The organism is Fibrella arboris (genome assembly GCF_041321095.1).
GTDB classification, from domain to species: domain Bacteria; phylum Bacteroidota; class Bacteroidia; order Cytophagales; family Spirosomataceae; genus Fibrella; species Fibrella arboris.
In genome coordinates this window covers 1-115343 of record NZ_JBGGWE010000012.1, presented here as the reverse complement: position 1 = coordinate 115343, position 115343 = coordinate 1, and the positions used below count along the sequence as shown (strand labels likewise).

96 protein-coding genes, 1 rRNA gene and 2 pseudogenes (1 of these 99 running past the window's edge) are annotated in these 115343 nt (G+C 53.5%); 61 read left to right on the top strand and 38 right to left on the bottom strand.

The genetic code is table 11. From position 1 onward, the window contains the following. The 5 genes from ACAW75_RS19965 to ACAW75_RS19945 form a co-directional block, all read right to left on the bottom strand. Positions 1–353: the 5' portion of a queuosine precursor transporter gene (locus tag ACAW75_RS19965; protein WP_370730510.1), read on the bottom strand. 469 nt of this gene lie to the left of the window's left edge; 353 of the gene's 822 nt are visible here — the first part of the coding sequence; it begins with the start codon at positions 351–353; the stop codon falls past the left edge of the window. 171 nt (positions 354–524) lie between these two features. Further along, on the bottom strand, positions 525–1265 hold the full coding sequence (locus ACAW75_RS19960; RefSeq protein WP_370730509.1) for an SDR family oxidoreductase: 741 nt from the start codon (positions 1263–1265) through the stop codon (positions 525–527). Positions 1266–1336: 71 nt separating this feature from the next. Beyond that, a complete protein-coding gene (locus tag ACAW75_RS19955; RefSeq protein WP_370730508.1) occupies positions 1337–2227 on the bottom strand; it encodes an AraC family transcriptional regulator in 891 nt (296 codons plus the stop codon). A gap of 112 nt (positions 2228–2339) precedes the next feature. Further along, positions 2340–4856 carry an ABC transporter permease gene (locus tag ACAW75_RS19950; RefSeq protein ID WP_370730507.1) on the bottom strand — a complete coding sequence of 839 codons (2517 nt, stop codon included), beginning with the start codon at positions 4854–4856 and terminating at the stop codon, positions 2340–2342. A 72-nt stretch (positions 4857–4928) separates the two neighbouring features. Next, the gene (locus tag ACAW75_RS19945) at positions 4929–5654 is read right to left on the bottom strand and encodes an ABC transporter ATP-binding protein (RefSeq protein WP_370730506.1); all 726 of its coding nucleotides are present in this window, start codon (positions 5652–5654) and stop codon (positions 4929–4931) included. A gap of 267 nt (positions 5655–5921) precedes the next feature. Here ACAW75_RS19945 and ACAW75_RS19940 point away from each other — a divergent pair, with 267 nt between their 5' ends. After that, positions 5922–7520 carry a Na+/H+ antiporter gene (locus ACAW75_RS19940; RefSeq protein WP_370730505.1) on the top strand — a complete coding sequence of 533 codons (1599 nt, stop codon included), beginning with the start codon at positions 5922–5924 and terminating at the stop codon, positions 7518–7520. Positions 7521–7553: 33 nt separating this feature from the next. Here ACAW75_RS19940 and ACAW75_RS19935 read toward each other — a convergent pair whose 3' ends face one another. Beyond that, positions 7554–10094, bottom strand: coding sequence for a CotH kinase family protein (locus tag ACAW75_RS19935; protein WP_370730504.1), 2541 nt, complete (start codon positions 10092–10094; stop codon positions 7554–7556). A 528-nt stretch (positions 10095–10622) separates the two neighbouring features. On the opposite strand from ACAW75_RS19935, the gene ACAW75_RS19930 reads away from it, so the two are divergent. Together ACAW75_RS19930 and ACAW75_RS19925 are read left to right on the top strand one after the other, a co-directional pair. After that, positions 10623–11315, top strand: coding sequence for an arylesterase (locus tag ACAW75_RS19930; RefSeq protein WP_370730503.1), 693 nt, complete (start codon positions 10623–10625; stop codon positions 11313–11315). A 332-nt stretch (positions 11316–11647) separates the two neighbouring features. After that, entirely contained in the window at positions 11648–16450 is a 4803-nt protein-coding gene (locus ACAW75_RS19925) for a GEVED domain-containing protein (RefSeq protein ID WP_370730502.1), read from the top strand. A 64-nt stretch (positions 16451–16514) separates the two neighbouring features. Here the strand turns inward: ACAW75_RS19925 and ACAW75_RS19920 are convergent, their stop codons facing one another. Next, positions 16515–16685 carry a hypothetical protein gene (locus ACAW75_RS19920; RefSeq protein ID WP_370730501.1) on the bottom strand — a complete coding sequence of 57 codons (171 nt, stop codon included), beginning with the start codon at positions 16683–16685 and terminating at the stop codon, positions 16515–16517. 154 nt (positions 16686–16839) lie between these two features. Continuing rightward, the gene (locus ACAW75_RS19915; RefSeq protein ID WP_370730500.1) at positions 16840–17661 is read right to left on the bottom strand and encodes a M48 family metallopeptidase; all 822 of its coding nucleotides are present in this window, start codon (positions 17659–17661) and stop codon (positions 16840–16842) included. Between the two features lie 152 nt (positions 17662–17813). Here ACAW75_RS19915 and ACAW75_RS19910 point away from each other — a divergent pair, with 152 nt between their 5' ends. The 14 genes from ACAW75_RS19910 to ACAW75_RS19845 all read left to right on the top strand — a co-directional run bounded on the left by ACAW75_RS19910 (position 17814) and on the right by ACAW75_RS19845 (position 29378). Continuing rightward, positions 17814–18425, top strand: coding sequence for a fumarylacetoacetate hydrolase family protein (locus ACAW75_RS19910; RefSeq protein WP_370730499.1), 612 nt, complete (start codon positions 17814–17816; stop codon positions 18423–18425). Positions 18426–18634: 209 nt separating this feature from the next. Beyond that, the gene (locus ACAW75_RS19905) at positions 18635–20509 is read left to right on the top strand and encodes a M23 family metallopeptidase (RefSeq protein WP_370730601.1); all 1875 of its coding nucleotides are present in this window, start codon (positions 18635–18637) and stop codon (positions 20507–20509) included. A 30-nt stretch (positions 20510–20539) separates the two neighbouring features. Then, the gene (gene bcp / locus ACAW75_RS19900) at positions 20540–20989 is read left to right on the top strand and encodes a thioredoxin-dependent thiol peroxidase (protein WP_370730498.1); all 450 of its coding nucleotides are present in this window, start codon (positions 20540–20542) and stop codon (positions 20987–20989) included. A gap of 112 nt (positions 20990–21101) precedes the next feature. Further along, positions 21102–21959 (top strand): transketolase, encoded by an 858-nt coding sequence (locus tag ACAW75_RS19895; RefSeq protein WP_370730497.1) that lies wholly within the window; start codon positions 21102–21104, stop codon positions 21957–21959. A gap of 112 nt (positions 21960–22071) precedes the next feature. Continuing rightward, complete coding sequence (locus ACAW75_RS19890; RefSeq protein WP_370730496.1) at positions 22072–23076, top strand: AAA family ATPase; 1005 nt, start codon at positions 22072–22074, stop codon at positions 23074–23076. Further along, a complete protein-coding gene (locus ACAW75_RS19885; protein WP_370730495.1) occupies positions 23070–23654 on the top strand; it encodes a DUF4276 family protein in 585 nt (194 codons plus the stop codon). The genes ACAW75_RS19890 and ACAW75_RS19885 overlap by 7 nt, the downstream gene beginning before the upstream one ends. Positions 23655–23661: 7 nt before the next feature. Then, a complete protein-coding gene (locus ACAW75_RS19880; protein ID WP_370730494.1) occupies positions 23662–24615 on the top strand; it encodes a transketolase family protein in 954 nt (317 codons plus the stop codon). Positions 24616–24734: 119 nt separating this feature from the next. Beyond that, on the top strand, positions 24735–25295 hold the full coding sequence (locus ACAW75_RS19875; RefSeq protein ID WP_207328498.1) for an RNA polymerase sigma factor: 561 nt from the start codon (positions 24735–24737) through the stop codon (positions 25293–25295). A gap of 30 nt (positions 25296–25325) precedes the next feature. After that, a complete protein-coding gene (locus ACAW75_RS19870) occupies positions 25326–25811 on the top strand; it encodes a hypothetical protein (RefSeq protein WP_370730493.1) in 486 nt (161 codons plus the stop codon). A gap of 22 nt (positions 25812–25833) precedes the next feature. Continuing rightward, entirely contained in the window at positions 25834–26268 is a 435-nt protein-coding gene (locus ACAW75_RS19865; protein ID WP_370730492.1) for a Spy/CpxP family protein refolding chaperone, read from the top strand. A gap of 185 nt (positions 26269–26453) precedes the next feature. After that, complete coding sequence (locus ACAW75_RS19860) at positions 26454–27116, top strand: cytochrome b/b6 domain-containing protein (RefSeq protein ID WP_370730491.1); 663 nt, start codon at positions 26454–26456, stop codon at positions 27114–27116. 4 nt (positions 27117–27120) lie between these two features. After that, entirely contained in the window at positions 27121–27927 is an 807-nt protein-coding gene (locus tag ACAW75_RS19855) for a molybdopterin-dependent oxidoreductase (RefSeq protein ID WP_370730490.1), read from the top strand. Positions 27928–28063: 136 nt separating this feature from the next. Continuing rightward, a complete protein-coding gene (locus ACAW75_RS19850) occupies positions 28064–28804 on the top strand; it encodes a DUF1223 domain-containing protein (RefSeq protein WP_370730489.1) in 741 nt (246 codons plus the stop codon). Positions 28805–29006: 202 nt separating this feature from the next. Further along, on the top strand, positions 29007–29378 hold the full coding sequence (locus ACAW75_RS19845; protein ID WP_370730488.1) for a helix-turn-helix domain-containing protein: 372 nt from the start codon (positions 29007–29009) through the stop codon (positions 29376–29378). 628 nt (positions 29379–30006) lie between these two features. On the opposite strand, the gene ACAW75_RS19840 is transcribed toward ACAW75_RS19845, so the two are convergent. The 3 genes from ACAW75_RS19840 to ACAW75_RS19830 all read right to left on the bottom strand — a co-directional run bounded on the left by ACAW75_RS19840 (position 30007) and on the right by ACAW75_RS19830 (position 33015). Beyond that, positions 30007–31164, bottom strand: coding sequence for a cysteine desulfurase family protein (locus ACAW75_RS19840; RefSeq protein WP_370730487.1), 1158 nt, complete (start codon positions 31162–31164; stop codon positions 30007–30009). A gap of 191 nt (positions 31165–31355) precedes the next feature. Next, the gene (locus ACAW75_RS19835) at positions 31356–32408 is read right to left on the bottom strand and encodes a toast rack family protein (RefSeq protein WP_370730486.1); all 1053 of its coding nucleotides are present in this window, start codon (positions 32406–32408) and stop codon (positions 31356–31358) included. A gap of 79 nt (positions 32409–32487) precedes the next feature. Beyond that, the gene (locus ACAW75_RS19830) at positions 32488–33015 is read right to left on the bottom strand and encodes a PspC domain-containing protein (RefSeq protein ID WP_370730485.1); all 528 of its coding nucleotides are present in this window, start codon (positions 33013–33015) and stop codon (positions 32488–32490) included. A gap of 272 nt (positions 33016–33287) precedes the next feature. On the opposite strand from ACAW75_RS19830, the gene ACAW75_RS19825 reads away from it, so the two are divergent. Then, complete coding sequence (locus ACAW75_RS19825; protein WP_370730484.1) at positions 33288–34358, top strand: serine hydrolase; 1071 nt, start codon at positions 33288–33290, stop codon at positions 34356–34358. A gap of 13 nt (positions 34359–34371) precedes the next feature. Here the strand turns inward: ACAW75_RS19825 and ACAW75_RS19820 are convergent, their stop codons facing one another. Continuing rightward, positions 34372–35100: a copper homeostasis protein CutC gene (locus ACAW75_RS19820; protein WP_370730483.1), complete on the bottom strand. Its 729-nt coding sequence runs from the start codon at positions 35098–35100 to the stop codon at positions 34372–34374. Between the two features lie 183 nt (positions 35101–35283). On the opposite strand from ACAW75_RS19820, the gene ACAW75_RS19815 reads away from it, so the two are divergent. Both ACAW75_RS19815 and ACAW75_RS19810 read left to right on the top strand, forming a co-directional pair. Continuing rightward, positions 35284–36237 (top strand): DUF6807 domain-containing protein, encoded by a 954-nt coding sequence (locus ACAW75_RS19815; RefSeq protein WP_370730482.1) that lies wholly within the window; start codon positions 35284–35286, stop codon positions 36235–36237. 226 nt (positions 36238–36463) lie between these two features. Beyond that, positions 36464–37123, top strand: coding sequence for an ABC transporter ATP-binding protein (locus ACAW75_RS19810; RefSeq protein ID WP_370730481.1), 660 nt, complete (start codon positions 36464–36466; stop codon positions 37121–37123). Between the two features lie 322 nt (positions 37124–37445). Here ACAW75_RS19810 and mce read toward each other — a convergent pair whose 3' ends face one another. Next, positions 37446–37865 carry a methylmalonyl-CoA epimerase gene (mce, locus tag ACAW75_RS19805; protein ID WP_370730480.1) on the bottom strand — a complete coding sequence of 140 codons (420 nt, stop codon included), beginning with the start codon at positions 37863–37865 and terminating at the stop codon, positions 37446–37448. 151 nt (positions 37866–38016) lie between these two features. Between mce and ACAW75_RS19800 the strand changes: the two genes are divergently transcribed. From ACAW75_RS19800 to ACAW75_RS19760, 9 genes and pseudogenes are all read left to right on the top strand, one after another. After that, complete coding sequence (locus ACAW75_RS19800) at positions 38017–38343, top strand: HesB/IscA family protein (protein ID WP_370730479.1); 327 nt, start codon at positions 38017–38019, stop codon at positions 38341–38343. A gap of 125 nt (positions 38344–38468) precedes the next feature. Continuing rightward, positions 38469–39278 carry a sensor histidine kinase gene (locus ACAW75_RS19795; RefSeq protein ID WP_370730478.1) on the top strand — a complete coding sequence of 270 codons (810 nt, stop codon included), beginning with the start codon at positions 38469–38471 and terminating at the stop codon, positions 39276–39278. Between the two features lie 4 nt (positions 39279–39282). Then, positions 39283–39939, top strand: a complete 657-nt coding sequence (locus tag ACAW75_RS19790; RefSeq protein WP_370730477.1) for a response regulator transcription factor — start codon at positions 39283–39285, stop codon at positions 39937–39939. Between the two features lie 82 nt (positions 39940–40021). After that, positions 40022–40714, top strand: a complete 693-nt coding sequence (locus ACAW75_RS19785) for a hypothetical protein (RefSeq protein WP_370730476.1) — start codon at positions 40022–40024, stop codon at positions 40712–40714. Next, positions 40701–42362: a S8 family serine peptidase gene (locus ACAW75_RS19780; RefSeq protein WP_370730475.1), complete on the top strand. Its 1662-nt coding sequence runs from the start codon at positions 40701–40703 to the stop codon at positions 42360–42362. The genes ACAW75_RS19785 and ACAW75_RS19780 overlap by 14 nt, the downstream gene beginning before the upstream one ends. Positions 42363–42404: 42 nt before the next feature. Further along, complete coding sequence (locus tag ACAW75_RS19775) at positions 42405–44138, top strand: hypothetical protein (protein ID WP_370730474.1); 1734 nt, start codon at positions 42405–42407, stop codon at positions 44136–44138. Continuing rightward, positions 44138–44562: pseudogene (locus ACAW75_RS19770) on the top strand (macro domain-containing protein). The gene ACAW75_RS19775 and the pseudogene ACAW75_RS19770 overlap by 1 nt, the downstream one beginning before the upstream one ends. After that, the gene (locus tag ACAW75_RS19765; RefSeq protein WP_370730603.1) at positions 44492–44674 is read left to right on the top strand and encodes a macro domain-containing protein; all 183 of its coding nucleotides are present in this window, start codon (positions 44492–44494) and stop codon (positions 44672–44674) included. Before ACAW75_RS19770 ends, ACAW75_RS19765 begins: the two are co-directional and overlap by 71 nt. Positions 44675–44743: 69 nt before the next feature. After that, positions 44744–45685 (top strand): cation diffusion facilitator family transporter, encoded by a 942-nt coding sequence (locus ACAW75_RS19760; protein WP_370730473.1) that lies wholly within the window; start codon positions 44744–44746, stop codon positions 45683–45685. Between the two features lie 103 nt (positions 45686–45788). Here ACAW75_RS19760 and ACAW75_RS19755 read toward each other — a convergent pair whose 3' ends face one another. From ACAW75_RS19755 to kdpB, 6 genes are all read right to left on the bottom strand, one after another. Then, complete coding sequence (locus ACAW75_RS19755) at positions 45789–46358, bottom strand: hypothetical protein (protein ID WP_370730472.1); 570 nt, start codon at positions 46356–46358, stop codon at positions 45789–45791. A 42-nt stretch (positions 46359–46400) separates the two neighbouring features. Next, positions 46401–48158 (bottom strand): sensor histidine kinase, encoded by a 1758-nt coding sequence (locus ACAW75_RS19750; protein ID WP_370730471.1) that lies wholly within the window; start codon positions 48156–48158, stop codon positions 46401–46403. A gap of 113 nt (positions 48159–48271) precedes the next feature. After that, the gene (locus ACAW75_RS19745) at positions 48272–49411 is read right to left on the bottom strand and encodes a sensor protein KdpD (RefSeq protein WP_370730470.1); all 1140 of its coding nucleotides are present in this window, start codon (positions 49409–49411) and stop codon (positions 48272–48274) included. Between the two features lie 10 nt (positions 49412–49421). Then, the gene (locus ACAW75_RS19740; protein ID WP_370730469.1) at positions 49422–50588 is read right to left on the bottom strand and encodes a porin; all 1167 of its coding nucleotides are present in this window, start codon (positions 50586–50588) and stop codon (positions 49422–49424) included. Positions 50589–50796: 208 nt separating this feature from the next. Beyond that, the gene (locus ACAW75_RS19735) at positions 50797–51360 is read right to left on the bottom strand and encodes a K(+)-transporting ATPase subunit C (RefSeq protein WP_370730468.1); all 564 of its coding nucleotides are present in this window, start codon (positions 51358–51360) and stop codon (positions 50797–50799) included. Positions 51361–51500: 140 nt separating this feature from the next. Then, positions 51501–53570: a potassium-transporting ATPase subunit KdpB gene (gene kdpB, locus ACAW75_RS19730; RefSeq protein ID WP_370730467.1), complete on the bottom strand. Its 2070-nt coding sequence runs from the start codon at positions 53568–53570 to the stop codon at positions 51501–51503. Between the two features lie 2 nt (positions 53571–53572). On the opposite strand from kdpB, the gene ACAW75_RS19725 reads away from it, so the two are divergent. Together ACAW75_RS19725 and ACAW75_RS19720 are read left to right on the top strand one after the other, a co-directional pair. Continuing rightward, the gene (locus ACAW75_RS19725) at positions 53573–53896 is read left to right on the top strand and encodes a hypothetical protein (RefSeq protein ID WP_370730466.1); all 324 of its coding nucleotides are present in this window, start codon (positions 53573–53575) and stop codon (positions 53894–53896) included. A gap of 76 nt (positions 53897–53972) precedes the next feature. Further along, positions 53973–54242 (top strand): annotated as a pseudogene (locus ACAW75_RS19720) (toxin-antitoxin system TumE family protein); the annotation flags it as partial. On the opposite strand, the gene kdpA reads toward ACAW75_RS19720, so the two are convergent. Continuing rightward, complete coding sequence (kdpA, locus tag ACAW75_RS19715; RefSeq protein WP_370730465.1) at positions 54229–55944, bottom strand: potassium-transporting ATPase subunit KdpA; 1716 nt, start codon at positions 55942–55944, stop codon at positions 54229–54231. The pseudogene ACAW75_RS19720 and the gene kdpA sit on opposite strands and share 14 nt — an antisense overlap. Positions 55945–56103: 159 nt before the next feature. After that, positions 56104–56184, bottom strand: a complete 81-nt coding sequence (locus tag ACAW75_RS19710; RefSeq protein WP_207329144.1) for a potassium-transporting ATPase subunit F — start codon at positions 56182–56184, stop codon at positions 56104–56106. Positions 56185–56668: 484 nt separating this feature from the next. Here ACAW75_RS19710 and ACAW75_RS19705 point away from each other — a divergent pair, with 484 nt between their 5' ends. Beyond that, a complete protein-coding gene (locus ACAW75_RS19705; protein WP_370730599.1) occupies positions 56669–58645 on the top strand; it encodes a KUP/HAK/KT family potassium transporter in 1977 nt (658 codons plus the stop codon). A gap of 157 nt (positions 58646–58802) precedes the next feature. On the opposite strand, the gene ACAW75_RS19700 is transcribed toward ACAW75_RS19705, so the two are convergent. The 7 genes from ACAW75_RS19700 to ACAW75_RS19670 form a co-directional block, all read right to left on the bottom strand. Beyond that, positions 58803–59702 (bottom strand): alpha/beta hydrolase family protein, encoded by a 900-nt coding sequence (locus ACAW75_RS19700; protein WP_370730464.1) that lies wholly within the window; start codon positions 59700–59702, stop codon positions 58803–58805. A gap of 148 nt (positions 59703–59850) precedes the next feature. Then, positions 59851–60513 (bottom strand): TMEM175 family protein, encoded by a 663-nt coding sequence (locus ACAW75_RS19695; protein WP_370730463.1) that lies wholly within the window; start codon positions 60511–60513, stop codon positions 59851–59853. 259 nt (positions 60514–60772) lie between these two features. Further along, positions 60773–61342, bottom strand: coding sequence for a DUF4256 domain-containing protein (locus tag ACAW75_RS19690; protein WP_370730462.1), 570 nt, complete (start codon positions 61340–61342; stop codon positions 60773–60775). An 84-nt stretch (positions 61343–61426) separates the two neighbouring features. Next, positions 61427–61792: a DUF2200 domain-containing protein gene (locus ACAW75_RS19685; RefSeq protein ID WP_370730461.1), complete on the bottom strand. Its 366-nt coding sequence runs from the start codon at positions 61790–61792 to the stop codon at positions 61427–61429. A 25-nt stretch (positions 61793–61817) separates the two neighbouring features. Next, positions 61818–62537, bottom strand: coding sequence for a DUF3667 domain-containing protein (locus tag ACAW75_RS19680; protein WP_370730460.1), 720 nt, complete (start codon positions 62535–62537; stop codon positions 61818–61820). A 109-nt stretch (positions 62538–62646) separates the two neighbouring features. Then, a complete protein-coding gene (locus ACAW75_RS19675; protein ID WP_370730459.1) occupies positions 62647–63999 on the bottom strand; it encodes a sigma-54-dependent transcriptional regulator in 1353 nt (450 codons plus the stop codon). Positions 64000–64114: 115 nt separating this feature from the next. Beyond that, the gene (locus tag ACAW75_RS19670) at positions 64115–64510 is read right to left on the bottom strand and encodes a hypothetical protein (RefSeq protein ID WP_370730458.1); all 396 of its coding nucleotides are present in this window, start codon (positions 64508–64510) and stop codon (positions 64115–64117) included. A gap of 509 nt (positions 64511–65019) precedes the next feature. Here ACAW75_RS19670 and ACAW75_RS19665 point away from each other — a divergent pair. Both ACAW75_RS19665 and ACAW75_RS19660 read left to right on the top strand, forming a co-directional pair. Further along, on the top strand, positions 65020–66696 hold the full coding sequence (locus tag ACAW75_RS19665) for a glycoside hydrolase family 43 protein (RefSeq protein WP_370730457.1): 1677 nt from the start codon (positions 65020–65022) through the stop codon (positions 66694–66696). Between the two features lie 121 nt (positions 66697–66817). Continuing rightward, on the top strand, positions 66818–67660 hold the full coding sequence (locus ACAW75_RS19660; RefSeq protein ID WP_370730456.1) for a 3-keto-disaccharide hydrolase: 843 nt from the start codon (positions 66818–66820) through the stop codon (positions 67658–67660). A 19-nt stretch (positions 67661–67679) separates the two neighbouring features. Here ACAW75_RS19660 and ACAW75_RS19655 read toward each other — a convergent pair whose 3' ends face one another. Further along, complete coding sequence (locus ACAW75_RS19655) at positions 67680–68243, bottom strand: NUDIX hydrolase (RefSeq protein WP_370730455.1); 564 nt, start codon at positions 68241–68243, stop codon at positions 67680–67682. A gap of 130 nt (positions 68244–68373) precedes the next feature. Here ACAW75_RS19655 and ACAW75_RS19650 point away from each other — a divergent pair, with 130 nt between their 5' ends. From ACAW75_RS19650 to ACAW75_RS19620, 7 genes are all read left to right on the top strand, one after another. Continuing rightward, entirely contained in the window at positions 68374–69276 is a 903-nt protein-coding gene (locus ACAW75_RS19650; RefSeq protein ID WP_370730454.1) for a DUF2911 domain-containing protein, read from the top strand. 288 nt (positions 69277–69564) lie between these two features. Next, positions 69565–70917: a magnesium transporter gene (mgtE, locus tag ACAW75_RS19645; RefSeq protein WP_370730598.1), complete on the top strand. Its 1353-nt coding sequence runs from the start codon at positions 69565–69567 to the stop codon at positions 70915–70917. Between the two features lie 493 nt (positions 70918–71410). Beyond that, entirely contained in the window at positions 71411–71893 is a 483-nt protein-coding gene (gene tnpA / locus ACAW75_RS19640) for an IS200/IS605 family transposase (RefSeq protein ID WP_370730453.1), read from the top strand. Positions 71894–72312: 419 nt separating this feature from the next. After that, positions 72313–72798: a GNAT family N-acetyltransferase gene (locus tag ACAW75_RS19635; protein ID WP_370730452.1), complete on the top strand. Its 486-nt coding sequence runs from the start codon at positions 72313–72315 to the stop codon at positions 72796–72798. Positions 72799–72827: 29 nt separating this feature from the next. After that, entirely contained in the window at positions 72828–73673 is an 846-nt protein-coding gene (locus ACAW75_RS19630) for an MBL fold metallo-hydrolase (RefSeq protein ID WP_370730451.1), read from the top strand. A 40-nt stretch (positions 73674–73713) separates the two neighbouring features. Then, positions 73714–74037, top strand: coding sequence for a heavy metal-binding domain-containing protein (locus ACAW75_RS19625; RefSeq protein ID WP_370730450.1), 324 nt, complete (start codon positions 73714–73716; stop codon positions 74035–74037). A 359-nt stretch (positions 74038–74396) separates the two neighbouring features. Next, the gene (locus ACAW75_RS19620) at positions 74397–75665 is read left to right on the top strand and encodes a hypothetical protein (protein WP_370730449.1); all 1269 of its coding nucleotides are present in this window, start codon (positions 74397–74399) and stop codon (positions 75663–75665) included. A gap of 68 nt (positions 75666–75733) precedes the next feature. Here the strand turns inward: ACAW75_RS19620 and ACAW75_RS19615 are convergent, their stop codons facing one another. Next, positions 75734–76345: an SGNH/GDSL hydrolase family protein gene (locus ACAW75_RS19615; RefSeq protein ID WP_370730448.1), complete on the bottom strand. Its 612-nt coding sequence runs from the start codon at positions 76343–76345 to the stop codon at positions 75734–75736. A 249-nt stretch (positions 76346–76594) separates the two neighbouring features. On the opposite strand from ACAW75_RS19615, the gene ACAW75_RS19610 reads away from it, so the two are divergent. From ACAW75_RS19610 to ACAW75_RS19575, 8 genes are all read left to right on the top strand, one after another. After that, positions 76595–77032 (top strand): MarR family winged helix-turn-helix transcriptional regulator, encoded by a 438-nt coding sequence (locus tag ACAW75_RS19610; RefSeq protein WP_370730447.1) that lies wholly within the window; start codon positions 76595–76597, stop codon positions 77030–77032. Further along, on the top strand, positions 77029–78348 hold the full coding sequence (locus tag ACAW75_RS19605; protein WP_370730446.1) for a TolC family protein: 1320 nt from the start codon (positions 77029–77031) through the stop codon (positions 78346–78348). Before ACAW75_RS19610 ends, ACAW75_RS19605 begins: the two co-directional genes overlap by 4 nt. A 25-nt stretch (positions 78349–78373) precedes the next feature. Continuing rightward, positions 78374–79483: an HlyD family secretion protein gene (locus ACAW75_RS19600; RefSeq protein ID WP_370730445.1), complete on the top strand. Its 1110-nt coding sequence runs from the start codon at positions 78374–78376 to the stop codon at positions 79481–79483. 35 nt (positions 79484–79518) lie between these two features. Then, complete coding sequence (locus tag ACAW75_RS19595; protein WP_370730444.1) at positions 79519–81078, top strand: DHA2 family efflux MFS transporter permease subunit; 1560 nt, start codon at positions 79519–79521, stop codon at positions 81076–81078. A gap of 297 nt (positions 81079–81375) precedes the next feature. Further along, the gene (locus ACAW75_RS19590; protein WP_370730443.1) at positions 81376–82605 is read left to right on the top strand and encodes a PQQ-dependent sugar dehydrogenase; all 1230 of its coding nucleotides are present in this window, start codon (positions 81376–81378) and stop codon (positions 82603–82605) included. A gap of 445 nt (positions 82606–83050) precedes the next feature. Continuing rightward, positions 83051–86659, top strand: coding sequence for a T9SS type A sorting domain-containing protein (locus ACAW75_RS19585; protein ID WP_370730442.1), 3609 nt, complete (start codon positions 83051–83053; stop codon positions 86657–86659). Positions 86660–86890: 231 nt separating this feature from the next. Beyond that, positions 86891–88495 (top strand): DUF1800 domain-containing protein, encoded by a 1605-nt coding sequence (locus ACAW75_RS19580; protein ID WP_370730441.1) that lies wholly within the window; start codon positions 86891–86893, stop codon positions 88493–88495. 69 nt (positions 88496–88564) lie between these two features. Beyond that, positions 88565–89854 (top strand): DUF1501 domain-containing protein, encoded by a 1290-nt coding sequence (locus tag ACAW75_RS19575; RefSeq protein WP_370730440.1) that lies wholly within the window; start codon positions 88565–88567, stop codon positions 89852–89854. Positions 89855–90008: 154 nt separating this feature from the next. On the opposite strand, the gene ACAW75_RS19570 is transcribed toward ACAW75_RS19575, so the two are convergent. From ACAW75_RS19570 to ACAW75_RS19555, 4 genes are all read right to left on the bottom strand, one after another. Next, positions 90009–92576, bottom strand: a complete 2568-nt coding sequence (locus ACAW75_RS19570; RefSeq protein WP_370730439.1) for a cellulase family glycosylhydrolase — start codon at positions 92574–92576, stop codon at positions 90009–90011. 125 nt (positions 92577–92701) lie between these two features. Next, a complete protein-coding gene (locus ACAW75_RS19565) occupies positions 92702–93718 on the bottom strand; it encodes a glycoside hydrolase family 53 protein (protein ID WP_370730597.1) in 1017 nt (338 codons plus the stop codon). A 239-nt stretch (positions 93719–93957) separates the two neighbouring features. Further along, complete coding sequence (locus ACAW75_RS19560; RefSeq protein ID WP_370730438.1) at positions 93958–94512, bottom strand: redoxin domain-containing protein; 555 nt, start codon at positions 94510–94512, stop codon at positions 93958–93960. A 67-nt stretch (positions 94513–94579) separates the two neighbouring features. Beyond that, entirely contained in the window at positions 94580–95113 is a 534-nt protein-coding gene (locus tag ACAW75_RS19555) for an RNA polymerase sigma factor (RefSeq protein ID WP_370730437.1), read from the bottom strand. A gap of 195 nt (positions 95114–95308) precedes the next feature. Between ACAW75_RS19555 and ACAW75_RS19550 the strand changes: the two genes are divergently transcribed. Together ACAW75_RS19550 and ACAW75_RS19545 are read left to right on the top strand one after the other, a co-directional pair. Then, complete coding sequence (locus ACAW75_RS19550; protein WP_370730436.1) at positions 95309–96673, top strand: M28 family peptidase; 1365 nt, start codon at positions 95309–95311, stop codon at positions 96671–96673. A gap of 120 nt (positions 96674–96793) precedes the next feature. Further along, positions 96794–98032, top strand: coding sequence for an acyltransferase family protein (locus ACAW75_RS19545; RefSeq protein ID WP_370730435.1), 1239 nt, complete (start codon positions 96794–96796; stop codon positions 98030–98032). Between the two features lie 151 nt (positions 98033–98183). On the opposite strand, the gene ACAW75_RS19540 is transcribed toward ACAW75_RS19545, so the two are convergent. Next, a complete protein-coding gene (locus ACAW75_RS19540) occupies positions 98184–99599 on the bottom strand; it encodes a Gfo/Idh/MocA family oxidoreductase (protein ID WP_370730434.1) in 1416 nt (471 codons plus the stop codon). 137 nt (positions 99600–99736) lie between these two features. Beyond that, positions 99737–101272, bottom strand: a complete 1536-nt coding sequence (locus tag ACAW75_RS19535) for a P-loop NTPase family protein (RefSeq protein WP_370730433.1) — start codon at positions 101270–101272, stop codon at positions 99737–99739. 363 nt (positions 101273–101635) lie between these two features. On the opposite strand from ACAW75_RS19535, the gene ACAW75_RS19530 reads away from it, so the two are divergent. From ACAW75_RS19530 to ACAW75_RS19515, 4 genes are all read left to right on the top strand, one after another. Then, positions 101636–103222: a hypothetical protein gene (locus ACAW75_RS19530; protein ID WP_370730432.1), complete on the top strand. Its 1587-nt coding sequence runs from the start codon at positions 101636–101638 to the stop codon at positions 103220–103222. Between the two features lie 157 nt (positions 103223–103379). Beyond that, on the top strand, positions 103380–104591 hold the full coding sequence (locus tag ACAW75_RS19525) for a transglycosylase SLT domain-containing protein (protein WP_370730431.1): 1212 nt from the start codon (positions 103380–103382) through the stop codon (positions 104589–104591). A gap of 194 nt (positions 104592–104785) precedes the next feature. Further along, positions 104786–105994 carry a lytic transglycosylase domain-containing protein gene (locus tag ACAW75_RS19520; RefSeq protein ID WP_370730430.1) on the top strand — a complete coding sequence of 403 codons (1209 nt, stop codon included), beginning with the start codon at positions 104786–104788 and terminating at the stop codon, positions 105992–105994. Positions 105995–106086: 92 nt separating this feature from the next. Further along, complete coding sequence (locus ACAW75_RS19515; protein WP_370730429.1) at positions 106087–106368, top strand: DUF427 domain-containing protein; 282 nt, start codon at positions 106087–106089, stop codon at positions 106366–106368. Between the two features lie 75 nt (positions 106369–106443). Here the strand turns inward: ACAW75_RS19515 and ACAW75_RS19510 are convergent, their stop codons facing one another. After that, a complete protein-coding gene (locus tag ACAW75_RS19510; RefSeq protein ID WP_370730428.1) occupies positions 106444–107694 on the bottom strand; it encodes an MFS transporter in 1251 nt (416 codons plus the stop codon). A gap of 283 nt (positions 107695–107977) precedes the next feature. Between ACAW75_RS19510 and ACAW75_RS19505 the strand changes: the two genes are divergently transcribed. From ACAW75_RS19505 to ACAW75_RS19480, 6 genes are all read left to right on the top strand, one after another. Beyond that, positions 107978–109117 carry a Gfo/Idh/MocA family protein gene (locus ACAW75_RS19505; protein ID WP_370730596.1) on the top strand — a complete coding sequence of 380 codons (1140 nt, stop codon included), beginning with the start codon at positions 107978–107980 and terminating at the stop codon, positions 109115–109117. Positions 109118–109345: 228 nt separating this feature from the next. After that, the gene (locus ACAW75_RS19500) at positions 109346–109540 is read left to right on the top strand and encodes a hypothetical protein (RefSeq protein ID WP_370730427.1); all 195 of its coding nucleotides are present in this window, start codon (positions 109346–109348) and stop codon (positions 109538–109540) included. A gap of 17 nt (positions 109541–109557) precedes the next feature. Further along, positions 109558–110703, top strand: a complete 1146-nt coding sequence (locus ACAW75_RS19495) for a Gfo/Idh/MocA family protein (protein ID WP_370730426.1) — start codon at positions 109558–109560, stop codon at positions 110701–110703. A 289-nt stretch (positions 110704–110992) separates the two neighbouring features. Beyond that, complete coding sequence (locus tag ACAW75_RS19490; protein ID WP_370730425.1) at positions 110993–112045, top strand: sugar phosphate isomerase/epimerase family protein; 1053 nt, start codon at positions 110993–110995, stop codon at positions 112043–112045. Between the two features lie 599 nt (positions 112046–112644). Next, entirely contained in the window at positions 112645–113325 is a 681-nt protein-coding gene (locus tag ACAW75_RS19485) for a hypothetical protein (RefSeq protein ID WP_370730424.1), read from the top strand. 292 nt (positions 113326–113617) lie between these two features. Continuing rightward, positions 113618–115036 (top strand): cellulose binding domain-containing protein, encoded by a 1419-nt coding sequence (locus ACAW75_RS19480; protein ID WP_370730423.1) that lies wholly within the window; start codon positions 113618–113620, stop codon positions 115034–115036. A 207-nt stretch (positions 115037–115243) separates the two neighbouring features. Here ACAW75_RS19480 and rrf read toward each other — a convergent pair. After that, positions 115244–115343: ribosomal RNA gene (rrf, locus tag ACAW75_RS26105) — 5S ribosomal RNA — on the bottom strand; the annotation flags it as partial.

Below are 115343 nucleotides of genomic sequence, written 5' to 3'. Positions count from 1 at the left end.
ACGGCGTAGATGATCAGGAAGCTGTAGGCGACGAAGCCGGCGGTCAGGAAGGAAATGCGCCGAACGCCCGCTTTCCCGAAATATTCGTTGATAATGTCGGACGTGATGAACACGAATGGCCAGATAACCGCCCCGGCAGTCAGGTTAAAGTCTAGAGCAGCGGCTCCCGAAATAAAATCGCCGAACAGGTGAATCTGAGCGGGTTTCAGCCCCAGGGTGGTTTCGCCCGAAAAGATCTTGACACCGATAATCTCGGCAATGATGGCATTGACCAGGAAGACCGCGCTCAGGAAAATGTAGAGGTTTGTACCGCGCCGGCGGACCGGCTTGTTGGTAAACGAGTAGGAAGGCATAGCAGACGTTGGTAGGTGGTTGTAGAGCCGCAGATAACGCGGCTCTACGCATGCGTCAGCAATATACAACTCACCCCTCCAATCCCATATAACTCAACTTCAGTATGTAGTAGGGCTACTCTGCGAACGTACATAGTGACCAACCTGCCTACAACAAGCGGTTTGCCCAACTCACCACGGACTGATGCCCGTTTCCGGCGCATTGTCATCACTGTAGAACTGCCCCGTTGGCCCGTCGGGACCCAGCACGGCGGCTTTGACTACTCTGGCGGCGGCATCGGGCACGGTTCCGGGGCCGGAATGACCATTGAAGTCAGTGGCGGTATAGCCCGGATCAACGGCGTTGACCTTGAACGGCGTGTCGCGCAGTTCATAAGCCAGCACGATGGTATAGGCGTTGAGCGACGCCTTCGACGCCACATAATAAGCGGGCTTGACGGCGTAATATTTCCAGGTCGGGTCGCTATGCAGGGTCAGCGATCCCAGTCCCGAGGTAACGTTAACGATCCTCGGCTCCGTCGACTGCCGTAGTAAATCCAGAAACGCCTGCGTAACCTCGATGACGCCGAAGAAATTGGTGTCGAATACCTGCCGTGCCACGCTGCTGGCCGTGCTAGCCGCCGGTTGTGGCGGCCCATCGCCGCTAATACCAGCGTTATTGATCAAGACATCGAGCACAGCGGTTTTCTGACCAAGCGCTTCACGGGCCGCTTTGATGGAATCAGGATTATCTACGTCAATCACGATCGGTTCAACGCTGGTAAAGCCCTCGGCCTTTAGCTGGTCGGCGGCCTGCTGCCCCTTCTGGTCATCCCGGCTACCCAGATACACAAAATAGCCTTGCTGTAGCAACTGCCGGGCGGTTTCAAATCCGATGCTTTTGTTGGCTCCGGTTATCAATACTGTTTTCATGGTTCAGCGGTTTGTTTGTGAAGGCAAAATTACCGCACCCTGGGTCGGCAGCTGAAACACATTTCGCGGTACTACTGGTACATTTCGCGGATCGAGGCCCGGTACTCTGCCGGTGTGATACCGGTTTCTCTTTTGAAGAAGCGATTGAAGTACGAAGCATCTGAAAAGCCGAGGTCGAAGGCTATTTCTTTCAGTGGCTGTTGGGTATGAAAGAGCAACCGCCGGGCTTCCAGCACCAGGCGCTCGTGGATATGTGTGATGGCCGATCGGCCGCTTTGGGCTTTCACTACCTCGCTCAAGTACCCGGCCGATACGTTGAGCAATGACGCGTACGCACTCACCTGATGCAGCTCACGGAAGTGTTCATCGATCTTCGCCTGGTAATTGGTCAGCAACAGCTTGTCGGTAGAAAATGGGACATTCTCATACTGCTCTGTGTACAGTCGGCTCAGGTACGTTAGCAACACTGTCAGGTAGGCGGTCAGCATGCGTTGCTGCCAGTCGCTGAAGGTTTTGTATTCCGCTGCTATCCTGGCAAGAATGTCCTCAACAAAGTCAATATCAGCCTGCGAAAGCTGTAATTCGTGACCACGGTGCGGGTTCTGAATGATCGGCAGTTTGCTCAATGACGCATTTTCCTGAAACGACAGAAACTCCTTCGTGAACGCAATACCCGTGCTCCACAACTGGTTAACCTCTTCTTTTACGATCAGATCACCGGGAGCCGAAAAGTAGATGGTGTTGTCTTGCAGCACATAAGGCGTCATATCGATCCACTGTCGGGTGCAGGCCTTCCTGATGAAAACAAACAGGTAATGGTCTTTCCGGTGTGGAATCAGCAACTCGGCCTGATTGGGTAGATCCCCTTCGAACTGATAAACTTTAAACTGTTTGTCCGTCGTTACCTCGTCTGGCTCTAACGAATAAACAGGCACTTGCTGGCGGTCGTTGAGTATGTTCATGATTGACGGCATTTCAAGCCTTTTTAGTTTCTGCTCCAGGTTGCTGTCGCGGAGTCGAAGGGCTATGCGACAGCAACCTGGAGCAGAAACTAAAAATTAGCTACAATTCCTCTTATTCACTCCGTAACACTTCAAGCGGCGGGCGGCTCACCACATCGCGGCTGTTGAACAAGCCGATGAGCATGGTCAGGCCGGTGACGGTGCCCACGACCGCCAACAGGGGCCATACGCTGGGCGCATAAGGCATCTCGAACACGTATCTGGCCAGCACCCACGTACCCAGTACCGACAAGATGATGCCCGACAGTGACGCCAGCAGCCCCAGCAAGCTGTATTCAACCAGGGTGATGCGCAGAATCTGGTTGCGGCTGGCGCCGAGTGTCCGCAGCAGCACGCTTTCCTGCATACGCTGGTACTTGCTGATCACGACCGAACTGCTCAGGACCAACAGGCCCGTCAGGATACTGAACAGGGCCATGAACCGGATCACAAACGAGATTTTGCTCAGAATATCGTCCAGCGTTTTCAGGATCAGGCCGAGGTCGATGGCCGACACATTGGGGAATTTGGTAACCAGTGCGCGCTGGAACGTGGCCGATGTGGCGGTGTTGGGTACGCGGGTCATCAGCACGCTGAACTGCGGTGCCTGCTCCAGTACGCCATTGGGAAACACCACCAGGAAATTGGTTTGAACCCGGTTCCAGTCTACCGTCCGGGTGCCGCCGACGGTGGTTTCGATGGGTGCGCCCTGTACGTTGAACGTCAGTTTATCGCCCACTTTCAGGTGCAGCCGTTTCATGAAATCATCTTCAAATGAAACAGCCGGAACGCCATCGACCATCACGGGCGCTTTGCCTGAACTGAGTTTTTCCGACGAAATCAGCGAGTCGCGGTAGGTGACGCGGTATTCGCGGTTCAGGGCCCATTCAGGAATATGCAGCGAGGTATCCTTCCGAATCGCTGCCATGCCCCGCCCGTTGATACTTTCGAGCCGCATGGTTACGATAGGCACCTGTTGCATTACGGGTAGTCCCGATTGCTTCACCAGATCGCGCACGCCCGCCGTTTGCTCGCGCTGAATGTCGAACAGCACCATGTTGGGCTGCTGCCCACTCGCCGAAAACTGCACCCGACCCAGCAACAGCGTTTGCGTAAGGTATAGCGTGGTGATCAGGAACGCGCCCAGGCCAATAGACACCAGCAGAATCAGCGTCTGGTTTTGGGGACGATACAGATTAGCGAGGCTCTGCCGCCACACGAAACTCCACGAACGCGGAAAGAAACGACGAACCACAGCCATGAGCGCCAGCCCCATCCCCGTCAGCACCAGAAAACTCACGGCCATACCGGCAGTAAAGCCCCCCGCCAGTTTCCAGTCGCGGGTTTGCCAGTAAGCGAAGCCAAACACAAACAGGGCAATCAGGCCGAAAACGACCCACCGCAACGGATCACGCCCCGACACGTCGGCTTCCAGTGAGGCGCGTAGGGTGCGTAAGGGCGATATTTTACGGATCAGCAACAAGGGCAACGCGGCAAATAACAGGGCAATCAGCAAGCCGGTGAGGATACCCTGCCCGATAGCCGGCCAGGAAATGGCAACGCTTACTTCAACAGGCAGGAACGAACCAAAGACAAGCGGCATCAGCCATTGCAACAAGGAGCCCAACGCAGCCCCCAGCATAGCACCACCGAGGCCCATCACGGCCGTTTGCACCAGAAAGATCAGGAACGCCTGCCAGCCGCTGGCGCCTAACGTTCGCAGGATGGCTACCGACGTAATCTTCTCTTTTACATAGAGTTGGACCGCACTGGCCACACCCACACAACCCAACAGCAAGGCTACGAACGACACCAGATTCAGGAAGCGGGTCAGGTCGGCAAAGGCACGGCCGGTCTGGCGTTTCCGATTTTCGACGGTGTCACTGTTCAGTCCGGCTTTATCCAGGGTTGGCTCGAGGCGTTTTACCAACGCCGGTACGTCGGTGTTAGTGGCGAACTTATAGTAGTATTTGTAGTTGACGCGGCTGCCTTTCTGCACCAGTCCGGTCTGGTTCAGGTACGTTGCCGGTACGAATACCGTGGGGGCTACCGCCGCCGTAGCTGCCGTAGCGCCGGGCGTTTTCAGCACGCGCCCGGCCACCCGAAACGTCACCTCACCCACCCGCACCGAATCGCCCACGTTGGCACCGAACTGCACGAGCAACGCATCATCCACCAGGGCTACCCGTTCGTTGTTCGTTCGGAACTGCGCAATGGCCGAAGCGGGCTGCACCTCCCACGTGCCGTAGTACGGGAAACGACCTTCCAGCGCCTTCACCTGCGCCAGCCGAACCCCACCCGATCGGGGGAAGAGCACCATCGAGGCAAAGGCCGTTTCGCTACTGCGCTCAGCACCAATACCCTGTAACAGGTTTTTTGTTTTCTGCGATGGAGCCGCCGACGCCGTTACGGTCAGGTCGGCCCCTAATAATTCCTGCGCCTGCTCGTCGATGCTCCGGGCCAGGTTATCGCCAAACGAGTTGATCGCCACCAGCGCAGCAATGCCCAGCACAATGGCCGACATAAACAGCAACAGCCGCTGCCGGCTCCGCCGACTATCGCGCCAGGCAGTATTTAGGATGAAGTTCATAAAAGAAGGGGAGGAAAGGGGGAATGGAGAAAAGGAGGAAGGAGAAAAGGGAGGAGGGAGGAGTTGGCTGTTTTAGCTTTTTTCCATTCTCCTTTCTCCCTTTTCTCCTTCCTCCTTCTCTCCCCTCCTCCCCCTTTCTTCCACTACATGCCCGCCGCGGATGCGGATCATGCGCTGCGTTTTGGCGGCCAGCTCCAGATCGTGGGTGACGATGACAAGCGTCGTGCCGGCCTCGCGGTTCAGGTCGAACAGCAGGTTTTCGACGGTGATACTGGTGTCTTCGTCGAGGTTTCCGGTAGGCTCATCGGCAAACAGAATGGCCGGCCGGTTCGAGAAGGCCCGCGCCAGCGACACCCGTTGCTGCTCCCCGCCCGACAGTTGCAGCGGATAATGATGACTACGATCGGCCAGACCCACCCGTCCCAGCAGGTCGCGGGCAATGCGTTCGGCCCCGCGGGTTCCCCGCAGTTCGAGCGGTACCATCACGTTTTCGAGGGCTGTCAGCGTGGGCAGTAACTGGAAGTTCTGGAAGATGAAGCCGACGTGCTGGTTGCGTACTGCCGCCCGCTGATCTTCGTTCAGGTTGTCGAGCTGTACGCCATTCAGCCACACGCTGCCCGACGAGGCCCGGTCGAGACCCGCACAGAGGCCCAGCAGTGTGGTTTTACCACTACCGCTGGGGCCAACAATGGCGAAGCTATCACCGGCTTGTAAGTCAAAAGAAACGTCGTGTAGAACGGTCAGGGTCTGGCCTGCACTCTGGTAGGTCTTCGTCAGGTGGTCAACGCGTAAACTCATAGATCAGGTTGTATCAGGTACGTTGGGCAACGGGCTACGTACCTAGCCATAACCACGCTGGCTCTATTTTCGTCACGGCAAGCCGACAGAAATGGGCGGATCGGTTTCAATACGGTATCATCGGCAAATTGTATATTCTGCGTAGCCCCCCGCCGGAAGGCCGACAAACAAATAAACAGGACTGCCTCTGCCGAACAGAATCCTGTTTATCTTGGCAGTCCTGTCAACGAAAAACTGATCTACACCTCTCTATCCCTCCTTTACACGATGCATGAATACGTTTTACTGGCCCTGGGCTTTCTGCTAACGATGGCGTTGCTGGCTACGCTGGCCCATCGGCTCCAGATTCCCACGCCCATCTTTCTGGTCGTGGGCGGCCTACTTGTCAGCCTCATTCCGGGTGTGCCCCGCATTGACCTTGAACCCGACCTGATTTTTCTGGTTTTTCTTCCGCCACTCCTTTACGAAGCAGCCTGGTTCACGTCGTGGCGCGAGCTTTGGCGCTGGCGGCGCATTGTGCTGGTGCTGGCGTTCGGACTGGTTATTCTGACCGCCACTGCCGTTGCCTACACGGCCTACTGGTTCATTCCGGGCTTCACCCTGGCGCTGGGCTTTCTGTTGGGGGGCATCATTTCGCCGCCCGATGCCGTGGCCGCTACGTCGGTGTTGCGTGGCGTAGACGTACCCAAAAGCAGTATCAATATTCTGGAAGGCGAGAGCCTGATCAATGATGCCGCCAGTTTGATCGTGCTTCAGTTTGCACTCAACAGCATTGAAACAGGCACGTTCGTTTGGCAGCAAGTGGCCGTTTCGTTTGTCCTCGTCACCCTGATTGGGGCGGGCGTCGGGCTGGGCGTAGCACTTGTTTTCTACTGTATGCACCGCTGGCTTCCCCTTCAGTTGCGCATCAGTGTATTGCTCACGCTGCTGGCGCCCTACACCATGTACCTGGCCGCCGAGCAGTTCCACGGGTCAGGTGTAATCGCTGTGGTGAGCGGCGGGCTATTCCTGTCTACCCGAAGCCACCGGCTTTTTAATCATTCCGAACGGCTTCAGAACACGTCGATGTGGGCTACCGTTATTTTTATCATCAATGGCGTTGTCTTCATGGTGATCGGCCTTGAATTGCCTGTCATTCTCGACGAGCTGAAAAGCGACTCCTTCTCACTGGCCCAATCCATCGGGTACGGATTGCTCATGTCGGCGCTGGTGATCGTGGTGCGGCTGGTCTTTTCGCTGGCAGCGTCGGTCTTCACCGATTTTGCCGGGCGGTTCATCACGGTAACCGTGCGGAACGTGGGCTGGCGCGGGCCGGTGGTACTGGGTTGGGCCGGTATGCGGGGGGTGGTATCCCTGGCGGCGGCGCTGTCTGTCCCGTTGCTCCTGGCGAACGGCACGCCGTTTCCGCACCGGCCGTTGTTGTTGTTCATCACCTTCATTGTCATTCTGGTTACGCTGGTGGTTCAGGGCCTGACACTGCCTGTGCTGGCCCGCTGGGTACGTCCCAAAGAGTTACTCGAACGGATTCCGGAGAACGAGCAGGAAGCAACCATCAAACGACAGCTTCAGGCAGCGGCCCTGCGCGAGTTAACCCAGCATTACCCAAACGACATTGCCAACAATCCGCTGTTGACCGACCTGAAACAACGACTCGAAGGCATCATATTTGCCACTCAACTATCTGATTCTGAAGAAGATCAGCAGTTATTGGCTATGTACCGCGAAGCACGGGACCGGATGCACCTGGCCAAACGTAATGAGCTGATGCGACTGGCCAGACAGGCAGAGATTGACAAGGAGATTTTGATGAAAGCCGAAGCGCAACTGGATCTGGAAGAAGAAAAAATTGACCACCCCATGCGGTAGTGCTGATTCGTCGCCGGGTGCATCGGCCACTGGCTATCGCACCCGCCAGCTTTCCGTCGCCTCATCATCTTCGCCAGTATCGGTTCCATTGCCTGGTGTTGAATCGGGGTCTGGCTGGTCGGAGGACAGGATCTGCCAACGGCTGTTCACGTACTCCGATTCAGCCACTTGCAGCGTGCAGCTTAACCGGATTGCCTGACCGGGCAGTACCGTCAGTGGTGTTGTCGAGGTCAGTTTACCAGCCGTCAGCTGCAGGTTCTCTCCACTCACGAACGTAGCACTTGGCGGCAACGTACCTGCCAGCGTCACCCCGGTAGCGGTCAGCGACCCCTGATTACTGACAATGACGGTCAGGCTTATGGGCATGTTTGGCCTGACGGCACGCTGACTGGCAACAACCTGTAAACTCAGGTCAGCGACGGTGAGCGATACCGGAGGTTCGCTACTCAGCACCGCAGGCAATGGCCATTGATTCGGATTAGCCGATGCCGCATACACGGCTGTAGCATCGCCGATTCGCAGGTCAACCTGGGCCATGTCGTTTTCCCCATCGCCCGTGCCACTCCCCGGCCGGCTGTCTGGATCGAACGTGGCTCCATCCAGAATCTGGGCGGCGTTACTAAACGCTCCTGACTGACTTGCTTTTACACGATATACAGCGGCCCACTCATCGCCGGCACGCAAACTATCGAGCGTTCCATTAACAATCCCGGCCACGCAGGTAAGGCTGGCTTCCGGGCTATCAACGTATTGCAATCCAGTTGGCAGCCGGTTTTGTATCCGAACGGCATAGGCGACATCAGGCCCTTGATTACCAATCGTCAACGTCACACTTATCGGCTGACCTATGGCCCCTGTCCGGCGATCGGAGGTTGCTCTTACTGTTAGATTAGCGTAGGTAGTGGCTGGTATTCCCTCGGTAACACTGACCGACAATGGGGTCGAGAAAGCACTGCCGCAGGTGGCCCCAGTCTGATAACAGGAAGCCGCATACGCAAATGACCGCTGGGGATGCACTACTAACCGGTTTCCGATTTCACCGGTGTTCCAAAGCACCGTGTAGGGGCATCCTGAGGCTACCAGGGTAAGCGACTCGCCCGCTGCCACTTGGGTGGCAGACGTAGTAACTGTTGGAACTGGTGGGTTGGCGCATTCATCCGGGTAACTGCTAAACAGCGCATCCAGGTAAGCCAGCCGCCGGTCAACAAAGTCAAGGGAGTAAGTTAGTTCGTCGTTAATATCAGCTAGTGGCCATCGGGTTGCTTCCCGGCGATAGGCACCGTCTTTGTCGAGCATCGTTACGTTACGGGAGAGCGCTCCTTTCAGCGCACTGGCCGAAAAGAGAGTCGGTCTCAAGCTGAAGTATCGTTTCTTTACTTTCTTCTTAAAGTCTCCGGTTCCATCATCTAACAATTGCCCGAAAAAGCCATTAATGAGCAGTACATCTTCCTGTGGTAAACGGGCTCCAGACCACAGGTAACCCCATGTACCATCCAGATCCCAGGGAATGAAAAAATACGGGTCCCCTTCTTTGTAACGGGCGGTATATGTGTTTTTACCCATGTTATCCGTAGCTCTGGCTACGTTAATGAACAATAGGTAATCGACCAGGTTATCGATCTTCATGCGCTGGGCAACCCGGCTCGTAAAGGATTGACTGGTATTGGTCGATACAAACGTGAGCAACTCCTTGAGGTTCGTCCAGAAGGTAGTATCGTTCGGATATTTCAATTCAAAGCCACCCCAGGTTTCGCGTGTTTCGGTATCAGTAGGCACTGCCACGTATACCGTACCTGCCGTGTAATCAACGGCTTTGTAGAGTTCGCCACGTACCTGCCCATTCGCGCGCGTTTTCTTGAGCTGCAACTGCTTCCGGTCCATACTTTCAGTGAGCAGATAAATGCCTTGATACACGCCGTTCAGGAATAAATCGGCATATCGGGTCGAGATACCGGACTTAGCGGTGGGTTCCTCTGCCTGGTAATAGAGTTTATGCATGGACAGCCAGAGCGCATGTGCCGTGGCATTCTGGACCCGAAGCGCTTCATTGTACATGGCCAGCAGTAACCACTCGCTATCGGTACGCATGCCCAGCAGGCTGGTGTCTTTTTTGGTCGTCAGCGTTGAATCAATGAAGAAATTGACTTTATAGGAACGCTTCGGGAAGGTTGACGAGAAGGCACCCCGCACATTGATACCAATAGCCGACTTTCCTAACCGATTCAGGGTATCAGTGAGTTGAACTGAACCGGCTATCACCGAATCGCGGCTAATAGCCCGCATCCGGGTATCGATGCTGATCAGCGGGGACTTCGTGAAAAAGAGTTGATACACAGTCGTAGCCGTACTGACTGAGTATGTCTGGTTGAGCCGCAGGGCATCGGTCGGTTCCGCTAGTGTATACAGGCTGTCTAGCTGAATACCTGTCATGACGGTTCCTGATGCCGGTAGCTGATTACAGACAATGATCCGATTGGCCCGGTCGATCTGATACCGACTGGTGTTGACTGCTATAGTCTGGGCTACTAAACTCTGGCAATACAATAGAAAGAACGCCGTAATAAACTTCTTCATCTGGTGGGTATGTGGGGTGCTTAGCCTTTTTCAAAAGCATGTCAAACCCAACATGGTCACCGCATGTGCATCGACTGAGTTACCTGGTTTACCGTCAAAACACTATGAGTATTTCAACCGACTACGCCTGAGTTGACAAACAAAGAATTTGTCAAAAATAAGACCAATTTAGACACCAGTAAAACAATACATGTTGCCCATTAGGCTATACATAAAGAAGTAAAGTTCAATTTTAAATCAGTATATACTCATTAAATAAGCTAAAAGCCAAAGCATTAACCCATAAATAGCCACATACCTGGAGCTGAAAATCTTCCTGTCGATGGCTCTATTTGTTTCCGATTTACCATATTGTCTAAGTAAAAATAAGTTATTTTCATAAGCGACTGATGCATAAGCCACCCGCTGTAAAGTAGCTTTTTGTTTAACGAAATCGGATTTGGCAAACTATCAATTACTTGCCTTGTGGCACTAAATATCATGCCAATTGGTACGTTTGATAAAGCAAAGACTACAAGTCCTCCTTCCATGACATTGATTGCTCGCTTCGCCCCCTTACTGGGGCTCATTGTTTGTCTGAGTTGCAACTCAAAACCAGATACCTCGAAAACTGAAACTGCCAGTACGGACACGATCGCTTCGGCAACGGCGACGACCAGAAAGAAGGTGATCGTTTTCTTCGGGAACAGCCTCGCCGCCGGTTACGGCCTGGAAAACACCGCCGACGCGTTTCCAAACCGGATTGGGGCACGCATTGATTCACTGGGTCTCCCCTACCGCGTGATGAATGCCGGGCTGAGCGGTGAGACTACCGCTGGTGGTCGGAGCCGCGTGGGATGGGTGCTCCGTCAGCCAGCCGATATTTTCGTGCTCGAGCTAGGCGGCAATGATGGCCTTCGGGGGATTCCGCTGACATCATCCCGCGAGAACCTACAGGCCATCATCGATACTGTCCGGCTGAAGAACCCGTCGGCGCAGGTCGTCATTGCCGGCATGCAGATTCCACCGAACCTGGGTAAAGCCTACACTACCGAATTCCGGGAGATCTTCAAGGAGCTGGCGACTAAAAACAAGGCTGTTTTGATTCCGTTTCTGCTCGAAAACGTAGGCGGTGACCCTAAGCTCAATCAGGCCGATGGCATTCACCCCAACGTGGAAGGCCACCGTATCGTCGCCGAAAACGTGTGGAAAGTCATCGGGCCGATGGTGAATAGTAAGTAAACTATTCAAACTGTTGTATTTTCGCTAAGTAAACTTTGCGGAAATAAGTATAAATATCCATGCCATTACTGCGTTGTCTGTGTATGCTGTTGACAGCGGTGTACCTCCTCTCAGGTCAGTATCTTGCTGCCCAGGTTCTATCATCTTCAACAACGAATTGTGGTACGGCAGATATACCGGTCCAAACGCTTCACCAATTACGCGAGTTCGCAAATTGGGCAGCCAAAAACAACAAGCAGGCACGCGCCGCTACCAATGGCATTACGTACGTTCCTATTCAACCCCATATTTTCCGCAGTACGGCACATACCGGCGGCGTTTCTCTAGGCGATTTGAACCGACTTCTCGCGTCGGCCAACAAAGCATTTTTGCTGAGTGGATCAGGCATTCAGTTTTACTTCGCGGCTATCAGGCCCGACTATATCGACAACGATGCCCTGTATACTCGTTTCGACCGCAGCAAAGAAGATTCACTGGGGCAAGTACGCGACCTCCCCAACGCGCTGAATCTGTATATTGTCAATGCATTTGACCAGGCCAGCATTACAGGTTATGCCTACCCTCCTACTAACGCAAGCTCATCTACCCGTATTTTCATTCAAAATCTGAGTGACAAAAAGTGGCTTGGCAACAGGATTCTTCCCCACGAACTCGGTCATGCATTTGGTTTAGCTCATACCTACCAGGGCAACGTGGGCAATAGTCCTGAATTGGTGACGCGGGGGAACGGTGCGAACTGCGCTATTACGGGTGACCTCCTTTGCGATACTCCCGCCGACCCGTATGGTTTACCTGGAGCCAGTACTACAGTTGATATTGATGGTTGCCTCCAGTATAGTGGTGTCATTACCGACGCGCAGGGGTTTCGCTACGCCCCCCTTGTCAACAATATAATGTCTTATTACGCTGCCTGTACTCATGCTTTTACAGAGGGTCAGTACGGTGTCATAATGGCGGGCCTATCACTACGGCAGACACACACAGCATACTCGCTCAATGCCCCGTCTACAGGCGCCAGTGTCCCTTTCGACCTTACAGCTATTCCTGCTCCTGACGGGAGCTACATACAGTTCTCTTGGAAAGCATATTATACCAATCGGGATATGGGCTATTTCATAGAACGCTCCACAAATCCCAATAGTGGCTTTATTCCAATTGGCGCCACCGGCCCTGAGGATGATTTGTACATCATAGACAATACGTTTGTTCCCAATACTACTTATTACTACCGGGTACGTCCCTCTAACTCTATTACAGATAAGACCAGCGCCGTCGTTACAATCAAAGCACCAGGATGTGTCCCGTACCACTCAGGCATTTGCGGACAGACAAATCACATTACTGGCGTATCGGTCAACAAAGTGGTGTTAAGTGTAGGGACAGGTTGCGGTGATACAGGTTATACTTACACCGCAACCCCCACGGCAACCATATGGCCCAGGCAGGTGATGCCCGTCTCAATTACACTCGCCAATGGTTCATACCCGATATATGCCGCTGTTTGGGTCGATATAAACCAAAACGGCGCGTTTGAAACTACCGAGCTGCTGGCCCGAACGACGGCAGCGGGCGTTGGACCAGTTGATTTTACAATCAGCCTTCCTTCTAGTCTGCCCACTGGTCAGGTCAAGATGCGGATAGTGGTTACGCTTCAACCTACCGCCACTAGCTGTGGTACATATTATGGCGGCGAAACCGAAGATTACGCGCTCACCGTCGGTACATCAACCACCTGCCCCACTCCTACTGGTCTGGTTGCTACCCAACAGGGCAATTCGGCATTCCGGCTTAACTGGAGTGGCGAGCCGAATGGCACTTACATTCTGAATTATAAACCTGATCATACCAGCAACTGGAACTCCATCAATGACTTGTCAGGACAAACCTACGCCCTTACAGGCCTGGCGGCAGGGCAAACCTACGAGTGGCAGGTACAACGTGTTTGCGGGCCAGCTAATCAGTCCCCCCCTTCGGCAGCAGCCCTGTTTCAGATGCCGTGCCTGCCAGCTTCGGACCTGCGTACGTCGCTCTTATTCGCTAACTCAGCCCAACTCAACTGGTCGTCCAACGGCGAACGGTATAACCTACAATGGCGGGCCGCTACTACATCCAACTGGACCGACGTACCCAACCAATACACAACGACCTACAACCTGACGGCCCTTTCTCCCCTGACTGCCTACGAGTGGCGGGTTGCCACGTTCTGTCCGCTTGAGGGATTCTCGGCCTATTCTGCCCCCTCCTCCTTTACAACAACCAACCGAATCTTGCCAACTTATTGTCGGCCTGTTAGCACCAACGGCTGTGCTAACGCTTATGGCCTTCAGGGTCTACGCATTGGTCAAACAGTACTTTCGTCTCAATCAGGATGTAGCAGTGGCTACCAGTCCTTTACGACCGCCACCACTACGCTCATAGCCGGCCAGCCCTACGGCTTTACAGTTACCCAGTTCTCTAGTACCCAGATGAACGTAGCCGTCTGGCTCGATATAAATCAGAATGGAACGTTTGACGCTACCGAGCGCATCCTGACCCTTGCAAGTAGCACTAACCCTATTGCTGGCACGCTGGTGGTTCCAGCCTCGACAACTGCTGGTTTATATGCAGTACGTATTCGGGCCACGCCCAACGAATTACCTGCCGATGCCTGTGCCGCTTTGTATTTTGGCGAAACAGAAGACTATGTATTAACTGTCGAAAACTCCTGCCCGCTACCAGGGCAACTTCTGGCGACTGAAACCACACCAACCACCGCACTCCTTTCGTGGGAATATGGAAACGGAGCCGTAGTAGCCACCAACCTCCGTTATCGGGTAGTCGGCGCTACCGACTGGACATTACTAAATGGACTCCCTGGCACGAATTACCTGATGATTGGTTTGCTGGAAGGACGTACCTACGAGTGTCAGATCCAGAACATATGCGGCACCAGCAGTAACTCACCATTCGGCTCAACTAATTCATTAACAACCAAATGCCCGCCGCCAACCAACCTAAACACATCGGCAATCTACGCCAATACAGTAAAGTTGCTTTGGACACCCATTGCTGGAAATCCCGTCACGCTGCAATGGAGACGCGCAGATGCGAACTGGTCTACCGTCAGCCTGCCGACCTCTACGAGTGCCTATAGCCTGACCGGATTGCAGGGGAACACAGCCTATGAATGGCGCGTAGCAACAACCTGCACCGTTGAAACATCAGCGTATACGCCCCCAGTTTCGTTTACTACTTCCACGGAATTATTTTACTGCGTCCCCCCTGTTCGGAATGGGTGTTCCGGTAACGTTGGCATTATAAGCAGCTTCGCTATTGGTGATTACGGTTTGAGTTACGAGTCTGGTTGCAGTGGGTCAACGGCCTACCAGTCATTTACAGGCTTAAATGGCGGGTTCAAGCCAGGAGGTACCTACACGTTTGAGCTAGATCGTGGTACCATTGGGTCGTCGGGAGCAGGTATCTGGCTCGACAGCGATAAAAATGGCAGTTTCGAACTCTCCGAGCGGCTCTTCATCTCATCGTATGGCGATTATTCTGGGGTTATCAGAGGGTCAATTACCCTGCCAAACGTACCCGAAGGCACTTATACGCTTCGGGTACGAACCGCCTTTTTAGGTTCGCCTACAGACCCGTGCGCCGCTGTAAACAGTTGGGGCGAAACGGAGGATTACCTCATCGAGGTATCGAATCGTCAATGTCCGTCGCCTCCCCTATCGAGTAATATTGGCGTATCAGCCACCGCTTGCCGACTTTCCTGGGACGTTGCCAACCCGGCGCAGACGTACAAGATTCGTTGGCGGGCACGGGGAACTTCCGTCTGGCAGGAAAGCCCATTGCTCACCGATACAACAGGCTGGTATAAGAATTATTACACCATCCGAGGATTAACCAACAACAAAAGCTACGATTGGCAAATTGCCAGCATATGTATGGGACAACCGGTTGGATGGTCACAAACTCAAACGTTTCAGACTTCTTGCCCATGGGCTAGTGCATTCCTCGACCAGATTACGGCTACATCATTTACCGTTTATCAGTTGAACTACCCAGAGGTAGGTTACACTATTGACTGGCGCGTGGCCGGATCACCAACCTGGACTAATTCCCTAACTACTCCTGACAACTTACCAGTTTCTCTAACGGGTTTAACACCTGCTACAACCTATCAGGTGCTAGTAACGGCCCGTTGCGCCGACGGATCGTCTGGCGAACCACGCTTTCCCAGCCCTAATCAGATCACGACCCTGTCGCTTGCCGACCTTTCAATCGCCCTAAGTGCCAGTCAGCGTACTGCTAAAGTAGGCGAGGCGCTAACATTCAAGGTTCGTATCCAGAACGAAGGACCGCAAGCCGTTTCATCGGCAAAAGTCACCTGCTTACTGCCTCCCAACCTGACCTACGTTGGCAGTGTAGACTATCCGTCTGTTCTGTACAATTCCCCAACCTATGAATCTGGACAGAATACGGTCTACATTAACGTCAGCAACCTAGCTCCCAACAGCATCCAGACTTACTCGTTCAAGGCATATCCAGCTGTATCTGGCACGTATGAGCTGGCTGCTCAACTGACCGAATGCACAGCCTCTGATCCTGATAGTTCGCCCAACACTGGTACGTCTGATGGCGATGATGACATGGCGGTCATTGACTTCCGCACAAGGGATGCCGGGGAATATACTTATCGGTCGCCTAACCCCAGACCGCGTACGCTACCCACCGTTAGCAGCAACCAACCATTACCATTACTCACAGAAGCCGACCTAAGTTTGCAATTGGCAACCAGTACGTTAGCTCCGAGCATGAATACGCCGCTGACTTTATCGGCGATTATAGCTAATCGGGGTGGCCTAGCAGCAACCAACGTTGTAGTGCAGGTCACATTACCCAGTGGATGGATAGTAGCTGACTCAACTGGCTTATCAATCAACGGACAGGTTATTACAACAACTGTTGATAAAGTATTGATAGGCCAACAGGTAGTCTTGAGCGTGCCGGTCTGGGCCATCGGTAATGGCAATCAGATGATCCAGGCGGCTATTCTAGGGGCCAGCCAACCTGACACAGATTCACCTCACAACAACGGATTTGGTCGGGGTGAAGACGACGAAGCAACCATTTATATACGGATGCGTTAGGCAGCGTATTGGTCGACAACACTATTTTCATCTTACTTTAACAAAAAGAAAACAATTCATCCGTTCATCCAGATGTCCCTTCCTGCTCGAAAACGTAGGCGGCGACCCTAAACTCAATCAGGCCGATGGCATTCACCCCAACGTGGAAGGCCACCGTATCGTCGCCGAAAACGTCTGGAAAGTCATCGGGCCGATGGTGCAGAACGAGCCCTAGCGCTAGTTGATTGACAGCCATAGAAAAAAAGGCTGTCAGCCCATCAGGTACGTTACCTGAACAAGCCGACAGCCTTTTTTCTATGGTAATACAAGACAGAAACTTCGCGAATGCGTTGCTTCGCGCCCGGGACCTGGAGCAAAAGCAACCCATCGGAAAAATTCGTTAAACGCTCTTACTTACCACGAGCGTATTTCTGCGCTTCGGGTATTTCAGCTTTTAGATCAGCAATCCGGCGCGAATCAGATGGGTGGTCCGAGAAGAATTCAGCGGGCGCTTTACCCTGGCTGTTCTGCGCCATCCGGGTCCAGAAGGTGATGGCCTCGTTGGGGTCATAGCCCGCCATGGTCATGAAGATCAGGCCGAGATGATCGGCTTCCGATTCCTGTTTGCGGCTGTGGGGGAGCGCACCAAAATACTGGTACATCAACGGGCCACCCGTACCGATTGCCTGCTGGAAAAGGGCCTGCGTCTGTGGCGTTTTGTTCGACGTGGCAATGCCCGCTGCAACCTGACCAACCTGCAACAGCCCGTTGGCCACCAGACCTTCGCTCATGCGTTCGTTGCCGTGCTGCGCAATAGCGTGCGAAATTTCGTGGCCTAATACCGTAGCCAGTCCTGCTTCGTTCTGCGTGTAGGGCAGAATACCCGAGTAGACCACAATCTTACCACCGGGCATACACCAGGCATTCACCTGCTTATCCTGCACCAGATGGTATTCCCAGTTGAACCCCTGGATACGGGCGGCATACCCATTCTGGTTCATATAGGTCTCTACCGCCTGCCGCAGGCGATTACCCACCCGGTCAACCATAGCGGCGTCGGCAGTGCTGTTTATGACCCGGCTTGTATCCAGAAACTGTTTGTACTCCGTTGAACTGAGTTGCAGCATCTGGTCATTAGGCACCAGCAAAATCTGGGTGCGATTGGTTAAGGGAACCTTGGAACAGGCCACCGCAACGGCGAGAAGCAGCGCCCCAATCAGTATTCGTTTCATGGTAGTCTATAAGTGATTTGTTAGTAGTGTTCTGCGGATACTACTCTACAGACAGGTGGTTTGTTGCCAAAAGTAGCTTACCGGCCTTTTACCCGTTAGATTTGCAGCTGGTATATTCGTTTAACAGCCTGCTAAAAGGGCGTTAGTAATCTATGAAAATCATTGCCGTTGGCCGCAATTACGTAGAGCATATTCAGGAGTTGAACAATGAACAGACCGGCGATCCGGTTATTTTTCTGAAGCCTGAAACCGCTATTTTGTACCGCAACGCGCCTTTCTTCTACCCCGATTTTTCGAGCGATGTGCACCACGAGGTAGAGGTGCTGGTGAAGATCAACCGGGTGGGGAAAAACATTGACGAGCGGTTTGCGCACAAATACTACGACGAAATTGGGCTGGGAATCGACTTCACCGCCCGCGATGTGCAAAACAAACTGAAGGCCAAAGGCTTACCCTGGGAGCTGGCCAAGGCATTCAATGGCTCGGCACCGGTGTCGGAATTTATTCCTAAAACGGAATTCGGCGACCTGCAAAATCTGAATTTCGGACTGGCCATCAACGGCGAAACCCGGCAGGAAAGCAACACAAGCCTGATGCTGTTCAGAATCGATTTTCTGATCGCGTATGTATCGCGTTATTTCCTGCTTCAGAAAGGCGACATCATTTTCACCGGCACACCCAAGGGCGTTGGCCCCGTGCAGATCGGCGACCGGCTGGTAGGTACGTTGGAAGGGCGTGAGATGTTCAATTTCGGAGTGAAGTAGATTTTTCAGACGCTTGCCGGGGCAAAAACCGTTCTTGCCTGTGACTATTATTACTGTTTGACGATTTGAAATTCCTCCGCTTTCTCCTCCTGGCCCTTCTGCCCACGCTGCTGGTTGGGCAGGCACGCAAACCATTGCCTTTGCTGGTGCAACCCGGCTACCTGCTGTTTCCAATCAATCCCGGTCAGGCGGGGTCACTCTCGGGCGGGATGGGCGACCTGCGCGGCAACCATTTCCACGCTGGTCTGGACATTCGGACGGGCGGCGTTGAAGGCTTGCCCGTACATGCCGCCGCCGATGGGTACGTATCGCGCATCGCGGTATTCACGGGCGGCTACGGGAACGTTATTTTTCTGAAACATCCGAACGGGCTCACCACCGTGTATGGCCACCTGAAAACGCTCAACGACACACTGGGTACGTACCTGCGCGACAACCAGTACGCCAAAAAGACGTTCGAGATCGATCTGCGGCCGCAACCCAATGCGTTTCCGGTGAAGAAAGGGGAGATTATTGCCCTATCGGGAAATACGGGTGGCTCGGGGGGACCACACCTGCATTTCGAGGTGCGTGACCCAAACGACAACCTGCTGAATCCGCTGCTCTACGGTTTTCCTGAACTGTCTGACGACGTGCCGCCCTATTTCGAGCGCATCGCCATCAGGACTATGACGCCCAACTCCCGCCTGAACGGTGAGTTTCAGCGGCAAACCTTCACGCCCGTCCGTCGCGCCGATGGTACCTATACCATTACACAACCAATTTCCGCGTCGGGACTATTGGGGCTGGAGTTACTGGCCTATGACAAAGCCAATGGCTCGCCCTACCGCAATGGCCTCAACTGCGTAGAGATCCGGCTAGACGGAAACGAGGTGTTCGCTTATAACATGAACACGTTTCCAAATGAGCAGACGCGGTTCATCAACGTACACATGAACTACGAGGCCGAGCAGCTAAGCGGGCAGCGATACCACCGCGGGTACATTGCTGATGGGAATAAGCTTTCGCTGTATCACTCGAATGCGTACCGGGGCAAACTCCCGCTACTCGACGGAAAACCACACGAAGTGACCATTACGCTGTTCGACAACTACGAGCACTCGGCCATTCTCCGATTTATTGTTCAGCCCGAACCACTGGCGGCCCCTATCCTTGCTCAGACCATTCAAACCGTTGCCATCGACAGCGCACGGCAGCCCCCAATGAGTAACGTACCCAGCGTGACCCTGACGCCCGACGACAACATACTCAAATTATCGGTGCGGGGCCTGCCCGGCGTGCCACCCAACGCGTTGCTGTTTACGGGCAAAAAAATGACTGAACTGCCTGTGGCCTACACCCGCGACAGTAAGGCCGTTTACCTGATCGATCTCAACAAAACGCTACCCGATTCGGTACAGATTGGCCGGGGCCGCCTACCGTTAAATTTTCGGCAGGCTGTTCTTCCGGGACGTACCCAGGTCATCGACGCCGGCAATCTCAACCTCCGCTTCAACGCCGAATCACTCTTCGATACGCTGTACTTGTCGACCCGAACCTCGGCTGGCAACATCTTGGAGATCAACCAGAACACGATTCCGCTGAATGACTATATCGATGTTCGTTTCATGCCAACGTCTCCGGTCAGTATCGACACCATGCGCACAAAGATGTATATGCTTTCGGGCGGTCGTCAGCGCTATGTTGGGGGTAAATGGACCAACAACCGTATTGAGTTTCGTACCCGTGAGCTGGGCAAGTTTGGCCTGTTAACCGACCTGACTCCCCCCGCCATTCGCGTGGTGAGCGCAACGGGCAAGGGAATCAGCGCCCGCATCAGCGACGACCTGTCGGGCATCGATCAGTTCCGGGTCTTCGTTAATGGCGAGTGGACACTGATGCAATACGACTATAAACGGGCCTTGATCTGGTCGGACAAGCTGGACCCTGAAACGCTGTTTGAACCAGACTCCGAGGTGATTATTCAGGTACGCGACCGGTCGGGTAATGTGGGCGAAGTAGTAACGACGATTGCGGCAGCACCCGCCCCAAAACCGAAGCCGGTAAAGAAAGCCCCCGCAAAAAAACGCGGACGGAAACGCTAAGCTGAATATGTTTGCACTAAATTCCTGATTATGCCCCTATCCGTTGGCGACCTGGCGCCCGATTTCACCACCAAAGACCAGCACGGTAACCCACTGACGCTATCCGACTATCGGGGTCGTAAGGTGGTGCTGTACTTTTACCCGAAAGACGATACGCCCGGCTGCACCGCGCAGGCCTGTAGCCTGCGCGACAACTATGCCGAGCTGAAAAAAGCCGGTTATGAGGTGCTGGGCGTTAGTATCGACCCTGAAAAGGCGCATCAGAAGTTTATTACCAAGTATGCCCTTCCGTTTTCATTGGTAGCTGACACCGACCAATCTGTTGTGGAGGCCTACGGCGTCTGGCAGGAGAAATCAATGTACGGCCGAACCTACATGGGTACCGTTCGCAAAACCTTCATCATCGACGAAAACGGTCTGATCACCGACATCATCGAGAAAATAGATACGAAAAATCACGCAACACAAATTTTGAAATAGTTTACTGTTTACCGTTTACTGTCTTCTGTTGCTCCGCTAAAGTACCTGATTTGGGTTCAGCAGCGCAACAGAAGACAGTAAACGGTAAACAGTAAACTTCTTTTTTGAGACTATGGAAATACAACAACTTGAGCACATTGCTTCGCAGGTCCGTCGCGATATTCTGCGAATGGTATCGGCCGTTAATTCAGGCCACCCCGGTGGTTCACTGGGCTGCACCGACCTGTTCGTCGCCCTTTATTTCGACGTGCTTCGCAAGAAGCTGGACGCCGATGGCAAGCCGGTTTTCGAGATGGACGGTAAAGACGAAGACCTGTTCTTTTTGTCGAACGGCCACATCTCGCCGGTATTCTATTCGGTACTGGCCCGGACGGGCTATTTCCCCGTGTCGGAACTGGCTACGTTCCGCAAACTGGATAGCCGGTTGCAGGGTCACCCCACCACGGCCGAGCACCTGCCAGGCGTTCGTATCGCGTCGGGTTCACTGGGACAAGGTTTGTCTGTAGCCGCTGGTGCTGCTTTTGCCAAACGCCTGAACAAAGACGACAAACACGTCTATGTGCTCATGGGCGACGGCGAACAGCAGGAAGGTCAGATCTGGGAAGCAGCTCAGTTTGCGCCGAACAAAAAGCTCGGCAACCTCACCGCCATCATCGACTACAACCTGGCGCAAATTGACGGCACCACGATGGGCGTCAACGACAACCGCGACCTGGCTGCCAAATACAAGGCCTTCGGCTGGAACGTAACCGAGATGCAGGGCAACGACATGGGCGATATCATCAAGACCCTGAAAGAAGCCAAGCACGACCCGGAAGTTCCTACGCTGATTCTAATGCACACGCTGATGGGCTACGGCGTCGATTTCATGGCGGGTAACTACAAATGGCACGGCACAGCTCTCAACCCCGAACAAATGGCCAACGCCCTCGGCCAACTGCCTGTTTACTCGGGCATGGAAGACTATTAAAAAGGAGTTTGCAGTTTACTGTCTTCCGTCTTTTGTTGCTTCGCTTAGGTACGTATCGTGACTTGGCAGCGCAACAGAAGACGGAAGACAGTAAACGGTAAACTGTTTTGCTATGCAGATCAAACGCCTCGTTATCGAAAATTTCAAGTCCATTGAACGGATCGAGCTCATTGAGCCCAACCCGTTCACGGTCTTTGTCGGCCCCAACGGCTCCGGCAAATCGAATATTTTCGAGGCGCTGGAGTTTGGGAATCGTGTATCCAAATTCAACGCATCTGAGGCTTTCAGGTTATTTGGCGGAGCTGAATTACTAGCTCGAAAAGACGATAATGCCGGTTCGGATTTTCGCGTAGGCTATGAGTATGACGAACATCCATGGCAATTAGAGCAGGCGTATAATCTGCGTCCTAGCGAGCCATCAAAAGTTGAGGAACGTACAGGTGAAGAACCCAAACGGCTGATATTCGGAGAAGTTACTTTTGACGTGATTCCAAATCAGTTTCTACACAACTTTAGCAGAATCGCTATTTACGAGAAAAAGCCTCGTATTGATTTTCAGGATGGATCTGCTCTTAATACTTCAGCTTCCAATCTTGAGCCTGTTCTAAGACGGATTTTGTCGAGTAAACTTTTGAGGGAGGAAATTTTCGAATGGTTGGCCCTCTTCGTAGCTGAATTTAAGTCAGTTGAGGTTGTTGAAAACTCGTTTGATGGAAGCGACACATTGCTTTGGTATGAGCGATTTTCTAGTAAGCCTTTTACAAAACGGCTTATCTCAGACGGAACATACAACATCCTTACTTTACTAGCTGCTGTTTACCAAAGCGACGAGCCTCAATTCCTTTGTATCGAAGAACCTGAAAATGGTCTTCATCCACAGGTGATGATGTCGCTGGCAGCGTTTTTTCGAACCGTATGCCAGGAAAAAGGGCATTACATCTGGCTTAATACACATTCGGAAGCGCTAGTGCGTTGCTTGACTACAGATGAGATCGTACTTGTTGACAAACGAAATGGCACAACGATAACTCGGCAGATTAAAGGAATGGATATTTATGACATTCCAACGGATGAAGCTTGGTTAACAGGTACGTTAGGCGGTGGACTACCATGGTAAAAGTGGGCTTTCTTGTCGAAGGAGGTTGTGAACGGATTGTTTTGCGATCACCTGCTTTTTCGAATTTTCTTCTCCAACATGATATTGAAATCGTTGGTGATGTCATTGACATGGACGGTAAGGGAAATTTGACGCAAAGCAGTAAACGAATGCAAAGCCAAGTGCAGACGCTTCGTAACCGCGGCGCCAATTGGATTATAGTATTGGGAGACTTAGATGAAGCTGAAACAGACGAAGCAGTATCACGGATCAAAGCCAAAGTTTATAAGGCTGAAAACCTATCTACATGTTTGGCTGTGCAAGAACTGGAGGCGTGGTTTGTAGCGGATTCAGATACGTTATCAACTCTCTTTAATACACCATTTTACCATGATAAACCCGAAGCCATAGTGAAGCCATCAGCTTTTCTGAAAGAGCAACGCCTGATATATACCGGGCAAGGTATTAAAGACAAGAAAGGCTTTGCTACGGCAATGATTAACAACGGCTTCTCCATTAACCGTGCGGCGGCGCACCCGAACTGTCCGTCGGCGCGGTATTTTTTAGATAAATTACAAACGATCGCTTCGGCGAATTGATGATAACATGAAAAAATTCGACTACACGGATAAGAAAGACACCCGGTCTGGCTTCGGCGCGGGGATTTACGAACTGGGCAAGACCAACCCGAATGTGGTAGCCCTCACCGCCGATCTGGCCGGCTCCCTCAAGCTCGACGCCTTCATTAAGGATTTTCCGGATCGGTTTATCCAGTGCGGTATCGCTGAGGCCAACATGATCGGCGTATCGGCGGGCCTGACCATTGGCGGGCATATTCCGTTTGCCACTACGTTTGCCAACTTCGCTACGGGTCGCGTGTATGACCAGATTCGGCAGTCGGTGGCGTATTCGCAGAAGAATGTGAAGATATGTGCCTCGCACTCAGGCCTGACCTTGGGTGAAGATGGTGCTACGCACCAGATTCTGGAAGATCTGGGCATGATGAAGATGCTGCCCAACATGACGGTCATCAACACCTGCGATTACAACCAGACCAAAGCCGCCACCATCGCCATTGCCGAACACGTTGGCCCGGTTTACCTGCGTTTTGGCCGTCCGGTACTGCCTGTGTTCACCCCAGCCGATCAGAAATTCGAGATTGGCAAAGCGTGGCACATGAACGAAGGCGATGCCTGCTCGGTGTTCGTTACGGGTAACCTGGTGTGGGAAGCCGTGCTGGCCGGTGAAATGCTGTCGGCAGAAGGCATCGAGATCGATCTGATCAACATTCATACGATTAAACCGTTAGATCAGGAAGCGATTCTGAATTCGGTGAAGAAGACAGGCTGCGCCGTGTCGGTGGAAGAGCACAACATTCTGGGCGGTCTGGGCGAAAGTATCGCCCATGTACTGGCTCAGAATTTGCCCCGTCCTCAGGAGTTTGTCGGCACAAAAGATACCTTTGGCGAAAGCGGTACCCCCGATCAGCTATTGGAAAAATATGGCCTCAAAGCCGCCAGCATCGCAGACGCTGTTAAACGGGCAATCGCAAGAAAATAAGTTTCAAGTTTCTGGTTTCAAGTTTCAAGTGGCGCTGCTAATCAACCTTTGGTGAATTTGCAGCGCCACTTGAAACTTGAAACCAGAAACTTGAAACCAGAAACTTGAAGCCTCGTTAAATGACTGACCAGGAACTACTCGAAAAATACCGCGACCCGTCGAGCCGGAACTATGCCTTTAATCTGATGGTAAAAAAATACCAGCAGAAGATCTATTGGCACATTCGGAAGATGGTGATCGACCATGACGACGCCGACGACCTGGTGCAGGATACGTTTGTGAAGGTATGGGCGAGTCTGGAACAGTTTCGGGGCGACAGTCAGTTATATACCTGGATCTACCGCATCGCCACCAACGAATGCCTTAACTTCCTGAATAAAAAGCGACGACGATTCTTTCTGCCCATCGGCGATGTGGAAGGCGAGCTGATGGAGAAACTGGAGAGCAACGCTGATTATGTTACGTCGGGCAATGACCCTAGCGGCGAGGAGGTTCAACTGGCTCTACAAAAGGCCCTGCTTAAACTACCTGACAAACAGCGCCTTGTGTTCAACATGAAATACTTCGACGATATGAAGTACGAAGAGATTTCGGAAATTACAGGTACGTCGGTAGGCGCGTTGAAGGCGTCGTACCATCTGGCAGTGAAGAAGATTGAGGATTTTTTAACCAACCGTTAAACCCCGGCGCGGGCTGAGCATCAAAGTAGTATGAACAGTAAACAACCAATACGGCTTGAGGAGATCGACGCAGGGCATCCGCTGCGCCAGCATCCGTTTGAAGCAGTAGGTGCTGGGGTTCCCGACGGCTATTTCGACACGCTGGCTTCGCGGGTGCAGGCTCGTGTTGCGCATCAGACACAACCTGCTGGCCCAATTATCAGCTGGTCGTGGGGGCGCACCGTGGCTTCGCTGGCCGGGGCCGGGCTGGTGGCTACCCTCGTTTGGCTTACCTGGCCGCAACGGCAGGATTCGATCGGCCGCGATCAGTTGAGCGGTGTGAGCGATGCCGCCATTGTCGCCTATCTGGATGAACAGGGATTGACTCCAGACGAAGTAGCCACGCTTCAGGATAACGCGAACATAGACGATCCCAACTCACCCTCGCTTCAGTATCTCGAACTGAAATCTGACGCGATCCGACAGTACCTGGATGCACAGGATATCAGCGATGAACTTACGAACACCGGCTCTTAACTACTTTTTATAGAACACACCTATGAAACACTTATTATTCGCCCTGTTGTTACTAACGACCCTGTCTGTGGGCCGCGCACTGGCACAGAGTGACATGCAGAAGATTGAGTCGCAGAAGATCGCTTATATCACTAACCGACTTAACCTCACCACGGAGCAGGCGCCCCAGTTTTGGGCAATCTATAACGAGTATAACGGTAAAAAGAAGGAGCTAAACCGTAAGGTTCGTCAACTCACCGGCGAAAATTCCCGGCAGGGTATTGCAGCCAATGATGCGGCCGTGTTATCTAACCTGAAAGAGGTGAACAATGCCAAGCAAAAACTCGGGGATCTGGACGATGAGTATATGCCCAAGTTTTTGAAAGTGATCAGTCCGACACAGCTACAGGAATTATATAAAGCTGAGCGTAGCTTCACACGCCAGCTACTGGAAAAGCTAAACAGCAATCAGGACTAGCACTTGTACACGTTTACCGAAACGACCCCGATTTCTCTGCTGAAATCGGGGTCGTTTCGGTTAGTGCGCTACTGATGCAGGAAAATAGTACCTTGTCTGGGCGAATTCGGGCAAACCACGTCAGTCAGCAAGACGAATGTTGTACCAGGACAGTATCACCCCTTTTCAAAACAGACTAAACCGCTATGAAACGTATTGTTGAAAACAAGCATCCGCTGGCTATTCGCTGGTTTCACTGGGTCAACTTCCCGGTGCTGGCCCTGATGATCTGGAGTGGTCTGCTCATCTACTGGGCCTATCATCCGTATACGATTCAGCTGGGCGGTTTCACGCTACTTATATTTTTTCCGGAATGGTTTTTTAAAGGCCTGCACCTGAAACAACGGCTGGCCGAAGGCATGGCGTGGCACTTCGCGCTGATGTGGCTGTTCACGATCAATGGTCTTCTCTACGTTGGCTATACACTTGTTTCGGGTGAGTGGCGGTATCTGTTCCCTAAACGTGGTTCCTTCAAAGAGGCCTGGCAGGTAGTGCTACATGATCTGGGTATCCGGAAAGGGCCGTTACCCGTTGAGAAATACAACGCCGCCCAACGTATTGCCTACAGCAGCATTATCGTGATGGGTATTGGTTCGCTCCTGACCGGATTAGCCATTTATAAGCCTACCCAACTGGCATGGCTGACCACCTTACTGGGGGGCTACGAAATGGCCCGTCTGCTACATTTCGCCTTGACGATTGGGTACGTTCTGTTCTTTGTCGTTCACATTGCGCAGGTAGCAAAGGCGGGCTGGAACAATTTCCGGAGCATGGTCACGGGCTTTGATGTGGTAGACGAAAAAGTATAAACCGATGGAAACGAACGACCAAGAACCAAACATGCCCGAACGCGAGGCGTTGACCACCGATCAGCAAATTCGCCGCCGTACCCTGAAATCATTTGCCTGGTTCGGGCTGGCAGGTCTAGTGCCTGTGGGCTTCTGGAACTATGTGACCTCGCAGCCCAAAGAAGGCGGCATTCCAGCGCCGTTGCGGGCTATATTGACCAGCAACGAGCAGGTAGCCAACACGTATTTCTCGAACCAGCACCTGGCCCCTACGTTTCCACTGGACGAAGCCGCCAAAAACGTTCGGATCAACGGGCGCGAGGGGCTACGCAGTAAGCTGGACCCGGCCGCCTGGCAGTTGCACATTCAGCAGCCCGGCCGCGATCACCTGACGCTCAGCCTCGACGACGTTAAGGCCTTACCCAAATTTGAACTGGTCTTCGATTTCAAATGCGTGGAAGGCTGGAGTCAGGTGCAACATTGGGGCGGCGCCCGCCTCACCGATCTCATCACGCACTATAAACTAGGCACCCGCAACGGCCAACCGGCTACAGATGAAGCCGATTATTTCAAGTATCTCGGCATGGAGACACCCGACAAAGGCTATTACGTCGGTCTGGACATGGCCAGTGCCATGCACCCGCAGGCACTGCTGGCCTATGAAATGAACGGTGAACCGCTGGCCGATCTGCACGGTGCGCCACTCCGCCTCATTATTCCGGTGAAATACGGCGTAAAGAACCTCAAACGCATCGGCACCATGACCTTTGCCGACGACCGTCCCCGCGACTTCTGGGCCGAACGGGGCTATGATTATCATGTAGGGTTATAGGTACGTTGGTTGCTTTGAGGCACGGCTTCGCGCTGTAGGCCGGTTCGCCGGCGCAATCCCCGACAGGCTCAGGGCACGTAGCGCGAAGCAACCAATTAGTGAAACCGACGCATCAACTGCCAAAACGACGATTAATATGAAAATCAACCTGGTGATAGTAAGCGTACTCGCCACTTTCGCGCTGTCGGCAACGAACGTACCCACAACGAACCCTCCTGTGGCGGTCATTGAGCTGTTCACCTCGCAGGGTTGTTCGAGTTGCCCACCCGCCGACCGGCTTTTGCTGGAAACGGCCACGAAAGCAGCCACCACCCATCAGCCAGTGTATGCCTTGTCGTTCCATGTCGATTACTGGGATCGGCTTGGCTGGCGCGACCCGTTCAGCGAGGCAACATACACAGCCCGCCAACGGCAATACGCCCGGCAGCTTGGCCTGCAAACCGTATACACACCGCAAGCCGTATTGAATGGGAAACAGGCGTTCGTTGGTTCGAACCGGGCCAGGCTAACTAGTTTATTGGCCGATGCCCTCAACGTGCCCGCTCCCGTTAGGGTAAACGTCAAGGCCAGGTATACCGGGCAGTCTGTACTGGTCGATACAAAACTGTCAGGTACGTTGGCTGGCGCAGTCCTGAACGTAGCGCTGGTCAGTAATTCGGTCAGTACGGCTGTTCATCGGGGCGAAAACGCGGGCAAAACCTTAACCCAGCATAACGTAGTTCGGGCGTTCACCACTGTTCGTGCTACTGAGGCTAGCCAGGTACGTTTACCTGTTCCAGCCAATTTCGACCCGACGAATGGAGCCGTGATAACGTACCTGCAAAACGAAAAAACGCTGGCCGTACTGGGTGCGGAACGAACCCTACTAGGCCGGTAGGTACGTTCGTGTGCCCTTATGCCTATTCCCTCGGCAAACGTCAGCAACGAGTGTCTTATTGAAGTGTGAGTAGGTTCGTAAAGATATTTTCTTTTAAGATATGGCATCTTACTCACCTGCTGACTACGAACTTCTACGACGGCGGTGTGCCGCTCTTTAAGAGCAGAACTGGCCCCAAGTCAAAATTGCCCCAGCCTTAGGAATGACCGAAGGCTGGGTGAGCCAAACCCTCAAAAATTATCGCCAAGACGGCGCTGATACCCTGATCTGGAAAAAGGCCGCTGGACCAGCCTGTCGACTCGATGAGCAGCAACTGGCTCAGTTAGTCATCGAGTTAACCAAAGGAGCGGTAGCCCACGGCTTTGAGGGGGAGGTCTGGACTCGCCCACGCGTTAACGCTGTCATTACAAAGCTGTTTGGCGTTAGTTATGACCCCTCCCAAGTAGGCCGTTTACTCAAACGAATCGGCTGGAACGGTCCGCCGCCGCGGCCGTCAGTTACCGCAACAAAAGGCGCGTCAGCAGAACCCGGCCGCTGTCCAAGAGTGGCGGCAGGAGCACTTGCCTGCGCTTAAAAAAAGCCAAGGCTGAAGGCCGTGTTATTGTCTATATTGATGAGTCTGCCTGTTACTTATTGCCCTTACTGGCTCATACCTGGGCACCTAAAGGTCAAACCCCACTTGTAGTGGAGCAAGCGGGACGTACCCACTTCGGAGCTTGATAGCTGCCATTGCGCCCAACGGACGGCTCTACCTGGGTGGCCAGGATCGGCCCTTCACTAGCCAAGACATCGTCTGATTCCTGGATCGATTATGTAGTCGCTACCGTAGACGAAACTTGTTGGTGATTTGGCCGGGCCGCCGCTGCGGACGGGGCGGCCATTCATCGCAGTCAAGTTGTTAAAGAATGGCTTAGCCGGCGAGCAGGCCGAGTCCATTTAGAACGCTTACCAGCCTATAATCCAGAGCGGTCCGCCGCCGCGGTTAAATCCGGTCGAATTACTCTGGAGCCAGCTGAAGCGAAGCCTAAAAAACCAAGCCTTTATCAACTTAGAACAGCTGGCTAAAGCGGTGATCGTTCAGTTAGCTCAGTTGCGAATCAATCCTAAACTCATTACTGCTTTCTTTCGTAAAAAAGAGGTGGCATTCTTTACAGACTAATTCACGTGTCAATAACGTGAAAAACGGATGCGCTGACCACTGCTTAACGGTCCATTCGAACAACATGGCGTAGTTGATTAACGACCCCTACAACATGACCAATAGCCTGATCGATATCCGATTCAGTAGTGAACCGGCCAAGACTGAAGCGCACCGAACTATAGGCCAGTTCGTCTGATAAGCCCATTGCTGTTAGCACGTGCGATGGATCTGTTGACGCGGCCGTGCAGGCTGAGCCATTCGACACGGCAATTTCATTGAGGCTCATCAACAGTGCTTCACCGTCTACGTTAGCAAAGGCCAGATTGGCAGTATTGGGCAGCCGGTGACGCTGATTACCGTTCACCTGCGTGTCGGGAATATGGGCCAGAATACCTGCTTCCAACCTATTACGGAGGTCAGCGATACGTATGGCTTCGTCGGCCAGTAAGGCTCCGGCCAGTTCAGCGGCTTTGCCCAACGCCACAATGCCAGGTACGTTCAACGTACCCGAGCGGCGGGCCCGTTCATGGCGTCCACCGTCCTGTTGGGCAATGAGCGGCGTTTTTTGCCGAACGAACAACGCACCAATCCCCTTGGGCGCGTATACTTTATGACCCGAAAAGCTAAGCAGGTCAACGGGTAGCTGGGCGAGGTTGATGGGTAGTTTACCCACGGCCTGCGTTGCGTCTGTATGAACCAGTATGTTGTGTTGCTTCGCCAGCGCAGCAATCTCGGCAATGGGCTGAATAACGCCCGTTTCATTATTGGCCAGCATCACCGACACCAGCAACGTACCTGGCCGAATGGCTGCTTCGACCTGTTCGGGAGAAACAAGTCCCTCTGTGTCAGGCGTCAGGTACGTTACCTCTGCGCCTAGTTGTTCCAGATGCAGGCATGTATCCAGCCCGGCTTTGTGCTCGGTGGCCACGGTAATGAGGTGATGCCCCCGGTGGCTAGTTGCCTCAAATACGCCTTTCAGCGCCAGATTGATCGACTCGGTGGCCCCACTCGTGAACACTAATTCAGTAGGCAACGCACCAAGCAGGGCGGCTACCTGCCTGCGCGCCTGGGCCACAGCTTCTTCCGCTTTCAGGCCAAACACATGGGTTCGTGAAGCCGCGTTGCCAAAGTGTGTGGTCAGGTAGGGCAACAGCACGTCGAGCACCCGCTGATCAACGGGTGTTGTGGCGTTATAGTCCAGGTAGATCGGATACTTCATGTTGACTGGGTATGCGAATGATTACGAGTACGCGGATTTAAGGAATTAAACGGATGGGCGCAGATCTGGATCTGCGCGGATGATGGCTGACGCTAGCGTAGCAACAAAATCCGGTTAAATCTAAATCCACGCCCATCCGTTTAATTCCTTACATCCGCGTACTCGTAATCATCCGCATACCCAGTCAACATTTAATAGCGGGACACGTTGAGGCTCGATAGGCCGCCGTCGTAGCGGATCGTAATCTTCTTGGTCGATGCGTTATAGTTCGGGCTCAGGTACGTGCTTCCTCCCACTTTGTCGAAATCATCATCGATCTCGGTCGAGTTGAGGCCACCATCCGTCGTGATTTTAACACCTACCGACTTTGGTACCCGGATCTTCACCGACGCCATGCCCGACGAAATTTTCACGTCTGATTGGGCCGCTTTGTCGCCCAGACGGAGGTCGAGGCTCGCGGCGCCGGCTTCTACTTTCAGCGTTTTCACCGCGTAGCGGGTCAGGTCGAAATCGGCAGCGCCGGCACCGAAGTCCATCTGCATATCCCAAACCGGTCCCTCGTTCAGCTTGACGACCACCTCGCCAAAGTCAGAATCGCCATCATTGTCGAACAGGCTTATGTTTCCATCGCTCCCCTTGGCAGGCGACAGGCGCACGGTGGGCTGCCCTGCATTCCGGTCAATACTCATGCTGTAGAGGTTGATCGCTTTGGTGCGGGCATCGATCAGCTTCGGTGTCGTCTCATCCATCCTGAACTTAGCCGCGCCCCCTTCCAATACAAACCGGGCTTCGGCGGGTGCGGGGGTGGGCATATCTTCCATGAACGTGCCGGCTTTCAGGTGCCGGTCGTTTCGGTCATGGTCGTCGTCGTTATCATCCTCATCGTCATCATCAAAATCCATGTTCATCGATGGTGGATTGGGGGCATCGGGCGGGCTGGGGGGCAACGGCGGGTCGAAACGCATAGACAGATCGCGTCCTTCCCGATACCGATGGTGACGGCCCATGTAGCTGAACAGCCAGAATGGTAAGGCAACCGCCAGGATACCCGTAGCCACCACCGACATCAAAGGCGTGGTATTTCGGAGTATGAGTGCAATACCACCCAGAATGAGCAGAACGGGCCAGAGTGTACGCACGAAGTACCAGTCGGGCATTGGAAACAGGTTCCAGTTGCGGGCCAGAAACAACACGCCAAGCGTGATGCAGGTGAGGCCCCAGAAAAGATTGCGATGTGATTTCATGAGGGGAGGGAGCTTGGGGAAGCAGGCATCGGGCGTGGAGTGTCAACCACCCCAGCCCCGAGCCCACAGCCCTACGCCATTATACCTGATTGATTGGCCGGTTTGGATCGTACGGATCGTTCGACGGTGGAGTTGGCGGGGTAACTGGCGGCGTTGGGTCGCTATCCAGATAACTAGCCGACGAATGATTGATCGTACGATCACGATCACGCAGAATCAGCCAGGCACCGCCGCCGATCAGGAGCAGTGGCCACACATCGCTGAAATCGATGTCTGTGTAGCGTTCGAGCAGGGCGAAAACGCCGATGATAATCAGAACGGCACCACCAATGAGGTTGCCATTACGTTTTTGGTCGGGTGACGACATAGAAAAAGCAGGATTTGAGAAGACGGTTGATTGCGTTTGTGGTGTTAGCCCAAAACGGCGTTCGGGCAGCACAATCCACAAGATAATATACAGAATGAGCGCAGGTGCCGATGGCACAAAAATGCCTGCTACGAAAAGTACCCGGATCAGCGTCCGATCTATGTTGAAGTAATGGGCCAGTCCGGCCGCTACGCCCCCGATCTGTGCTTCGTCGAGGTATCGTTCCAAACGTTTTTCCATGTCAGTAGGTGTCTTCTGTTGAAGTACATGTCAAACGTACCGGGTCTGTGACAAACGGCAAATGGAGTTGGTAAGAACGGATACCGGTTTTGATGAAGGGCCTTTTTCAACGTTAGTTGGCAATACATAGTAGCGGGTAATGGATGGCTGGCTGCTACCTGATCTGCTTAAAATGGGTTTATCTGGTCATCCTGTGCCAGATCCTTTGTAAAAAGCAACCCGGGTACGTTATTTATGAGGTCGACTTATGGTGGTCGCCATTTACTTGACGTATGCGCTCATTCTTTCTCAGTTCCCTGCTGCTGTTGACAACGTACCTGGGATACGCCCAGACACCCGCCGCCGATGTGGTGGTCGACTTCATACGAACCAACCCAACCCGCGCTGCGATCTACCTCATTCGGAACGACACCGTGCTAATCAGCCAGCGACCCGATCAGAAAATGCCGCTGGCGAGCGCGGTGAAAACGATCATCGCCATTGAGTTTGCCCGGCAGGCTGCCGACGGTACCATCGATCCCAATGAACGTGTTCCGCTGGCAGATCTTGATCGCTACTACCTTCCCGGCACTGATGGCGGGGCGCATCCGGGCTGGAAACAATGGCTTACGCACCACAACCTGGTTCAGCATGAAACCGTGACTCTGCTCGACGTAGCCAAAGGCATGATTCAGTTCAGCTCAAACGCCAACACCGAGTATTTACTCGACAGGCTGGGCCCTGATGCGGTGAATGCAAACCTGAAGAAGCTGAACCTACCCAACCACGACCCCATTTACCCGATCGTGTCGGCGCTCTTTCTCTACTCCGTACCGCCAGCCAAGTCGGCGGAGACAGTCAATGAGACCCGGAAGCTATCGGCAAACGCTTACGCAGTCCGTTGTCAGACCATTCATAACCGCCTGAAGCAGGATAAGGATGGTGCATTCAAACAGACGTTCCTTTTCCCCGATATGGCGTTGCAAAAGGTATGGTCAGACCGGCTGCCGGCCTCAACGGTACGTGAATATGCCTCGGTGATGCAGAAGATCAGTTCACGCACCTACTTTACGCCCGCCCTACAGACCATCCTCGACTCGATCATGGAATGGCCCTTTGCGGTTAATCCCGACAACAGGAGCGTGTACAAACACCTGGGCATGAAAGGTGGCTCAACGGCCTTTGTGCTGACGAACGCGTTTTACGCTGAAACGATAAAGGGCAATCATATTTCGGCCGCTGTCTTTTTCAATAACCTCACTCCTTCGGAATTCGATAGGCTGAGTAAGGAGTTGAACACTACCACTATTCGCTGTATCGGCAAAGCACAGTCGGCCGCACTGGCAACCGCGCTGTTGAAGTAGTGGGTGGTGCCCGCTACGAAACGCCTTCTACCACCGCACGAATGGCCATTTCACTGCTCTGAAAGCGTTCGTATTCGCCGGGTACGCTGCCGGCCATAGGTACGTTCCCCCGGCGAAACTGCATCGGGCTTTCAGTCGTTACGCTCCCGCTCAGGTGCAGAGCCGTTACGCCTGTTCTGGCCAGTTGGGCTGCATTGTGCCCATTCACACCAGAACCGGCCATAATGGTTATGCGGCCCCTGGCCTGGCTGGCAAGTGCTTCCAATAGAGGCAGCGCATCAATAGCCCGGGGCTGTTGTCCCGATGTCAAGATGGTGGCTATCCCCAGGTCGACCAGCGTTTCGAGTGCTTCCTGTGCATCATTGGTCAGGTCGAAGGCACGGTGAAAGGTGACGGGTAATGGATGGGCGTACTTCACCAGACGGCGCGTCGTTTCGCGATCTACCTGCCCATCGGGTAGTAACGTACCCAGTACCACCCCATCGGCACCGGCCAGACGGGCCACGTCAATATCAGCCTCCATCACGGCCAGCTCCGACGCAGAATAAACAAAGTCACCGCCCCGTGGCCGGATCATCACGAATATAGGCAATAGTGTAGCCGCCCGCGCCTGCCGAATTAGCCCCAGACTGGGCGTCAAGCCCCCTTCGGCACGAGCCGTACAAAGTTCAATCCGGCTAGCACCGGCTTGTTGCGCTGCCAGGCAGTCGTCAACAGAATACGCACATACTTCGATTAGCATAGGTGGCAAGTTTCAGGTGGCAGGTGTCAGGTGTCAAGTGCTTTGGTAGTAGAAGACACCCTATTTTCGGTTTCTATGGATACAAATAACCAACCTAAATCAATGCGTCTGTCAAGTCTTTGCCTCGCTTCGCTTCTGATACTTTTCGTAGCCGCCACACCGCCCAAAAAACAACGTGTTACCTTGAAAAGGGAAACCGGCCGGGTAGCCGTATTTGTAGACGGACAGCTCTTTACGGCCTACATCTACCCTGGCCCGGACGTGCTGAAAAAACCGGTCTTGTACCCGATTCTTACCGCTACCGGAAACCCCATCACGCGGGGCTGGCCCATGGACCCACGTCCGGGTGAGCGCATCGACCATCCGCATCACGTGGGGTTATGGTTCAATTATGGTGATGTCAATGGCTACGACCTCTGGAATAATTCATCGGCGGTTGACCCCAAAGGCATGTACGGTACCATTGTCAATACCAACATCGCCCGCTTGAATGAAGCCGGTGACCACGCCGAATTAACTGTTGAAGCCGACTGGCAGGATCGGAATGGCAAGCCCATGCTGCACGAAACAACCCAATTCACCTTCTCGGCCGACGGTGCCACCCGCCGCATCGACCGGCAGACTACGCTTAAGGCCGTTGCTGGCGACGTCGTGTTTAAAGATAACAAAGAGGGTATGCTGGGATTACGCGTTGCTCGCCAACTGGAACATCCATCTACCAAGCCTGATCTTTTTACCGATGCTTCAGGAAAAACCACCGCTGTACCCAAACTCGACAACGAAGGCGTAACGGGTAAGTACCACAGCGCCGTAGGCATTGAGGGCGATGCCGTCTGGGGCACCCGCGCCCCCTGGGTTACGCTTACAGGTACGTTGCCCAACAATGAACCGGTGGCCGTCACGATCATTGATCACCCAACCAACCCCGGCTACCCAACGTACTGGCATGCGCGGGGCTACGGCCTGTTTGCGGCGAACCCATTAGCCCCCAGTGTGCTGTCGAGCGGCAAGGATGCTCCGATGAACTATACCCTGAAAGCCGGGCAGTCGGTCACGTTCCGGCACCGCGTTCTGATCACCCCATCGGCAGCATCAGACCAGACGCTGAACAAGGAAGCCGCAGCCTTTGCGAAGTAAGCCAGTGGTACGCGGATTTTGGAAAGTAAACGGATTGACACGGCTCTGGATTTTAACGGATTAACGTTTACGCGTTCGTAGCCAGTAGCCTGCGCAACTCCGCTTTAATTCCAAAACCCGCGTTAGTCCGTCTACTCCCAGAATCCGAGTACCATCATCATTCGCGCAAATCGGTCAAATCCATTTAATCCGCATACTACAGACATCCTGTACTATTTTTGTAGTGATGTCGCTGTTAATCGCCTCCAACTTACGTCGTGCCTACGGGCCATTACCGGTCTTGAATGAAGTGAGCCTGTCGGTTGCGGCGGGCGAAGTAGTCTCAATCGTCGGGGCTTCCGGCGCGGGGAAAAGCACACTCCTTCATATACTGGGCACCCTCGATCGGCCCGATTCCGGTTCTGTTACGCTGGCCGATCAGGATGTTTTCTCGCTGAACGATACGCAACTGGCCAAATTTCGTAATCAGAAAATAGGGTTCATCTTTCAGTTTCATAACCTGTTGCCCGAGTTTACAGCCATCGAAAACGTTTCGATTCCGGGATTCATTGCCAACCGCGACGAGCGGGCGGTGCGGCAGCGGGCCGAGCAGTTGCTGGCTAAGTTAGGGTTGAGCAATCGGCAAAGTCATTTTCCGTCCCAGTTGTCGGGTGGTGAGCAACAGCGAGTAGCTGTAGCGCGGGCGCTTATCAACCAACCGGCCGTTGTTTTTGCCGATGAGCCCAGCGGCAACCTCGACTCACGCAACGCCGAAGAACTTCATCAACTCTTCTTTGACCTTCGTGATGAGTTCGGTCAGACGTTTATCATCGTCACGCACAACGAGCCACTGGCTGCCCTGGCCGACCGGACAATTACTTTACGCGATGGACAGGTCGTTCTATAACACTCTACTTACTCAGTAGTATTTCCACGCCTCTTTTTAAGTATACATGCCTAAGACATACCGGTTACACTAAGTGTAATCTCCTATTTAATATGCTTGCTTTTAAAATTTTAATGTGCAAGTAGTAGCCTGATAATTAATTGTTTAACTGAATCGCAGAAAATTTTTATTGACGCCTGAACTGATTTATGAGATTTCTGCTTTATACTTGTATCGAAAAGAAAAGTTTTTCATAACGTTGAGTAAATCAGAAAGCCAAGGGGGAATCTCGCTTGGCTTTTTTGTTTGCCCCTGAGTTGAGCAATTTGGCTCCTTGCAATGCCTATTCGGGCAATTCCTGACATAATTCTATCAAGACCCCATTGGTTGTTTTCGGATGTAGAAAGCACACTAACTTGTTGTCAGCACCCCGTTTTGGTGTTTCGTTCAACAGCGTGAATCCTTCTGCTTTCAGGCGTGCCATTTCTGCCTCGATGTCAGCTACTTCAAACGCCAGATGATGAATGCCTTCCCCCCGTTTTTCCAGATACGTGGCAATCGGGCTGTCGGGGCGAGTAGGCACCAACAGCTCAATTTTTGCTTGCCCGCTCTCTCCGTTAAACCTAAAAAACGAGGTTAATACGCCTTCCGAAGCTACTTCTTCTGACTTGTAAGGCTGCGTATCGAATAGGCTGGTAAACAGGGCATTGGACGCCGCCAGGTCACGAACGGCAATCCCGATATGTTCTACATTGGTAAACATCTTCAGTAGTAAGTAAAGTAAGGTTTTGGTGAATCATGGTCTCGGCAAGGCTATTATGAACTTTTCATGAAGCACAGACCGTTTTTGGTAAAAGGAACGATGCATTGTCCTTGTTCCGCAGACATCTCTACAGCTATTACGCACAGACGCCATGGTAACGGTAACAGAACAAGCCAAAGATAAGATTGTTGAACTGCGCCGGAAAGACGGACTCACCGACGACTTTGCCATTCGGGTGGCGGTACAGGGTGGCGGGTGCTCGGGGCTGATGTATGATCTTCAGTTCGACACGGCTCAACAGCCTACCGATCATATTGTGGAAGACAAAGGGATCAAAATTTACGTAGACCGCAAGAGTTTACTGTATCTGGCTGGTACGGAGCTCGATTTCTCAGACGGCCTGAACGGTAAAGGATTCCAGTTTAAAAATCCCAACGCCTCGCGTACCTGCGGTTGCGGCGAAAGTTTCGCTGTGTAGACAGGACCGTTTACATTGATTTTCATACCATTTACGTGAAGTGACCGCCCGAACAGTTGTAATACGTTGGGCGGTCATTTATTTTTAGCGGGCTACTAACGACTTTATCGGCTTTGGATCCATACATGAAGTTATACATAGCTGTTGGCTCGGCCATGTTGCTGATGATGACCATGTTCATCATTCTCTTCGTGGCATTTTATCAAAACCGGCAGGTTCGTCACCAACTGGCGTTGAACGAGTTACGCGAAGCCTATCGTAAAGAGCTAATGGAAGCGACGTTTAACGGGCAGGAAGTGGAGCGCCGCCGCCTTGCCCGTGACCTTCACGATGAAATTGGTACGATGCTCTCCGTAACCAAGTTGAGCCTCAACCAGTTAGAGCGGAAACTAAACGATACACCAGAGAGTAGCCTTCAGGTCCAAAAAACACGTTCGTTGCTCGATGAGACGATGAGCAATGTGCGTCGAATCAGCCGGGATCTAGTCCCCACAACACTCGAACGCTTTGGCTTATTGGCAGCCATTGAGGAACTCACCGAAAAGGCCAGTGGGCCCGACGTTATGGTGTTACTTGAATCGCCTAACTCCCTGGAACACATCTCTCAGGCCCAGGAACTGATGTTCTACCGCATAGCCCAGGAACTGATAAACAACGCCATCAAGCACGCTGGTGCTACGCAGGTGGAAATACAATTTGTGTATCTCGATGACTCGGTGCGGATGTCGGTACTCGACAATGGCAAGGGTTTCGACTACGATGAGGCAGTGAAAGACCGCCGAAGCGGCTTAGGGCTACGAAATATTGAAAGTCGCCTGTCGGTAGTGGATGGGCATGTTACCTTTGATGTAGCGCCGGGAAGGGGCTCCCGGATTCACGTACAAACCCGCCTTCATACGGCTACTCCCGAAGAAGCCATTCCGGCAATGGCGTAAACCAATGGCAAAGATCAAATTAGCGCTTGTAGACGATCACAACCTGTTTCGGCGTGGTATTGCCTCCATTTTAGGGCAGGTAGCCGATTTTGAACTGGTGCTGGAAGCCAGCAATGGGCAGGAATTTATTGATAAGATTCCCCGGCGGGTTCCCGACGTGGTACTGCTCGATCTACAGATGCCCATACTTGATGGTACGGCCACGGCTGATTATCTCCGCGAAAACTACCCGCTGATCAAGATCATCGTGCTGACTATGCACGATGAAGACCGGATGGTGTTGCATCTGCTCGAAAAAGGGGTCAGCGGTTATCTGCTGAAAGATTCGGACCCCGATGAGGTCGAACGGGCTATCCGGAAAGTGATCGATGAAGGGGTCTACCTCAATGAATTCGTATCGCGAGCCATGCTTCGCAAGATGACCAACAAGACCACTGTGGTGAAACAGTCGACCTTGTATAACAGTAAGATACTGCTGTCTGAACGCGAGAAAGAAGTACTGAAACTGATCTGCGAAGGCATGTCGACGGCCGAAATCAGCGATAAGATTTTCCTGAGTCCCCGAACGGTGGAAGGGCATCGTCTGCGCATCCTGGAGAAAACGGGCACCAAGAACACCGCTGGGATGGTGGCCTACGCCTTTAAAAACGGGCTGGTATAACCAACTGATGGGGCCAGGCATTGCAAATAGCGGCTGAATGGCTGACCTTTGTGAACGCTCCCCCTGCTCCGCCGTTTCATTCATGTATCGCCTGTCTTCCCTGCTGGTTTCTTTTTGCTGGTTACTGCTCCTGGCCTGCACTTCGTCAGACACGCCCCCGGCCAGTCCCGGTCTTGATTTTGCACCGCTGGCAACAGGCAGGTACGTTATTTACGACGTCACCGAGCAGCGATTTTCCCTCACTGCCGCCCCCACAACGAGCACCTATCTGTTGAAGGAGACCGTTGGGGCCAGCTATACCGACGTAACCGGCCAACCCGCTTTTCGGCTGCAGCGCTTTCGCCGGGCCAACGCGCAGGCGCCCTGGCAAACCGACTCGCTCTGGACGGCTCGTGTTGATAGCCGCATGGCCATTCGCACCGAAAATGGATCCGATTTTGTCAAATTAAGCTTTCCAATCGCTGAGCGTAGCCGGTGGAATGGCAACCAGTTCAACCAGTTTCAGGAAGACATCTACGAACTTCGGTCAGTGAACCAGCCGTATTCGGTCGGTAACCAATCGTTTGCCGAAACAGCCACGGTGATTCAACAAAACGACTCAACCCTTGTTTCACAAGATAAACGAATTGAGGTGTATGCCCGGCAGGTAGGGCTCGTGTACAAAGAAACGGTACAACTTCAGTTTTGCTCGTCGAGTCCATCCTGCGTAGGCAAGGCACAGATCGATTTTGGCGTGCGCAGGTACGTTCGGATAGCGAGTTATGGCATGGAATAATAGCGCCCAACTACGTGTTGCGGCTTTTCTGATAATGCTCGTGGTTTGCCTTGTCACGCCAGGCATAGCGCAGGCACAGCGTATTGGCCGATATTTGCTCTTGTTCCGCGACAAAGCAGGTACGGCGTTCCGCACTGATCAACCCGAGCAGTTTCTGTCGGCGCGGTCTGTGGCTCGTCGGCAACGGCAGCAAATTGCCATCACGGCTCGCGATTTACCCGTTTCGTCGGCCTATGTACAGGGAGTACGGCAAGCGGGGGCAAACGTGCTCTACACATCGCGGTGGCTCAATGCAGCCCTGGTTGAAGCAACTGCGGCACAGTTGCCTACGCTATTGGCACTGCCCTACGTACAGGGACTGGAAACGGGTCGGGTGCTGAATAATGCCCGGCTGGCCACCGCCGATCAGCAGCGTATGGGCCACCAGGCCAGTAAATTCGGGCAGTTGGCAACGACTCCGGCCTACGGACAGGCCGATTTTCAATTACGGCAACTGGGCGTCGACAAGATGCACGACCAGGGCTATCACGGCGAGAACATGCTGGTTGCCCTTCTTGATGCGGGTTTTTTGCGCGCTAACCGGGTCAGCTTTCTGAGTACGCTTTTCGCCGAAAGCCGCGTGCTGGCCACCTACGACTTTGCCGATCGGGAAACCGACGTGTATGATGATGATGAACACGGCCTGAATGTCTTGTCTTTAATGGCGGCCGAGGCGCCCAATCAGTTCTACGGCCCTGCCTACAAAGCGAGTTACGTCTTACTGCGGACTGAAGTAGCGGCAACTGAAAACCCCGTTGAAGAGGCCTACTGGTTGTTTGGCGCTGAATATGCGGATAGCACCGGCGCCGACATTATTAACTCATCACTGGGCTATACCACCTTCGACAACCCGGCTGACAACCACACGTATACAGACCTGACGGGCACCAAAACGCTGGTTAGCCGGGCCGCCACCTGGGCCGCCGACGCGGGCATGGTAGTCGTTGTTTCGGCCGGAAATGAAGGCAACAGCGCCTGGCGGTACATTGGTGCGCCCGCCGACTCGCCGGGTGTACTAAGCATCGGGGCCGTTGACCGAACTAGCACCCTGGCCCGGTTCAGTTCAGTAGGCCCAACGCCCGATGGCCGGCTAAAACCCGATCTGGTGGCGCTGGGGCAGGGCACAACGATAGGTACGTCGGCAGGCAGTATTACTACCGGCAATGGTACCTCCTTTTCAGGACCGCTGGTTGCCGCGCTGGCGACCGGTTTCTGGCAGGCCTATCCAACACTCTCGGCTGTTCAGGTACGGAACCTGCTACGTCAGTCGGGCTCGCAGGCCAACCGACCCGATAGTCAATATGGTTACGGCATTCCAAACTTCGAGCGGGCTGGTGGGCTGGCCAATGCCCAGCAGACACTGGCTGTTTTTCCAAATCCGTTTACCGGTTCAGACCAGCTGACGGTAACGCTGACCGATAACGAATTGACCCAGCCCGTTACGCTTCGCCTGACCGATCTGGCTGGCCGGGCGGTTTTTCTTCGTACCTACACAACGACTCAAAACGGGACGCTACAGCCACAAATCCCTGATTTACAGCATGGTGTCTACCTACTATCTATCGAAGCCCCAAACCATAAACGAACAGTTCGCCTGTTGAAACGGTAGAAGCGGTAAGTTTGTAGCGATTGTCAGTCATTAACCGTCGCAATGCTTTCTTCGCCCCCCTCTTCCCGTTTGTTGGTCACTACAGATTCACTGCCTTCTATTCGGTGGAGTTACCTGATCGTCGGGCTGGCCATCAGTTTCGCACTCTGGATCAGTTTCGTACACCCACCCGATGGCGGTTACTTCACTACCGACGAGCAGTTTATTGCCGATTCGGGCGTGTTCATGCTCTTTGGCGCCACACCACGCTGCCTCGACTGGCCGGGCATTCCAATGGTACTCGTGTTCTACCTGCTGGCCTTGGGGCAGTGTTTAATCAACCTGGTTGGCGCGGCCGCTTCGGGTAGCTTATCGGCGGTTGGTGTATTCGAGGTGGTCGACAAAACGGCCTATACGTACCTGCTCGACCGGGTTCCCCTCATTGTGGCGGGGCGCATCGTTCAGATTCTCTTGGTTGGCGGGCTGCTGACCTGGTGCGTTCGGATCGTTCACCGGGCGGGCACATCGCTCCTGCCACCCGTGTTGCGGTTGCCCCTCGTCCTCATTTTATGCATACAGTACGATGTACTCACCAGCACGCCGGTCATTCGGCCCGAAGGGTTAAGCTATGCCTTGTTCGCGGTAGCCAGCCTGCTCATTCTGTTTGGTGAGTTTCCGGCCCGTTCCTGGCGGCAACCGGCTACGGTTCTGCTGTTGATTGCCTTGCTGATCAGCAATCGGTTGTTGTTCGTCTTTACCTTTCCTTTCCTGCTGGGAGGCCTACTGTTCCGTATGGGCTGGAGCTGGCTACGGGTGCTCGGTGTGTTAGGTACGTTCCTCCTGTTTGTGCTGCTCACAATGCCTTTCATCTGGACCGACTCGTTCGTGTTGCTGAAAGCCTTTGCAGGCGGCATGCTTATGAAAGTAAGCGGCACCCAGACGTCCTTTTTCAACTGGGATTATATCAGCAGCATGGTTTTGCCCGCGCCTACGGTCTGGCAGTTGGCGCTGCTGCCTGTTGGTGCCGTTGCCTTCTGGCGCTGGTATCCGAATAAGGGCATGGCGGCGTTACTGGTCGGGAACCTGGCCCTGCTAACCCTTTCGATCTTCCATTCGTCGACAATCTACATTACCCACACACTCCCCTTGCGAACGATGGGCCTGTTTCTGCTGGCCTACGCAGGCTACGGACTCTTTCAGGTTACGCGCCGACGCTGGGTATTGTATGGGCTGGCGGGATTGCTGGCCCTATCGCACGTAGCTGAAAGTATCCTGCTGGAAGCTGATCTACTGCGCCCCTCGACCTTCTGGCAGGCGGCCGATTTTCTGAAAACGCTTCCCGCCAATACGCCCGTTCTGATCGAAGCAGATTTTGATAATGTAACGCCACGCAGCAAACAGGCGCTGCTCCGCGAACTGACGGCCATTCAGGATCAGACGCTGACCCAACTGAAGTACAATCGTCAGTTTGGCGGAGCCATCGCCACCACGCTGCCCGTTGCCCTCCGAACCTCCTTATCGGAAGACGAGCGGCTCGCCATTTTACAACGACAGATTCAGGCGCAGTACACACCGCCGAATCGGTACGCCGACTTGTTTTATTTTTCACCTGCTACCGGCTTCGTCAACTACTTTGTTGAGCAGAACGCCGCCTTTGCCGATTTTGTGAAGGGGCGCTATACGTACCTGATCACGCACGAGCAGCTTCCCTATCCGCGTGTTGCCTCGTTCGATCAACCATCGCATGGTGGCGCTTATTACGTTTACAAAACGCCCGCGCAATCAGCCACTCCCTAATGGAACGTACCTACGAATGCCATCACGCCAACGTATCGATGGTGCTTCTTGAAGGCGACATCACCACGGTGGCCGTTGATGCGATCGTGAAGGCCGCCAATAGCAGTTTGCTGGGGGGCGGCGGCGTAGATGGGGCCATTCATCGGGCGGCGGGCCCCGAACTGGTACATGAATGTCGTTTGTTACACGGCTGCAAAACGGGCGACGCCAAGATCACCAAAGGCTACCGCCTAGGTACGTTATTCATACGGTTGGCCCGGCCTGGAATGGCGGCACCAGAGGCAAACCTGCCCTGCTGGCCAGTTGCTACCGCAGATGGCTGGAAGTAGCCAGTCAGCACGGCCTAAAAACCATTGCCTTTCCCACTATCAGCACGGGCATGTACGGCTATCCGAAAGCGGGGGCCTGTGCAGGCAGCCATTGAGACGGTCATGGATTTCCTGCAAGCGAACCCGGGCTTCGAACGACTCCTGTTTGTCTGCTTCGACGCGGCCAATTTGGCGCTGTATGAACAGGCGCTGGGTACGTTGGTGTAGCGGGCGGGGTGGCCGAGCTAAACATTTGCCAGCCGATGGCCGTTGGTTTATGCGTAAGCTACTCAACCTATGCCTGCCTCTAAAACACCGATTTACAGCGCTTTACTGGCCAATATTGCCATTGCCATTACCAAATTCATTGCTGCCAGCGTAACGGGTAGTTCGGCCATGATCTCGGAAGGGATCCATTCCCTGGTCGACTCGCTGAACGAAGTACTGCTGTTATTAGGGATTAAGCGCAGTAAAAAACCCGCCGACGAACGGCGGCCATTTGGCTATGGCCGGGAGCTCTATTTCTGGGCGTTCATTGTCTCTATTCTGATCTTCGGCGTGGGTGGCGGCGTGTCCTTTTACGAAGGCATCACGCATTTACAGCACCCGGAGATCATCAAAGACCCGAAGTGGAACTATATCGTGCTGGGTATCGCGTTTGCACTCGATGGCTTCTCGTTCATCACGGCATTGAGAGAGTTTAACCGGCAGCGGGGCAGTCAACCGTTCTGGGCGGCGGTGAAACGGAGCAAAGACCCATCTACCTTTGTGGTTCTGTTTGAAGATGCCGCCGACGTGCTGGGATTGATCGTGGCTTTCCTGGGCGTATTTCTAGGCCATGAATTAAACAACCCCTACTTCGACGGGGCCGCTTCGATCCTCATTGGCCTGATTCTGACGGCCGTTTCGGTGGTGCTGGCCCGCGAGAGTCGGGGCCTGCTCATGGGCGAAAGCGTAGAGGCAGAGAAGTTACAGCAGATACTGACCACGGTGGAACAGGATAAAGCCGTTGTGCGGGTACTGCGGTCGCCATCCATCTACATGGGCCCCGAAGAGGTGATCCTGATGCTGGTGGTCGATTTCAATAATGATCTATCGACAACGGATATCAATCAGGCGATCATTCGGATTCGGGAAACTGTTCAGCAGGCGTTTCCGATCGTTAAACAACTGTTTATCGAACCCGGCGAAGATCCTGCTTTGCTGGCAAAACCGCAAAGTGAAGTGCTGGCTTCCTAATGGATGCCTTGGCTCAGGCAAGATTGCTTCGCGCTGGTGTGGCTGACGCATGGCCCCGCAGCGGCGCGAAGCAATACGTGCGAAGCAAAACAGCATACATTACTCACTCCGGGGCAATGGCTCCTTCAAAACCGATCGTCATCGGTTTCTTCAAATCGTCGGCCTGGCGAATACCATCAGGCTGAAGCGTCACGTTGCGGTATTTCACGTACAGGAATCTATTGACTGTCGAGACGGTGATTGTTCCGGCCCCGTCATTGCCTTTCCAGTCCCGGATTTCACTTTTAGTGATATCGGAAAACGACAATTCCACTTTTTTCTGAGCGGGATTAGCCTTTTTGCTCACTTGATACGTCCCCACGGCGGGTGTGTCGGTGCCGAAATCCAGCGTCATCAACCGGTTCTTACTCGGTTCAACCGCCGTGAAGGTGTGCATCGTTAACTGAAAACCACCTTTGTAAGCATAGGCCGTTTTGGCTGCGTTATCGACCGTTGCCCGTACTTCGCCGTAGTTGTACCACCCGTCTGGGCCAGCATACAAGGCGCTTTTGGGGTTTGAATAGCGATCGTCCCGTGCGTCGGGAGCCTTGCCCCAGGTATCGTTTTTAGTCGTTGCAGGCTGTTGTGTAAAGGCAGGCAGCAGGCAAATGGCAGCGAATAACGTGCGTTTCATAATCGTGTGTTTAGGCGGGCAAGGTAGCAGGTTGCCAGCAACTTAACTAGCTTCCACCGGCAGCGTGAACCAGAACGCCGCGCCGTCGGTAACGCGGGTATCCAACCCGATCTGGCCGTTCATGCTCTGGATAAATTCGCTCGAAATAGCCAGCCCCAACCCTGTACCGCTGGCCTGCCCGTTTGACCCCGGTGCCCGGAAATAACGATCGAAGACCCGGTCGCGGTGTTCGGGACGAATACCTGCCCCATGGTCACGTACCCGGAACTCAACACCCTGTTTACCAGCTTTCGCCGACACCTCGATCTGGCCCTCATCGGGTGAATGACGCACGGCGTTCGACAGGAAATTGACCAGTACCCACGACGCTTTATCGGGGTCGGTACGTACCTGCGGCAACACGGCGGGCAACGTGACCTGCAACCTGATCTGCCGCTGGGATGCCGATACCCGCAGCGCATTCACGGCGTAGCTGACAATATCGGCGGGGGCTACAGGCTGCAAGTTGAGCTGAATCTGCCCCGACTCTACCTGCGCCATATTCAGCAACTCGCCCGTAATGGCCAGCAATCGGTCGGCGTCGTCGCGCACGTTCGCAATGAGTTCTTTCTGCTCGTCATTCAACCCGCCAATTCGCTGATCATCAAGCAGTTTAAGGCTCATCTTGATACTTGAAATCGGCGTTTTCAGTTCGTGCGACACCGTGGCGATAAAGTTCGTTTTAGCCAGATCGAGTTCTTTGTAGGAGGTCACGTTTTTCAGCACGATCACGTACCCGGCGCGAACGGCCTGCTCATCGCCGGTACGAACAATATCTACCGGTTGGGTCTGGCGGGAGAAATAGCTTTCCTTGTCACCATCGTAAATTTTAAGCAGTCCTGAGGCGCCTGCATCGTTCTGCGCGTTCCGGGTACGTTGCAGCGGCGGCATCACGTCCTGAATCAGCGTTCGCATCAGATCATTGGCCGCTGCAATATCGGGGGCGTATTTTCCCAGTAGTTCCGCCTCGCTCAGGCCCAGCAACCGGCTGGCTACCTGATTCACAAAGAGGATATACCGGTTCTGATCGAGCCCCACGATGCCATCCGACATGACTTGAATCAGCGTTTCGATGCGTTTTTTCTCGAACAGGATTCGGGCCAGGTTGGAGTGTTCGTACTCGTCGAGCTTTTCGGCCATTCGGTTGAACGACCGGGCCAGCTCGCCAAACTCATCGCTCGACTGTACATGCAACCGCTCCTCGAAATTGCGATTCGTCACCTGCTTGATCCCCTGCGTCAGTTCGCGAAGGGGGCGGGCAATGTAGGCCGGGAAGTTAATGGTGAACGATAACACGATCAGGAAGCAAACCGTACCCACCACCGCCAGCCAGACCAGCGCATCATCGGCGGTTTGCTTGGCAATTTCGTTCTTCCGCACCATCGCCTGCCCGTTAATGTCGTCCAGCTGAAACAGCGTTTGCAGCATTCGCTGCCTGGTTGCTTCATCGGCTGATCCCTTTCTATACTGATCAAATTCCCGCCGCAGGGTGGCCGTCGCTTCAGCTTCGCCAACTTCCGTGATGTTGCCTTCCTGTTTTTTCAGATTGCGCTCAAAATCGGCAACGGCCTCTGGCTCAGGTAACCGGGGCAGGGCCCGTTGCATCCGGCTCGAGTACTCGAACGACACATAGTTATCCTGCAAAATAGCCTGTGAATCGTTGGCCAGCTGGTTTAGGTAATAACCTCCCAACCCGCCCATCAGCAGAATAATGGCGAACAGAAACGCCAGCGCGAGGAATATCTTGGATTGAAGGTTCATGGAAACAATACGTTTGCAGTTTACTGTTTGCGGTCTTCTGTTGCGCTGCCAGCTAACAATATGTGCCTAAGCACCGCAACGGAAAACAGAAGACCGCAAACAGTAAACTGCTTTTAAGAGAGAATAATCAGATCGACGTCGGAGTCGGAGAGTTTGTTGAGCAGGCGGTTGAAGGCATTGGTGCGCAGAATAATCTGAATCAGGCTCAGGTGGGGCTTGCCGATGCAGACCGTCGTCACGTTTCGGTGCTCAACTTCTTCCATAATGCAATCTACGATGTTTCGTCCCTTCGACTGAATGACCTCGGCCCCCAGTTCGGTGGCTAATTTCAGGTTATTGATCAAATGCCGCTGAAGGTCCAGCTTAATTCGCTCGGGACTTTCGGCAGGCGTTTGCACATACAGCACATACCAGCGGGAATTGTAATAACTGGCCAGCCGGGCTGTTTTGCGAATGACCCGCCGGGCAATTTCCGGATTGCTACTGATGGACGCCATAAACCGTTCATGCCGCGAATTTCCCGCCAATGGCAGGCTCAAATCTACTTTCCGTTCCACCTGGCCAGCCACTTCTTTCAGCGCCAACTCACGGAGTTGCAGAATCTTATCGGCCTGAAAAAAGTTGGCCAGCGCCGTCTGTACTTTCGCCTGGTCATAGATTTTCCCTTCCCGCAACCGGGTGATCAGCTCATCGGCGGTCAGGTCGATGTTCACCACCTCATCGGCAATCTGCAACACCCGATCCGGCACGCGTTCCGTTACGTCGATGCCCGTAATGGCGTGCACCTCGTCATACAGGCTTTCGATATGCTGAATATTGACCGCCGAAATAACATTGATCCCCACGTCCAGAATGTCGATGACGTCCTGCCAGCGTTTCTCGTTTTTCGAACCGGGAATATTCGTGTGGGCCAACTCATCGACAATCACCAGTTCGGGATGCAGGTTGATAATAGCCTGTACATCCATTTCCTCCAACTCGCGGCCTTTGTAAAACAGCGTTCGCCGCGGAATAACCGGTAGACCAGCCACCAGCGCTTCCGTTTCAGCCCGGCGGTGCGTTTCGATAAACCCAATTTTCACGTCAACGCTGTTGCGTAACAGGCTGTGTGCTTCCTGCAACATCCGGTACGATTTGCCCACGCCCGCACTCATGCCAATATATACCTTGAATTTCCCCCGCCGCGACTCGCGGATGAGATTCAGGAAGCGTTCGGCCGGTCCGCCGTCGCGGTTTTGGTCGTTGGGGTTCATGAAGGTCTTTTTAAAACGAAATGGCCAAACTGGTCGTCAGCGACGTGTTCGACCGTACCTGACCGGCTATAGCGTTGAAAATAGCGTCTTTACTATCGTACACTTTCCCTTCCAGGCGGAACAGCGCAGTCGGAAGAATAGCGTAGTCATAGCCCAGCGAATAACCGATGGTTTTGAAACCGTTCAACGTACCTGTGCTGATGATCACGCCGTTAGGATCGTCATAATAGTCCACGCGCCCATTCAGGTAACTCCGGTCTGACGTTTTGTAGCGGGCAATCACAACGGGCGAATACCAGGCGTAGCTACCAGTGCCCACGCGCTGGTCTGACCCAGTGCGGATAACCGGTTTCCGGTCGGCCCCAATATCGAAGCCGAGAATGACACCGAAGCGCCCAGCCGGATTGATAATGGCGTAGAAGTTATTGAAGAACCGGCCCTGTTTCAGCGAGTCGGGGCGGTCGCTGCCCAGGAAGCTGCTCCAGTTGAGGGTCAGCTTCGATGATGGCCGGTACTGTATCTGTGTACTGATGGATGGGCCGCTGTAACCGTCCAGCTTTTTGATCCGCTGCCAACCGTTGAGCACCGATCCCAGCACGGTCCATTGGCCGTTGGGCGAGTTGTACGTCACTTTGGCGCCCGACAGGTAATAGGGTGAGTTCTCGGCCAGCAGGCTCCGGGTCAACGTCCAGCAGTCTTTCGAGATGGCGCTTTCAAAGCCGATGTGCGACGGGAAAATACCCGCATCGAGCCAGAGATCGCGGTTTTTCGACAGCTTCACCCCGGCGTTGGCCTCGAAGATGTTCTGCACCAGCGTCGGCTCGGCGGCGTAATTGTATTGCGCGTAGTTACCCACCTGCAAGGCCAGATTGCCCCGCACCCGGTCGCTGGTATAGGCTGCTTTCACAAACGCCAGATTGATGTTCACCTCCCGGTTACGCCGATGATTGTACAAAAACCCGGGCCGTTCCTGCGCGGTTTTCGGAGCCGTGAAGTCATGTGAATAATACGCCTCAACGTACCCGGAAACGGTTAGTCCCGAAGTAGGCGAGGCTTGCGTTTGGGCCTGGGCTGGCGCTGACGTAGCCGTAGTGTCAGTAGTTTGGGCAGTACCATCCAGGTACGTTGTTGTCAGTGCTACGGCGATTGTTGTTGAGAAAAGTGTACTTTTTTTCATGGTAGTGGCCTGTTTATCAGGCCGGTATCTTGTTGCACTCGAACAGACAGCTTACTGATTAGTGACCAGTAATTTCTGGCTGTATGGCTTTTGCTGTAGGCCCGGCGCGGCTGCCGCTTCGACCGCAGCGGCGGACCGTTCCGCTCAGGGCCTACAGCAAAAGCCATACACCGCAAATCCAAACGCGGGTAATCACCTACAACCCACTTCATTTAAGCGTGTCAAGTGCCACGTTGAGTGCTAATACGTTCACTGTTGATGGACCAAACAGCCCCAACAACGGCCCTTTCGTTTGTTCGTCGATCAGTTGGTTCAGACGGTCGGCTGTGATGCCGCGCACTTTAGCGATGCGGGCCACCTGGATTCTGGCTGCGGCTGGCGACAGGTCAGGATCAAGCCCCGAGCCCGAGGCCGTAACGAGTTCAGCCGGGATGTCGGCCTTCTGCACACCCGGGTTATGCACCAGGAACGTATCAATACGTGCCTGCACCGTTTTCAGGTAATCGGGGTTCGACGGTCCTTTATTCGAGCCCGCCGAACCAGCCGCGTTGTAATCGACCGCCGACGGACGTGAGTTGACATACCGGTCTTCGGTGAATTTCTGGCCAATTCGGGCGTAGCCAACTACTTTGCCGTTTACCGTAACGGTTTCGCCAGCCCCTCCGCCCGGAGCCAGTTTAGCGATGCCTGCCACCACCAGCGGATAAATAACGGAGGTCAGGATAAGCATAGCCACCGTTAACCGGATGGCTGGAGCAATGTGATTTTTCATGTTGTTGGTTTACCCCACCCCTAGCCCCTCCCCTGTTTTCAGGGGAGGGGGATGCTCGGCCCAGTAATTGGCGTAGCCAATCAGCAGCGCATCGCTCCTCTCCCCTGTTTTCAGGGTAGGGGCCGGGGGTGGGGTGATTTTTAAACAAATAGTCCCACTATTAAATCAAGTAGTTTAATCCCGATGAAGGGGGCAACCAGCCCGCCGAAACCGTAGATAAACAGGTTGCGACGCAGCAGTGCCGACGCCCCGATGGGCTTGTAATCAACTCCGCGAAGGGCCAGCGGAATCAGCATCGGAATGATGATCGCGTTGAAGATCACCGCCGATAGGATCGCCGATTCGGGGCTGTGCAGTTTCATGACATTGATCGCTTGCAGAGCCGGTATGCTACCGACAAACAGCGCGGGTACAATGGCGAAATACTTGGCCACGTCGTTGGCAATGGAGAAGGTCGTTAACGTACCCCGTGTGATGAGGAGCTGCTTACCGATCTCCACCACTTCGATCAGCTTCGTTGGGTCATTGTCCAGATCGACCATGTTGCCCGCTTCTTTGGCGGCCTGCGTACCCGAGTTCATGGCCACGCCCACATCGGCCTGCGCCAGGGCGGGGGCGTCGTTGGTCCCGTCGCCCATCATGGCCACCAGTTTGCCGCCGGTCTGCTCGGTACGGATATACTGCATCTTGTCTTCCGGCTTGGCCTCGGCAATAAAATCATCGACGCCCGCTTTTTCGGCGATAAACTTGGCCGTCAGCGGGTTATCACCAGTGACCATCACCGTTTTTACGCCCATCTTACGCAGGCGGTCGAACCGTTCGGCAATGCCGGGTTTAATGATGTCCTGCAATTCTACGACACCCATCACCCGCTCATTTTCCGTTACGACCAGCGGTGTGCCGCCATTACCGGCAATCTCTTTCGCTTTCTGCTCCGTTTCTGACGGGAACAGATTTCCTGCCTTCGTCACGATAGTCCGAATCGAATCCACGGCCCCTTTGCGAATCCGCAGCGAGCCACCATCCCGCGCCGCATCAGGCATATTGATACCCGATGAACGTGTTTCGGCGGTGAACTTGATCATCGTTGCTCCGCTGGTGCTCAGGTTCCGCGTTACGTCAGTGCCGGCCAGTTCCACAATCGACTTGCCTTCGGGTGTTTCGTCGGCCAGTGAACTCAGCGCCGACGCCCGGATCATCTCGGCCTGATCAATACCCGGTGCGGCATAGAAGTGGGTGGCTTTGCGGTTACCAATCGTGATCGTGCCCGTTTTGTCGAGCAGCAGCGTGTCGATATCGCCCGCCGTTTCAACGGCCCGGCCCGACTTGGCAATGACGTTGGCGCGCAGGGCACGGTCCATTCCCGCAATACCGATGGCCGACAGCAACCCGCCAATGGTCGTTGGAATGAGGCAGACGAACAGCGAGATCAGCGCCGCAATGGTGATGGGCGTATTGGCGTAATCGGCGAAGGGTTTCAGGGCCACGCAGACAATGATGAAGATGAGCGTAAAGCCCGCCAGCAGAATCGTCAGGGCAATCTCGTTCGGCGTTTTCTGCCGCGATGCCCCTTCCACCAGCGCGATCATCTTATCGAGAAACGATTCGCCGGGCTGGGTAGTCACGCGCACCTTGATCTTGTCGGACAACACTTTAGTCCCCCCCGTCACCGACGATTTATCGCCGCCCGCTTCCCGAATCACCGGGGCCGATTCGCCCGTAATGGCCGACTCGTCGATGGTGGCCAGGCCTTCGATGATTTCGCCATCAGAGGGGATGATGTCGCCGGGTTCGCACAGGAAAATGTCGCCTTTTTTGAGTTGGGCCGATGAGATCAGCTGCACCTCATTGAGGGTCATTTCGCCCACTTCCCGAATCACTTTGGCGGGCGTTTCCTGCCGTGTTTTCCGGAGCGATTCGGCCTGGGCTTTACCACGCGCTTCGGCAATGGCCTCGGCGAAGTTGGCAAACAGTACCGTGAGCAGCAGAATGGCCGTGATCACGCTGTTGTAGGCCAGTGTACCCTGTGTTTGATCGCCCGAGATGGCGATGTAGATGGTCACGGCCAGCATGATCAGCGTACCGATTTCGACCGTAAACATGACCGGGTTCTTGATCAGCATAGCCGGATTCAGCTTCGTAAAGGACTGTTTTATTGCGGCCCCAACCAGTTCACCCTGGAACAAGGACGGGGATTGTTGCTTTGCCATTTTTGTTATCTTTAAAAAAAGGTTTTGTTATGACTGTTGAGCAGGTTTCCATCGAGCAGATTTTTCAGAAAGCAGGCTACTCGTCCAGCACAGATTATGCGATCAAGAAGATGCAGGAAGAACTTCTGCACGAACTCAAAGCCTGCAACGAACGCATTGAGGTCTTTGAGAAGAAGTACAGCATGAGTTATGTTGAGTTTCATCTCCGCTTTAATGAGCTAACCCAAGTTGGTCAGTACGAACGTGAACTTGACAGCATGGATTGGCGTGTTGAGCTGATTACAATGAGAGAAATTGAGAAACAGCTTTCACGACTCATGCCATGAAGCACGATCTTGTTTCTTTCAGTCACTTGATCGTTGACGCTACCCCACTTGACCTAATTCACACCCCAACAGTAGACCAGTACGTGGCCAACTTACTTTTATTGACCAGTCGGTGCTATTCGTCAGAGAAAACTACGTGTTAAATTCTGGCTGGATCGACTACTCTTATCACTGGCAAACAGCCGATAACCAGATTATTCACCGCTGGGATAATGCTCATCCGGTTTTTCTTCCCACTTCTCCATACCACCAACATCAGGGTTCCGAAGAGAACGTGGTCGCCTCAGAGCCAATGACGCTGGAGAAAGTGCTCACCTTCATTGCTTCCCAACTTATTTCAAGCTGAAATACTCCGCCAGTGGACCCAGCGCCAGGGCGGGGAAAAACGACAGGGCCGTGATGATGATGATGACCGCGAAAGTCATTAGACCGAACGTGGGTGTATCGGTGGGCAACGTACCTGCGCTTTGCGGTACGAACTTCTTGTCGGCCAGCAGACCGGCAATCGCTACCGGACCAATGATGGGAATGAACCGCCCGAAGATCAGGACCAGGCCCGTGCTGACATTCCAGAAGAAGTTATTGTCGCCCAGCCCTTCAAAGCCCGAGCCATTGTTGGCGTTGGCCGAGGTGAATTCGTAGAGCATCTCCGTGAAGCCGTGATAACCGGGGTTGTTCAGCCAGGCCGATGGCTTCACCGTCCAGTTGGCGTCGGGGTAGTTGACCGTGATCCAGGCGGCGATGGCCACACCCCCTTTCACCAGCAGGGTGCTCAGCAGGGCCACCAACGAGGCAATCTTGATCTCCCGCGCTTCTACTTTCCGGCCGAATAACTCCGGCGTGCGCCCCACCATCAGGCCCGAGATGAAGACGGCGATGATCAGGTAGTAATAGTAGTTCAGGAAACCGACGCCGCAACCGCCATAGAACGCGTTGGTCATCATGCCCAGCAGTTGCATCGCGCCCGACAACGCCATCGACGAGTCGTGCATGGAGTTGACCGACCCCGTTGAAATCACGGTGGTGACAATGCTCCAGTAGGCCGACGACAGCGGTCCAAACCGGACTTCTTTGCCTTCCATTGCTCCCGTTGGCTGCACCACGCCGAGTTGCGCCATAGCCGGGTTACCGTGAAATTCAGTGATCAGCGTCGGGATCACGAGCAGCAGAAAACCGCTGGTCATCACCCCGAACACGATCCACGAAAACCGTTTCCGATTGATCATGTAGCCCAGTGCGAAGAGCATGACGATGGGCAACATCACCTGACCAATCAACTCAACCATGTTGGTCAGGTAGTTTGGGTTCTCGAGCGGGTGCGCCGAATTGGCGCCGAAATAACCGCCCCCGTTGGTACCCAGGTGCTTGATGGCAATCAGCCCCGCCGCTGGTCCGCGCGACACGTTGACGGTATCGCCCTGCATGGAGATGAACTGATCTTTCCCGTCGAAACTGGCGGGGGTCCCGTTAAAGGCCAGAACCGTGGCCACCACAAGCGAAGCGGGCAACAGAATGCGTGTGATTGCCCTGGTAAAGTACACGTAGAAGTTACCCGACAGATTCGTTTTTTCGGGCAAGAACGCCCGCACTACCAGCACCAGCGCGGCAATGCCCGTTGCCGCCGAAACAAACATCAGGAAGTTGATCACTCCAAGCTGGGTCAGGTACGTTAGCCCCGACTCGCCCGAGTAGTGCTGCAAATCGCAGTTGACCATGAAGCTGATCGCCGTGTTGAAGGCCAGATCCGGTGTCATCGATGGGTTGCCGTCGGGGTTCAGCGGCAGACCTCCCTGCGAAAGTAGCAGGACAAACGCGTAGACGAACCAGACGGCGTTGATAGTCAGCAGGGCCACCAGGTTCTCTTTCCAGGTCAGGTCACGCGAGGGATCGACACCCCCGATTCGGAAGATGAAGCGTTCCAGCGGGGCCATGAAGTCGAGGGCGTTGGGCTCGCCCCTGAAGATCCGGCCAACGACCTTTCCAAGCGGAATAGCCAGTAGCAGGGTGATCAGGTACGTTGCCAGAACACCAAGTAATTCAGTATTCATAGTATAAAGAGTGAAAGAGATGTTGAGTGAAACAGTGACTGGAATGAAGAGTGAGTGCGCGCTTTTTGTCATCCCGACGGAGGAGGGATGACAAAAACGAATGACCAGAGCGGACGATAGGTAGCGGACCACTCTTTCACTCTTTATTCCAGCCGCTCTTTAAAACTTCTCCGGTCGGATCAGCACGTACAGCATGTAGGCGAAGACCAGCAGTGAGATGATAAACAGGATGGTGAGCATGGCTATATTTTTTCAAACCATTCGATGGCTTTGTAGAAAATGGCAAAGCAGAGAAACGCAGCGAGCAGCAGAAGCAGTGACGTACCCATGAGGTCAGTTGATAAATTTGATGACGGTCAGGGTATGCCAAAAAATGGCCCAGGTAAGTCAATATTTTTAACCACACAATACAACTAGCTATCAGTCAGCATATTACAATAAGCTGTATGGCGTATTAGCTAGACCAACAGGCGTTCATTTTTTCATTTTGGAAACGCTTTTTTGTCATTTTGAAAAAACGGCTAGCTGGAATCCTTCTGGTTGAGTTATCTGCCTGTTGGCACGATCTTCGAGTGAAGGAGGCAAGTGATACGTGTATATTGCATCGTAGTATTGGCTTTGCGTAAGCAACTCACTAGAGCGCGAAGCCGACAAACAAAACCCGCTAGCCAACCCAAAACCAGTACCTCCTTTGAGCGCACACTCTTCTCGTAACATTGACAAAATGACGGCGGCGGGGCTGCTGGTAGCTGTCGGTATCGTTTTCGGCGACATCGGCACGTCGCCGCTGTATACGTACCGCGCCATTATTGAAGACCGGGTTGTTGATGAAACCCTGGCGCTGGGTGGCGTTTCGGCCATTTTCTGGACGCTCACCTTCCAGACTACCCTCAAATATGTATTGCTTACCCTGCGGGCCGATAACAACGGCGAGGGCGGGATCTTTTCGCTCTATACGCTCATTCGGCGGTATGCCAAATGGCTACTGTTTCCGGCCATTGCAGGCGGTAGCTTTCTGATCGCCGACAGCATCATTACGCCGCCCATTTCCGTCTCGTCGGCCATTGAGGGGCTATTACCACTGTACCCCGACCTGCCCACGGTGCCCATTGTGCTGTTTATCCTGTTTCTGCTATTTGCGGCGCAACAGGCAGGTACCGATAAGCTGGGTAAAGCGTTTGGGCCGATCATGACCATCTGGTTTACCATGATTGGCCTCATGGGCGCCCTGCAACTGGCGCGCGACCCCGGCGTAGTTCGGGCACTCAACCCCATTTATGCCTACGACATGATCGTGAACTACCCCGACGGCTTCTGGCTGCTGGGTGGTGTATTCCTCTGTTCAACCGGGGCCGAAGCGCTCTACTCCGACATGGGCCATGTGGGGCGGCGAAACGTGCAGGTGTCGTGGTTCTACGTCAAAATCTGCCTCATTCTCTGCTACCTCGGTCAGGCGGCGTGGCTGCTCGACCATATGGGTAAACCGCTGGGTACGCTCAACTCCTTCTTTGGCCTGGTGCCCGACTGGTTCATGCTCCCCAGCATCGGCATTGCCACACTAGCCACTATCATTGCGTCGCAGGCGCTCATCAGCGGCACCTTTACGCTCGTATCCGAGGCGTTCCGGCTGACGTTGCTGCCTAAAATGCGCATCGTCTTTCCGTCCAACGCACGGGGACAGGTCTACATTCCGGCGTTCAACTGGCTGCTGATGGCGGGCTGTTTTGTGGTGGTGCTCTACTTCCGCGAGTCGAAAAACATGGAGGCGGCGTTTGGCCTGTCGGTGAACCTGACCATGCTGACCACCACCGTGTTGCTGGGCATGTACCTGTACGCCAAAAAGCGGGTCAATGGCCTGATCGTGCTGAGCCTGCTGCTTATTTATTTCTTTATAGAAGGCGGCTTTCTGGTTGCCAACCTGCGCAAGTTTATGCATGGCGGCTGGGTCTCGCTCCTGCTTGGGTCGATCATGCTGACGGTGATGCTGGTCTGGCATAATGGTAGCCGCATTAAACGGCGCCTCACCCAGTTTGTCAGCCTGCGCGATCACCTGCCCATTCTGCGGCAACTGAGCAACGATGCCGACGTACCTAAATACGCCACCAACCTGGTGTACCTGACGGCGTCATCGCAACACCAGCTCGTGGAAGAGCACATTCTGGATTCTATTCTGGAAGGTATGCCCAAACGCGCCGACGTATACTGGCTTATTCACATCGAGCTGGTCGACGACCCGTACACGACCGAGTACGTGGTCGATATTCTGGAGGCAGAAGATGTGGTGCGCATCACCTTCAAACTGGGTTTCCGCATACAGCCGCGTATCAACCTGCTGTTCCGCAAGGTGGTGGAAGAGCTGGTCCGCTGTCACGAGATCACGATCAAGCCCAAGTACCGGCCACTGAAACCAAATCCCAACGCGATCGGCGATTTCCGGTTTATCGTCATCAACCGGTTCCTGTCGTACGAAAACGACCTGAACCTGCTCGAGAAGTTCATCATGAACGGCTATTTCGCCCTGAAACGCATCAGCCTCGCCGATGAAAGCGCCTACGGCCTCGATAGTCAGAACGTAGCTACCGAACAAATCCCGTTGGTCGTCAATCCCGCCAACCCCATCCGCCTGCGCCGGGTACACAAGGAAACCATCGCCGGGGAAGCCCACAATCAATCGGTTGAGGCGGATGAAAACGATGCGTAATAAAAGCCGAACCAAATAGCACAAAACACGGCGGTTGACTGCTCCGCCCAGCCTTTTCCTATTTGTTTTTTTAGTGCGGATTACATCAACCGCATTGGCTCTGGTGCGACCCGATCGGGTTTTCATTCGCTTTCCCGGCCAGTAGTCTGCTACATTTTTATTCGTCAATAAAGGCTAGTAGCTTCCTCAACATAGCAATTCTTGTATACGTAAAGGAATGATCTGATTTCCAGACCTCATAAGTAACGTTTAAATTATGTTTCTTATAGCTAGTAACCAGGTCTTTATTGTTGGTATGCTCATCGAGGAAAAACAGCTTTGTGTCGGCCAGTTCGTTCAGGTCGGCTGGCAATTTAAACGTCAGGGAGTCGCTCAAAACAGGTTTGTATAGTGCTTTACCAGACGTAATGGTCAATTCTGGATAGCCCTCGGCTTCTTTATACCAGTTCCCGGCTGTGCCGTTTGCTTCCGCCTTAGCGAAAGACGGATAAATATCCCATGTAGAAAGCGCAAATACTTTCTTAATAAATGGAAGGCGAGCGGCCGCTTTCAAAGCGACCCAACCGCCCATACTATGGCCAAACAAGACAAGTCGAGACGTATCTACATGTAGCAATCGCGCATTAAGCTTGACATGAGTCGCTATATTGACGGCATCATCAATACAGTTTTGAAAAGTAAATTCACCGGGCATACCCCAGCTGCCTCGGTACCTGAAGAACAAAACATTCCAGCCAGCTCGGCTTAAGGTGGTAGCTACATCAACATTGCCCGCCATTCCCGTATAGCCATGCAGCAGAATAAGGGTTGGGTGCGGGCCTTTTCCGGTTGGATAATACTGCAAAACAGGCAACGTAGCCTGCCCGGAAACCACTTTTATGCTTTTGATACTTGGATATATATTGTCTTTGATAATCACATCCTGACTTATTGGATCATAAGTCGTACCTGGCGCAACAGGCTTTTTCTGCGCTACACAAACCAGCTGGTAACAGAGAAGCAGACTCCATAGAACACCCCTGTAAGTAGCTGAATAAATAACAAGTTTTTTTGACATGAGACGGTTGCGATCGATTATCTGGCTCTTGTTATACACACGGATCCATCACGAGTTGGGTACGTTGCTACTGCTTACGGCTTCAACAGGCACTGATAAGCGTAACGTAGAAACCTATGACGCTTTCTGGGCTCTTTCTACGTGTTTCCTACTCGTAACCGCTCTTCTTCGTCCTGGCTACTTTTAAATCCTGTCTCCGCTGTTTGACAATGTAGATGGTGGCAAAAAACAGGAGCGGTATTTTAAAGAATAGCAGAAAAAAGGTGACTTTGGGAAAGAAAAAACTAAGAATAACAGACAACAATCCATTAACCATATCCAGATTGAACATAACCCGAAAGCGCTCTCTGTCAATATCTGACACTTTTTCGCCATCAATAAAATCCGGATTCAGGTCGGCGCTATCCCAAATAAAGTTCTGACAGGCTGATAGGGCAAAAATATTCAAACTGTACAAAAAAATGGCTGCTGAATCACCAAAATGAGTACTTAACAGACTGGTACAAAAAGGCAGGGTAATAATGAAAAATAACCAGACTATATTGTAAAGCATGGTCCGTTCTGTCATCTTACGAATATACGTATACATCCGGTTATGACTGCGCCACAGGTTGGCAATGTTGATAAAAGAGAGCAGAAAAGCCAGATATTTTTTCCAGGGCAACAGCAGATCATTAAACGTAAGATGAACCCCATCTGGAAGCTCTACTTTCAGGTCCAGTGCCAGTAACGTGATAGCAATAGCAACGATCGCGTCGCTGAAAAACAGCATGCGCTCAAAAGGAATTTCTTTCTTATTTACTTCGCTCATATCATCAACTAGCAGCGCGTTTATATTTCAGCCCCTGAAAAGCAACTGGTAAAGTAGACTTCGCCGAATTGAAATTATAAAGGTTACCAGCCAATTCGTTATGGGGACAACTCGAATTCAACCTACATAAAAAGCGATGATCCCAAAGCGACCATCTGAGACCACCAGCCATTGGTACAGCGAAGAACGTACCTGCTCGTTGGCATCACTTTTCATCCCCGCTAATAGTTGTCTGTCGAATAACCTTGCGGGTTACTGGCTAAACTTTCAGTACACCCCGAAATCCCCGGGCAGCGTAATACGACTGGGCACCGTTGTGATAGACGAAGACCTGACCATACCGATAATCGGCGAAGAGCGCACCGCCCAGCTTTCTGATCGCTGCCGGGGTATTCAGCCAGCTCGACGTTTTGGCATCGAACGTACCCAGGCGCTGCAAGGCCCGGTATTGGGCTTCGTCCAGGAGGCCGATACCCATATCGGCGGCCATATCCGCCGCGTTGTGTGCCGGCCGGTTGTCTTTTCTGGATTCCAGCCCCTCCAGGTCGTAACAGCAGCTTCGGCGACCTATCGGGCTTTCGGCCGAGCAGTCAACAAACAGGTATTCGCCCGTCTGCTCCTCATAGCCGACCACATCCGGTTCACCGCCCGTCTGCTCCATCTCGTAGAGTGACCCCAGTTTCTCCAGGTTCGCTTCCAGCTTCGCCAGAATCGGTGCCCAGGCCAGCCCTGTATGGCGATTCATATGCGTCTCAAAACGAGTTTTCAGCGTGTTAAGCAGTTCGTCGCGCTGTTCAGATGGCAGGGCAGTCGAAGTAAAAACAGACATACTGGTATTTTTTATCAAGCGGATTTCTATAAAAATTGAGCAACAAAAGTGGCTTTCCCTGTTTCACGAGAAAGCCCCGTAAATCTATTTCGATCGTAAAATCTTTTCCATCTTCCGCCCTTTTGCCAGTTCATCCACCAGCTTATCCAGATAACGTACCTGCTGCGTTAATGGATTTTCAATTTCCTCGATCCGATACCCGCAGATCACACCCGTGATGAGGGTAACATTCGGATTTAGAGACGCCTGTTGAAAGAACGTATCGAAGGTCGATTTACCGTCGATATGTCGCTGTAATGCATGGTCATCATAGCCAGTTAGCCACTGAATAAGCTGATGTAATTCGGCTACTGTCCGCCCTTTCTTCTCAACTTTCGCCACATAATGTGGATAAACTGAAGCAAACGTCATGGTTGCCATACGCGCATCGTGGTTACTTGTGCTATTCATACCCGTCGGCTTTTAATATTGATTATTAATATTTTATGACCATATCGATCGCTGCGCCAATAAGGATGGCCAACAGTAAAAACGTAAGTGTCCCCAGCATATACGAGGCGAATGCTTTTAGGTAGCTTAGTGGTTTTTTCTGGTCGAAAAATTGACCGACTGCCCAGCTAAAATAAAGTAAGCCGATTGACCCTTCCAGTTTCTGTACGTGTATGTGCGTCAATTCCTGAAAAATCAGGAACACCGAAAACAGGAGCATTACCATTCCCTGCACGAAACACAACAGGATCAGAATCTCGTAGAAGTTATAGTTGTATTTCCTGAAAAATAGCTTCGCCCAAGCCGCTATAAACGCTCCCCAGAGAATATTTGAATACCCATAGTTTCCGACTATCCAGCCGAAGATCGCGCCAGTAGCTGAACGCTCTTTTTCGTCGAATTGTATGATACCATCATGCACGTGGAAAACTTTGATCGCAATCGTATAGATCAGAGACGTGATAATGATGAAGATGACCGGTTTCACCAATCGGCTTCTATCCTCCGATATAAAATGCCGGATCGTTTCGCCCGGTCGTATGAGCAGTTCTTTTATGGTATATACAATTCCACGTTCAACGTGCAACAGGTGCTCTAGTTCATGGGCGATATAATGGCCATCAATCCGTTTAAGTTTGGCCGGTTGCCCGCAGTTGGCACAGTAATTCTGGAATACGTCTGTACTACAGTTTTTGCAAGTTGTCATTCCCTATAAGTCTTTCAAGTATAAGCTCCTTTGTAATCACCACCAATCCAAAAAACACACGTACCTACCAGTTGCCAATATACCAGATTTGGCCGTATCGACGCACGCCTTACCCGTCAATACCGTATTCTTGAATTTTGCGATAAAGGGTAGTGAGGCCGATGCCGAGAAGGCGGGCGGCTTCGGGTTTCTGGCCGTTGGTATGGCGTAGCACGTATCGGATGTGCTGCTGCTCAACAGTGGCCAGATCGAACGTACCGACCGATGCTGTTCCGCCCGTTTGCAGATCGAACGGCAGGGTGTCGGGGGTGAGTTCGGTTGGTCCGTCGTCGTGGGGGTCAGACAGGATTACGGCTCGCTCGATCACGTTTTTCAGTTCACGAATATTGCCTTTCCAGCTGTGCTGCTGTAGCCGCTGCACGAAGTCGGGGCTGAGCCGCAGGTCTCGTTTACCAATCTTGACACCTACCTGCCGGGCAAACTGAGCGGCCAGTTCGGCAATATCCTGCGGGCGGTCGCGGAGGGGCGGCAGGTCGATCGTGAATACAGAGAGGCGGTAGTACAGATCGAGCCGAAAGTGGCCTGCTGTGGCTTCCTGTTCCAGGCTTCGGTTGGTGGCGGCGATCACCCGCACATCGGTTTTGGTAGGTTTGGTATCGCCCACGCGCAGAAACTCGTGGGTTTCCAGCACGCGCAGGAGTTTGGCCTGCAGGTCGAGGGGCATCTCCCCAATCTCATCCAGGAAAATGGTGCCTTTGTGGGCTTCGGCAAAGAGCCCTTTCTGATCGCGGCTCGCCCCGGTAAAAGCGCCCGCCCGGTGGCCAAACAACTCACTTTCCAGAATATCCTTACCCAGCGCCCCGCAGTTAATGGCTACGAACGTACCTGACCGCCGTGGACTGGCCCCGTGAATAGCCTGCGCAAACACCTCTTTGCCGGTGCCGGTTTCGCCCGTCAGCAGCACGGTGGTGTCGGTCACCGCCACGCGCTGCGCCAGCGAAATTGCCTGCTTAATGGCGTTGGACGTACCTATAATCCTGGCGAAATCAGTGCGTTCGTTAATCTGCGCTTCCAGTTGCCGTACCCGGAACTGCAAGTGCGCCTTCTCGACTGCCCGACTCACCAGCGGAATGATCCGGTCGTTGTCGTCGCCTTTGGTGATGTAGTCGAATGCACCGTTCTTGATGGCCGTCACGCCATCGGCAATGGTGCCATAGGCCGTCAGCACAATGATTTCGGTGGCAGGGTACAGCTGCTTGATCTGCGCGGTCAGTTCAATACCGTTCTTGTCGGGCAGTTTCACGTCGCTCAGCACCAAATGCACGTCTTCCCGCTCCAGCGCTTTCAATCCTGCCCGGGCATTTTCGGCTTCCAGCACCGTGTAGCCTTCGAGGGTCAGAATTCGGGCCAGCAGGCCGCGGAGCCGGGCTTCATCGTCGATAATCAGGAGGGTAGCGGGCATAACACGAACGTTGATCAAAGACAACGCCAAAATTGACCTAAAAAAGCCGTGCCCACTAACAACGGACACGGCTTTTTCTAAAAACAGGACAATCTGGTCGTCATGGACCAGGCGGTTAGTCGCCAATGGCGGAATCATCGGCCCGCTTCTTGGCGCGCTTCCGGGCAATGGTGCTATCCTGGCTGGCGCCGACCGATGGCTTCTGCATTTTGTAATTGCGGTTCGCCAGCCCTTCGTTCAAGGTATGCGGCACCGTTACCCCACCCACCGGCGCCTGACCCGGTTGCTGCGTTTTGTAGTTGGCCAGGCGGCTATCCTGCAACGAAGGTGTTTGCACCGTCACCCCCTCTTTACTGTCCCAATTACGAGCCGCTGCCGCTTTGTTCGGGTGCTTGTAGTTGTGGGTCGAGTAGGTGTGGTCTTTCCGTATTTTTTGCTCATCCTGCGCTTTTGAAGGTGCCCCACAGGCTAGTATCCCTAGTCCGATCAGCAGTGTGAGAAATGATTTCATGACGTTCTGTGGTTTTGTTTTAATGCAAATTTAATCTACATTTCATCCATACAACAATTTCAGAGGCGGTGCTGTTTCAAAGCATAATCCTACTCTTTCTGACCATTTTGCAAAAATGATATAAGGTTAACTAAAGATTTGTGATCCGCTGAGAAACCTCAACAGATTGCGTTTTCTGACATGTTTTGCCGAATAAAATTTCCTTATTAGAATTTCCTTAAGAGGTCCGCAGTTCGCTCGTTGCCCGTTCAGGCCTGGTATCATTCGCTGATAACGGTGATCGTGTGTCGACTTCAGGCTCGATGAGCACGCCCGTGAACAGGTAGGTGAGTCATTTCGGTAGGTTTAGGCCAGCATGATCCAATTACAATGCAGGCGTAATCAGCCGCACCAAAACCCACATTGAGTCTACTCCGCATAAGCAGGCTGGGCTATACCTTTTATCTGGCGGATACTCTTTTTTCAATGGACACCTGCCAGGTACCTTCGTCTCCCGAAATTATACCCCAATGACGTACCCGATCCTTCCGCTTATTGCCGCTTTTGCCAGTGTGCCGGCACTGGCCCAGCCCACTAAATTGCCGCCCGCTTCCCGCCCAACAGCGGGCCTATCCAACGTTTGGGTGCCGGACCTGGGCAATGGCACGTACAAAAACCCGGTACTAAACGCCGATTATTCAGACCCCGACGCCTGCCGGGTGGGCGACGACTTTTATATGGTCGCCTCCAGTTTCGATGCTATTCCCGGCCTGCCCATTCTGCACTCCAGGGATCTGGTGAACTGGACGCTCATTGGCCATGCGCTGAAACGGCAACCACCGGTCGAGCATTTCGAGAAGACACAGCATGGCAATGGCGTTTGGGCACCCGCCATCCGCTACCACAACGGCGAGTTCTACCTCTATTACCCCGACCCCGACTTCGGCATTTACCTGACCAAGGCCACCAACCCGGCCGGTCCCTGGTCGGAGCCGGTACTGGTCGAAGGTGGAAAAGGGTTGATTGACCCCTGCCCCTTCTGGGACGACAACGGACAGGTTTATCTGGCGCACGGCTGGGCGGGCAGCCGGGCAGGTATTAAAAGCATTCTGACCATCAAAAAGCTGAGTACCGATGGCCGTAAAGTGCTCGACGAGGGTGTTATCGTGTACGACGGCCACGAAACCGACCCCACCATCGAAGGGCCCAAGATGTATAAGCGCAACGGCTATTATTACCTGTTTGCGCCCGCAGGCGGCGTATCGACAGGCTGGCAATTGGTGTTGCGGTCGAGAAACGTGTATGGTCCCTACGAACGGAAAGTGGTGATGGATCAGGGAAAAACCCCAATCAATGGGCCGCATCAGGGTGCCTGGGTCACCACCAACCCAACGAAGGGGAAACCGGCCGAAGACTGGTTCCTGCATTTTCAGGACAAAGAGGCGTACGGGCGTGTGGTGCATCTGCAACCGATGAAATGGATCAACGACTGGCCTGTTATCGGGGTAGATGCCGACGGTGATGGCAAAGGTGCGCCCGTGCTGACGTACCGGAAACCCGCCGTTGGCCGAACGTACCCACTAGCCACCCCGCCCGAATCCGACGAGTTTAACGTACCCACGCTGGGGTTACAATGGCAGTGGCAGGCCAATCCCAAAGGTGTATGGCATACCACCAGTAAGCAGGGTTTTCTGCGTCTCTATTCCTACAAAGTGCCCGACGAGGCGAAGAACTATTGGGACGTACCCAACCTGTTGCTGCAGAAGTTTCCGGCCGAAACGTTCACGACAACCACCAAATTCAGCTTCATGCCCAACCCGAAGCTGGTCAACGAAAAAGCGGGGCTGATCGTCATGGGGCTGAGCTACGCCAGTCTGGCGCTGAAGAGCCAGAAAGATGGGGTGGCGCTGGTGTATTCGGTTTGCAAAAAAGCGTCGGACGGGAAAGCGGAAGACGAAACGGTGATCACTAACGTTGCCAGCGGAACGCCCGTATACCTCCGCGTACAGGTGACTGCGGGCGCGAAATGCCAGTTCAGCTACAGCCTCGACGGGCTCACCTTTACACCAACGGGCGATGCCTTCCAGGCCGAAGTGGGCCGCTGGATTGGTGCCAAAATGGGCCTCTTCTGCACCCGTACCACCCAGATCAACGATTCGGGTTACGCCGATTTCGACTGGTTCCGGGTAGAGCCGGTGGCAAACTGATGGTCAGGCAGCAACGACAGTAGACTCGGGGTCGGGCTGCCTTAGGCTACTCAGTACCCGACAGGCCACGCTCAGCGGAGCCTTCACCTGCTTTCAATGCTAACTCACTCCGCTCTGCCTCATGAAATTCCTGATTGTGCTCGTCTGCCTGGGCTTCGTATCGCTACCGTCAGCCTCGGCGCAACCGGCCCGAAAACAGGGTGATTGGGTTTCCCTGTTTAACGGAAAAGACCTGACCGGCTGGGAGACGTACCTGGACCGGCCGTACACAGCAGACAAATCAACGGACACTAAGCCGCTGGGTCTCAACAACGACCCATCCCGCGTTTTCTCTGTGGCAACCGTAGATGGCAAGCCTGCCCTGCGCATTTCGGGCGAAACGTTTGGCGGCATCAATACGCTGGCGGAGTTCGGCAACTACCACCTCCGGCTCGAATTCAAATGGGGTACGTTGCAATGGCCACCCAAGCTCGGGCAGCCCCGCGACAGTGGTCTGCTTTATCACAGCGTTGGCGAACATGGCACCCCCATGCTCTGGATGGAATCATTCGAGTACCAGATTCAGGAGGGCGATACCGGCGATTACTGGGGCGTCATGAACGTGACAACTGATATTCCAGCCCGTAAGCACGACAACGGCAAATTCGTATACCAGTCAGGTGCCCCCCTCGTTCGCTTTCAGGATCAAACGCCTAACGGTCGACAGTGTGTCAAAAATCCGGACGCCGAAAAACCGTCTGGCCAGTGGAACGTGATCGACCTGTACTGCGTGGGTGATACCTGTCTGCATGTATTGAACGGTAAAGTCAACCTGATGCTGACCCACACCAGTCATCTGGTCAAGGGGAAGAGCGAACCGCTGACTAAAGGCAAGATCCAGATTCAATCTGAAGGGGCCGAAGTCTTCTACCGCGCCATTCAGGTACGTAGTATCAGCAGGCTACCCGCCAACCTGCTGCGGTAAGAAACGGTACTGGCTCCAGCTACAGCCTGGTCTTCCGCACCATGCGGCTGATGGATTCTGAGTTGGATAGCTGATCGGCCTCATCGAGCGATACCCAGCGAATGCCTTTGACCTCCCGATTTTCGCCGCCCAGGGCCTCGTCCCGGTTGGCCGTGAACAGAAAGCGAATATCATAATGCAGGTGCTCGGGCAGATCGCCCTTCGTCGGAATCGGGTGTATATCCACGTCGAAAATGGCCGGGCTCACCAGCTGTACGTCGGTTAGCAGGGTTTCTTCCTGCGCTTCCCGCAAGGCTACCGCCGCCACGTCCGGGTCGCCATCGGCATGGCCACCGGGCTGAAACCAGCGGTCGAGTTTGCGGTGATGGATCAACAGCACTGTCGGCTCAGCCGACGGGCTTCCAGGTACGTTGCCGGCCGACAGGATCCAGGCCGAGCCCGTGATGTGCCCCTCTAGCAGTGATCGCTCCAGGCAGTTGGGGTTCGCTTCTACAAAGGCGATGGTTTGGGCCGTCATATCGGCCTCGTTGGCGTCGGCAGGGGTGTGTTGCCGGAGAAGGGTCAGTAGTTGGTGACGTTGCATACTAACAGGCCCTGGTACAATGGACCGCATCTATGTAAGTTGGGAATGCCGAGGCGCAAGATTTTGCGTCTCTACAAGTATTTCGCATTAATTTCGTGGCGAAACTAACAGACCAAACAGACTCTGTACCATGAAAAAAATGATGCTCTCGGCCGTTGGCCTTGTGCTGGTAGCCCAACTCGCTACTGCTCAGATCAGAACGCCATCGCCGAGCCCGGGTGCCACCGTTGTTCAAACCATCGGCGTGACCGACGTGACCGTGAAATATTCACGCCCCAGCCTGAAAGGTCGCTCACCTTTTAGCGGTGAGTTTGTTCCCGCTGGTAAAGTGTGGCGTACGGGGGCTAACGGTGCCACGGCATTCACCACCACCACTGATCTGATGGTGAATGGCAAAAGCCTCGCCGCTGGTTCGTACGCGATCCTGTCGATCCCTGCCGCAACCGAATGGACGCTGATTTTCAGCAAAGACATGGCCGTAACTGAACAGACCTACAAGCAGGACCAGGACGTACTGCGCGTGATGCTGACCCCAACCAAGGCTGGTGAGAAAGTGGAGACGTTTACCATCGGTTTCAGTAACGTTACCGACAGCACCGCCAACATGGATATCCTGTGGGCTGACGTGAAAGCATCAGCAAACCTGGCCGTGAACACTTCGGCCAATGCCGCAGCTTCGGTTGATAAAGCCGTTCTGGAAAAGCCGGATGATGTGAATACGTTGACCGCCGCTGCCAGCTATAACCTTAGCAAAGGCCGTAACCTGGAACAGTCGTTGTCGTATGTTGATAAAGCCGTTGCCGCCAAAGAAACGTACCGTAACCTGTGGCTGAAATCGCAGATTCTGGCCAAAATGGGCAAATACAGCGATGCGTTGCCGCTGGCCCAGAAAGCGCTGGCCATGGGCGAAACGTCGGGAGATTCGGCGTTCCCGTTCTTTAAAGATGCCATTGCCAAAGGCGTAACCGAGTTCCAATCAAAAATGCCGGTTGCCGTTCCAGCCATGAAAGGCAAGGGTAAGAAGAAAGCCTAACGTACCTGACTTTCTCTAGCAAAAAGCCCGTCTTCCACCCTGTCGACGGGCTTTTTGCTGAGTGGCATTACCCCTGCTGCGGCTATACGTCCTGAACGATAAAAGGAACAGGCAACCACAAACGGGCGTTTACGTAGTGGTAGCAGGGGACCCATCTACAATGAAAAGGCCGTTCATTTACCTGAACTGCTAAGCGTGTAGCGCTGTAGCACCGAAGCTCCAGCTTCGGTAGTGGTAAACTGGTCAATGACGACCGAAGCTGGAGCTTCGGCATTACAGCGCTACACCGTGACGTTTGAATTAACCAAAGAATACCTCGACCAGATTCAGACGGCGATCGACACCGGCGACGATGCGATGCTTCGCGCCGAGATGGAAGAGTTGTATCCGGCCGATATTTCGGGGATTCTCTACGAGCTCGACACCGAATCGGCCCGCTACCTGCTCAACCTGGTCGACCGGGGCGTGGGGGCAGAGATCATTGCTAATCTCGATGATTCCATCCGTGATGAGTTTGTTGCCTCGTTCACCTCGGCCGACCTCGCGCCTTTCGTTGAGGAAATGGATTCCGATGATGCCGTGGATTTGCTCAACGAGCAGTCGGTTCAGGTACGGGAAGAGGTTATCGGTCTGATGGAAGACCGCGAGCAGGCTCGCTTCATCATTGATCTGCTGCACTACGACGAAGACGTAGCGGGGGGCCTGATGCAGAAGGAGTTGATCAAGGTCAACGTTAATACGAATGTCAATCAGTGTATCGAGGAAATTCGCCAGCAGGCTGAAGATGTAGAGAAGGTCTACGCCGTGTATGTAGTCGATGACGCCGGTATTCTGCTTGGTTTCGTGTCGCTGAAGAAGATCGTGCTGGCCCGGAAGTACGCCAAAATTGCCGATATCTATGAGGAGGACATTGTTTCGGTGGAAACCTACCGGCCCGTCGATGAAGTAGCCGAGATCATGCGGAAGTATGACCTCGACGCCATTCCTGTGGTAAACGTTCAGGGCCGACTATTAGGCCTGATCACCATCGATGACGTGGTCGACGTCATTACCGAGCAGGCCGAAGATGACCTTCAGGCTATTTCGGGTCTGTCGGGCGAGGTGGAGGAAGACGATACGCTCTGGGTACGTGCCAAGGCGCAGCTTCCCTGGCTGGTGGCGGGTGCCGCAGGCAGTCTGATGGCGGCCACGGTGATCAACGGGTTTCAGAGCGAGTTGGGGAAAGTAGCCGCCCTGGCGGCGTTCATTCCTATTATCGGTTCCACGGGCGGCAACGTCGGTATTCAAACGGCTTCACTCATCGTACAAAGCCTGTCTGACTCGTCGGGTCTGGATTATTCGCTGGGTCAGCGGCTCTTACGCACGCTGGTGCTGGCACTGATCAATGGCGCGGTGGTGGGCATGATGGCGGGGTGCTACACGCTGCTTATTGGCGAGCCGCGCCTGTTTCCGGTGGTGGCCTTATCGTTGCTGAGCGTGGTGTTGCTGGCGTCCTTCATGGGCACCATCACTCCCCTCCTGCTGGATCGTATCGGCATCAACCCGGCGGTGGCGTCGGGTCCGTTCATTACCACCGCCAACGACCTCATCGGCATCGGCGTTTACTTCACCATCGCCAATGTGTTGCTGGCTGAATTGTAGGGAGACACATTAGCGGCGTAATAACATGCCGCCCCTTTGGGGTTCCTCAAGCGAGAGCGACATACATTACTATTGACATCCCGCCCCTTTCGGGGCTAGTCGAATGAGCGTTCTCAACCCGCTACCTTTCTCCCTCAAAGAACACAGAATGAGCAGCGCAACCCAACGGGGTGACATGTCAATAGACAGGCATATCGGCCACGTTCAATGAGCCCTATAGGTACGGCATGTTAATTGACTAGATGAGAAGACATAACAACGTGCCGCAATTATGGGGCTCCTCGGGCGCAGGCGACCCATCCTCTCTCTATCCACATACCGCCCTTGCAGAGGCTAGGTGGTGAATCTAAAAACCGTTATTTTGGGCTTGGCTCTATATTTAGGCAGCGCAGCCCCAACGGGGTAATATGTGAATAGAAAAGCAAGGTGCCCCGTTCAACGAGCCCCATCGGGGCGATATGTTGAGTTTTATACTATCCTCCGATCCCATACTATGCCTTCTACCTATACACAACTCTATGTTCAGATTGTCTTTGCAGTAAAGGGAAGGCAAAACCTAATTTCCAGAAAAAACAAGGAGGAACTGCACCAGTATATTACTGGCATTATTCAGAACAAAGGCGCTAAGTTATTGGCTATCCACGCAATGTCTGACCATATCCATCTATTTATAGGGTTCGGCCCTACCTTAACAATCGCTGACCTGGTTCGGGACCTCAAAGCTAATTCAACCAGATTCGTTAAAGACAAAGGTTGGTCTCCGCATTTTGCGTGGCAGGAAGGCTACGGTGCCTTTACTTATGGGCAGTCACAGGTAAGCGATGTGATTCAGTACGTGCTGAACCAGGAACAACACCATCATAAACGGACGTTTCAAGAAGAATATATCCTTCTTCTTGAACGCTTTAATGTGAACTACGATCAAAAATACGTTTTCGAGTTTTATGATCAGGGCGAAGTAGCATCAGAGGCGTAATAACATGTTGCACCTACGGCGCTTTAGGGTTACTGGAGATCAATTCTATTAACATGTCGCCCCCGTTGGGGCTAGTTGAGAGCCCTCAATGAAGGTTGCATTTGACTATTTCTTAAGCAAATACGAGTTCCGGGTTAGTAAGTCCTGAGAGATGTAGCATCCGAACATATTGTATGACTGGGCGGCGCAACCCCGACAGGGGTAGTATGTTACATCGCCTACGCACGAAGAGCCCCGAAGGGGGCAGCATGTTAATTTTTCGGATGAATGCTCGTGTAATGAGCGATAAACAGACATGACAACATATCGCACCTACGGCGCTCACATTCTGGTCCGGTTCAATGATTTCTATTAATATACCGCCCCTTTCGGGGCTAGCTGTAAAAACGAATGAACGCTGATTTAAGGCGTCCGCTGCCATGACCTTGACTTACTACACCTGCGAAAACCTGCCACCCGCACCTGTTTTAGCTAAACTGCTCGATTTGCTGACTGGTATTTTCACCAATCAATCGCGGGAAGAATGGCTGACGGACCTGACTGTCAAGGCAACGTACCCAGGCTTTCAACTGATCGTAGCGCTTGCGGAGGATCAGGTTGCTGGCTGCAAAATTGGCTATACGTGGCAACCGGATGGGAAACCAACTACGACATTTTACAGCTGGTTGGGCGGTGTTGATCCAATTTATCGCGGAAAGGGCATCGCGGGCGAATTGATGCGCCTACAGCATGAAGCCTGCCGGGCTGCCGGGGGAATCCACCCCGGGTACGTTATCATTCGCACGCATACCTATAATCAATGGCGCGATATGCTGATCCTGAACCTCCGCCACGGGTTCCAGATCGTTGGCACCCAACCTGGCAAACACGGACTGACCATTATGCTGGAGAAAACGCTGGCGTAACTTTGTGTGCCGACTAACCTCCAACTCCCTTGCCGCTGGCTACACACATTACGAATTCACTCAGGCATGGCCCTGTTGAGGGGCATCAGTTCGGCTACTCGCGGCTGCCGTGGCCGAGGCCGGTTCCCGTCTGGACGTATTATGTCGATGGGCTGCTGATCGATACGGGGTCACGGCATACACAGCGGGAAGTGATGCAGACGTATGCCGCCTACCCAGTTGAACAGATAGCGCTGACGCATTTCCACGAAGACCATGCCGCCAATGCCGCCCCGTTGGCCCGGCAACATACCTGCCCGGTACGCTGTGGGTCGCTGACGGCCAACCTGATTCAGCAACCGTATCACCTGCTGCCGTATGAACATTACTGGTTTGGTGCTATTCACCCCTGTTCGGCGGCAGCAGGCGTTGAGGTGCTGGGTACGTTCCCCCAACCGTTCGAGACCGACTATCACCGGTTCTTGCCTGTGGCTACGCTGGGGCATTCAGACGATCATCACGTAGTACTTGAACCGAACGAAGGCTGGCTCTTCGCGGGCGATTTTTACGTGGGTAACCTGCGTATATTTCGGCGGGGCGAGAATATATACCAACAGATCGAAGCGGCCCGACAGGTGCTCACCCTCGATTTCGACACGCTCTTTTGCGGCCATAACCCGGTGCTCACAAACGGGAAGGCAGCGGTTCAACGCAAAATAGATCACCTGCAACGTATTGTCGATCAATCACTTGACGGAGAAAAGCAGGGCCTGTCCGAGATCAAAATTCTGCAGCGGATCGGGTTACGGGAAGACTGGTTTATGCGTTTATTTACCAGCAACGACGTAGCGGCAACGTACCTGGTGCGTTCTGCCCTGCGTGATAAGCCCAGGTAACCAATATATTTGAGCCTGAGTCAACCTGAAACCTACGTTTATGCTCGTTACTACTACCTCAACCATCGAAGGCAAAACCATATCGAACTACATCGGTCTGGTCAATGGCGAGGCCATTATCGGGGCCAATATCCTGAAAGATTTCTTCGCCACTATCACCGACGTGGTGGGTGGCCGGTCGGGGGCCTATGAGCAGGCGCTGCGTGAAGCCAAGAGTATCGCGATCAAGGAAATGATGGATCAGGCTACGCGGTTGGGAGCCAACGCCGTTATTGGTGTTGACATGGATTATGAGACGATCAACAATACCATGCTGATGGTCTCGGCCAATGGCACCGCCGTGGTCATTGACCAGCTGGTTTAGCCCTCTTTTTTTACTGGTTGTAGGCGTGAAAGAAAACGCTTCTTTCATTGCCCTGCTTTTCGCTCTAGGCCCTTCGACAGGCTCAGAGTGACAGGAAAATCAGGCACGTTGGCCCAACCCCCAGATGCGGTTTGTCACTCTAGGCCCTTCGAAGGGCCTAGAGTGACAAACAAGGCAATAAAGTAGCCCAAACCAACAAGATAACTCTCTTATTATCAATAACTTATGTTTTCGCAAAAAATATATTAAGAACACCCATAAATCAATGAATCTTGTCGTACAAAAGCCTGTTTTATTTGTAGTAGTTTTACCCCATAGCCAAAATCGACAGACAACCTCTTTCACTGCAACACCGTACGATGAATGTACTCACTCCGATCAGCTCCAACGGGGGGGAGCCGATGGATAACCAACCAATCAACAACACCGATAAGACAAAACAACAAGCCGTAGCGGCCAACCACGCTTTCGACGAAACCGTTAAACAGTTCCTGCGCGACTGGATTGAGCAGGGTACGGTCTCGGGCAGCGTGGGCCATGAAGCCATTAGTACCGCCACCGGTACGTTCGCTGACTTTGTCAGGTTTGTGGCCCTGGAAGAGGAGATCGAAACCTTTGTGGAGCAGGGCGCACTACGCAGCTTTTTTAAACACCATGACGATGCGCTCGAGCGATTGCTCAGCCATCCCGACATTGCCAGTCACTTATTGAGGCCGGGCCATGATGTGTTTTTTGAGCCAGATGCCTATGAACCCATGCTGGCCAAATTCGAGAAGCGGATCTATAACCTGGCCGCCCACCGCGAACACCTGGAAGTTCCCTTCCGCTACAGTCCAACCAGCCGCCAGGGCACGCATGGCGACTCGATCGGCTGGTCTGATCTGCCCCTCGACCACAACGTTCGGGAAGATATTGGCTATTATTTCGGAACGCGGCGGTCTGATGCTACAGCTTTGGGCATTCTTGGGCGGCAGTTGCACCGGGAGGCACAGCTTGCCGATCAATTGCCTGTCCATGTCATTCTGGAAGGGCATATGGATGAATCGCTTCGGGCTGTCAGAACGGCTACCGAGCACCTGCAGCAGGAAGGCGATACACGCCTGCACTGCTTTGTGATCCAACGCCGCCACGCCGCCGACGACCGTCATCTGGGGGCTGCTCTGCTGCTGATGGACCCGGCCCGGCCTGACCAGCCACAACGGATCATTTTTTGCGACACGCTCAATCCCAACGGACAACCACCCTGGTGGCAATCGTTCAAGCGGAAAATTGACGCGGCCTTTCCCCTACCGGAAACAACTGCGCCGGTAGCTGACCGTCTCGAAGATGGCGGCGTGAACCTGCAACGGTTGCACGATGGCGTTCCCGTTCGGCATCAGGACATCGACTGTGCGTTTTACACGGCGTCAATGGCCCGCGCCTTGATTCAAACGGCTATTCAGCACCCGGAAGTGATTCTGTACGGTCCGATCGATGCCGTGGTGAGCCACATGACTAGCCGGATGACGGATTATTTCGAGTCAGCTAATTGCCCGAAAGAGCCTGCTGTCGTGCGTGAGGTCAACATCATCCGCCGCTGGAACACGGGGCGTGAAGCACTGCTGGCTATTCAACGGCAGGAAGGATAAGGTGTATTGACGTGAGTGTAAGGTTGCTGTCGCTGTGGTCGAAGGGCCCAGCGGCAGCAACCTCACTCTCACGCCAGCATAGCCATTGATGTTTTCAGCGCGTTGGCGTGCAAAATCAACTGTTCGCGCCAGCGGGCATAGCCTATAGGGCTCAGATGTAAAGCATCGGCTTCATATAAATCCCGCTCCGGCTGGCCATCCTTTGTCAGCATAACCGACGTAGCGTCAACGAACTGGAAGTTGGGTAATTCCTCTATCGCTTCAGCGATCAATGTATTGGCCTGGCGTATCTGCTCAACGATAGCCCAACGCGCCGGACTAGGTTTGATGGATAGGAACGTTACGGGTACGTTGGGTAAATGGTGCTGAATTTTCTCGGCCAGGGCGTAAAAAAACAAACACACCTCTTCGGGCTGACGGCCTTCGGCCAGATCGTTATCACCTGCGTAGAGCACCAATGCACGGGGCTGGACTGGAACGACGAGCCGCTCAAGATGCCAGGCGCAAGCCGCCAGCGTTGATCCGCCAAACCCTACATTTATTGGCTGAATTTCGGGGAAATCCTGCTCTAAGGTAGCCCAAAGGCGGATAGACGAGCTTCCGTAAAAGACGGTACCACCCGTTGGGTACGTGCTGATCCTGCGTTCCAGCTCGCGAACTTCTTCTTCAAATAAAACCATAGTGACGAACAGCGACGGGCAAATAAACCGCCTCTGCTCTGCATCCATTGCTTCCGTGACACAATGGGGTACAAGACTCTTGTACAACAACTCGATTCTGATTCCAATATACATCACCAAGTGATTATATGGTCATCATTTGGCACAAATATGCCGGTCCCGATGACAGATTAAGAGTTGATTAAATTTCGTTTAGACGAAATTCGTTTAAACGAATATTAGTTGTCTTTATGAATACCTACCGAACCCATGGATAAACAGTATCGCAACGAGTATCACCGGCTGATTGGCAATCTGCACAAGACAGATGGGTACATCATGAATTACTTCAGCCAGAAGCTGGCTCCGTTTGATCTCTCGGTACAACAATACATTGTGTTGCGCCGTCTCTCAGAAGTTTACCCAGCTAGTTTGACGGCGGGTGAACTGAAAGACAAAATGACGGAAGTAAACTCCGACATCACCCGATTGACTGACCGGCTGGTAGCCAAGAATCTGATTGTGCGGGAGATCGACCCTCAAAACCGGCGCCGCGTGAACCTGAGCCTGACTGAAGACACGAACAAGTTTGTGGAAAATGTAGCGCTTGAGTTTAATGATTTTGAATCGGTCGTCAGCCACCTGACCGACGATGAAGTACACACGATGAATACACTCCTGGATAAAATTAGAAACCGACTAACATGAAGACGTACGTAGTAGGAGCCAGCCTTTGGTTACTGAGTATGGGGCTGGCAGCTGCCCAACCCATGCCATTGAGCCAGGCTATTCAACTGGCCCTCCAGAATAATAAAGGCATTAAACTGGCCGATTCGCGGACGCTGGCTGCCGAAGCCCGTTCGCAGGAAGCCAAAGATCGCAGTTTACCGCAGGCCAACGCTTCGCTGGCCTATTCGCGCTACAGCCTCACCGGCCCTTTCGCATTAGGTCAGGGTAGCGATGGGAAACCATTGCTGGGTATTCCGGCCGGGGCGTTCAATGCCACGATTGGTGGGGTGACGATCAGCAAAGAACTATTTGGCGGCTTTGCCGAAAAATCGGCTGAGAAATCAGCCCAGTTATTGGCCAGAGCCAGTCGGCTGGATGCGCAACGCAACCGTTCTGAGCTGGTGTATACCGTCACAGACGCGTATTACAACATTGTCAAGCTGATTCGATCAACGACCGTTATTGACCAGAGCATCAGGCAGTTCGACGAGAAAGAGCGCGAGGCCAATAACCTGCTGAAAGAAGGTATCGTCACCGCCAACGAGGTACTGAAAATTCAGTTGCAGAAGAACAACCTGCAACTCAGCCGCCTTCAGGTCGACAAGGCCCGGCAAACGGCGCTGTACAACTTCAACCTGCTCGTAGGCCTTCCCGAAGACCAGCAGGTAACGGTTGACACGACCCTGACGAACCCCACCACGACGGTTGAGCCATTGGGGAGTTTCCTGGCGCAGGCCGTTCAGGTACGTCCCGAAGTGCAGGCGAATACCCTGCGGTTGCAGTCGGCCGAGGCATTGCTGGTGAACACGAAGAGTGCGATGTACCCCCACTTTGGCGTGTCGGCGGGCTACAATTACATTAACCCATCTGCCCGCCTGGTGCCTGAGGCTGGTTCATTCATCAGCGCCTGGAACGTGGGTGCCGGCCTGAGCTACAATATCGGTTCGCTCTACAACATGAAAGGCCGACTGAACACGGCCAAAACGGCCATTGATCAGGCAAACCTGCAAGGCCAGCAACAAACCGACCAGATTCGGTCGGAAGTGGTAACGGCCTACAACAATTACCAGCTCGCACTGGAGCAGCAAAACGTGATTCGTACGGCCGTAGCGCAGGCACGGGAGAACTACCGCCTCACCGAGTCGCGGTTCCGCAATGGGCTGGTTGGCTCAACTGATCTACTAGAGGCCGATAGCTTCCTGCTTCAGGCCCAACTCAACGTGATCAATGCCACCGTAGACGCGCAACTGGCTTATCAACGGCTACTACGGGCCACGGGAACAAACCTCAATTAATCTCTTTTCGATAGTACAATCCGTCATGAACAAGACAATATTATTTCGCGTAGGGGGCGTCATTATTCTGGTTGCGGCTCTCTTTTTCGGGTACAGTGAATTCAGTTACCTGCAGCGGCACGAAACAACCGACGATGCCCAGATTGATGGCGACGTGAACCCGGTGATTCCGAAAGCCGGTGGGTACGTCAAGGCCATTCGCTTCAACGACAACCAGTACGTTAAAGCGGGCGACACCCTCGTTGTGCTCGATGATGCCGATTACCGCATCCGGGTGGCTCAGGCCGAAGCGGCGCTGCAAAGTGCGATGGCCAGCGCAGGCGTGACCCGCTCGAACGTAGGGGTGGCATCGGCTACCGTGCAGAGTTCGCAGGCCGGGGTGCAAACGGCCCGTAATCAGGTGCTGACCGCGCAGGCCAACGTAACGGCTGCTCAGGCCCGGTTCCGTCAGGCCAGTCAGGATTTTGACCGGTATGGTCGCTTGCTGGCCGAAAAAACGGTTCCTCAGCAACAGTTCGACGCGGTTCAGGCCCAGCGCGATGCGGCTCAGGCCCAATTGCAGGCGGCTCAGGCACAACTGCAAACGGCCCAGGCGCAGGTCAGTGCGGCGGGTACGCAAACGGGCGTAACGAACTCACAACGCCGGGCCACCGAAGGGCAGATCTCGGTAGCGCAGGCAACGGTGAAGCAACGCCAGACGGAGCTCGACATGGCGAATCTGCAATTGTCGTACACCATTGTTCGGGCCCCTATTTCGGGCATCGTGTCGAAGCGGTCGGTGCAGATTGGCCAGTTGGTTCAACCTGGTCAGGCGCTGTGTTCGGTCGTTGGCAACTCATCGTTATGGGTGACGGCCAACTTCAAGGAAACGCAGTTGAACGAGATGAAGCCCGGCCAAACGGTTGAGGTCGAGGTCGATGCGTTTGACGGGCAGAAGCTGGTTGGCCACGTTGGTTCGTTTGCCGGGGCTACGGGTGCCAAATTCACCCTGCTCCCCCCCGACAACGCCACGGGCAACTATGTAAAAGTGGTGCAACGCGTCCCCGTTCGTATCGATCTGGACAAAAACAGCCCGGTATTTGCCAGCCTCCGCCCCGGTATGAGCGCAACGGTAGCCGTGGATATTAAGAAATAAAGGTTGATTGGGTAACTCCGTTGTCGCTCAAAATTATGAACAAGCTAGGTTTTGATAAATGGGTCGTTGTGCTGACGGTGACGACGGCCGCCCTGCTGCAAACCATCGACTCGTCGATCGTTAACGTTACCCTGAACCAGATGATGGGTAACCTGGGCGCGTCGCTCGGTGATATCAGCTGGGTAGTAACGGGCTATGCCGCGGCCAGTGCCGTCATGATTACCATGTCGGGCTGGTTGACGGCCAAGCTGGGACGACGGAATTACTTCGCGGCATCGATCGTCCTTTTCACGCTGGCGTCTATTTTCTGCGGCACATCGACCAACGTGTGGGAGCTGGTCTTTTTCCGGGTGGTGCAGGGCATTGGCGGCGGCGGCTTGCTGACAACTGCCCAATCCATTCTGATTCAGACGTTTCCGAAAGAAGATCTGGGTATTGCCAACGCTATTTTCGGGATGGGCGTGATCATCGGCCCGTCGATTGGGCCAACGCTGGGTGGGTACATTACCGATAACCTGTCGTGGAACTGGGTGTTCTACATCAACATTCCCTTCGGTATTCTGGCCACGGTGATGACCTACGCCTACATTAAGGAACCCGCCGAGAAAATAGCGGCCGGTTCCATGGACTGGCTGGCGTTGATCCTGTTGATCATGGGTATCGGCGGGTTGCAGATCGTCCTGGAAAAAGGCCAGGAAAAAGACTGGCTGGACTCAGGGTTCATCGTGGGCATGTCGATCGCGGCGGGCGTTGGCCTGATCGGTTTCATCTGGCGTCAGTTGACGGTAAGCATTCCCATTCTTGATCTGCGGCTGTTGAAGGAGCGCCGCTTTGCGGTAGGTACGTTGTTCAACTTTATTCTGGGTTTCGGACTGTTCGCGTCGGTATTTATTATCCCGGTTTTCTGCCAGACCATCCTCGGTTTCACGGCCAGCCAAACGGGTTTGCTCTTGATGCCCGGTTCGCTCATGACAGGGCTGATGATGCCCATCGTAGGCGGGTTGCTCAGCAAGAACTACATCTCCCCGATCTGGTACGCGGCCATTGGCTTTCTGCTGTTCTTCGGCTTCTGCTTCGACCTGTCGGGCATTAGCCTGGTTGCCGGACCAGACAATTTCTTCTGGCCACTCATTATACGGGGCATTGGCATGGGCATGATCTTCATCCCCCTGACAACCATTACCTTAGCCAGTTTAAAGAGCATTAGTATTCCACAAGGCTCGGCGCTGACGGGTATGATTCGCCAACTCGGCGGTACGTTCGGAACGGCCATTATGACCACGTACATTTCAACCCGGACCATGTTTCATGCGTCGCGGCTGGGTGATAACGTATCGATCTATAATCCGTTTTCGGCTGATCGGATCAAGCAGTACACCAGCCTGTTTCTCTCAAAAGGCGATGCGCTGGCCTCAGCAACCAGCAAAGCCTATGGCTTGATGCAGGGTTCCGTGATGAAACAGGCCCTGGTCATGACCTACGCCGATACCTTCCTGGTTATCGGTGGTTTCTTCCTGGCCTGCGTGCCCCTGCTGCTGCTGTTTATCGGTAAGAAAATCGAGAAACCGGCCCACATCGACATGGCGATGGAATAAAAAAAGTCTTCCGTCTTCTGTTGCGCTGCTACATCACCATACTGGATGAGAAGCAGCGCAACAGAAGACTTTCTTTGTTGAGCCCTGTTCTGGCGATACGTCGCTGGATCAGGGCTTTTTTGTTGGGCCTGGGTACGTTGGCTTTACCCCTCTAGGGCGGGGCGGGCCACCGCTGCGGGACACAACGTACCCAGGCCCGCCCCCTAAACCCTACTAAAACTATCGGAACAGTTATTATTAGATGTCGTTAAGTACATTAAAATGTTTTAATCCAACCAGTATACTCAACGACACGAAATGAAATTAATGCTTCGCCCCCTGCTCCTGACAGGCATCGTCTTTACGTCACTATTAGCGGCCTGCAGCAAAGATGAGATTACGGCCAAAGTTCCTGAAACAAACAAAGAGCCAACATCGGCCCAGGTTGTCGGTAATGTCTTCGAGCCAGCATTGGTTCCAGCTACTGATGCCCGCGTTGCCCAGTTGCGCGTTCCAGCCGGTTTCACCATCGCCAAATACGCTGATTCACTTGGGAAACCGCGTCAGTTGGCTGTTAGCCCGGCCGGGTACGTATATGTAACAAACCGGGAAGCCGGGACCGTAACCCTTCTGCGCGATACTAACGGCGACGGAAAAGCGGATCAGAAACGGGTGGTGGCCACCATTAAAAGCGTACATGGCATCACCATCAACAACGGACAGATGTACCTGGCTACCATCAAAGAAGTGTTCCGGGCGCCGATCAATGGCGATGGTACGCTGGGCAACCTTCAGCAACTGATCAACAACCTGCCCGACGCCGGCCAGCACCCAAACCGCACATTGGCCATTGGGCCCGACGGGCTATTGTACATCACCGTAGGCAGCACCTGCAACGCCTGCGCCGAACCTAACCCTGAGCACGCTACGATGCTACGCGCCAACGCCGATGGGTCGAACCGGACGGTCTTTGCCAGCGGTCTGCGCAACACGATCGGGTTTGGCTGGCATCCGCAGACGAAGGAACTGTATGGCTTTGACCACGGCATTGACTGGCTGGGCGATGAGCAGCAGAAAGAAGAACTGAACCTGATCAAACAGGGAGCGTTTTACGGCTGGCCTTACATCTACGGCGATGGCAATTACAACCCGCACCCCCGGCCCATGGGCGATACCACCTATGCGCAGATTCTGTTGCGCACCACCCTACCGGCCCTTTCGTACAATGCTCACGCAGCGCCGCTGGCCATGGTGTTCTACACCAGCACGACCGGGGCCAGCGCTTTTCCAGCCGACTACCAGAACGACGCGTTCGTAACGATGCGCGGCTCGTGGAACCGGACGCAACCGTCGGGCTATAACGTGGTGCGTGTGCATTTCGAGAACGGGAAACCAACCCGCATCGATGATTTCGTATCGGGCTTCCTGGTTGACAATAACCAGTCGCAGTTTGGCCGGCCGGTTGGTATTGCCACCCTCCCCGACGGTTCGGTTATCTTTTCGGAGGATAACAATGGCGTCATTTACCGGGTAAGCCGCACGAAATAGGCCGTTAAGAGGCATTACCAGTTAATAAAGGAGGTAGCGAAGTGGCCCTAAATTTGTGGCCACGCCGTTACCTCGTTTTGCTTATCTATCAGTCTGTGAGCAGATTAAAATTTCCAGTAGTCATATAGACATACTATTTTTTATAAATCGGCCAGTATATTAGTCGAATTATAACAGCAGACACCTAGATATAAACTTCTAGTTACCCATACGCCAATATATGCCACTTAAATAATACACCCTTCCTGTACTAATCCCGCCTTTATAGGGCCAATCGCCTCGTACTCACTACGCACAACGCCCATCACGGTAGGGATTGGCCTGCGATTTGCGCCTACGTCGCTACCCGCTTACCCGTCTCCTTTCCTACCCCTTAGCTTGACCATTATCCTCTTTTTCAAGACCTCATTACGTCCAATCAATCCACACCGTAACGAATCGCCTTATGCGCAAACTACTACTCGGTACCTTCCTCTTTTTTTTGGCGTTCCTGACACGGGCGCAAACCAATCCGGCCCCCGTTCGATTAGGCATTACGTCGGTGACACCGAGCGAGAATACCGGTCAGGATTACTCGCCCTGGCTGAACGACAACCTCAACAAACTGGTACAAAGCGCCTGGTCGGGCAATGAGAAGTGGGTGCAGGTCACCCTGAAGCTTCAACAGAAAAGCCTGGTTACCAGCCTCTCTCTGTATGATTATGACGGTACATTCACCGATAAACCCGCGCTGTTGTATGCCCTTAATGGCACTCAGCGCGTACTCATCGGCGCGTTTACGGGCGAGAGCTATAAGGCGTGGGTGACGCTGACGCCCTTTCAGCCGCTGGTGGCCGACGCCATCATGATCTACAAATACGGCAACAACATTCCGCAAAAGATCAAGGCGTTTGGCCAGCCCCTTACCCCCAGCACCATTATTCCAAAGCCGCTCGATCTGCTGAAGCTGGTATCAGCTACCGATAAACCCGTGACTGGTCAGGATTATTCGGCTTACCTCAACGACGACATGAGCAAACTGGTGCCTACTCACTGGGCACCGAGCAATCAGCAGTGGACCGACGTGACCATCAAATTCGACAAAAAGAGCCTGTTGACGAAACTGGACGTCTATGATTACGAGGATTCGTTCGAAGCTACTCCCGCCGATATTTACACCTACAACGGAAAAGAGAAAACGCTGCTCGGCCGGTTTACAGGTGATCGGTATATGGAGTTTAAAACCTACGCTATCAATGAACCCATTGTGGCTGAAGGGCTTGTGATTCACAAGTACAACAATGCCATTCCCGTGAAATTACGCGCCTACGGCAAGGTGCTGCCCGCCGATCCGCTCGATGCTATTCTGTATGCGCAGGAGCGGGTGAAAGTCGTTGCTGTCAGCACGGATTTGCCAACGCCCCAAAGCTACGCCGCCTATCTGAACGACGACATGAACAGCCTGGTGCAGGACGAATGGCACCCGGACAACAGCCGCTGGATTGAGCTAAACCTAAAACTCGAACACCTGGCGGAGGTGACCAAACTGGAGTTGTTCGATGGCTCTAACGTATGGAACGATACGCCCGCTTCGCTCTATGCCGTGAAGGGCACGACCCGCACCTTGCTGGGTACGTTTACCGGCCCTGATTACATGACATGGCAACCGTTGACACCACCCCAATCACTCACCGCCGACGCCATCATCATTCGAAAGTACGGTAATGCGCTGCCGCTGAAAGTCCGGGTATATGGTCATCTGGTCGATGAAGCGGTTGTTATCACCCCTCCCACATCGCCTACCGTAGCCCCTCCCGTTTCGCTGGGCGACAAGATCCCACTTACAGCCAGCCGCTGGTATCAGCTCAACAACACGACCAGCGGCCTCGACGGGCTTTTCGACGGGAAAACCGACGCCGAAATACAGACTGGCTGGGGCAAGATCCTGAGCACATACGACGCCTACTATCCGCTGCAACCCGGCGAGGCGATGACCATTAAAGCGGTCAAGTTCTACGATGGCAATGGCACCAACACCGAAAAACCACTGCGGTTGTCGATCATCACCAGCGACTGGCGGCGCGTGGAAATTGCCCAGTTTCAGGGGCTGGACTACACTAACTGGGTTGGCCCCTACCCCACCCGGCAACCGGCTGGCGACGCCAAGTTCCTGCTCGACAACGCCATCACCGACGCCCGCTACCTGGTGATCAACACCTCGGATTTCTGGCCGCGCGAGATTGAGCTGTATGGGTCGTATCAGGCACCCACACAAACGGCTGGCGCTGCCCCGAAAAAGACGCCGACCTTTAAAAACCTGACGGGCATCAACGGGTTCGAATGGGATTTCTTCCCGCCAGGCGTGTCGACCATCGACGAGGCCAAGATGAAGGCGTTGCAGTCGTTCGGGGTGATCCGGCACTACATGGACTGGGAAAAACTGGAGCAGACGGAAGGGAACTACACCTTCAACCCAACGCATTCGGGCGGCTGGAATTACGACCTGATGTATGAACGCTGCAAAGCGGCGGGCATGGAAGTCATGGCCTGCCTGAAAGACATTGCGCCCTACCTGAAAGCAACGTACCCGGCCGACCAGCAAGGCAACGACAACGTACCGGTGGCCTACGGTCGCGATTATTCAAAACCAGCCTCGTACATCGAACTGGCGCGGGTGGCGTTCCAGTATACGGCCCGCTACGGCAAAAACACACAGGTTGATCCAGGGCTTGTAAAAGTAAACACCGCCACTCGCTGGAACACCGACCCGGCTAACGTGGTGAAGATAGGCCTGGGGCTGATCAACTACATCGAGTGCGACAACGAACGCGACAAGTGGTGGCGCGGACGGCTGGCCTACCAGACCGGCCGCGAGTATGCCGCCCAGCTGTCGGCGTTCTACGATGGCCATAAAAACACGATGGGACCTGGTGTAGGCGTTAAAAATGCCGATCCGAGCATGGTCGTTGTCATGGGTGGTCTGTGTTCGGTCTATGCCGGTACCGACTACATCAAGGGCATGATCGATTGGTGTAAGGAGTTCCGGGGGTATAAAGGCAATGGCCAGGTGGATCTGTGCTGGGATGTGATCAATTACCACCTCTACCCCGACAACAACAACTCATCGCAGGGCGGCAGCTCAACGCGGGGTGCGGCCCCGGAGTTATCCATTGCGACGCAGGTAGCGCGTAATGTGATCAAACTAGCTCAAGAAGCCTGCTACGACATGCCGGTTTATGTGTCGGAAACGGGCTACGACCTCAATCAGGGCAGTCCGCTCCACGCCATCGCCATTGGCCCGAAATCGGTCGAGCAAACCCAGGCCGACTGGAACCTGCGCACAGCCCTGTTATATGCCCGCGAAGGCGTAGAGCGGGTCGATTTTTACCAGACCTACGACCTGAACATCGACTGCGCCACGCAATTCTGTTCGATGGGCCTGATCAATCAGAATTTCAGCCGGAAGATCACCGCCGACTATTTCTACCAGACTAAAAAACTGATGGGCGACTACGTGTTCAAAGAAACGCTGAGCACGAACCCCAACGTTGACCGCTACGAACGCAACGGGCAGTCGGTCTACGCGCTATGGGTTCCTGATGAAGTGGGCCGCACGAGCCAGTATACGTTGAGTTTGGGTACGTCGTCGGCGAAAGTCTACCGGCCACAGGCAAAGCAGGATACGCTGGCCGTAGAAATGCGCCAAACGGCCGGAGGTAATCTGGCCCTGACGGTCACCGAAACGCCGGTCTTCGTGGTGGCCGACGGCTTCACGGGTGCCCCCCGTATGGCGGCCAACGCGGAGGTGACGGATCAGCCACTGACGATTCGCGCTTACCCAAACCCATCTACCGACTACGTCACGCTGGAATGGGCTAATGATTACGTCGGCGACGTTGCTATTCAAGTAGTTGACGGCAACCTCGGCACTACGCATAAACAACTAACGGTCCGGAAAGAAAGCCCGTCGATTTCAACCAAGATCGACTTATCGGCGTTGCCCTACGGCCTGCACCTCATCAATATTCAGCAAGGCAATGAGCGGTTTGTGAAGAAGATTTTGCGCGTGTGGTAGAGAGGAGATTCGCGCTGGTGTGTACTGCTGACGCGAGTTAGGTTGCTGACGCTGGGCCCAGCGTCAGCAATATTGTAAACCGCGAAGCTTTTTTCACCTTATCCACCGAACGTACCCAGCCAGATAATTACACCAAAGCTGGGTACGTTTGACTTAAATGATCGTTAAAAAGGAGCCAGAACGGACGTTTACGCGTTAGTAAAGTTGGATCATCAACCTGGAAACGTTCGTATGGCCCTTTCAGCAACGGCAACGCATCTGGAATCCTTTCGCGGTAAGTGGACCGATGACGACGTCAGGCACCTGCTCAGACGGGCTATGTTTGGGGCCAAACCAGACGATGTGGCGTACATGCAGGCGCTCTCGCCCCGGAAAGCATTTCGCGAACTGTTGGCCGATGAACCCGCCCCCACCCCGCCGATCAACAATTACAACGACGATAAATATACCGACGACGAGATTCTCCCCGGCGATACCTGGACGACCTCCATCAACTACGATGGCCTGAATAACGGGCGGCGGAAGAACTCGTTCAAAGCGTGGTGGCTGGGTCTGATGCTCAACCAGAACCGGACGTTGCGGGAAAAAATGGTGATCTTCTGGCATAACCACTTCACCACCGAAACCAACATGGTCGATAACGCGCTGATGTGTTACCGGCATAATGCCCTGTTGCGCCAGCATGCGCTTGGGAATGTCAAAGACATGGTGAAGGCGGTGACCAAAGACCCGGCCATGCTGAAATACCTGAATGGAACGGCCAGCAACAAAAAAGCCCCCGACGAAAACTATGGTCGCGAGTTGCAGGAACTGTTTACGGTAGGGAAAGGCCCCGGCTCACACTATACCGAAGACGACGTCAAAGCAGCCGCCAAAGTGCTGACGGGCTTCCGGAATGACACCACGACCTATGTGAGCCTGTTCGATCCTGGCCGCCACGACAGCAGCGATAAAACGTTCTCCGCTTTTTATCAGCATACAACGATCAAAGGGCGGCGCGGACCGGAAGGTGAACAGGAACTGGATGATCTGCTGACGATGCTCTTTGCGCAGGAGGAAGTGTCGCGGTTCATCTGTCGGAAGTTGTACCGCTTCTTCGTGTATCACCAGATCGACGAAGCGACCGAAGCCCGCCTCATTACGCCATTGGCCACCGTTTTCCGGGAGAGTAACTACGAGATAAAGCCGGTGTTGCGCGAGTTGCTGGGCAGTCGGCATTTCTTTGAAGCTACGAATCGAGGGGCCATCATCAAAAGTCCGCTCGATTATACGGTTGGCCTCTGTCGCGAGTTTGGCGTAGCCTTCCCCGACGCGGGCAGTTTCGCCGATCAGTATGGTTTATGGCAGACCGTACAGAACCAGACGGCGGGCATGCAGCAGAACATTGGCGACCCGCCCAACGTAGCAGGCTGGCCCGCTTACTACCAAGAGCCGATGTTCGATAAGCTCTGGATCAATTCGGATACGCTCCCCAAGCGCAATGTCTTTTCGGATAACATGGCCAGCGGGAAGTTCAGTCGGAATGGTAAAAAGCTGGCGATCGATGTCATTGCATTTACCCAAACGCTGGCCAATCCCGCCGACCCAGCCGCCCTGATCGACGAGGCCGCCCGTCGACTATACGCCATCTCACTGTCTGATAAAGACAAGCTGTACATCAAAACAAGCATTCTGCTGTCGGGACTTCAGGGTATGGTATCGGACCATTACTGGACGCAGGCGTGGGAAAACCTGACTGCCAAACCCGACGACATGGCCAATAAATCGAACGTGACCCGGAAGTTGCAGAACCTGTACAAGTACCTGATGAACCTGCCCCAGTACCAACTCACCTGATGGCGAGTGGCGTAGCTGGCGCGAGGATGTCCTCGCGCCAGCTACGCCGATAAACCACTCTTTACCCCCATGAAACGCAGACACTTTCTTCGACATACGGCCGTAGCCGGGCTGGTGCTTCCTCAGTGCCTGAATGGGTTTTCTGTTCGGGCCATGGCTCAATCGGCGCTGGTGCCCGACCACGCGCACGATTCGACGAATGACCGGGTGCTGGTGCTGATTCAGCTGAATGGCGGTAATGATGGACTGAACACGGTGATTCCCGTCGATCAATATGGAACGTACCTGGCGGCCCGCCCGAACATCGCGCTGCCCCGGGCCAAAATCCTGCCGCTCGATGGGGTGGATGCGACGGGGATTCACCCTGCCATGACCGAGTTTCAGCAGCTGTTCAATGACGGTAAGGCAGGCATTGTGCAGGCGGTAAGCTACCCCAAACCCAATTTCTCGCATTTCCGCGCCACCGACATCTGGATGACCGGCTCCGACGCTGACAAAGTGCTCAATACGGGTTGGGCCGGGCGGTATCTGAACGGGTCATTTCCGGGTTTCCCCGACAAGTACCCCAACGAAACCATGCCCGACCCGCTGGCTATTCAGATCGGCTCGGTGATTGCTTCGGCCTTCCAGGGACCCGCTTTCACGATGGGACTGGCCATCAGTAACCCCGCCAACTTCTACGATCTGATCGAAGACAAAACCGACGAAACACCCAACACGCGCTGGAGTGAACAGCTGGCTTACCTGGAGAAGGTGTCACAGAAAACCGATCAGTATGCCGGCGTGATTAAAAAGGCGGCGATGAGCGTTACGAAACAATCAGATAGGTATCCGGCGCCGGGAAAAAATCAGCTGGCCGACCAGTTGAAGATCGTGGCCAGACTAGTAGCAGGTGGCTTGCGCACAAAGGTGTATCTGGTCAGTACGGGCAGTTTCGACACCCACGCCAGGCAGGCCGAAGTCGATGATACCACCACTGGTACCCACGCCCAGTTGCTCCGCCGCGTGTCGGAAGCGATCGGTGCGTTCATGGATGATTTACAAGGCCTGAACGCCGCTGATCGAGTCATGGGAATGACCTTTTCAGAATTTGGTCGACGGATTAAATCAAACGCCAGCGGCGGTACAGATCATGGCGCCGCAGCACCCGTTCTCTACTTTGGTAATGGGGTAAAAGCGGGCGTGATCGGCACTAATCCGCCACTGCCAACCAACGTCACGCCGAACGATAACGTACCCATGCAGCACGACTTCCGGTCTGTTTATGCCACCGTTCTGCAACAATGGCTCAACCTCCCTTCATCCGACGTACAGAACGTCTTGATGGGGCAATTTGCCCCGCTGGCAATGGTGGTTTAGTAGAGACGGGCAGTTAGTTACTAGTGTTGCTTTTTGCTCCAGGCCCTTCGACCGCAGCGGCGGAGCGATCCGCTCGAAGGGCCTGGAGCAAAAAGCAACACTAGCGCCTGGCAACAAGACGCGAAGCAGTACAACGTGCGTCGGCAGTTTCCCCTTACCGCTTCAACCCTACATAATCCAGCCAAAAGCCGACTGGCTGCGTGGTCGATGGCATTACCTGGATGTCTATACGCTCACTGTCAGTGATGTTGAACGTACCTGATGTGGAAGGCTGGAACAGGAGCGGTTGAAAGTCGGGGTAGGGCCGTGGCAGTAACAGCATGGCATCTCGTGTCAGGCTAGTGATGGGCACTTCCAGTTCCGTTAATTGCTGCGGTAGCTGCACCACCGTTGAAAACGTAGCGCCATACTTGTCAACCAACCCGATTTTCAGGGAAACAGATTGACCAGCAGCGGATTTTCCGCGTACGACCAGCTTCGTAAGATCGGACAACTCCGTTCTGCGGCCTTTTATTTTGTCGCCGAAATAGACCTGAAAGCCCACCGGCTGATTAGCCCGTGCCGTTCCGATAGTGGCGTTGAGCAGTAATTGGTTCGGCTGCTCGTCGGGTGCAAAGTCAACTTTATTGTTCCGATAATCCGGGTTATTCATTAGTAAACGTGTGCGGTCAATAGTGGCGTTGAACAGATCCAGGCGCGTCGTTGCCGGTGTAACAAGCGTCTGATACATGGCCGTAGGCAGGTAATCCCAGGCATACGGATCACCTTTCTGACCGGCTGGGTACGTCCAGTAATCGGCTCCTTTTTGCAGAATGATCCGGTACGTCAGCAAGCCAGCCCTGACCAGTTCGGCCGGTATGCTCACTTCGTACCGATAGGGGGCCACCGGTTGCATCGCCAGCGTACGAGCACGGTCGGCGCCCGCAGCATGCACCTCAACCGTAGCCCTGCCGGTCGAATCGAGCCCCACGAGGGTTGCCGATAGCGTCACCGGCTGCTGCGCCGATACCTCAGCATAGGCTGCATGCACGAGTATTGGCGTGTCCGTCGACCGGTCGGCGGGTGCCACGAATTCGGTCAGGCCGATCACGGTGGAAGGCATCGTCGCGGGCATTTTAGCGGTGGCCGTTTTCAGCAGGTACGTGCCGGGACGGATCTGGAAGCTACCGTTAGTGGCTGTGGCCGTAAACGAATTGCCCGCGTTCTGTGCCGTGATGGCAAACGACGTGCCCAGATCGGGCAGGTCGATCTGCATGGGGTGCGTAGCCCAGCGGATGGTCGTCACCTCTTTGCTGAGCGATGGGCGTTCAAACGGGTCGCGGATCAGAATCGCATCGGGCATCACTTCGAGCCGCCAGACGCCATCGCCGATTTTATCCAGGAAATACGCGCCGGTTCCGGGATACTGAACCACCGGTGAACTGCCTACGCCAGCCACCTGAGTCAGTTGGGCCGGGGCGGTCGGCTTCGTCTGGGTAGTGTTCGAATAAACGAAAGCTCCCTCCCGGTTCATCTCGCTCAGTGACTGGCTATAGCTCAGGCGAAATGGCCCAAACGCGCTGTCTGGCGGGTACTTGCCGTAATTTTTGAACCGGGGCGTTTCGCGGAACACCCGCCCGGCGATGAGCATGCTGATCGCTTTAGAAGGCGTATAGGCCAGATTCAGGTAATGGGTCTGGTATTCGGTATTCGCGTAGGCTGTCGACATCGGATCATAAGCGAACTGGGTAGCCCACTGAAAACCCGCGCCCCGGAAGCTCCGCGCCATGGCCGGGTACATGTACGACGCGTAGATGTCGCCCGCGTCGAACTCGTATACGATACGCGCCTTGTTCTTGTATTCGGGAATGGTATCGAACGGAATCTGGTAAGTGTCTACGTGCATCAGCGGGTTGCCGCCCAGGGTGCGGCCAGCCACCAGCCCCAGCGGATACCACTGAAAGGTATAGCCATTCACCGCCGATTTTGCCACCGCATCGGCATACCAGGGGTTCTGAGCCATGTTGTAGACGATCGGTTTATCCCAGCCCGTGCTACGTACCGCCGCGTTGATCCGGTTGATGTAGGTTGTCACATTGGGTTTGGGACCGCTGTGGACGGGCTCGTTGTTCAGCTCCACGGCAATTACGGATACGTCGTTCCCATAGGTCGATTTCGTGTACGGATTGACGTGCCGTAAAAACTGCCGGACGTATTCTTCCTGTGCCTTGATCGCCAGTTCATTCTGGTTGGCTTGCCCTTTACCATAGACCCGCGAAAAACCGGGGGTACGTTCGTCGCGTTCTGGATAACCGTTTCCCCAGTATGCAATGGGTGTAATGATGATCTTGATCTTGCGCTTTTCGAGTTGCGCCAGTAGGTAATCAAATAAACGCAGGTGCTCATTGTCCAGCAGGTTGCCCAGCGAGTCGCTGATTTCGGTATCCCAGACATGCACCCGAAACGCATCGACACCCATACGGGCCATGTGGTACACATCCTGCTCGATCGCCGTTTCGGGCCTGATGCCCAGCTTTTTCACCGCCCGGTACCCGTAGGCAAACGGCAGGCAGTAGTTCACTCCATAAAAAGCCGCTTCCTGCTTTGTTTTGGTATACCGAATTATCCCGGCCGGGTCTATGTATATCAGATTTTTGGGGTTAGGACTGGTTTGGGCAGCACCTCCCAATGCAGCACAAACGAGCACAAAGAGCAGAAGAAACCGGGTATGGGCTAAACGCATATATGGTGTATTGGAGGATGAATAAAGTGTTGGTAACGTAGTTTGTTAATTCACTGATATGAATTGCTTTCGCGGCGTAAGTTGCTTCGCGAGCCAGAGCGCGAAGCCAACACCACACAGCAACGTCAATGAAGAAAAGCGTCGAGGGCGGCGGTTGGTTTCCCGGAATCGTCGAAAGCGCCCAGGCCGTAGCCCTGCCATTTTTTGTAAGCTTGCGGTTCCCAGTAAAAAACGCCCAGGCCATTGCCACTCGGCACGGTTTTCAGTTTGGCGCTTAGATCGGCAATAAACGCGTTGGCGGTAGCCGGGTCATTGGCAGGCATACCCACTTCCACCACCATAACCGGTTTTTTGTATTGCACAGTCAACTCGTTGACGTTACTCAGACACTGTTCGTTCTTAACAGCCCAATCTGTCGCCGACGGGTACATCGACAGGCCGATCATATCAAATTGGGCGTTGTTACTGGCCAGTCCACCGAATAGCCATTGAAACAGCGACTTGTCGTAGCCGTTCGACAGATGAACCAGCACCTGCGACGTGGGACTGACTGACTTCACCGCCTCATAACCCGTCGTAATCAGCGCCGCAAAATTGGCCATGCTGGTCGATGCCCGCCCGTCGGGCCAGAGCATGCCGTCGTTGGTTTCGTTGCCAATCTGTACCCATTCCGGCGTAATCCCGTTCATTTTCAACCGATTCATGACGTCGGCAGTGTGATCAGACACCGCTTTTTTCAGCTCCGTAAACGTCAGCTTTTGCCAGGCGGCGGGTTTGGCTTGCTGACCAGGATCGGCCCAGGAATCGCTGTAGTGGAAATCGATCAGCAATTTCATGCCCGCTGCGTTGGCTCGTCTGGCCTTGGTCAACACATCGTTTATGCCGTTCCAGCCGCCAGCCGGATTCACCCATACGCGCAGCCGAATGGAATTTATGCCTTTGCTTTTCAGAATGACAAAAATATCATCGGCCGTTCCGTCAGGACGATAAAATCGTACGCCACTGGCCTCCTGCTGGGTCACCCAGCTCACGTCGGCCCCTTTAATAAAGTCAGTCACTGGTGTTGGGGCGGGCGTCACTGGCGGCTGGGTATCCGCCTTTTGGCAACTGGCTAAGCCAGCCAGCAACAGCAGGATCAACATTCTTTTCACGACGTTCATGTCACCACAACATGGAGCCATCTGTTTCCATTCCAGCGGCTTCGCAGGCGTTTTTGCCACTACCTGGTCAACTTTATGGGCCGATTACCGGGCCTGGCTGACATAGCCACACGTTATACCAACGTACCTGCGTCACCAGGGCTTTCTCATAAAAGCACTTAATAGGTTGTTTCGCGAGCTAGGCCCTTCGACAGGCTCGCGAAGCAACCTATTAACCCCTTTCATGAGAAAACCTTGCCTGCGTCACGGATTTCTGTCAGCGGCAGATCGTCACCCAGAAAACGGTGGTAATGCGCCCGGCAGATTCGGCCATCGGGACCGATCAGTAACTCGGCCCCCATCCGGTCAGCGTGGCCGTCCTGCTTTGGTAGTTTGGCCGTCAGTTTTTTGCTCGCCTTCAGCTTACCAATGCCTCCGTGCAACATGACACCGCTCAGCAGCTTCCCAAACGACCGTTCCACACCGTATAGCCGGTAAAGTTGCTCGGTCGGGTCGGGAATCATCCGGGAATAAGGCTGGGGCCTCCCGTCAAGGTATTGGCGCATGTTCGCGGCCGACGATTCGTAGACAGACAGCACCACAATACCGTTGGCCTGCAATTCGGCCTGGTGCTTTTCCAGCTCATAAAAACGCAGGTTGCAGATCGGGCATCCTACATTCCGGTGGAAAATGAGCCATACTGTTTTACCGACGTAATCGCTCAGGCTGATCGGTTTTCCGTTTACATCGAGCGTTGAAAAATGGGGGGCGGCCTGGCCTGCTTTGAGCTGACTCATGGTGATCTGGTGTTTGATTCACCTCTTGATACCCACGAACGTACCTGGATCACCCATCCCGATCGCGTTACCGACTATTGACGGCCACACGCTTCACCTGCTGCACACATTTGTACTTCTGATTGGCGGCGGTATGTTTATTCTTCCACCCCATCCGAATCAACAGCAGTTCCATTGGCTCATTGTCGAAAAAGACAGCCCGCAACAATGCGCGGCAGAATGGCGTCGCCTGGTCGAGCCAGCGCATCACCAAGTTGGTAGGTACTGCTTCATCAGCGGGTGGTTCGGGCAGGTCGTCGCACGCTGTGAGGTCGGTCAGCGGCAGGTGACGGCGGGCACGGAGACGATTCAGCCAGATATGATGCGCAATGCTGGTCAGGTACGTCTTCAGAGAGGCCGTCAGTCGAAAATCAGGGTCTTTTACCTTTTCGGCCAGGACCATCAGCGTTTCCTGAAACACATCTTCGGCATCGGCCACGTTACCCCCGTTGCGCTGTACATACTGCACAATCGACGGCATCACCAGCCGATAAAGCACGTCATAGGCTGCCCGGTCCTGCAAACGGAGGCTATCGATGGTAGGCGTTGATAGGGGGCTCATAGTTGATCAGACGGACGGTTAGCCATGATAGTTCCGTTATTACGGAATACCCGATGCGTCGGGTTATCACCCACATACCGGAAAAAAATTTCCTGATTCTGAGCTATCTGCCAAAAGCCGATGGCCTCACGGCTGTTTTGGCCTAAATTACCAGCACAGAATCAATCTGGGCATTCATCTTCAACAATCAAGTCAATGAGAAAACTGGTTACCTCACTCCTCGTTTGTCTTTCCTTTTTCAGCTACGGCCAACAGGCCGACTCGGTCGTCATCCGAAAGATTTATAACGAAGCCCTTGCCAACGGTAAATCGCACGAATGGCTCCGCTACCTGACCAAGCAGATTGGTCCCCGGCTCAGCGGCTCGGCAGGGGCTCAAAAGGCCGTCGACTGGACCAGGCAACTAATGGAACAGCAGGGGTTCGACCGGGTATTTTTGCAGGAAGTAATGGTGCCGCACTGGGTACGTGGCGCTAAAGAAGTGGCCTACATTCAGAACGGCAAACAGAAAACGAACGTACCTATCGCGGCGCTGGGCGGTTCGGTAGCTACCCCGGCCAAAGGCGTGGAGGCGCAGGTGATCGAAGTAAAAAGCTTCCCCGAACTGCGGGCACTGGGCGCCGAAAAAGTGAAAGGCAAGATCGTCTTCTTCAACCGGCCGATGGACCCCACCAAAACAATCACCTTCGACGCTTATGGCGGCGCAGTTGACCAACGGGCGGGCGGGGCCACCGAAGCAGCCAAGCTGGGCGCTGTCGGGGCCATTGTGCGCTCTATGGGGCTGGCGCAGGACGATTACCCGCACACAGGCGGCACCCGCTACGGTACAGGAGTGCCCCTGATACCAACGGCGGCGATCAGCACCAATGGCGCCAACCTGCTGAGTAAATCGCTGGCCGAAAACCCGAGCCTGACGTTCTACTTCAAGCAGAATTGCGAAACCCTGCCCGACGCCAAATCATACAACGTAGTGGGCGAATTGAAAGGCTCCGAAAAACCCGACGAGATCATTGTCGTTGGCGGTCACCTCGATTCATGGGATCTGGCCGAAGGTGCACACGACGACGGTACCGGCTGTATGCAGTCTATTGAAGTGCTGCGGATCATGAAGGCGCTGGGCATTAAACCAAAGCGGACCATTCGGGCGGTGATGTTCATGAACGAAGAAAACGGGCTGCGGGGCGGGATCAAATACGCCGATCTGGCCAGGCAAAACAACGAAAAACACATCGCCGCCATCGAGTCTGACGAAGGTGGCTTTACGCCCCGTGGCTTTGGCATTGTGGGCACGCCCCAACAGAAAGAGCAAGTTCTTCAATGGAAACCACTGCTGGCCCCGTATGGCCTGCATGACATTGGCCCCGGCGGTGGTGGTGCCGATATTGGTCCGCTGGTCAACATCGGCACGGTGCTCTTCGGCTTCAAGCCCGATTCGCAGCGGTACTTCGATTTCCACCACACTGCCGCCGACCGGTTTGAGATGGTGAACAAACGCGAGCTCGAACTGGGCGGAGCCTCCATGGCGGCGCTGGTTTACCTGCTGGATACGTACGGGTTGTAGTTTTGACGTTTTGAGTGATCCGCCTGACTATGAGTAACTTATTTTGAGTATTGCTTCGCACTGTAGGCCCTTCGGCTACGCGAAAGCAACCTATATTCAGAAGTAAAACTATTCCTACTAATGGCCACTTCTCTTCCGCATCCGGCAACCCTCACCCGCGCCGATCGGCAACACCAGAAAAACGGGTTTATCCCCAGTCGCCTTATGTCGATGGACGCGTACCGGGGGTTCGTTATGTTTCTGATGGCGGCCGAGTTGTTGCAGTTTTCCAAGTTGCATGAGGCCTTTCCAGCCAGTTCGTTCTGGGCTTTTCTGGCCGATCAGCAAAGCCACGTCGACTGGGCGGGCTGTTCACTGCACGACCTGATTCAGCCGTCGTTTTCGTTTCTGGTGGGGATGGCCCTCCCCTATTCACTGGCCAGCCGGGCAGAACTGGGTACGTCGGCGCGGGCGCAGTTTATTCGGGCGCTGCGCCGGTCACTGGTGCTGGTGCTGCTGGGCATCTTCTTGCGCTCGACACACAGCACGCAGACCAACTTTACGTTTGAAGACACGCTAACGCAGATTGGCCTCGGCTATCCGTTTCTCTTTTTACTTGGGCACACCTCCGTCCGAACTCAATGGCTGGCGCTGGCGGGTATTCTGGCTGGCTACTGGCTGGCGTTTGTAATGTATCCGGCACCCACGTCGGCAGTCAATTATGCGGCCGTGGGCGTACCGGCCAACTGGGTACATCACTACACAGGGCTAGCCGCACATTTTAACAAAAACAGCAACCTGGCCTGGGCGTTCGATACCTGGTTCCTGAATCTGTTTCCACGAAAAGCTTCGTTTCTATTTAATGGCGGCGGGTACGCTACGTTGAGTTTTATACCGACCCTCGGTACCATGCTGCTGGGTTTACAAGCCGGTCAGTGGCTGCGTTCCGGTCAATCGAACCGCCTGATCGTGCGGCACCTTGTAGCGGCAGGTGCCATAGGGATTAGCCTCGGGGTTTTGCTGCACGTAACCGGTATTTGCCCCATCGTCAAACGCATCTGGACACCCGCCTGGACCCTGTTCAGTGGTGGCTGGTGTTGCTGGCTGATGGCCTTTTTCTACACAGTGATCGACGTGATGAAGCGCCGGAACTGGGCCTTTTTTCTGACCGTGATCGGCATGAACTCCATTGCCATTTATTGCCTGGTCCACCTGATCGACGGCTTTATTAGCAACTCCTTCTACATCCACCTGGGCCACGCACCATTTCAGTTGCTCGGCCCCGCCTTCGAGCCGTTGCTCATCGGGGCAGCCACGCTGGGTACGTTCTACGTCATCTTACTGTGGATGTACCGCCGGAAGCTGTTTATTCGGGTGTAGTGCTGGTTTAGTGTGTTGCTTTACTTTACAAGCTAGTGAGTATGGCTAACGATTTTTGTCATCCCGACGACAGGAGGGGTCTTGAGGATTCCTTACTATGTCGTTGGGTTACCCTCAGGGTCCCTCCTGTCGTCGGGATGACAAAAAATCGTTAGGCCAAGTCCGGCTCCGGCCCACGGAAAGCATCTGGCTTCGTGGCTGCCGGCAATTTCACAGGCTTCCCTTCGCGGGCTGACTGATAGATGGCTGCCATGATCTTCTGATCCTGAAGGCCCTCTTCGCCGGGCGTAAACGGCTGCTTGTCGTTCATCACACAGTCTGAAAAGTGGTCGATCTCGGTGGCAAACTGGTTTTTGGGAGCCATCGTAGGCGTTTCCTTGCGTTCAACCATTCCGTCGGCATGGGCAGTTTCGGCGCGAAGCCCCTGATACGAGAAAGCCGGATCGAGGCCCATCCAGCCCCGTTCGGCCAGTACCCGGTACCGCCGCGACTCATGTACGTTGTAATGGGCCGCACAGTTGGCAATGACGCCGCTCGGGAACCGCATCTGCCACGACATCACCTCTTCCACCTCCCGAAACAACGGATTGCCGGGCGTACTGTACTGGTAACCAAACACTTCGATGGGCTCTTCGCCCAGCACAAAGCGGGTCGTATTCAGGCAGTATAGCCCAATATCGGGCAGCGAGCCGCCACCAGCCAGCGCCTTGATATGCCGCCAGTGCTGCGGATTAGCTGAACTCTGGCAGTTGAACGACTCAATGAATTTAGGCGCTCCAAACTGCTTCGACCGCACCATGTCGCGGATCATCCGGTTGTTGGGCTCGTACTGAATCCGGTAGGCGACCATCAGCTTTTTACCTGCCTTGCCGCACGCGTCGATCATCGCCTGTGCTTCCTGCGGCGAGTTGGCCATTGGCTTTTCGCACAGAATATGTTTCCCCGCCTGCGCCCCCCGAATGGTGTATTCGGCGTGCATGGAGTTGGGCAGCACAATGTAAATAGCCTGCACCTCGGGGTTATTTTTCAGTTGGTCGTATTGCTCATACCTGTAGCAGCTACTGGGTTTGATACCGTACTGCTGCGCCACTTTCTGTAACTTCTCGGGGCTACCACTCACCAGCGCCACCGGCTTCGATTTTTTGCACTGCGAAAACGCCGGCAGTATTTCTTCGAGCGCCAGATGCCCCAGGCCAACGATGGCATACCCAACCCGCTGGTCCATAGGCAGTGGCGTTGGGGTCGGAGCTGATTTAACGTCGACGTCTGATTTCCACTGCTCCAGTTCAATCGGCTTGTCAACCTCCTTCGGTACGGTAGCCGGTGGTGAATAGGGGGCCGACGACGGAACCTGCTGGCCTGATGGCGATCGGTACACCGTTGCTGGGTCGGGTTGCGACGAGGCCGCTGACTGACCCGCCGACTGGCAGGAAGCCGCCAGCCCACCCACCACGCCAATGGCTAACCCTTTACCTGTAAGCCGCAAAAAATCGGTTCGCGAGAGTCCGGGGCTTTCAACCTCAATGTCTGTTTTAACGAGTTGGAGCAGGTGATCGATCTGTTTCATAACGTCGGAGTTTATGTAGATGCAACCGACGCCTGTCGCTTTGGTTACGGAAAACGAGGATATGCCAGCCAATACGTAAAAAGCCGCCAGTGATCCCTTGAATCAACTGGCGGCTAGTCTTTATGAACGTACCTGACTTAGAAACGATCATCATCGTCTTCTTCCTCATCCTCTTCCCCGAAATGCTTGGTGGGGTCGAACATGGAGCCGACGAGGTCTTTGAATTGCAGGCCGGTATCGAGTGCTTTCTTACCCACCAGCGAATATTCGGCAATGCCGTGCAGGGCAAATTCCATCATAAACAACCGTTCCTGTTTGCTCAGGCGAGGGTGGAATTGATCAACCAGATCATCGAGGCCATCGATGGTACGCAGTCGACTTTCGTAATCCCGGTTCGACAGATCGTTGAGCAGATCCATCGTGTTGCCATCGCCAAACCAGTCGGTGATTTTCTTGTAGGGGTTACCGCGCTTATCTTTCTTGGCCTTCTCCGGGTTCGGAAAATAATTCAGGAACTGGGTACGTATCGCTTTGCCGATCAGGTTCTGCGCCACAATAACGGGGCCTTCCACTTCACCTTCATACACTAGTTCTACCTTACCACAAATAGCTGGCACCACGCCATACACATCGGCGATGCGCACGTAGGTCTCTTTCTCGCTATTCAGCAATGTACGCCGTTCGGCCGACGACAACAGGTTTTCATAGGCCGAAATGGTCATCCGGGCCGATACGCCCGACTTGGCATCCACGTATTCGCTCTGGCGGGCTTCAATGGCTACCTGTTCGATCAGATCAGCCACTAGGTCGTTGGTTTTTACGAGGCCTTTCTGCTCGGTTTTCACGATGGCCTCCTGCTGGGTGATCTTCCGGCCCATCTCGATCGTCTTCGGATAGTGCGTCACGATCTGGCTATCGATCCGGTCTTTCAGCGGCGTGACAATGCTCCCCCGGTTCGTATAGTCTTCAGGGTTAGCCGTGAACACAAACTGGATATCGAGGGGCAACCGCAGTTTAAAACCACGAATCTGAATGTCGCCTTCCTGCAAAATATTGAACAGCGACACCTGGATCCGGGCCTGTAAGTCGGGCAATTCGTTGATCACGAAAATGCAGCGGTGCGAGCGCGGAATCAGACCGAAGTGGATCGTCCGTTCGTCAGAGTACGGGAGTTTCAGCGTGGCGGCTTTGATGGGGTCAACGTCGCCGATCAGATCGGCTACCGACACATCGGGCGTGGCCAGTTTTTCAGTATAGCGGTCGCTGCGGTGCATCCACGAAATAGGTGTGGCGTCGCCATGCTGGGCAATCAGGTCATGGGCAAACCGCGACAATGGCTGTAGCGGATCATCGTTGAGTTCAGAGCCTTCCACCACCGGAATATATTCGTCGAGCAGATTGACCATCAGGCGCGCAATACGCGTTTTTGCCTGACCGCGAAGACCCAGCAGGTTAATGTGGTGCATCGACAGAATGGCGCGCTCCACATCAGGAATAACCGTTTCTTCGTAGCCCCAGATCCCTGGGAAAACCGATTCTTTAGCCCGGATTTTTTGAATCAGATTCTCACGTAACTCTTGTTTAATTGACCGGGATTGGTACCCAGCGGCTGTCAATTCACCGAGGGTTTTAATAGCAGTTAACTCCTTTGCTTTCAGGTTATAGTAACTCATTCGTTGGGAATGTTCGTTGGCAACACTCGTTGAAGAAAACAGATAGAATGAACGGGGACTAACATAGAATGGACAACGGCTACTGATTCGTTGCAAAACCTGCCTACAGTTCAGTAACTATTGTCCATCATATCTTATAAATCTAACAGGCTTTGGCAGCAAATGGTTTAGTCCCTCATTAGGCCGCTATACAGCAGAAATCAGTGGATCGGCCATGCCTTCGGCCCAATATATCCTTGAAATAAGTCAATAAATAAGGCGCTAACGGGGCTTATGCCTCAAAAAAATAGCATTCACATCGGGCAGCTGTAATCTTAGCCGTAGTTTTGCGTTTTAAAATTCAAACCGGCTCAGGTACGTAGCATGATAAAATACTGTTGGCTCGCGCTCCTGCTACTAGGGTGGCTGTTTAGCCCACCTGGTCAGGCGCAGGATCCAAAATCTCTTCAGATTATTCTTCCGCAACAGCCCGACTGGAACGTTGTTGCCGAGGGTCAATCCATTCAACTGACGTTAAAAACAACCGGCAACGCGGCCGATTCGGTCACCTACAGCATTGCCCAGGGAATGCTTGATGGCATGGCCTTCGATTCGCTGGGGCACTTCCGCTGGACGCCAGGCTACGACCTGGCCGACCGGCTAAAAACAACCCGTACCGTTCCCATCATCTTCGAAGTCAGAAACCGTCGCGGTGAATCGGCTACCCAATTGGTCGATTTTCGGGTGCAGCATGTGAACCGGCCGCCGGTAGTTGAAGAGTTGCCGCCGTTCTATGTTCGTTTTCAGACGCAGAATGTGTATAAGTTCGACCCGAAGCAGATTTACGATGCCGACGGCGATCCTATAGCGTTCATCGCCATTCCCGATCAAATGCCGGAAGGCAGCAAACTCAGTGCGCAGGGCGAGTTGACATGGACCTTATCGAAAAACCAGTTTAACCAACTCAGAGCCAAACCGATCTACATTGAATTCTGGGTGGAAGATCAGCCCGCCAAAACCCGCACCAAAGGGCGGTTGAAGATCGACGTGACTCAGATGGACCTCCCGCCGGTCATTTCGGTCGTGCCCAAAGAACGTACCTACCATGTTCGCGAAAATGCTACGATCAACCTGAAATTCTACCTCGCCGACCCAAATGGCGACGACGACATCAACACCTTCGATTTTTTGAGCACAGACCAGCGCGTACCCAAATCGGCTTTGGTTAAGAATACCAACAACCAGTACGAGTTCATCTGGATCCCAGGCTATGAGTTTGTGCGTGACCCCAACGATACGCTACGGGTAAACCTGACGTTTTTCGTGCTCGACAAGGCGCAAAACCGCGATGAACAAACGATTGTGATCACGGTCCAGAATACGGTTAATGAAGAAGCGAAAGATCGTTACACCTACGCCCTCTACAACCAGGCTTTGGTGCAGGCGTGGAACCTGGTTACGCAACTCGATGAAAAAGAAGCCGAACTGAAACGTGATTACCGAAAAGCGAAGGGTGGAAAACGAAATCGTTCGGTGGCCAATGCTTCACTAGGCGCTGTTACGGGCGTTGCGCCGGCTGTAACCAATGCGCAGTCGAGCGTTCAGGCACAGAGCAACCAGCGGCTGATCTCGGCCATTGGTGGCACTGCCGTACTGACGATGGGTACGTTGGAAGCCACCGAGGTCATTGGTAAATCGATGAAAGATTTGCTCGACCGCTATAACTACGTGTTGGGCAAGAAAAGTGAGCTTCAAAACAAAGGTGATGTGTTTGCCCGCGAGTTTGCCTTAAAATCGGCACGCCGTTCGACCGAGTTTATCAAACGCCTCGACGAGTTCAGAAATGCCATGAGTTTAAGTGGGCTGGTGGCCCTGGAATTAGATGCGAACTGGCAGAACAAGAAAGAAGCGACCGACAAAGCCCTGAAACGCACATTCAAGGATTTCACCCCACTCGACGAGGCACAATAGGCGATTGGGGCATTAAAATTGATCGATTAGTGGCATGTGCTACCGTGACCAGTCGATCAGTTCTTTGTCTCAAAAGTATAAAAATTGCCCAACCGTCTTGCTCAACAGTTACCCGATAAAGCCACTAACCAGTACACTACTGGTACTCTACTTTATTGTGGCACACTGGGCAAATGGGTTAGCCAGCCCCGGGCCCCTGCTCACCCCTCCCACGACCAGTCGTGTTACGCTGACCATATCCTGTTCAACAACGGAAGACCCCGTTCGGCTTGCCTCATTGCCCCCCGTTCATTTTTGTGGCGAAGTGGTACCTATCCATGAAGAGCGCGTTGCGCGGCGGCTCATCTCGGCGCTGTCGCACAGTACGATGCAGGCATCGGCGCTCATTCGTATGCGGCAACGGGCAGCTGCCTTTTTCCCACTCATCGAACCGGTATTGGCTAGATACCATATTCCTCCCGATTTTAAATATTTACCGCTGGTAGAAAGTGCGTTGAATGGCACGGCCATTTCCCCAAAGGGAGCCGTTGGGTACTGGCAGTTGATGCCAGCCACCGCCCGCGAGTTGGGGCTGGTTGTTGAGCCATACCGCGATGAACGGCTCAGTCTGATGCGGTCTACAGACGCTGCCTGCCGGTACCTCCGCTTTCTTTATGACCGGCTGGGTTCCTGGACGCTGGCTGCCGCCGCCTATAACGTGGGTATTGGCAGTTTACTGGGGAATATCAGAAAGCAGCAGCACCGTGACTATTATTATCTGCGCCTAAACGCCGAAACTGGCAAGTATCTATACCGCATTCTGGCTTTCAAAGAGCTATTCAACAACAATCGACAGTATCGCGAGCTATTATCTGAGCGGATTTTAGCCAGCCTCAACCAGCCGGTTGCTTCAGAAGCGCCAGCCCAGGCTCAGGAAGTTCTCTTCGACGAAAAGGTACTGGTTAACCTGGAACGAGAAGCCGTGACTGCGTCGGTGGCCGCCGTGGCATCTGCCGCCACCGACAACCGATCTGAAGACATCCCCTTGCCCAACGCCGCCTCCGTTTTTCAGGGAGGTATCAAAGCAAAGCTCGCCGAAGCTGGCGATTTACAGCGGGGGGCAGTCTGGGTTTTTAATTTAACGCGAAATGGTATGGCCGATGATGTGACTGTTAGCGAAGGCGATCGTCTCTATGCTGTGATTGAAGATATCGACAATAAAACGGGTAAAATATACTTCCGGGCCGATAAATTGCACACAGCCGGTAACCAGCAAACGCTGAACCTACCGCTGGCCGCCGTTGACGCCTCAACGGGCCGGGTCGGCATTAAACTACCCGACGTAACACAGATGAAAGCCGGTTGGATTCTGACCTGGAAAGTTCTATAAAACCTTACCACAGCCCACTAAAGGCCCGTTCGGATGGATAAAACCGTTTTGAACGGGCCTTTGCTTTAACCCCTCGTTAAACCGTTGGCTCGTTGGCTAATCGAATAAGAACTTATACCCGTGAGCATCCGTTTTGTAAAAGCACCAATCGAATTGCCTTGAAACAAGAAAACCGTTTGCCTAAGCAATTCATAATGAGTTGTTTATCGCTTCTATTGATTGCACATTTCTCCGTCGCGCAGAAAACAGCCGTTTTGGTAAAGGGGAACAGGAAGCGTTCTGCCAAAACACAGCCTCCTGCTCCTCAGCCCATTCAGCAGACAAATTTCGCGGGTGAGCTTGTCCCCACCGAACAAGGGAACGTCGGCGCTAAACTGGCTATGGCGCTGATGAGCACGGCCGGGTACGCCAAGCGTGTGCAGGCCTTGCATCAACGTTCGGCTCCTTATTTCGCCGTGGTTGAGCCCATTCTTGCCAAACACCATATTCCAAACGACTTTAAGTACATGCCGCTCATTGAGAGTAACTGGAAAGCCGATGCGGTGTCGTCGGCGGGAGCGGTTGGCTACTGGCAGTTTATGGACGAAACGGCCAAAGACATGAACCTTCGTATCGATTCGGGCAACGACGAACGGATGGATCTGGTCAAGTCGACGGAGGCCGCCTGCCGCTACCTGAAAGCGCTATACAAACGGCTGGGTTCCTGGACGCTCGCGGCGGCAGCCTATAATGGCGGTATGGGCATGATCGAGAAAAAAATTGTTCGGCAGGCCACACGCAGCTATTATGAGATGGCCATGAATGAAGAGACGGGTTATTACCTGTACCGGATGCTGGCCATAAAAGAGATCATGCAAAATCCAGGGCGTTATGCGGGCCTGAACTCGGGCATGCTGGCTTATGCCGATGACCCGTATGAACGAGAACGTCAGCAGGCCCGCCGCATGGGCTGGATTATTGACGAAGATTCCGAAGAAAAAGGTGTACCCATCGACGCTTATGAGCCGGCTCCCGGCAGCGAGGCCGCCGTGATGGACAGTATACTGACAAACCTGTTGACGCAAAAGCCCAAAGCAGCTGCCATTTTTACGGGTGATGTCGAGACTACGCTACAGAAAGCTGGCAAAGCTCAGTTAGGCCAAAGCTGGGCCTTTGTTATTACCCATGATGCACAGGTTGGTGAGGTTGAATTGAAAGAAGGCGATCTACTGTATGCCGTTGTTGATGACATCGATAACCAGGGATATATTTTTCTCCGGGCCACAAAAACAATCTCTGCCCAGACTAAAGAGGTCACGCCCATCACTATTTCAGCCATGAATCCAGCTACAGGGCTACTGGGGCTACCATTACCCAAAAAAATACCGGCTGGCTGGCGAGTGCAGTGGAAAACTGAATTCTAGTTCAGGTACGTTGCTTCACTAAACGAAAGCACTTTCTCGCTAGTTATGCCTGGTATACACTGGCATTGACCAGGTATGCAACCAAACAAACTATGAAAGCTATTTGGAACGGTCAAACCATCGCTGAGAGCGACGATACCATCGTTGTTGAGAATAATCACTATTTCCCGAAAGAGTCGGTTAGGGCCGATTACCTGGCCGACAGCCAGACGCATACGGTTTGCCCCTGGAAAGGTCTGGCATCTTATTATTCACTGTCAGTTAACGGACAGACGAACACAGACGCAGCCTGGTATTACCCCGACCCAAAACCAGCTGCCAGCCAGATCAAAGACCGGGTGGCTTTTTGGAAAGGCGTGCAGGTTGTTGCCTAGTCAGGAACGTACCTACATAAAAAAACGGCATTGGCTAAGCTCCAATGCCGTTTTTTTATGTAGGTACGTTCCTGACTACAGTTGTGGCTGTTGAGCAGCTACTGAATCCAGTTCGTGACTTGGCTTCTTATTGCGCATGTAGAAGTACAGGCCCGTAAACGCCACAATCAGAATGATAGGGAATGTAGTCATTTTAGCCAGCGTTGCCTGACCTGCCGCCAGTTCCAGCGCGTCGCCAGTTTTACCAGCGGCCGCCTGTATGGCCCGCTCTCCATCGAGCCAGCGGCCAATAATTGGCTGGAAAATAGAGGTAGAGAACATACCCACACCGCCTACGATAGACATGCCTAACGCACCACTCAGCGGAATACGTTCGGCCACGAAGCCAATCATGGTTGGCCAGAAATAACAGACGCCGATGGCGAAAAAGACAGCCGCAACGTAGGCCATTGCCCCTGTCTGCGTGCTGAACAGGTAAATACCAATGGTAGCAAAGCAGGCACCGCCCAGCAATACGCCGGTTTGGTCGAGCCGGTGGATGATTGGTCCACCAAAGAACCGGCCGAAGGCCATCAACCCTGTTACCAACGCCAGAATAAGCATGGGGCTAGCACCGCTTTTGCTCATAATCAAGCCAACCCACTGTTGCGGCCCGAACTCTGAAATAGCCGTTAACGCCATGCAGCAGAAGATAAAGAGGTAAAGCGGCGTAAGCATAGCGGCGAAGTTTTTGCTGATCGACGTTACACCTTCTACACGTGGCTTTGGAAACGCCTGTCCGAAAAAGAGGAAGGCATAAACCAGCGTTGGCACCATAATAGCCCAGATTTGCGTCTGCCATGAAGCCCCCGAATCGGTCATGAACTTAGAAAGCAGGCTACCCACTACAATGCCACCTGGAAACCACATATGGAAACGGTTCAGCTTTTTGTTCATTTCTGCTCCCGAGTACATATCGGCGATCAGGGGGTTACAGGCGGCTTCTGTGCAGCCATTGCCGATACCGATGAACAGGGTCGAGATAAGCAGGCCCGTATAGCCACCTGAATAAATGGTCAGCAGAATACCCAATGTGTGCGATACGAAGGCTACTGTCATAATTATTTTCGGCCCAACCGTATGGTATACCAACCCGCCAACGATCATGGCTATTGGAAAGCCCAGAAACCACATTGAGTTGATGAATCCCAATTGTTCGGCAGTCAACCCAAACTCAGTACCGAGCTGAGGCAAAATGCCTGCTCTGATACTAAATGAGAAGGCAGTGGTGATAAGGGCGAAGCAGCTTGCCAGGAAGAGCCTCGAACTATTTACAGTCGTGTTCATAGAATGACAATAAAGAAAGTTTGATCGAACAAGTAGATTAGGTTTTCAGATAAAGGGGTCAATTAACAGTAATTACCCGATTGGGTAGCGCAAGGCATACAAAATTTCCTAAAAAAAAGGAAATCCGCTAATTTTCCGGTCAATAAGTAGATGATTGTCTCCTGAGCTATTTACCCTATACGAATAGCTGCTAAACGCTTTCTTTCGCCTTTTTATGACGCCTCAAGCCTCAACAAACCTCTCTCCTTCTGTTAGTCAGACCAATACACACCGCAAACTACGCATGGGTATGGTAGGCGGTAGCCTCGACGCCTTCATCGGGGCCGTTCATCGCCGTGCTGCTGCTATGGATAATGAGATTGAACTGGTCTGTGGTTCGTTCAGCTCAAACGCCGAAAAATCGAAGCAGACGGGCCATGCGCTCTATTTACCAGAGAACCGCGTCTACGCCAATTTCGAAGAAATGATGCTGCGGGAAAAAGAACTTCCCGAGGGCGAACGGATGGATTTCGTGACCATTGTGACGCCTAACCACATGCACTTTGCCCCCGCTAAAATGGCGCTCGAAAACGGTTTCCACGTTGTTTGCGACAAGCCCGTAACGCTGAACATGGCCGAAGCCAAAGAATTGAAACGCATCATTGACGAAACCGGCCTACTCTTCTGCCTCACGCACAACTACACAGGCTACCCCATGGTGAAGCAGGCACGAGCGATGGTGAAAGCGGGCAAATTGGGGCAGATTCGGAAAGTTATTGTTGAGTATCCACAAGGCTGGCTGGCACAGCTCGTTGAGGCAACCGGGCAGAAACAGGCTGGCTGGCGTACTGACCCAGCTCGTTCGGGTGCGGCCGGTGGCGTTGGTGACATTGGTACCCATGCCGAGAACCTGGCCGAATACATCACTGGCCTTAAAATTACCGAACTCTGTGCCGACCTGACCATTTTCGTGGAAGGTCGCCTGCTTGATGACGATGCCAATATGCTGCTGCGGTTCAACAACGGAGCCAAGGGAACACTCGTCAACAGTCAGATTGCCAATGGCGAAGAAAATCCGTTCTCCATTCGTGTCTACGGTGAATTTGGTGGCCTCGAATGGCGGCAGATGGAACCCAATACGCTCATCTACAAAACGAATGAAGAAGGCGCCCGTCTATTACGCACTGGCGTTGGCGATCTGGCACCCGAAGCTCAGTCAAATACCCGTCTTCCAGCCGGGCATCCAGAAGCGTTCCTGGAAGCTTTTGCCAATATCTATTACAACTTTGCGCTCACCCTCCGCGCCCGCCTGAACGGGCAGGAACCCGACCCGATCCGGCTTGATTTCCCCGGCATTGACGAGGGCTTACGTGGTATGGCCTTTATTGATACAGTCCTAGCCTCCGATAAGTCGTCGGAGAAGTGGACAAAGTTTTTGGACTGAGTGAATGTTTGGTAAACATGTATTATTCACCTGAAGAAAAAGCAGAATTCGCGCAGCCAATTGAGACACGGCTTAAAGCGTTCGCTTTACGAGGTATCCGAGTCTTCAGGGCTTACCAAGCGCTTACGAAGCCCAGCCTTTCGGCAAACAACTCATTCGCTCTTCCTCTTCGGCTGTCGCCAATTACAGAGCTGTTCGGCGTGGTAGGAGTCAAAACGAATCGCCAAATTGAGTCTTACTATTGAAGAACTAGATGAATCTCTTTTCTGGCTGGAGATGCTCATTTTCGCTGAGCTCGTTGCCGCCAACCGACTCGATGAGCTTTTAGACGAAGGCAAACAACGCTTGAAAGTTCTCTCAAAAGCCCGCAGCAGCACTAAACAAAACAAGATCCAAACATTCACTCAGTCGCTCATTTACTAATTCACTCATTAAATACAATGTCAAAAATTCAAGTTGGTGTGGTTGGCACCGGATTCATTGGACCCGCCCACATCGAAGCCCTGCGCCGTTTACCAAATGTAGAAGTAGTTGCCCTTTGCGAGGTAACTCAAGAGTTGGCTGAAACGAAGGCTGCCCAACTGGGTATTCCCCGCGCATACACGTTCGATGAACTGCTGAAGCAGGACGATATTCAGAGCATCCATATCTGTACGCCAAACTTCCTCCATTACAGCCAGTCAAAAGCGGCGCTGTTGGCCGGTAAGCACGTTATCTGTGAAAAGCCATTGGCGAAAGACCTGGTCGAAGCAGAAGAACTGGTTCAGTTGGCGAAGGAATCTGGCCTTGTCAATGCCGTTCATTTCAACCTGCGTTATTACCCGCTGGTCCGTCAGATGAAAATCATGCGCGAGAAAGGTGAACTGGGCGATGTCTACAGCATTATCGGGTCGTATCTGCAAGACTGGCTCTTCTACGAAACCGACTATAACTGGCGCCTTGAACCCGACAAATCGGGTGATTCACGGGCCATTGCCGACATTGGTTCGCACCTGATGGATATTATCGAATACATCACTGGGTTGAAGACTACGGCCGTACTGGCCGATTTCAATACAATTCACAAGACGCGGAAGAAACCACTGAAGCCGGTTGAAACGTATTCCGGTAAGATGCTTCAGCCAGACGATTACGCCGACGTACCCATCAATACGGAAGACCATGCCAACGTGCTGCTCCGGTTCGATAACGGTAATCGGGGTGTAGTGACCGTATCGCAGGTATCGGCTGGTCGTAAGAACCAGTTGAAGCTCGAGATTTCGGGGGCAAAGAAAACCTTCGCCTTTGATTCGGAGTCGCCAAACCAACTCTGGCTGGGTAACCGCGATGGCTACAACCAAACCATGACCGACGATCCGTCTATTGTTCATGCTGAAGTGCGGTCAGTGATCGGCTTTCCCGGTGGTCATAACGAAGGCTTCCCCGATACGTCGAAACAGATGTTCAAAGAAGTGTATGCCGCTATCGAAGCCGGTAAACAACCCGAGAACCCAACGTACCCAACCTTCGCCGACGGCTATCGCGAGCTACTGATCTGCGAGCGTATTCTGGAAAGCAATAAGAAACAAGCCTGGGTAGAAGTGTAAACTCAATGAAGCTTCAGGTACCTTGCTAATGGCTTCGCGCTTGTGACCCTTCGACTAGGCGTCCCCGACTAGGCCGGTTCGCCGCCGCGATCCCCGACTAGGCGTCCCCGACTAGGCCGGTTCGCCGCTGCGATTCCCGACAGGCTCAGGGTGACACGCTCACTCAAGGTCGTCATGCATATTCTTAGGTTTCCTGTCACCCTAAGCGGAACGGTCCGCCGCTGCGGTCGAAGGGCCACAAGCGCGAAGCCATTAGCAAGGTATCCAACCCCATATAATCAACAAAAACATGAAATCACTTAAAGGCCCTGCCGTTTTTCTGGCGCAGTTTATGGGCGATGAAGCGCCCTTCAACTCGCTGGATACAATCGCTAAATACATGGCGGATCTCGGCTACAAAGGCGTTCAACTCCCAACCTGGGATTCACGGGTTATTGATCTTCAGAAAGCTGCCGACAGTATCGAATACTGTAATGAACTAAAGGCGAAACTGGCGGATATCGGGGTAGAGATTACTGAGCTTTCAACGCACTTACAAAGCCAGTTGGTCGCTGTTCACCCAGCCTATGCCCCCATGTTCGATGGTTTTGGTCCTGCGGAATTAGCAGGTAAACCAACCGAGCAACAGGCGTGGGCCGTGAACCAGATGATGCTGGCCGCTAAAGCCAGCAAAAATTTAGGGCTTACCTCTCATGTTTGTTTTACAGGTGCCCTACTATGGCCATTCATGTATCCCTGGCCACAACGCCCCGCCGGATTAGTTGAAACAGGTTTCGCTGAACTGGGTAAACGCTGGAAGCCAATTCTCGATGCGTTCGATGAAGCGGGTGTGAACGTTGGATTCGAGTTACATCCTGGCGAAGACGTGCATGACGGCGTCACGTTCGACATGTTCCTGGCCGCCGTGGATAATCACCCACGCGCGGGCATCAACTACGACCCAAGTCATTTCGTATTACAATGCCTGGACTATCTGGATTTCATCGACATCTACCACGACCGCATTTATGCGTTCCACGTAAAAGATGCCGAGTTCAATCCAACCGGTCGTCAGGGCGTGTATGGTGGTTTTCAAGGCTGGGTAGAGCGTGCTGGCCGGTTCCGTTCGCTGGGCGACGGTCAGGTCGATTTCAGCAGTATTTTCAGCAAACTGGCTCAATACAATTACGATGGCTGGGCAGTTCTGGAGTGGGAGTGCGCCATCAAACACCCTGAGCAGGGCGCTGCCGAAGGCGCGCCATTTATTCAGGATCACATGATTCGCGTAACCGAGCGTGCCTTCGATGACTTCGCAGGAGCAGGTTCAGACGAAGCCTTTAATAAGCGTGTGCTAGGTTTATAATAGTACTCTTTTCTACATAAAAGGCCAGCCATCAGGTACGTACCTGATGGCTGGCCTTTTATGTAGAAAAGGATAGTCGAAAGAGGATATCGTCTTGTCTGTCATCACTACCAGTTGTCAACTACATCCTGCTGACTAGCCAGCTACTCCCCTTAAATACGGACGCTTGGTCGGCATGCAGGCCCTTTAATAATTATATAGGCGAATTGATAATTGAAAGAATACTAAATCTATATATTTAGTTTATTGACATAACTACCTAGAAACCAACCTACTAGTTAGTGTACCGTCTGGTCGGCAATCCTTTTCCCTATACACTTAAACTGTATTAATGACGAGTACTCAACTACGTTTAATGCGCTAACTATGGCTTTTGTTAACTGTCGTTTTGGCTTCACAATACGCATCTGCTGATGGGGTTGGCCGCCAGCGATACCCGGCCAACCGCTCAGTTTACTCCAGCTATCTCAGTTACGCCGTCCTCACTAACTTTTCTTAATTCAACCCAGTTGCCTGGTAGTAACTCAAAGACCTATGTTGTTTCAGCTACCGGTTTAACCACGTCAGACTTCCGGGTCACTGTGCCAGTCCCCTTTGTTGTGAGTGTTCCTAATGCTGGTGCCTATCCTGGCGGTATTACTTTACCCGTTAACAGCGATGGCACCCTGACGCCAACAACCATTACTGTTGCCCTACTGCCGTCTTCGCCAGGTACGTTCACTGGAAATATATCAAACACCAGCGGCTCAACGACGACAACGGTTGCTGTTAGCGGCACCACTGTAAGTCCTTCCCTGAGCGTAAATTCGTTGTCTCTAAGCCAGTTTTCAACCTCCACAGGCACCCCGTCAGCTAGTCAAAGCTATACGATCACAGCACTAAGCCAAACAGGAGGCACCGTCACGGCCCCGACAGGATTTGACATTCGTACGGGCAATAATACGTTTGGTTCTTCCTTAACAATCCCCAGTAGCCTTTCTGCTATCGATATTCCGGTAGCTGTACGGCTAACGGGTAGCACAGCCGCACAGCGCTCGGGTTCGATCAGTCATCGATTAAATAATAGCTCAAACCAGTCGATTGCCAACGTAGCCGTGCGTGGTACTGTCTCAGACCCCGCGACGCCATCGATTACCGTGACACCATCCTCGTTAACAATAGTTGATTATAGTGAATATCCAGGCTCTTTCCCGGCTTCCTTCACCGTGTCGGCTCGTGGTTTAACAGATGATCTACAGATTTTTGCGCCGCCATATTACCTGCTCATGGCAAACGGCTAGTCTGGTCCTGCATTGCTGATACCGGCTACTAATGGGATTGTCCCCCCTACATCCGTTTCAGTCGCGCTTATTTCGTCATCGTCCGGCGTGTTTGACGGACAGATTATCAACTGGAGCGGTTCATCTACGGCTACTGTTGGTCTTAGTGGAACCGCCCTGTCTCAATCGGTAACGGTTACTCCCTCATCGCTAAGCAACTTTGCCACTACGTTTGGCACCCCTTCTGCTAGTCAATCATATACGGTCGCAACGCAAGGCGTTTTACCGGTGCTCGTCAACGCACCAGTCGGATTTGAAATCCGTTCCCGGTAACCATCCATTTAGCTCGTCGTTCACAATCGGCACGAGCAGATCTGTTGTTCAAACGCGAGTAGATGTCCGCCTAACGGGCAATACCATAGGCCCGGTCACGGGTACAATTACACAAAATACCTATTTCCACTCGAGCCATGGCGTTTATCCTGTAGCCGTCAGTGGGCTTGTTACCCATACCAGCAACGTACTGCAAGTACTACACCGCGATGTAGACAATTATGCGGACAATAACGCTATCCAACCTTTATTAGAGGTAATTAATCAGGGTAACACTACCCTGGCACTCTCAGGCCTAACGTTACGCTACTACCTGACAGTGGAGAACTTTACCCCTTTAACCAATCTGACCGTCCCATACGCCAAACTAGGCGCATCCAATGTCAGAGTGCGTTACGTGCCGCTAGCTCAACCCAGACAAGGGTCTTTAGGCTATATCGAATACAGTTTCACTTCAGGAGCGGGCAATCTAGCGCCCGGTGCAAGCACAGGCGCTATTCAAAGCTACATCGCCAAGGCCGACTATTCAGGCTTCAATGAGTTAGATGATTACTCGTATGCCAGTGTTCACGATCGTCTGATGGCCACCTCCCGAATTACAGCCTATTATAACGACGTGCTAGTAGCTGGGCAGGAACCAGCCACAGTGACACCCCGAGGCTACTTGGTGCCCTACACAGAAAGCAAAAATGGCCCCTCGGCCACTCAAATTGGAACGTACCTGGAATTGCGCAATGAAGGAAACATGCCCATCAACTACAGCGATATAACAATTCGCTACTACTTTACTGCCGACGGCTCTCAACCGTTAACTTTCGAGCTAGATTACAGCGCACTGGGGATCGGCGCTATTCGTTCTCAATTTATTCGGATCAATCCACCCCTGGCTACTGCAGATACGTACCTGGAACTGAGCTTTGCCAATACAGGTCAGCTTATGCCACAAAGCAGTACAGGGCTGATTCGCTACCGTGTCAGCAAAGTTGGCGGCGGTCGATTTGACCAGCGTAATGATTATTCGTATCAGGAACAGCCAGCGAATCTGAGTGCTAATCCACGTATGCAAGTGTATGTAGGAAACCAGAAATATTGGGGTAATGAGCTAGGTGCCAGACAAGCAGCCACCGCTGATGCTCGCTACGAATTCAATGTGTTGGTGCTGGGCAATCCGGTACGAGACAACAAGTTAACTTTTGACGTTGTAGGTGCTCGTTTTGAGTCATTACAATTGCAGTTGGTAAGCGCTCAGGGCCAGCTCGTTGCTCAGAAGCACGTGATAAACGCCCAGGATATAGAGCGTTATCAGTTCACTTTGTCTAACCAAAAGGCAGAAATTTATCTCCTGAATGTGAGCACGCCCACACAACATAAAACGGTAAAGGTGTTGAAAGTTGAATAGGCCCGTTTAACAGATTAGGGTGACAAGACCGATTTGAATGGTCATAACCAACTTGAATGGAAATGTCACCATGAGCGGAATGGTCCACCGCTGCGGTCGAAGCGCTTACAGCTCAAAGCAGCTTACAACCTATAAGCGCATCGTTTGCTGAGGGGTATATAACAATAAAAAGTCCCGCCTCTTGCGAAGCGGGACTCTGTTGTCTAGGGGTGGCGACCGCCTACTCTCCCGGTCGTGACACCAGTACCATCGGCAGTGCGGGGCTTAACGGCTCTGTTCGGAATGGGAAAAGGTGTGCACCCGCCCG

Coding starts and splice junctions, on each gene's coding strand:
- ACAW75_RS19960 (WP_370730509.1), bottom strand. CDS start 1,265: ATGAAAACAGTATTGATAACCGGAGCCAACAAAAGCATCGGATTTGAA.
- ACAW75_RS19955 (WP_370730508.1), bottom strand. CDS start 2,227: ATGAACATACTCAACGACCGCCAGCAAGTGCCTGTTTATTCGTTAGAG.
- ACAW75_RS19950 (WP_370730507.1), bottom strand. CDS start 4,856: ATGAACTTCATCCTAAATACTGCCTGGCGCGATAGTCGGCGGAGCCGG.
- ACAW75_RS19945 (WP_370730506.1), bottom strand. CDS start 5,654: ATGAGTTTACGCGTTGACCACCTGACGAAGACCTACCAGAGTGCAGGC.
- ACAW75_RS19940 (WP_370730505.1), top strand. CDS start 5,922: ATGCATGAATACGTTTTACTGGCCCTGGGCTTTCTGCTAACGATGGCG.
- ACAW75_RS19935 (WP_370730504.1), bottom strand. CDS start 10,094: ATGAAGAAGTTTATTACGGCGTTCTTTCTATTGTATTGCCAGAGTTTA.
- ACAW75_RS19930 (WP_370730503.1), top strand. CDS start 10,623: ATGACATTGATTGCTCGCTTCGCCCCCTTACTGGGGCTCATTGTTTGT.
- ACAW75_RS19920 (WP_370730501.1), bottom strand. CDS start 16,685: ATGGCTGTCAATCAACTAGCGCTAGGGCTCGTTCTGCACCATCGGCCC.
- ACAW75_RS19915 (WP_370730500.1), bottom strand. CDS start 17,661: ATGAAACGAATACTGATTGGGGCGCTGCTTCTCGCCGTTGCGGTGGCC.
- ACAW75_RS19910 (WP_370730499.1), top strand. CDS start 17,814: ATGAAAATCATTGCCGTTGGCCGCAATTACGTAGAGCATATTCAGGAG.
- ACAW75_RS19905 (WP_370730601.1), top strand. CDS start 18,635: ATGGGCGACCTGCGCGGCAACCATTTCCACGCTGGTCTGGACATTCGG.
- bcp (WP_370730498.1), top strand. CDS start 20,540: ATGCCCCTATCCGTTGGCGACCTGGCGCCCGATTTCACCACCAAAGAC.
- ACAW75_RS19895 (WP_370730497.1), top strand. CDS start 21,102: ATGGAAATACAACAACTTGAGCACATTGCTTCGCAGGTCCGTCGCGAT.
- ACAW75_RS19890 (WP_370730496.1), top strand. CDS start 22,072: ATGCAGATCAAACGCCTCGTTATCGAAAATTTCAAGTCCATTGAACGG.
- ACAW75_RS19885 (WP_370730495.1), top strand. CDS start 23,070: ATGGTAAAAGTGGGCTTTCTTGTCGAAGGAGGTTGTGAACGGATTGTT.
- ACAW75_RS19880 (WP_370730494.1), top strand. CDS start 23,662: ATGAAAAAATTCGACTACACGGATAAGAAAGACACCCGGTCTGGCTTC.
- ACAW75_RS19875 (WP_207328498.1), top strand. CDS start 24,735: ATGACTGACCAGGAACTACTCGAAAAATACCGCGACCCGTCGAGCCGG.
- ACAW75_RS19870 (WP_370730493.1), top strand. CDS start 25,326: ATGAACAGTAAACAACCAATACGGCTTGAGGAGATCGACGCAGGGCAT.
- ACAW75_RS19865 (WP_370730492.1), top strand. CDS start 25,834: ATGAAACACTTATTATTCGCCCTGTTGTTACTAACGACCCTGTCTGTG.
- ACAW75_RS19860 (WP_370730491.1), top strand. CDS start 26,454: ATGAAACGTATTGTTGAAAACAAGCATCCGCTGGCTATTCGCTGGTTT.
- ACAW75_RS19855 (WP_370730490.1), top strand. CDS start 27,121: ATGGAAACGAACGACCAAGAACCAAACATGCCCGAACGCGAGGCGTTG.
- ACAW75_RS19850 (WP_370730489.1), top strand. CDS start 28,064: ATGAAAATCAACCTGGTGATAGTAAGCGTACTCGCCACTTTCGCGCTG.
- ACAW75_RS19845 (WP_370730488.1), top strand. CDS start 29,007: ATGACCGAAGGCTGGGTGAGCCAAACCCTCAAAAATTATCGCCAAGAC.
- ACAW75_RS19840 (WP_370730487.1), bottom strand. CDS start 31,164: ATGAAGTATCCGATCTACCTGGACTATAACGCCACAACACCCGTTGAT.
- ACAW75_RS19835 (WP_370730486.1), bottom strand. CDS start 32,408: ATGAAATCACATCGCAATCTTTTCTGGGGCCTCACCTGCATCACGCTT.
- ACAW75_RS19830 (WP_370730485.1), bottom strand. CDS start 33,015: ATGGAAAAACGTTTGGAACGATACCTCGACGAAGCACAGATCGGGGGC.
- ACAW75_RS19825 (WP_370730484.1), top strand. CDS start 33,288: ATGCGCTCATTCTTTCTCAGTTCCCTGCTGCTGTTGACAACGTACCTG.
- ACAW75_RS19820 (WP_370730483.1), bottom strand. CDS start 35,100: ATGCTAATCGAAGTATGTGCGTATTCTGTTGACGACTGCCTGGCAGCG.
- ACAW75_RS19810 (WP_370730481.1), top strand. CDS start 36,464: ATGTCGCTGTTAATCGCCTCCAACTTACGTCGTGCCTACGGGCCATTA.
- mce (WP_370730480.1), bottom strand. CDS start 37,865: ATGTTTACCAATGTAGAACATATCGGGATTGCCGTTCGTGACCTGGCG.
- ACAW75_RS19800 (WP_370730479.1), top strand. CDS start 38,017: ATGGTAACGGTAACAGAACAAGCCAAAGATAAGATTGTTGAACTGCGC.
- ACAW75_RS19795 (WP_370730478.1), top strand. CDS start 38,469: ATGAAGTTATACATAGCTGTTGGCTCGGCCATGTTGCTGATGATGACC.
- ACAW75_RS19790 (WP_370730477.1), top strand. CDS start 39,283: ATGGCAAAGATCAAATTAGCGCTTGTAGACGATCACAACCTGTTTCGG.
- ACAW75_RS19785 (WP_370730476.1), top strand. CDS start 40,022: ATGTATCGCCTGTCTTCCCTGCTGGTTTCTTTTTGCTGGTTACTGCTC.
- ACAW75_RS19780 (WP_370730475.1), top strand. CDS start 40,701: ATGGCATGGAATAATAGCGCCCAACTACGTGTTGCGGCTTTTCTGATA.
- ACAW75_RS19775 (WP_370730474.1), top strand. CDS start 42,405: ATGCTTTCTTCGCCCCCCTCTTCCCGTTTGTTGGTCACTACAGATTCA.
- ACAW75_RS19760 (WP_370730473.1), top strand. CDS start 44,744: ATGCCTGCCTCTAAAACACCGATTTACAGCGCTTTACTGGCCAATATT.
- ACAW75_RS19755 (WP_370730472.1), bottom strand. CDS start 46,358: ATGAAACGCACGTTATTCGCTGCCATTTGCCTGCTGCCTGCCTTTACA.
- ACAW75_RS19750 (WP_370730471.1), bottom strand. CDS start 48,158: ATGAACCTTCAATCCAAGATATTCCTCGCGCTGGCGTTTCTGTTCGCC.
- ACAW75_RS19745 (WP_370730470.1), bottom strand. CDS start 49,411: ATGAACCCCAACGACCAAAACCGCGACGGCGGACCGGCCGAACGCTTC.
- ACAW75_RS19740 (WP_370730469.1), bottom strand. CDS start 50,588: ATGAAAAAAAGTACACTTTTCTCAACAACAATCGCCGTAGCACTGACA.
- ACAW75_RS19735 (WP_370730468.1), bottom strand. CDS start 51,360: ATGAAAAATCACATTGCTCCAGCCATCCGGTTAACGGTGGCTATGCTT.
- kdpB (WP_370730467.1), bottom strand. CDS start 53,570: ATGGCAAAGCAACAATCCCCGTCCTTGTTCCAGGGTGAACTGGTTGGG.
- kdpA (WP_370730465.1), bottom strand. CDS start 55,944: ATGAATACTGAATTACTTGGTGTTCTGGCAACGTACCTGATCACCCTG.
- ACAW75_RS19710 (WP_207329144.1), bottom strand. CDS start 56,184: ATGCTCACCATCCTGTTTATCATCTCACTGCTGGTCTTCGCCTACATG.
- ACAW75_RS19705 (WP_370730599.1), top strand. CDS start 56,669: ATGACGGCGGCGGGGCTGCTGGTAGCTGTCGGTATCGTTTTCGGCGAC.
- ACAW75_RS19700 (WP_370730464.1), bottom strand. CDS start 59,702: ATGTCAAAAAAACTTGTTATTTATTCAGCTACTTACAGGGGTGTTCTA.
- ACAW75_RS19695 (WP_370730463.1), bottom strand. CDS start 60,513: ATGAGCGAAGTAAATAAGAAAGAAATTCCTTTTGAGCGCATGCTGTTT.
- ACAW75_RS19690 (WP_370730462.1), bottom strand. CDS start 61,342: ATGTCTGTTTTTACTTCGACTGCCCTGCCATCTGAACAGCGCGACGAA.
- ACAW75_RS19685 (WP_370730461.1), bottom strand. CDS start 61,792: ATGAATAGCACAAGTAACCACGATGCGCGTATGGCAACCATGACGTTT.
- ACAW75_RS19680 (WP_370730460.1), bottom strand. CDS start 62,537: ATGACAACTTGCAAAAACTGTAGTACAGACGTATTCCAGAATTACTGT.
- ACAW75_RS19675 (WP_370730459.1), bottom strand. CDS start 63,999: ATGCCCGCTACCCTCCTGATTATCGACGATGAAGCCCGGCTCCGCGGC.
- ACAW75_RS19670 (WP_370730458.1), bottom strand. CDS start 64,510: ATGAAATCATTTCTCACACTGCTGATCGGACTAGGGATACTAGCCTGT.
- ACAW75_RS19665 (WP_370730457.1), top strand. CDS start 65,020: ATGACGTACCCGATCCTTCCGCTTATTGCCGCTTTTGCCAGTGTGCCG.
- ACAW75_RS19660 (WP_370730456.1), top strand. CDS start 66,818: ATGAAATTCCTGATTGTGCTCGTCTGCCTGGGCTTCGTATCGCTACCG.
- ACAW75_RS19655 (WP_370730455.1), bottom strand. CDS start 68,243: ATGCAACGTCACCAACTACTGACCCTTCTCCGGCAACACACCCCTGCC.
- ACAW75_RS19650 (WP_370730454.1), top strand. CDS start 68,374: ATGAAAAAAATGATGCTCTCGGCCGTTGGCCTTGTGCTGGTAGCCCAA.
- tnpA (WP_370730453.1), top strand. CDS start 71,411: ATGCCTTCTACCTATACACAACTCTATGTTCAGATTGTCTTTGCAGTA.
- ACAW75_RS19635 (WP_370730452.1), top strand. CDS start 72,313: ATGACCTTGACTTACTACACCTGCGAAAACCTGCCACCCGCACCTGTT.
- ACAW75_RS19625 (WP_370730450.1), top strand. CDS start 73,714: ATGCTCGTTACTACTACCTCAACCATCGAAGGCAAAACCATATCGAAC.
- ACAW75_RS19620 (WP_370730449.1), top strand. CDS start 74,397: ATGAATGTACTCACTCCGATCAGCTCCAACGGGGGGGAGCCGATGGAT.
- ACAW75_RS19615 (WP_370730448.1), bottom strand. CDS start 76,345: ATGGTTTTATTTGAAGAAGAAGTTCGCGAGCTGGAACGCAGGATCAGC.
- ACAW75_RS19610 (WP_370730447.1), top strand. CDS start 76,595: ATGGATAAACAGTATCGCAACGAGTATCACCGGCTGATTGGCAATCTG.
- ACAW75_RS19605 (WP_370730446.1), top strand. CDS start 77,029: ATGAAGACGTACGTAGTAGGAGCCAGCCTTTGGTTACTGAGTATGGGG.
- ACAW75_RS19600 (WP_370730445.1), top strand. CDS start 78,374: ATGAACAAGACAATATTATTTCGCGTAGGGGGCGTCATTATTCTGGTT.
- ACAW75_RS19595 (WP_370730444.1), top strand. CDS start 79,519: ATGAACAAGCTAGGTTTTGATAAATGGGTCGTTGTGCTGACGGTGACG.
- ACAW75_RS19590 (WP_370730443.1), top strand. CDS start 81,376: ATGAAATTAATGCTTCGCCCCCTGCTCCTGACAGGCATCGTCTTTACG.
- ACAW75_RS19585 (WP_370730442.1), top strand. CDS start 83,051: ATGCGCAAACTACTACTCGGTACCTTCCTCTTTTTTTTGGCGTTCCTG.
- ACAW75_RS19580 (WP_370730441.1), top strand. CDS start 86,891: ATGGCCCTTTCAGCAACGGCAACGCATCTGGAATCCTTTCGCGGTAAG.
- ACAW75_RS19575 (WP_370730440.1), top strand. CDS start 88,565: ATGAAACGCAGACACTTTCTTCGACATACGGCCGTAGCCGGGCTGGTG.
- ACAW75_RS19570 (WP_370730439.1), bottom strand. CDS start 92,576: ATGCGTTTAGCCCATACCCGGTTTCTTCTGCTCTTTGTGCTCGTTTGT.
- ACAW75_RS19565 (WP_370730597.1), bottom strand. CDS start 93,718: ATGTTGATCCTGCTGTTGCTGGCTGGCTTAGCCAGTTGCCAAAAGGCG.
- ACAW75_RS19560 (WP_370730438.1), bottom strand. CDS start 94,512: ATGAGTCAGCTCAAAGCAGGCCAGGCCGCCCCCCATTTTTCAACGCTC.
- ACAW75_RS19555 (WP_370730437.1), bottom strand. CDS start 95,113: ATGAGCCCCCTATCAACGCCTACCATCGATAGCCTCCGTTTGCAGGAC.
- ACAW75_RS19550 (WP_370730436.1), top strand. CDS start 95,309: ATGAGAAAACTGGTTACCTCACTCCTCGTTTGTCTTTCCTTTTTCAGC.
- ACAW75_RS19545 (WP_370730435.1), top strand. CDS start 96,794: ATGGCCACTTCTCTTCCGCATCCGGCAACCCTCACCCGCGCCGATCGG.
- ACAW75_RS19540 (WP_370730434.1), bottom strand. CDS start 99,599: ATGAAACAGATCGATCACCTGCTCCAACTCGTTAAAACAGACATTGAG.
- ACAW75_RS19535 (WP_370730433.1), bottom strand. CDS start 101,272: ATGAGTTACTATAACCTGAAAGCAAAGGAGTTAACTGCTATTAAAACC.
- ACAW75_RS19530 (WP_370730432.1), top strand. CDS start 101,636: ATGATAAAATACTGTTGGCTCGCGCTCCTGCTACTAGGGTGGCTGTTT.
- ACAW75_RS19520 (WP_370730430.1), top strand. CDS start 104,786: ATGAGTTGTTTATCGCTTCTATTGATTGCACATTTCTCCGTCGCGCAG.
- ACAW75_RS19515 (WP_370730429.1), top strand. CDS start 106,087: ATGAAAGCTATTTGGAACGGTCAAACCATCGCTGAGAGCGACGATACC.
- ACAW75_RS19510 (WP_370730428.1), bottom strand. CDS start 107,694: ATGAACACGACTGTAAATAGTTCGAGGCTCTTCCTGGCAAGCTGCTTC.
- ACAW75_RS19505 (WP_370730596.1), top strand. CDS start 107,978: ATGGGTATGGTAGGCGGTAGCCTCGACGCCTTCATCGGGGCCGTTCAT.
- ACAW75_RS19495 (WP_370730426.1), top strand. CDS start 109,558: ATGTCAAAAATTCAAGTTGGTGTGGTTGGCACCGGATTCATTGGACCC.
- ACAW75_RS19490 (WP_370730425.1), top strand. CDS start 110,993: ATGAAATCACTTAAAGGCCCTGCCGTTTTTCTGGCGCAGTTTATGGGC.